This is a genomic window from Streptomyces sp. VNUA24, assembly GCF_029167005.1.
GTDB classification, from domain to species: Bacteria; Actinomycetota; Actinomycetes; order Streptomycetales; family Streptomycetaceae; genus Streptomyces; species Streptomyces scabiei.
In genome coordinates this window covers 4,881,466-4,996,185 of record NZ_CP119143.1, presented here as the reverse complement: position 1 = coordinate 4,996,185, position 114,720 = coordinate 4,881,466, and the positions used below count along the sequence as shown (strand labels likewise).

96 protein-coding genes, 3 rRNA genes and 2 pseudogenes (2 of these 101 cut by a window edge) are annotated in these 114,720 nt (G+C 71.1%); 64 read left to right on the top strand and 37 right to left on the bottom strand.

Annotated elements, in window-relative coordinates:
- Positions 1-986 carry the 5' portion of a beta-eliminating lyase-related protein gene (locus PYR72_RS21210; RefSeq protein WP_275456769.1) on the bottom strand. It extends 163 nt beyond the left edge of the window, so 986 of the gene's 1,149 nt are visible here — the first part of the coding sequence; it begins with the start codon at positions 984-986; its stop codon lies off the left edge, out of view.
- 208 nt (positions 987-1,194) lie between these two features.
- Between PYR72_RS21210 and PYR72_RS21205 the strand changes: the two genes are divergently transcribed.
- From PYR72_RS21205 to PYR72_RS21160, 10 genes are all read left to right on the top strand, one after another.
- Complete coding sequence (locus tag PYR72_RS21205; RefSeq protein WP_275456768.1) at positions 1,195-2,151, top strand: DUF2520 domain-containing protein; 957 nt, start codon at positions 1,195-1,197, stop codon at positions 2,149-2,151.
- On the top strand, positions 2,148-3,149 hold the full coding sequence (gene panC / locus PYR72_RS21200; RefSeq protein WP_275456767.1) for a pantoate--beta-alanine ligase: 1,002 nt from the start codon (positions 2,148-2,150) through the stop codon (positions 3,147-3,149). Before PYR72_RS21205 ends, panC begins: the two co-directional genes overlap by 4 nt.
- Positions 3,146-4,861 (top strand): L-aspartate oxidase, encoded by a 1,716-nt coding sequence (locus tag PYR72_RS21195; RefSeq protein ID WP_275456766.1) that lies wholly within the window; start codon positions 3,146-3,148, stop codon positions 4,859-4,861. The genes panC and PYR72_RS21195 overlap by 4 nt, the downstream gene beginning before the upstream one ends.
- A 5-nt stretch (positions 4,862-4,866) precedes the next feature.
- Entirely contained in the window at positions 4,867-5,850 is a 984-nt protein-coding gene (gene nadC / locus PYR72_RS21190; protein ID WP_275456765.1) for a carboxylating nicotinate-nucleotide diphosphorylase, read from the top strand.
- Positions 5,851-5,863: 13 nt separating this feature from the next.
- A complete protein-coding gene (locus tag PYR72_RS21185) occupies positions 5,864-6,661 on the top strand; it encodes a type III pantothenate kinase (RefSeq protein WP_013001659.1) in 798 nt (265 codons plus the stop codon).
- Positions 6,662-7,013: 352 nt separating this feature from the next.
- The gene (locus tag PYR72_RS21180; protein WP_275460474.1) at positions 7,014-7,727 is read left to right on the top strand and encodes a hypothetical protein; all 714 of its coding nucleotides are present in this window, start codon (positions 7,014-7,016) and stop codon (positions 7,725-7,727) included.
- A gap of 19 nt (positions 7,728-7,746) precedes the next feature.
- The gene (locus tag PYR72_RS21175; RefSeq protein WP_275456764.1) at positions 7,747-7,938 is read left to right on the top strand and encodes a hypothetical protein; all 192 of its coding nucleotides are present in this window, start codon (positions 7,747-7,749) and stop codon (positions 7,936-7,938) included.
- Positions 7,939-8,033: 95 nt separating this feature from the next.
- Positions 8,034-8,531, top strand: a complete 498-nt coding sequence (locus tag PYR72_RS21170) for a BlaI/MecI/CopY family transcriptional regulator (protein WP_275460473.1) — start codon at positions 8,034-8,036, stop codon at positions 8,529-8,531.
- A gap of 9 nt (positions 8,532-8,540) precedes the next feature.
- Positions 8,541-9,074: an amino-acid N-acetyltransferase gene (locus PYR72_RS21165; protein WP_059083962.1), complete on the top strand. Its 534-nt coding sequence runs from the start codon at positions 8,541-8,543 to the stop codon at positions 9,072-9,074.
- A 301-nt stretch (positions 9,075-9,375) separates the two neighbouring features.
- Positions 9,376-9,711, top strand: coding sequence for an Lsr2 family protein (locus PYR72_RS21160; RefSeq protein ID WP_013001654.1), 336 nt, complete (start codon positions 9,376-9,378; stop codon positions 9,709-9,711).
- On the opposite strand, the gene PYR72_RS21155 is transcribed toward PYR72_RS21160, so the two are convergent.
- Entirely contained in the window at positions 9,690-10,346 is a 657-nt protein-coding gene (locus PYR72_RS21155) for an SCO3374 family protein (protein WP_275456763.1), read from the bottom strand. The genes PYR72_RS21160 and PYR72_RS21155 overlap by 22 nt on opposite strands.
- Positions 10,347-10,809: 463 nt before the next feature.
- Here PYR72_RS21155 and PYR72_RS21150 point away from each other — a divergent pair, with 463 nt between their 5' ends.
- A complete protein-coding gene (locus PYR72_RS21150; RefSeq protein WP_059083960.1) occupies positions 10,810-13,335 on the top strand; it encodes an ATP-dependent Clp protease ATP-binding subunit in 2,526 nt (841 codons plus the stop codon).
- A gap of 499 nt (positions 13,336-13,834) precedes the next feature.
- Positions 13,835-14,437: a M23 family metallopeptidase gene (locus PYR72_RS21145; RefSeq protein ID WP_275456762.1), complete on the top strand. Its 603-nt coding sequence runs from the start codon at positions 13,835-13,837 to the stop codon at positions 14,435-14,437.
- Positions 14,438-14,466: 29 nt separating this feature from the next.
- Here the strand turns inward: PYR72_RS21145 and PYR72_RS21140 are convergent, their stop codons facing one another.
- Positions 14,467-15,126: a TetR/AcrR family transcriptional regulator gene (locus PYR72_RS21140; RefSeq protein WP_275456761.1), complete on the bottom strand. Its 660-nt coding sequence runs from the start codon at positions 15,124-15,126 to the stop codon at positions 14,467-14,469.
- A gap of 168 nt (positions 15,127-15,294) precedes the next feature.
- Here PYR72_RS21140 and PYR72_RS21135 point away from each other — a divergent pair, with 168 nt between their 5' ends.
- Positions 15,295-16,896 (top strand): MDR family MFS transporter, encoded by a 1,602-nt coding sequence (locus PYR72_RS21135; RefSeq protein WP_275456760.1) that lies wholly within the window; start codon positions 15,295-15,297, stop codon positions 16,894-16,896.
- 306 nt (positions 16,897-17,202) lie between these two features.
- Here PYR72_RS21135 and cseC read toward each other — a convergent pair whose 3' ends face one another.
- The 6 genes from cseC to PYR72_RS21105 form a co-directional block, all read right to left on the bottom strand.
- Entirely contained in the window at positions 17,203-18,609 is a 1,407-nt protein-coding gene (cseC, locus tag PYR72_RS21130) for a two-component system sensor histidine kinase CseC (RefSeq protein ID WP_275456759.1), read from the bottom strand.
- Between the two features lie 15 nt (positions 18,610-18,624).
- On the bottom strand, positions 18,625-19,332 hold the full coding sequence (gene cseB, locus PYR72_RS21125) for a two-component system response regulator CseB (protein WP_275456758.1): 708 nt from the start codon (positions 19,330-19,332) through the stop codon (positions 18,625-18,627).
- A gap of 110 nt (positions 19,333-19,442) precedes the next feature.
- Positions 19,443-20,132 carry a hypothetical protein gene (locus tag PYR72_RS21120; protein WP_275456757.1) on the bottom strand — a complete coding sequence of 230 codons (690 nt, stop codon included), beginning with the start codon at positions 20,130-20,132 and terminating at the stop codon, positions 19,443-19,445.
- Positions 20,120-20,671 carry a SigE family RNA polymerase sigma factor gene (locus tag PYR72_RS21115; RefSeq protein WP_013001644.1) on the bottom strand — a complete coding sequence of 184 codons (552 nt, stop codon included), beginning with the start codon at positions 20,669-20,671 and terminating at the stop codon, positions 20,120-20,122. The genes PYR72_RS21120 and PYR72_RS21115 overlap by 13 nt, the downstream gene beginning before the upstream one ends.
- A gap of 351 nt (positions 20,672-21,022) precedes the next feature.
- On the bottom strand, positions 21,023-21,964 hold the full coding sequence (locus PYR72_RS21110; RefSeq protein WP_275456756.1) for an A/G-specific adenine glycosylase: 942 nt from the start codon (positions 21,962-21,964) through the stop codon (positions 21,023-21,025).
- A 280-nt stretch (positions 21,965-22,244) separates the two neighbouring features.
- Positions 22,245-23,303: an LLM class flavin-dependent oxidoreductase gene (locus PYR72_RS21105; RefSeq protein ID WP_275456755.1), complete on the bottom strand. Its 1,059-nt coding sequence runs from the start codon at positions 23,301-23,303 to the stop codon at positions 22,245-22,247.
- Between the two features lie 287 nt (positions 23,304-23,590).
- Here PYR72_RS21105 and PYR72_RS21100 point away from each other — a divergent pair, with 287 nt between their 5' ends.
- A complete protein-coding gene (locus PYR72_RS21100) occupies positions 23,591-24,421 on the top strand; it encodes a hypothetical protein (RefSeq protein ID WP_275456754.1) in 831 nt (276 codons plus the stop codon).
- Positions 24,422-24,539: 118 nt separating this feature from the next.
- On the opposite strand, the gene disA is transcribed toward PYR72_RS21100, so the two are convergent.
- From disA to PYR72_RS21085, 3 genes are all read right to left on the bottom strand, one after another.
- Positions 24,540-25,664, bottom strand: coding sequence for a DNA integrity scanning diadenylate cyclase DisA (gene disA, locus PYR72_RS21095; protein ID WP_059083951.1), 1,125 nt, complete (start codon positions 25,662-25,664; stop codon positions 24,540-24,542).
- Positions 25,665-25,745: 81 nt separating this feature from the next.
- A complete protein-coding gene (radA, locus tag PYR72_RS21090; RefSeq protein WP_275456753.1) occupies positions 25,746-27,155 on the bottom strand; it encodes a DNA repair protein RadA in 1,410 nt (469 codons plus the stop codon).
- 87 nt (positions 27,156-27,242) lie between these two features.
- Positions 27,243-28,643: an alpha/beta hydrolase gene (locus PYR72_RS21085; protein ID WP_275456752.1), complete on the bottom strand. Its 1,401-nt coding sequence runs from the start codon at positions 28,641-28,643 to the stop codon at positions 27,243-27,245.
- Positions 28,644-28,858: 215 nt separating this feature from the next.
- On the opposite strand from PYR72_RS21085, the gene PYR72_RS21080 reads away from it, so the two are divergent.
- Positions 28,859-30,577 carry a hypothetical protein gene (locus PYR72_RS21080; protein WP_275456751.1) on the top strand — a complete coding sequence of 573 codons (1,719 nt, stop codon included), beginning with the start codon at positions 28,859-28,861 and terminating at the stop codon, positions 30,575-30,577.
- Between the two features lie 337 nt (positions 30,578-30,914).
- Here the strand turns inward: PYR72_RS21080 and PYR72_RS21075 are convergent, their stop codons facing one another.
- The gene (locus PYR72_RS21075; RefSeq protein ID WP_275456750.1) at positions 30,915-31,805 is read right to left on the bottom strand and encodes a hypothetical protein; all 891 of its coding nucleotides are present in this window, start codon (positions 31,803-31,805) and stop codon (positions 30,915-30,917) included.
- Between the two features lie 71 nt (positions 31,806-31,876).
- Between PYR72_RS21075 and PYR72_RS21070 the strand changes: the two genes are divergently transcribed.
- From PYR72_RS21070 to ilvD, 4 genes are all read left to right on the top strand, one after another.
- Positions 31,877-32,809, top strand: coding sequence for a Ppx/GppA phosphatase family protein (locus PYR72_RS21070; RefSeq protein WP_275456749.1), 933 nt, complete (start codon positions 31,877-31,879; stop codon positions 32,807-32,809).
- Between the two features lie 190 nt (positions 32,810-32,999).
- Positions 33,000-33,821: a sugar phosphate isomerase/epimerase gene (locus PYR72_RS21065; RefSeq protein ID WP_275456748.1), complete on the top strand. Its 822-nt coding sequence runs from the start codon at positions 33,000-33,002 to the stop codon at positions 33,819-33,821.
- On the top strand, positions 33,818-34,435 hold the full coding sequence (locus PYR72_RS21060) for a TetR family transcriptional regulator (RefSeq protein WP_275456747.1): 618 nt from the start codon (positions 33,818-33,820) through the stop codon (positions 34,433-34,435). Before PYR72_RS21065 ends, PYR72_RS21060 begins: the two co-directional genes overlap by 4 nt.
- 179 nt (positions 34,436-34,614) lie before the next feature.
- The gene (gene ilvD, locus PYR72_RS21055; protein WP_275456746.1) at positions 34,615-36,468 is read left to right on the top strand and encodes a dihydroxy-acid dehydratase; all 1,854 of its coding nucleotides are present in this window, start codon (positions 34,615-34,617) and stop codon (positions 36,466-36,468) included.
- A 106-nt stretch (positions 36,469-36,574) separates the two neighbouring features.
- Here the strand turns inward: ilvD and PYR72_RS21050 are convergent, their stop codons facing one another.
- Positions 36,575-38,863 carry a serine/threonine-protein kinase gene (locus tag PYR72_RS21050; RefSeq protein ID WP_275456745.1) on the bottom strand — a complete coding sequence of 763 codons (2,289 nt, stop codon included), beginning with the start codon at positions 38,861-38,863 and terminating at the stop codon, positions 36,575-36,577.
- A 208-nt stretch (positions 38,864-39,071) separates the two neighbouring features.
- Between PYR72_RS21050 and PYR72_RS21045 the strand changes: the two genes are divergently transcribed.
- From PYR72_RS21045 to proC, 6 genes and pseudogenes are all read left to right on the top strand, one after another.
- A complete protein-coding gene (locus tag PYR72_RS21045) occupies positions 39,072-39,425 on the top strand; it encodes an SH3 domain-containing protein (RefSeq protein ID WP_013001630.1) in 354 nt (117 codons plus the stop codon).
- A gap of 142 nt (positions 39,426-39,567) precedes the next feature.
- Complete coding sequence (locus PYR72_RS21040) at positions 39,568-40,200, top strand: EamA/RhaT family transporter (RefSeq protein ID WP_275456744.1); 633 nt, start codon at positions 39,568-39,570, stop codon at positions 40,198-40,200.
- 66 nt (positions 40,201-40,266) lie between these two features.
- Complete coding sequence (locus PYR72_RS21035) at positions 40,267-41,055, top strand: class I SAM-dependent methyltransferase (RefSeq protein WP_275456743.1); 789 nt, start codon at positions 40,267-40,269, stop codon at positions 41,053-41,055.
- Positions 41,056-41,275: 220 nt separating this feature from the next.
- A complete protein-coding gene (locus PYR72_RS21030) occupies positions 41,276-42,148 on the top strand; it encodes an ABC transporter ATP-binding protein (protein ID WP_275456742.1) in 873 nt (290 codons plus the stop codon).
- Positions 42,145-42,934, top strand: a pseudogene (locus tag PYR72_RS21025) (ABC transporter permease). Before PYR72_RS21030 ends, PYR72_RS21025 begins: the two are co-directional and overlap by 4 nt.
- Positions 42,935-43,067: 133 nt before the next feature.
- A complete protein-coding gene (gene proC / locus PYR72_RS21020) occupies positions 43,068-43,880 on the top strand; it encodes a pyrroline-5-carboxylate reductase (RefSeq protein WP_020113787.1) in 813 nt (270 codons plus the stop codon).
- A gap of 10 nt (positions 43,881-43,890) precedes the next feature.
- Here proC and trpS read toward each other — a convergent pair whose 3' ends face one another.
- Complete coding sequence (trpS, locus tag PYR72_RS21015; RefSeq protein WP_275456741.1) at positions 43,891-44,886, bottom strand: tryptophan--tRNA ligase; 996 nt, start codon at positions 44,884-44,886, stop codon at positions 43,891-43,893.
- An 824-nt stretch (positions 44,887-45,710) separates the two neighbouring features.
- On the opposite strand from trpS, the gene PYR72_RS21010 reads away from it, so the two are divergent.
- From PYR72_RS21010 to PYR72_RS20955, 12 genes and pseudogenes are all read left to right on the top strand, one after another.
- A 16S ribosomal RNA gene (locus tag PYR72_RS21010) occupies positions 45,711-47,236 on the top strand.
- A gap of 317 nt (positions 47,237-47,553) precedes the next feature.
- Positions 47,554-50,673 (top strand): 23S ribosomal RNA (locus PYR72_RS21005).
- Positions 50,674-50,760: 87 nt separating this feature from the next.
- Positions 50,761-50,877: ribosomal RNA gene (gene rrf, locus PYR72_RS21000) — 5S ribosomal RNA — on the top strand.
- The 16S, 23S and 5S rRNA genes sit together here, the layout of an rRNA operon.
- Before the next feature lie 72 nt (positions 50,878-50,949).
- Positions 50,950-51,594 carry an HAD family hydrolase gene (locus tag PYR72_RS20995; RefSeq protein WP_275456740.1) on the top strand — a complete coding sequence of 215 codons (645 nt, stop codon included), beginning with the start codon at positions 50,950-50,952 and terminating at the stop codon, positions 51,592-51,594.
- A gap of 54 nt (positions 51,595-51,648) precedes the next feature.
- Complete coding sequence (locus PYR72_RS20990; RefSeq protein ID WP_275456739.1) at positions 51,649-52,866, top strand: MFS transporter; 1,218 nt, start codon at positions 51,649-51,651, stop codon at positions 52,864-52,866.
- On the top strand, positions 52,817-53,992 hold the full coding sequence (locus tag PYR72_RS20985; RefSeq protein ID WP_275456738.1) for an acetoin utilization protein AcuC: 1,176 nt from the start codon (positions 52,817-52,819) through the stop codon (positions 53,990-53,992). Before PYR72_RS20990 ends, PYR72_RS20985 begins: the two co-directional genes overlap by 50 nt.
- Before the next feature lie 236 nt (positions 53,993-54,228).
- Entirely contained in the window at positions 54,229-55,044 is an 816-nt protein-coding gene (locus PYR72_RS20980) for a phosphatase (RefSeq protein WP_275456737.1), read from the top strand.
- 129 nt (positions 55,045-55,173) lie between these two features.
- The gene (locus tag PYR72_RS20975) at positions 55,174-55,386 is read left to right on the top strand and encodes a helix-turn-helix domain-containing protein (RefSeq protein WP_004984898.1); all 213 of its coding nucleotides are present in this window, start codon (positions 55,174-55,176) and stop codon (positions 55,384-55,386) included.
- 167 nt (positions 55,387-55,553) lie between these two features.
- Positions 55,554-55,652 carry an AURKAIP1/COX24 domain-containing protein gene (locus PYR72_RS20970; RefSeq protein WP_003948845.1) on the top strand — a complete coding sequence of 33 codons (99 nt, stop codon included), beginning with the start codon at positions 55,554-55,556 and terminating at the stop codon, positions 55,650-55,652.
- Positions 55,653-55,943: 291 nt separating this feature from the next.
- Positions 55,944-57,011: an NAD-dependent epimerase/dehydratase family protein gene (locus PYR72_RS20965; protein WP_275456736.1), complete on the top strand. Its 1,068-nt coding sequence runs from the start codon at positions 55,944-55,946 to the stop codon at positions 57,009-57,011.
- A 14-nt stretch (positions 57,012-57,025) separates the two neighbouring features.
- Complete coding sequence (locus tag PYR72_RS20960; RefSeq protein ID WP_275456735.1) at positions 57,026-58,105, top strand: lysophospholipid acyltransferase family protein; 1,080 nt, start codon at positions 57,026-57,028, stop codon at positions 58,103-58,105.
- Positions 58,106-58,211: 106 nt separating this feature from the next.
- A pseudogene (locus PYR72_RS20955) lies at positions 58,212-58,307 on the top strand (glycerol acyltransferase); the annotation flags it as partial.
- 141 nt (positions 58,308-58,448) lie between these two features.
- Here the strand turns inward: PYR72_RS20955 and PYR72_RS20950 are convergent.
- From PYR72_RS20950 to PYR72_RS20940, 3 genes are all read right to left on the bottom strand, one after another.
- Positions 58,449-59,684 carry a DUF5667 domain-containing protein gene (locus tag PYR72_RS20950; RefSeq protein ID WP_275456734.1) on the bottom strand — a complete coding sequence of 412 codons (1,236 nt, stop codon included), beginning with the start codon at positions 59,682-59,684 and terminating at the stop codon, positions 58,449-58,451.
- Between the two features lie 302 nt (positions 59,685-59,986).
- On the bottom strand, positions 59,987-60,763 hold the full coding sequence (locus PYR72_RS20945) for an ECF subfamily RNA polymerase sigma factor, BldN family (RefSeq protein ID WP_013001616.1): 777 nt from the start codon (positions 60,761-60,763) through the stop codon (positions 59,987-59,989).
- Positions 60,764-61,149: 386 nt separating this feature from the next.
- Entirely contained in the window at positions 61,150-62,085 is a 936-nt protein-coding gene (locus PYR72_RS20940; protein ID WP_275456733.1) for an HAD-IB family hydrolase, read from the bottom strand.
- A gap of 197 nt (positions 62,086-62,282) precedes the next feature.
- On the opposite strand from PYR72_RS20940, the gene PYR72_RS20935 reads away from it, so the two are divergent.
- From PYR72_RS20935 to PYR72_RS20910, 6 genes are all read left to right on the top strand, one after another.
- Entirely contained in the window at positions 62,283-62,570 is a 288-nt protein-coding gene (locus tag PYR72_RS20935; RefSeq protein ID WP_275456732.1) for a glutaredoxin family protein, read from the top strand.
- 317 nt (positions 62,571-62,887) lie between these two features.
- Positions 62,888-63,643 carry a redox-sensing transcriptional repressor Rex gene (locus tag PYR72_RS20930; RefSeq protein WP_275456731.1) on the top strand — a complete coding sequence of 252 codons (756 nt, stop codon included), beginning with the start codon at positions 62,888-62,890 and terminating at the stop codon, positions 63,641-63,643.
- Positions 63,640-65,403: a glutamyl-tRNA reductase gene (locus PYR72_RS20925; protein WP_275456730.1), complete on the top strand. Its 1,764-nt coding sequence runs from the start codon at positions 63,640-63,642 to the stop codon at positions 65,401-65,403. Before PYR72_RS20930 ends, PYR72_RS20925 begins: the two co-directional genes overlap by 4 nt.
- Positions 65,400-66,368, top strand: coding sequence for a hydroxymethylbilane synthase (hemC, locus tag PYR72_RS20920; protein ID WP_275456729.1), 969 nt, complete (start codon positions 65,400-65,402; stop codon positions 66,366-66,368). Before PYR72_RS20925 ends, hemC begins: the two co-directional genes overlap by 4 nt.
- Positions 66,365-68,116 carry a uroporphyrinogen-III synthase gene (locus PYR72_RS20915; RefSeq protein WP_275456728.1) on the top strand — a complete coding sequence of 584 codons (1,752 nt, stop codon included), beginning with the start codon at positions 66,365-66,367 and terminating at the stop codon, positions 68,114-68,116. Before hemC ends, PYR72_RS20915 begins: the two co-directional genes overlap by 4 nt.
- Positions 68,117-68,310: 194 nt before the next feature.
- Positions 68,311-68,484, top strand: coding sequence for a hypothetical protein (locus PYR72_RS20910; RefSeq protein WP_275456727.1), 174 nt, complete (start codon positions 68,311-68,313; stop codon positions 68,482-68,484).
- 57 nt (positions 68,485-68,541) lie between these two features.
- Here the strand turns inward: PYR72_RS20910 and PYR72_RS20905 are convergent, their stop codons facing one another.
- Together PYR72_RS20905 and PYR72_RS20900 are read right to left on the bottom strand one after the other, a co-directional pair.
- A complete protein-coding gene (locus PYR72_RS20905) occupies positions 68,542-68,748 on the bottom strand; it encodes a DUF397 domain-containing protein (protein ID WP_275456726.1) in 207 nt (68 codons plus the stop codon).
- Positions 68,745-69,569: a helix-turn-helix transcriptional regulator gene (locus tag PYR72_RS20900; RefSeq protein ID WP_275456725.1), complete on the bottom strand. Its 825-nt coding sequence runs from the start codon at positions 69,567-69,569 to the stop codon at positions 68,745-68,747. Before PYR72_RS20900 ends, PYR72_RS20905 begins: the two co-directional genes overlap by 4 nt.
- A 164-nt stretch (positions 69,570-69,733) precedes the next feature.
- Here PYR72_RS20900 and PYR72_RS20895 point away from each other — a divergent pair, with 164 nt between their 5' ends.
- Positions 69,734-70,258, top strand: a complete 525-nt coding sequence (locus tag PYR72_RS20895) for an ATP-binding protein (protein WP_275456724.1) — start codon at positions 69,734-69,736, stop codon at positions 70,256-70,258.
- 4 nt (positions 70,259-70,262) lie between these two features.
- On the opposite strand, the gene PYR72_RS20890 is transcribed toward PYR72_RS20895, so the two are convergent.
- The gene (locus tag PYR72_RS20890; RefSeq protein ID WP_275456723.1) at positions 70,263-71,126 is read right to left on the bottom strand and encodes an immunity 49 family protein; all 864 of its coding nucleotides are present in this window, start codon (positions 71,124-71,126) and stop codon (positions 70,263-70,265) included.
- Entirely contained in the window at positions 71,126-73,675 is a 2,550-nt protein-coding gene (locus PYR72_RS20885) for a hypothetical protein (protein WP_275456722.1), read from the bottom strand. Before PYR72_RS20885 ends, PYR72_RS20890 begins: the two co-directional genes overlap by 1 nt.
- Positions 73,676-74,093: 418 nt before the next feature.
- On the opposite strand from PYR72_RS20885, the gene PYR72_RS20880 reads away from it, so the two are divergent.
- From PYR72_RS20880 to hemB, 3 genes are all read left to right on the top strand, one after another.
- Positions 74,094-75,287, top strand: a complete 1,194-nt coding sequence (locus PYR72_RS20880) for a helix-turn-helix domain-containing protein (protein ID WP_275456721.1) — start codon at positions 74,094-74,096, stop codon at positions 75,285-75,287.
- Complete coding sequence (locus PYR72_RS20875) at positions 75,284-75,634, top strand: hypothetical protein (RefSeq protein WP_275456720.1); 351 nt, start codon at positions 75,284-75,286, stop codon at positions 75,632-75,634. The genes PYR72_RS20880 and PYR72_RS20875 overlap by 4 nt, the downstream gene beginning before the upstream one ends.
- 66 nt (positions 75,635-75,700) lie before the next feature.
- A complete protein-coding gene (gene hemB / locus PYR72_RS20870; RefSeq protein ID WP_037722997.1) occupies positions 75,701-76,693 on the top strand; it encodes a porphobilinogen synthase in 993 nt (330 codons plus the stop codon).
- 66 nt (positions 76,694-76,759) lie between these two features.
- Here hemB and PYR72_RS20865 read toward each other — a convergent pair whose 3' ends face one another.
- A complete protein-coding gene (locus PYR72_RS20865; RefSeq protein WP_275456719.1) occupies positions 76,760-77,641 on the bottom strand; it encodes a DUF4232 domain-containing protein in 882 nt (293 codons plus the stop codon).
- Between the two features lie 228 nt (positions 77,642-77,869).
- Between PYR72_RS20865 and PYR72_RS20860 the strand changes: the two genes are divergently transcribed.
- Both PYR72_RS20860 and PYR72_RS20855 read left to right on the top strand, forming a co-directional pair.
- Positions 77,870-79,390 carry a helix-turn-helix transcriptional regulator gene (locus tag PYR72_RS20860; protein ID WP_275456718.1) on the top strand — a complete coding sequence of 507 codons (1,521 nt, stop codon included), beginning with the start codon at positions 77,870-77,872 and terminating at the stop codon, positions 79,388-79,390.
- A gap of 122 nt (positions 79,391-79,512) precedes the next feature.
- Positions 79,513-80,415, top strand: a complete 903-nt coding sequence (locus tag PYR72_RS20855; RefSeq protein WP_275456717.1) for an SAM-dependent methyltransferase — start codon at positions 79,513-79,515, stop codon at positions 80,413-80,415.
- A gap of 66 nt (positions 80,416-80,481) precedes the next feature.
- Here PYR72_RS20855 and PYR72_RS20850 read toward each other — a convergent pair whose 3' ends face one another.
- On the bottom strand, positions 80,482-81,414 hold the full coding sequence (locus PYR72_RS20850) for an aminoglycoside phosphotransferase family protein (RefSeq protein ID WP_275456716.1): 933 nt from the start codon (positions 81,412-81,414) through the stop codon (positions 80,482-80,484).
- A gap of 128 nt (positions 81,415-81,542) precedes the next feature.
- Between PYR72_RS20850 and PYR72_RS20845 the strand changes: the two genes are divergently transcribed.
- Positions 81,543-82,823, top strand: coding sequence for a PLP-dependent aminotransferase family protein (locus PYR72_RS20845; protein ID WP_275456715.1), 1,281 nt, complete (start codon positions 81,543-81,545; stop codon positions 82,821-82,823).
- Between the two features lie 28 nt (positions 82,824-82,851).
- On the opposite strand, the gene PYR72_RS20840 is transcribed toward PYR72_RS20845, so the two are convergent.
- Together PYR72_RS20840 and argS are read right to left on the bottom strand one after the other, a co-directional pair.
- Positions 82,852-83,652 (bottom strand): DUF4253 domain-containing protein, encoded by an 801-nt coding sequence (locus tag PYR72_RS20840; RefSeq protein ID WP_275456714.1) that lies wholly within the window; start codon positions 83,650-83,652, stop codon positions 82,852-82,854.
- Positions 83,653-83,747: 95 nt separating this feature from the next.
- Positions 83,748-85,517 carry an arginine--tRNA ligase gene (gene argS, locus PYR72_RS20835; RefSeq protein WP_275456713.1) on the bottom strand — a complete coding sequence of 590 codons (1,770 nt, stop codon included), beginning with the start codon at positions 85,515-85,517 and terminating at the stop codon, positions 83,748-83,750.
- A gap of 681 nt (positions 85,518-86,198) precedes the next feature.
- On the opposite strand from argS, the gene lysS reads away from it, so the two are divergent.
- From lysS to PYR72_RS20820, 3 genes are all read left to right on the top strand, one after another.
- Positions 86,199-87,944 (top strand): lysine--tRNA ligase, encoded by a 1,746-nt coding sequence (lysS, locus tag PYR72_RS20830; protein ID WP_275456712.1) that lies wholly within the window; start codon positions 86,199-86,201, stop codon positions 87,942-87,944.
- Positions 87,945-88,248: 304 nt separating this feature from the next.
- On the top strand, positions 88,249-88,908 hold the full coding sequence (locus PYR72_RS20825) for a toll/interleukin-1 receptor domain-containing protein (protein ID WP_275456711.1): 660 nt from the start codon (positions 88,249-88,251) through the stop codon (positions 88,906-88,908).
- On the top strand, positions 88,905-91,637 hold the full coding sequence (locus PYR72_RS20820) for an NACHT domain-containing protein (RefSeq protein ID WP_275456710.1): 2,733 nt from the start codon (positions 88,905-88,907) through the stop codon (positions 91,635-91,637). Before PYR72_RS20825 ends, PYR72_RS20820 begins: the two co-directional genes overlap by 4 nt.
- Here the strand turns inward: PYR72_RS20820 and PYR72_RS20815 are convergent.
- From PYR72_RS20815 to PYR72_RS20805, 3 genes are all read right to left on the bottom strand, one after another.
- Complete coding sequence (locus PYR72_RS20815; protein ID WP_275460472.1) at positions 91,634-93,076, bottom strand: DUF2637 domain-containing protein; 1,443 nt, start codon at positions 93,074-93,076, stop codon at positions 91,634-91,636. The two genes, PYR72_RS20820 and PYR72_RS20815, sit on opposite strands and share 4 nt — an antisense overlap.
- A 160-nt stretch (positions 93,077-93,236) precedes the next feature.
- The gene (locus PYR72_RS20810; RefSeq protein WP_275456709.1) at positions 93,237-94,193 is read right to left on the bottom strand and encodes a hypothetical protein; all 957 of its coding nucleotides are present in this window, start codon (positions 94,191-94,193) and stop codon (positions 93,237-93,239) included.
- Positions 94,194-94,366: 173 nt separating this feature from the next.
- Positions 94,367-95,254 carry a DUF3558 domain-containing protein gene (locus tag PYR72_RS20805; protein ID WP_275456708.1) on the bottom strand — a complete coding sequence of 296 codons (888 nt, stop codon included), beginning with the start codon at positions 95,252-95,254 and terminating at the stop codon, positions 94,367-94,369.
- Between the two features lie 205 nt (positions 95,255-95,459).
- Here PYR72_RS20805 and PYR72_RS20800 point away from each other — a divergent pair, with 205 nt between their 5' ends.
- On the top strand, positions 95,460-96,653 hold the full coding sequence (locus tag PYR72_RS20800; protein ID WP_275456707.1) for an RtcB family protein: 1,194 nt from the start codon (positions 95,460-95,462) through the stop codon (positions 96,651-96,653).
- A gap of 37 nt (positions 96,654-96,690) precedes the next feature.
- On the opposite strand, the gene PYR72_RS20795 is transcribed toward PYR72_RS20800, so the two are convergent.
- Complete coding sequence (locus PYR72_RS20795) at positions 96,691-97,134, bottom strand: nuclear transport factor 2 family protein (protein WP_275456706.1); 444 nt, start codon at positions 97,132-97,134, stop codon at positions 96,691-96,693.
- Between the two features lie 115 nt (positions 97,135-97,249).
- On the opposite strand from PYR72_RS20795, the gene PYR72_RS20790 reads away from it, so the two are divergent.
- Entirely contained in the window at positions 97,250-98,026 is a 777-nt protein-coding gene (locus PYR72_RS20790; RefSeq protein ID WP_275456705.1) for an SDR family NAD(P)-dependent oxidoreductase, read from the top strand.
- Positions 98,023-98,175 (top strand): hypothetical protein, encoded by a 153-nt coding sequence (locus PYR72_RS20785; RefSeq protein ID WP_275456704.1) that lies wholly within the window; start codon positions 98,023-98,025, stop codon positions 98,173-98,175. The genes PYR72_RS20790 and PYR72_RS20785 overlap by 4 nt, the downstream gene beginning before the upstream one ends.
- An 18-nt stretch (positions 98,176-98,193) precedes the next feature.
- On the opposite strand, the gene PYR72_RS20780 is transcribed toward PYR72_RS20785, so the two are convergent.
- The gene (locus PYR72_RS20780; RefSeq protein ID WP_275456703.1) at positions 98,194-99,009 is read right to left on the bottom strand and encodes a helix-turn-helix transcriptional regulator; all 816 of its coding nucleotides are present in this window, start codon (positions 99,007-99,009) and stop codon (positions 98,194-98,196) included.
- A 257-nt stretch (positions 99,010-99,266) separates the two neighbouring features.
- Here PYR72_RS20780 and PYR72_RS20775 point away from each other — a divergent pair, with 257 nt between their 5' ends.
- Together PYR72_RS20775 and PYR72_RS20770 are read left to right on the top strand one after the other, a co-directional pair.
- Positions 99,267-100,415, top strand: a complete 1,149-nt coding sequence (locus PYR72_RS20775) for an LLM class flavin-dependent oxidoreductase (protein ID WP_275460471.1) — start codon at positions 99,267-99,269, stop codon at positions 100,413-100,415.
- A complete protein-coding gene (locus tag PYR72_RS20770) occupies positions 100,412-101,062 on the top strand; it encodes a CE1759 family FMN reductase (protein WP_275456702.1) in 651 nt (216 codons plus the stop codon). Before PYR72_RS20775 ends, PYR72_RS20770 begins: the two co-directional genes overlap by 4 nt.
- 25 nt (positions 101,063-101,087) lie before the next feature.
- On the opposite strand, the gene PYR72_RS20765 is transcribed toward PYR72_RS20770, so the two are convergent.
- Positions 101,088-102,368, bottom strand: coding sequence for a glycosyltransferase family 4 protein (locus tag PYR72_RS20765; RefSeq protein WP_275456701.1), 1,281 nt, complete (start codon positions 102,366-102,368; stop codon positions 101,088-101,090).
- Positions 102,369-102,682: 314 nt separating this feature from the next.
- Here PYR72_RS20765 and PYR72_RS20760 point away from each other — a divergent pair, with 314 nt between their 5' ends.
- Together PYR72_RS20760 and PYR72_RS20755 are read left to right on the top strand one after the other, a co-directional pair.
- Complete coding sequence (locus PYR72_RS20760; RefSeq protein WP_275456700.1) at positions 102,683-103,429, top strand: response regulator transcription factor; 747 nt, start codon at positions 102,683-102,685, stop codon at positions 103,427-103,429.
- A gap of 11 nt (positions 103,430-103,440) precedes the next feature.
- Positions 103,441-105,087: a HAMP domain-containing sensor histidine kinase gene (locus tag PYR72_RS20755; RefSeq protein WP_275456699.1), complete on the top strand. Its 1,647-nt coding sequence runs from the start codon at positions 103,441-103,443 to the stop codon at positions 105,085-105,087.
- Positions 105,088-105,199: 112 nt separating this feature from the next.
- Here the strand turns inward: PYR72_RS20755 and PYR72_RS20750 are convergent, their stop codons facing one another.
- Positions 105,200-105,952 carry a transglutaminase domain-containing protein gene (locus PYR72_RS20750; protein ID WP_275456698.1) on the bottom strand — a complete coding sequence of 251 codons (753 nt, stop codon included), beginning with the start codon at positions 105,950-105,952 and terminating at the stop codon, positions 105,200-105,202.
- Positions 105,953-106,279: 327 nt separating this feature from the next.
- Between PYR72_RS20750 and PYR72_RS20745 the strand changes: the two genes are divergently transcribed.
- The gene (locus tag PYR72_RS20745; protein ID WP_275456697.1) at positions 106,280-106,753 is read left to right on the top strand and encodes an ATP-binding protein; all 474 of its coding nucleotides are present in this window, start codon (positions 106,280-106,282) and stop codon (positions 106,751-106,753) included.
- A 43-nt stretch (positions 106,754-106,796) separates the two neighbouring features.
- Here PYR72_RS20745 and PYR72_RS20740 read toward each other — a convergent pair whose 3' ends face one another.
- The 4 genes from PYR72_RS20740 to PYR72_RS20725 form a co-directional block, all read right to left on the bottom strand.
- Positions 106,797-107,192 carry a helix-turn-helix transcriptional regulator gene (locus PYR72_RS20740; protein WP_275456696.1) on the bottom strand — a complete coding sequence of 132 codons (396 nt, stop codon included), beginning with the start codon at positions 107,190-107,192 and terminating at the stop codon, positions 106,797-106,799.
- Positions 107,193-107,307: 115 nt separating this feature from the next.
- Entirely contained in the window at positions 107,308-108,483 is a 1,176-nt protein-coding gene (locus PYR72_RS20735; RefSeq protein WP_275456695.1) for a pyridoxal phosphate-dependent aminotransferase, read from the bottom strand.
- A gap of 205 nt (positions 108,484-108,688) precedes the next feature.
- Positions 108,689-109,579 carry a class A beta-lactamase gene (bla, locus tag PYR72_RS20730; protein WP_275460470.1) on the bottom strand — a complete coding sequence of 297 codons (891 nt, stop codon included), beginning with the start codon at positions 109,577-109,579 and terminating at the stop codon, positions 108,689-108,691.
- A gap of 186 nt (positions 109,580-109,765) precedes the next feature.
- Positions 109,766-110,203, bottom strand: coding sequence for a hypothetical protein (locus tag PYR72_RS20725; RefSeq protein ID WP_003974483.1), 438 nt, complete (start codon positions 110,201-110,203; stop codon positions 109,766-109,768).
- 1,015 nt (positions 110,204-111,218) lie between these two features.
- Here PYR72_RS20725 and hemL point away from each other — a divergent pair.
- The 3 genes from hemL to PYR72_RS20710 form a co-directional block, all read left to right on the top strand.
- Positions 111,219-112,538 carry a glutamate-1-semialdehyde 2,1-aminomutase gene (hemL, locus tag PYR72_RS20720; RefSeq protein WP_275456694.1) on the top strand — a complete coding sequence of 440 codons (1,320 nt, stop codon included), beginning with the start codon at positions 111,219-111,221 and terminating at the stop codon, positions 112,536-112,538.
- A complete protein-coding gene (locus PYR72_RS20715; RefSeq protein ID WP_275456693.1) occupies positions 112,535-113,209 on the top strand; it encodes a histidine phosphatase family protein in 675 nt (224 codons plus the stop codon). The genes hemL and PYR72_RS20715 overlap by 4 nt, the downstream gene beginning before the upstream one ends.
- A gap of 292 nt (positions 113,210-113,501) precedes the next feature.
- Positions 113,502-114,720 carry the 5' portion of a hypothetical protein gene (locus tag PYR72_RS20710; RefSeq protein ID WP_275456692.1) on the top strand. The gene runs 59 nt beyond the window's last position, so 1,219 of the gene's 1,278 nt are visible here — the first part of the coding sequence; its start codon is at positions 113,502-113,504; the stop codon falls past the right edge of the window.

Genomic DNA, 114,720 nt, shown 5'->3' with positions numbered 1-114,720 from the left:
TGCTCGCCCTGCCGCACCGACGCCTCCGCGACGACGTCGGCCTCGTACGGCAGCCAGACCTGGAACTCGTGGGTGTGGGGCTCCTCGGGGTGCACCCGGGCCCAGGGCACCCCGGCCGCCGCGAACCCCTCGCGCAGCGCGGCGGCGACCACGCGCGCGTGGCGCACGTACTCCGGCAGCCGGGGCAGCTCCCGCTCCAGGCCGACGAGGGCCGACAGGGCGGTGGGGAACTGCTGGAAGACCTGGCCGCCGTACCGGTGCCGCCAGGACTTCGCCTCGTCGATCAGTGTCCTGGGACCGGCGACCGCGGCACCGCCGTAGGCGCCCAGCGACTTGTAGTACGACACGTAGACGGTGTCGGCGAGGGCCGCGATCTCGTCGACCGGGCGGCCGAAATGTGTCGTGGACTCCCACAGGCGGGCCCCGTCGAAGTGGACCACCGCCTCCCGCGCGCGTGCCGCCTCGGTGACCTCCTCCAGCTCCTCCCAGGAGGGGAGCACGAAACCGGCCTCCCTGAGCGGCAGTTCGAGCATCAGCGCCCCGAACGGCTCGTCCAGAGCGCTCACCTCCTCGGCGGTCGGCTGCCGCGGCTCGCTCGTCAGCCGGACCGGGCGCAGGCCGCTGACCTGGCTGAAGGCGTGGCGCTCGTACATCTCGGGGTGCGAGAGGGCGTGCAGGGCGACCGCCGGGTTCCCGGTGCGGGCCGCCCAGCAGCGCAGCGCCACCTGCTGGGCCATCGTGCCGGTCGGGAAGAACGCGGCCGCCTCCATGCCGAGCAGCGCGGCGGTCCGCTCCTCCAGGGCCTCGACGATCCCGTTGCCGTACATGTCGGCGGTCCGGTCCAGGTCGTACACGTCCCCGGCCGAGTCCAGCAGCGCCAGGCGCTCCCGGACCGTCGCCAGCGCACTCGTCCGGGTCAGCACCCGCCCGGCCGCCCGATGCGCGGCCTGCCGCCGCTCGTACCGTTTCCTCGCCGCTTCGCTCATCCTGGGATCATCCCCCCGGCCCGTCCCGCCCGGCACCCGGATTTCGAGCCGACGGCCCGCGGAACCGGGGCCCTGGCCCGACCTGCGGGAACGCGCCGCGGCCGCCCACAGCCTGTGGACGGCCGAACGCCCCTCGAACCAATCGCGTTAACATGACGAGAAATCGTCCGGTACCCAGAGCGGACTGGAACGGGAAGGCCACCACCGAGTGAGTACATTCCAGCAGCCAGAGCCGAAGGACCGCCCCGCGCGGCTCGCCGTCGGGGTCGTGGGCGCCGGCCGCGTCGGCCCCGCGCTGGCGGCGTCGCTCCGCCTGGCGGGCCACCGCCCCGTCGCCGTCTCGGGCGTCTCCGACGCCTCCCGCAGACGTGCCGCCGACCTGCTGCCCGACGTGCCGCTGATGTCCCCCGCCGAGGTGCTGCGCCACGCGGACCTGGTGCTGCTGACCGTCCCCGACGACGCCCTGCCGGGCCTGGTCGAGGGCCTCGCCGAGACCGGCTCCGTACGACCGGGGCAGCTGCTCGTGCACACCTCCGGCCGGTACGGCGCGAAGGTGCTGGACCCCGCGCTCCGGGCGGGTGCGCTGCCGCTGGCGCTGCACCCCGCCATGACGTTCACCGGCACCGCGGTGGACGTGCAGCGGCTGGCCGGGTGCTCCTTCGGGGTCACCGCCCCGGACGAGCTGCGGATGGCCGCCGAGGCCCTCGTGATCGAGATGGGCGGCGAGCCCGAGTGGATCGCCGAGGAGAACCGCCCGCTCTACCACGCGGCCCTCGCCCTGGGCGCCAACCACCTGGTGACCCTGGTCGCCCAGTCCATGGAACTGCTGCGCACGGCCGGCGTCTCCGCCCCCGACCGCATGCTCGGCCCGCTGCTCGGCGCCGCCCTGGACAACGCGCTCAGGTCGGGCGACGCGGCGCTCACCGGCCCCGTCGCGCGCGGGGACGCGGGCACGGTCGCCGCGCACGTCGCCGAACTGCGCGCGCACGCCCCGGCGACCGTCGACGGGTACCTGGCGATGGCCCGCGCGACCGCCGACCGGGCCCTCGCCCACGGCCTGCTCAAGCCCGAACTCGCCGAGGACCTCCTCGGCGTGCTCGCCGGCAGGACGGACCGGACCGCCGGAGCGGGCGGCACCGACGGGACCGAGGGGGACGCCCGATGACCGTCACCGTGCTGCGCACCGCCGGCGAACTGCACGCACGCGCGCGTGAGGGACGCCGGGCCGTCGTGATGACCATGGGCGCCCTGCACGAGGGCCACGCCACCCTGATCCGCACCGCGCGCGAGATCGCGGGCGGCACGGGCGAGGTCGTGGTGACGGTCTTCGTGAACCCCCTCCAGTTCGGCGCCGGCGAAGACCTCGACCGCTACCCCCGCACCCTGGACGCCGACGTCGAACTCGCCGCGGCCGCGGGCGCCGACGTGGTGTTCGCCCCGTCCGCCGACGAGGTCTACCCGGGCGGCGAACCACAGGTCCGCGTCACCGCGGGACCCATGGGCGAACGTCTGGAGGGCGCCTCCCGGCCCGGCCACTTCGACGGCATGCTCACCGTGGTCGCCAAGCTGCTGCACCTCACCCGCCCCGACGTGGCGCTCTACGGCCAGAAGGACGCCCAGCAGCTCGCCCTGATCCGCCGCATGGTCCGCGACCTGAACTTCGGCATGGACGTCGTGGGCGTGCCGACCGTCCGCGAGGAGGACGGCCTGGCCCTGTCCAGCCGCAACCGCTACCTGTCCACCGAGGAGCGCCGCACGGCCCTGGCGCTCTCCCAGGCGCTGTTCGCCGGCCGCGACCGGCACGCCGCCCAGGAGGCGCTGCGCGCGCGTGCCCGCGAGGTGCCCGCCACCCGCGCCCGTGCCGAGGCCCTGAGCGCGATCGGCGAGTCCCGCGCGGCCGCCGACGCGCACGCCATGGCCAAGTCGGCCCCCGGCGGACCGGCCGCCGTCCGCGCCGCCGCCCGCCTGGTCCTCGACGAGGCCCGGCGCATGAAGCCGCCGCTCGCCCTGGACTACCTGGCCCTGGTCGACCCGTCGGACTTCACCGACATCCCCGACGACTTCACCGGCGAGGCCGTCCTCGCCGTCGCGGCCCGGGTGGGGACGACCCGGCTGATCGACAACATCCCCCTGACCTTCGGACCCCTCGGAGCCGCCTCGTGACCAGCACCGGCATACGACTGCACGCGCCCGCCCCCGGCTGGTCCATCGACGCCGACGTCGTGGTCGTCGGCTCGGGCGTCGCCGGCCTCACCGCCGCGCTGCGCTGCGAGGCCGCCGGTCTCAGCACGGTCGTCGTCACCAAGGCCCGCCTCGACGACGGCTCCACCCGCTGGGCCCAGGGCGGCATCGCCGCCGCCCTCGGCGAGGGCGACACCCCCGAGCAGCACCAGGACGACACCCTGGTGGCCGGGGCGGGCCTGTGCGACGAGGAGGCGGTGCGGCTCCTGGTCACCGAGGGCCCCGACGCCGTACGCCGTCTGATCGCGACCGGCGCCCACTTCGACGAGTCGGAGGAGGGCGGCCTGGAGCTGACCCGCGAGGGCGGCCACCACCGCCGCCGCATCGCCCACGCGGGCGGCGACGCGACCGGCGCCGAGATCTCCCGGGCACTGGTCGAGGCCGTCCGCGCGCGAGGGCTGCGCACGGTCGAGAACGCGCTCGTCCTGGACCTCCTGCTGGACGCCGACGGCCGCACCGCCGGTGTCACCCTGCACGTCATGGGCGAGGGCCAGCACGACGGCGTGGGAGCCGTCCACGCCCCCGCCGTCGTCCTCGCCACGGGTGGCATGGGCCAGGTCTTCTCGGCGACCACCAACCCGTCGGTGTCGACGGGCGACGGCGTGGCCCTCGCCCTGCGCGCCGGCGCGGAGGTCTCCGACCTCGAATTCGTCCAGTTCCACCCGACCGTGCTGTTCCTCGGCGCGGACGCCGAGGGCCAGCAGCCCCTGGTCTCCGAGGCGGTCCGCGGCGAGGGCGCCCACCTGGTCGACGGCGACGGCGTCCGCTTCATGCTCGGGCAGCACGAGCTGGCCGAACTGGCGCCCCGCGACATCGTCGCCAAGGGCATCATGCGCCGCATGCAGGAGCAGGGCGCCGAGCACATGTACCTGGACGCCCGGCACTTCGGCGCGCACATGTGGGAGCACCGCTTCCCGACGATCCTCGCCGCCTGCCGCGCCCACGGCCTCGACCCCGTCACCGAGCCCATCCCGGTCGCCCCGGCCGCGCACTACGCCTCCGGGGGCGTCCGCACCGACTCCCACGGCCGGACCACCGTCCCCGGCCTCTACGCCTGCGGCGAGGTCGCCTGCACCGGCGTCCACGGCGCCAACCGGCTCGCCTCCAACTCCCTCCTGGAGGGCCTGGTCTACGCCGAGCGCATCGTCGCCGACATCACCGCCGCCCAGGCCGGGAACGGCCTCCCCGCGCGCGTGCCGCAGCCCGTCCCGTACGCGGCGAAGCCCGCGCACCCGCTGCTCGAACCGGAGATCCGGTTCGCGATTCAGCGGACCATGACCGAGGGCGCCGGCGTCCTGCGCTCCGAGACCTCCCTCGCGACCGCCGCCGAGGCCCTGGACCGGCTGCACGCACAGGCCCGCGACACCCTCGCCGAGAACGGCAAGACGGCGGAACCCGGTGTCGACACCTGGGAGACCACCAACCTCCTGTGCGTGGCCCGGGTGCTGGTCGCCGCCGCCCGGCTGCGCGAGGAGACCCGCGGCTGCCACTGGCGCGAGGACCGCGCCGAGCGCGACGACACCGCCTGGCGCCGCCACATCGTCGTCCGGCTGAATCCGGACCGGACGCTCGCCGTACACACCACGGATACCGCAGACTTCCCCCCGACCCGGCCGCATCACCAGGAGCAGTGACAGACGTGAGCACCCCCGAACTTCCCCTCGCCTCCGGCGGCGGCTGCGGCGACGGCTGCGCCTGTGGCGCCGACGACGGCCTGACCGAGGCGTACCTGGAGTGCGGGCTCGACCCCGCGCTCGCCCAGCTCCTGGCCGACGCCGGACTCGACCCCGTCGAGGTCGAGGACATCGCCAACGTCGCCCTCCAGGAGGACCTCGCCCACGGCGTGGACGTCACCACGGTCGCCACCATCCCCGAGGACGCCCGCGCCACCGCCGACTTCACCGCCCGCGAGGGCGGCGTCGTCGCGGGCCTGCGGATCGCCGAGGCGGTCCTCTCGGTGGCCTGCACGGACGAGTTCGAGGTCGAGCGGCACGTCGACGACGGCGACCGCGTCGAGGCCGGCCAGAAGCTCCTCAGCGTCACCGGCGCCACCCGCGACCTGCTCACCGCCGAGCGCAGCGCCCTGAACCTGCTGTGCCGCCTCTCCGGCATCGCGTCCGCCACGCGCGCGTGGGCGGACGCCCTGGAGGGCACGAAGGCGAAGGTCCGCGACACCCGCAAGACGACGCCGGGGCTGCGCTCCCTGGAGAAGTTCGCGGTCCGCTGCGGCGGCGGGGTCAACCACCGCATGTCTCTCTCGGACGCGGCCCTCGTCAAGGACAACCACGTGGTCGCCGCCGGCGGTGTCGCCCAGGCGTTCGAGGCCGTACGCGCGATGTTCCCCGAGGTGCCCATCGAGGTCGAGGTCGACACCCTCCACCAGCTCCGCGAGGTCATCGACGCGGGCGCCGACCTGATCCTGCTCGACAACTTCACGCCGGTCGAGTGCGAGGAGGCCGTGGCGCTCGTCGACGGCCGCGCCCTCCTGGAGGCCTCGGGCCGGCTGACGCTCACCAACGCCAAGGCGTACGCGGACACGGGCGTCGACTTCCTGGCCGTCGGGGCCCTGACGCACTCGTCCCCGATCCTGGACATCGGCCTCGACCTGCGCGCGGCCGAGTAGGACGGGGACGGCCATGCTGCTGACGATCGACGTGGGCAACACCCACACCGTCCTCGGTCTGTTCGACGGCGAGGACATCGTCGAACACTGGCGCATCTCCACCGACGCGCGCCGCACCGCCGACGAACTGGCGGTCCTCCTCCAGGGCCTGATGGGCATGCACCCGCTCCTCGGCGAGGAACTGGGCGACGGCATCGACGGCATCGCGATCTGCGCCACGGTCCCGTCCGTCCTGCACGAGCTGCGCGAGGTGACCCGCCGCTACTACGGCGACGTCCCCGCGGTCCTCGTCGAACCGGGGGTCAAGACGGGCGTCCCGATCCTCACGGACAACCCCAAGGAGGTCGGCGCCGACCGCATCATCAACGCGGTCGCCGCCGTCGAGCTGTACGGCGGGCCCGCCGTCGTCGTCGACTTCGGTACGGCGACGACGTTCGACGCGGTCAGCGCGCGCGGGGAGTACGTGGGCGGTGTCATCGCCCCCGGCATCGAGATCTCCGTGGAGGCGCTCGGCGTGAAGGGCGCCCAGCTCCGCAAGATCGAGGTGGCCCGGCCGCGGAGCGTGATCGGCAAGAACACGGTCGAGGCGATGCAGTCCGGGATCGTCTACGGGTTCGCCGGGCAGGTCGACGGGGTGGTGAGCCGGATGGTCCGCGAACTGGCGGACGACCCCGAGGACGTGACGGTCATCGCGACGGGTGGGCTCGCGCCGATGGTGCTGGGCGAGTCGTCCGTCATCGACGAGCACGAGCCGTGGTTGACGTTGATCGGGTTGCGGCTGGTGTACGAACGGAACGTGGCCCGGCTCTGAGGGGCGTGGGAGGGGGTGGGGGGTGCGGGGTTCGTGGGCGGGTGCGGGTGAGTGGGGGCTGGTCGCGCAGTTCCCCGCGCCCCTAAAAGCCCAGGCCCTGCGGGCCTGAAAGCCAACGGCCCTGCGGGCCTGAAAAGCGCGGGGCGCAGCCCCCGGTTTTCAGGGGCGCGGGGAACTGCGCGAGAAGCCCCACTCACCCGCACCCGCCCACGAACCGAACCCCCCACCCCCTCAGGCGCCCCCGTCCCCCCAGCCGGGTGGTCCCCGGCGCCACACGCCCCCATCGACCCTCTTTTGTCTGATTAGCGCGTATCGTCGCGGCATGCCCACGCCCCACGGAACCCGCGGCGGCATGGCGTTCGGCGCCGAGGAGCTTCGTGTGCTCCGCCGTGCCCTCGCCCTCGCCCTCAACCCCAGCCCCGCCTCGGCGCAGGAGGTGCAGGACTGCCTCCGGCTCGCCGAGTCCGTCGACGAGGCGACCCGCGAGGACGCCCGTCTGAGGGCCTTCCTGCTCGCCGACCTCGCCCGCTACCGCGCCGCGCTCCCCGGCACGCTCACGGGCTACGCGGCCCTCCTCGCACAGGCCCTGGACGTCGGGTACCGTCCCGGCCCGGACGACCTCACCGCCCTGCGCGCGCTGCGCGGCAACCCCACCGCCGCGGCCCTCCTGGAACGCTGCCGCCCGCTGGCCGAACAGGACGTGCGCGCCCGCTTCGCGGGGCGCGCGGCCCCCTCCGCGGTGGTCGTCCCCGCCTCCCGCTCCGGCTCCGGCCGCTCCCGGCTCCGGCTCACCGCGCTCCCCGGCGGCCTGCTGGAACCCGGCGCCCCCGCGCCCGCCCTCACCCCCGCCCTCGCGCACGACGCCGCCGGGGACCCCGCCGCACCCAAGCCCGCCCGGCCGTCCCGCCCGGCGCAGCCCGCCGAGAAGCCGGGCCCCGTCCCGCGCCCGGACGCCCCGAGCCCGGCCCGCCGCCGCCCCGTCCCCACCCCGGGCGAGGTCTTCCCGCCCAAGCGCAAACCGGCCGCCCCGCCCGCGAACCCGCCCCAGCAGTTGGCCGCCGTCTAGCCCTGGCTACCCTGGACCCATGGACTACGTCTCCGCGCTGCTGCCCCCCTTCGTGATGGCCGTGCTGTTCATCGCCGTCATCAGGGTGATCGTGAAGACCCAGGGCGGCTCCAACAAGGCCAAGGAGGACGCGGCGGTCGACGCGGCCCTCGCCCGCGCGGAGAGCACCCGCCGGGCCGGCGACACCGGCCCCGGCGGCAACGGCGCCTGACGCGACGCCCCATCGGCGTACGACTCGTGTGTTTTTCGAGTCGTACGCCCTTTTTGTTCTGCTTCAAGCGGTTTCTCCGGATATCGTGCGGAACTGTGCCTCGCCCCTTGGGAGAACTCGAAGACGCGGTCATGACGCGGGTGTGGAAGTGGAACCGCCCGGTGACCGTTCGGGAAGTCCTGGAAGACCTCCAGAACGAACGGACCATCGCGTACACCACGGTGATGACCGTGCTGGACAATCTCCATCAGAAGGGCTGGGTGCGCCGCGAGGCGGAAGGCCGGGCCTATCGATATGAGGCGGTCTCGACGCGTGCCGCCTACGCGGCCGCACTGATGAACGAAGCCTGGTCGCAGAGCGACAACCCCGCGGCCGCCCTCGTCGCCTTCTTCGGGATGATGAGCGAGGAACAGCGCCAGGCGCTCACCGACGCCGTACGCATCGTGCAGGGCCCCGGCACCGTCAAACCCGAACCGCCCGCCGGCGCCTCCCCGGCCGTCGAAACCCCTGTGGAAACCCCGGGCGAATCCACCGAATCGTCCGGCGAAACACAGGGGACCCCCGGCGAATCCCCTGATCTCCCCGGGCGATAGCGTCCGCTCATGCCAGCATCGAGTCCCGAAGTCACCTCAAAAGCCATCACCGTCCGGCGGGCTCGGACCAGCGATGTCCCGCACGTACGCCGCCTCCTCGACTCGTACGTCCAGCGCAGCATCCTGCTCGACAAAGCGACGGTCACCCTTTACGAGGACCTCCAGGAGTTCTGGGTCGCGGAACGGGACGACAACGCCGAGGTCGTCGGCTGCGGCGCGCTGCACGTCATGTGGGAAGACCTCGCGGAAGTCCGTACTCTCGCGGTGAACCCGGACGCCAAGGGTCTCGGCGTCGGCCACCAGTTGCTGGAGAAGTTGCTCCACACCGCTCGCTGGCTGGGTGTTCGCCGGGTTTTCTGTCTGACCTTCGAAGTCGAGTTCTTCGCGAAGCACGGCTTCGTGGAGATCGGTGAGACTCCGGTCGACACCGATGTCTACGCCGAGCTGCTGCGTTCCTATGACGAGGGCGTCGCGGAGTTCCTCGGTCTCGAACGGGTGAAACCGAACACCTTGGGCAACAGCCGGATGCTTCTGCATCTGTGATCGCCGGCCGATCCGCAAGGAAGGCAGACGTTCATCGGGGAACCCCGGCCCCTATTCCACCGGGGCTCCTTGCCCAGGTGCCCTATGTCCGAAACGCGCATGTTTCCGGTCTTCCCCGGGCTCCCCGCCCTCTCCGCCGCCTCTCCCCGGTCTCTCCCTGGTCTCTCCCAGGGGTTTGTGTTTTTCCTGGAAAAGCGGTTTGCTTTCCGACGTACTGCAGTACTGCATATAACAGGGGACGCGAAACAGCGGCGCACGCCGCAGGCCCTCGGCCCTGAAGTTATCGATGAAAGGAAATCCGGTGGCACAGAAGGTTCAGGTCCTTCTTGTCGACGACCTCGACGGCGGCGAGGCGGACGAGACCGTGACGTTCGCGCTGGACGGCAAGACGTACGAGATCGACCTCACGACCGCCAACGCGGACAAGCTCCGTGGCCTTCTCGACCCCTACGTCAAGGGTGGCCGTCGTACCGGAGGCCGTGCTGCGGGGGGACGGGGCAAGGCCCGTGCCGCCGCCGGCGGCAGCCAGGACACCGCGGCCATCCGCGCCTGGGCGAAGGAGAACGGCTACGAGGTCAACGACCGCGGCCGCGTCCCCGCCTCCATCCGCGAGGCCTACGAGAAGGCCAACGGCTGAGATTCCGACGGCCCGGTGCTCGCGCGCCGCAGCCGGACGCGGTGGCAGTGCGTCGCCACCGTGTCCACCACCCGCACGAGGTCAGGGGCGACCCCACCGCCCCCCAAGGCCGACAAGCTCGGCAGCGAGGGTTCCACCTCGCACCCCGGCTCGGGGGGCCGCAGCCACACGGCGGCCCCCTGTGAACCGGCCTCCCCATGCCCGCCCACCGGCCTCACGGCCCCGCCCGGTGGCGCCGGCGCCACCAGGTGACCGCCCGTTCCGACGGCAGTGAGGTCCAGGGCGAGGCCGCCCCAGTCCAGCCACTCCAGCAGGCCCGGCAGTTCCTCCGCGCAGCCCGCCGCGACCAGCAGCAGCATCCGCCCGCCGCGCAGCGCCACCGGTGAGCCCGGACCGGGCACCGGACCCAGATGCCTGAGCGCCGCGACACCCGCTTCCTCCGGTGCGTCGAGCACATCGAAGCGCAGGCCCGTAATGAGGTGTACGGGCGTCCCGGGCACGGTCGCCCAGCCGAGGTCGTTCTCGTACCACCGCCGCACCGCGTCGCACGCGGGATCACCCGCGACATCGCGGGCGACGGCACCCGGGACGCCGCTCGGGTCGAGCGGTCGGCGGGGAAGGGGGACGATGGCCATGTCAGGAGCAACCGTGCGAAGAGGCCCGGAGTTACGCTGGGTGTCCGTTCGGATGCGAGGAGTACCGGGAAAGGGGGCGTTCAGCGGTGGGTGACGGCGCAAGGATGTTCGCCCTTAGCGGAGGGAACCGGTGCATCCGGCATGGAGTGTCAGTCCCTACGGGTAAGACATCCCTAGTGGGAGGGGGCGACACGCAGGAAAGGCCGTCTCACGTTCGCCATCGGCGTACTGATGGTGGGGGTAACTGCCTGGCCTGCGGGAACATCGTCTCGCACCATCGGGTTGGAGCAGATGTCGGCGTTCGGGACCCAGGAGGCAGCAACTTCTGTCTCCGCGAGAGCGGAGGTGAACCGGACGGTGTCGGCAGTTGGAATGAGCGGTCCCCGCTTGCGGGACTAAGCTGCGGAAGGACAGAGAGGGGAGCGTCCCCTCACTGCCTGACCGCTCTGAGGAGCGATTAACGATGTTCGAGAGGTTCACCGACCGCGCGCGGCGGGTTGTCGTCCTGGCTCAGGAAGAAGCCCGGATGCTCAACCACAACTACATCGGCACCGAGCACATCCTCCTGGGCCTGATCCACGAGGGTGAGGGTGTCGCCGCTAAGGCCCTGGAGAGCCTCGGGATTTCGCTCGAGGCGGTCCGCCAGCAGGTGGAGGAGATCATCGGGCAGGGGCAGCAGGCTCCGTCCGGCCACATCCCCTTCACCCCCCGTGCCAAGAAGGTCCTGGAGCTGTCGCTCCGCGAGGCCCTTCAGCTGGGCCACAACTACATCGGCACGGAGCACATCCTGCTCGGCCTGATCCGTGAGGGCGAGGGCGTCGCCGCCCAGGTCCTGGTCAAGCTGGGCGCAGATCTCAACCGGGTGCGGCAGCAGGTCATCCAGCTGCTCTCCGGTTACCAGGGCAAGGAGACCGCCACCGCCGGCGGCCCCGCCGAGGGCACCCCCTCGACGTCCCTGGTCCTCGACCAGTTCGGCCGGAACCTCACCCAGGCCGCTCGTGAGTCCAAGCTCGACCCGGTCATCGGGCGCGAGAAGGAGATCGAGCGGGTCATGCAGGTGCTGTCCCGCCGCACCAAGAACAACCCGGTGCTGATCGGTGAGCCCGGCGTCGGCAAGACTGCCGTCGTCGAGGGCCTCGCCCAGGCCATCGTCAAGGGCGAGGTGCCCGAGACCCTCAAGGACAAGCACCTCTACACCCTCGACCTCGGCGCGCTGGTCGCCGGCTCCCGCTACCGCGGTGACTTCGAGGAGCGCCTGAAGAAGGTCCTCAAGGAGATCCGCACCCGCGGCGACATCATCCTGTTCATCGACGAGCTGCACACGCTGGTCGGTGCGGGTGCCGCCGAGGGCGCCATCGACGCCGCCTCCATCCTGAAGCCGATGCTGGCCCGCGGTGAGCTGCAGACCATCGGCGCCACCACGCTGGACGAGTACCGCAAGCACCTGGAGAAGGACGCGGCCCTGGAGCGCCGCTTCCAGCCCATCCAGGTCGCCGAGCCCTCGCTCCCGCACACCATCGAGATCCTCAAGGGTCTGCGCGACCGGTACGAGGCGCACCACCGCGTCTCCATCACGGACGAGGCCCTGGTGCAGGCGGCGACGCTCGCCGACCGGTACATCTCGGACCGCTTCCTCCCCGACAAGGCGATCGACCTGATCGACGAGGCCGGATCGAGGATGCGCATCCGCCGGATGACCGCGCCGCCGGACCTCCGCGAGTTCGACGAGAAGATCGCCGGTGTCCGCCGGGACAAGGAGTCCGCGATCGACTCGCAGGACTTCGAGAAGGCCGCCTCCCTGCGCGACAAGGAGAAGCAGCTCCTGGCCGCCAAGGCCAAGCGGGAGAAGGAGTGGAAGGCCGGCGACATGGACGTCGTCGCCGAGGTCGACGGCGAGCTGATCGCCGAGGTCCTCGCGACCGCCACCGGCATCCCGGTCTTCAAGCTGACCGAGGAGGAGTCCTCGCGTCTGCTGCGCATGGAGGACGAGCTCCACAAGCGGGTCATCGGCCAGGTCGACGCCGTCAAGGCGCTGTCGAAGGCGATCCGTCGTACGCGTGCGGGCCTCAAGGACCCGAAGCGTCCCGGTGGTTCGTTCATCTTCGCCGGCCCGTCCGGTGTCGGTAAGACCGAGCTGTCCAAGGCGCTCGCCGAGTTCCTCTTCGGTGACGAGGACGCGCTGATCTCCCTCGACATGTCGGAGTTCAGCGAGAAGCACACGGTCTCCCGTCTCTTCGGTTCGCCCCCCGGCTACGTGGGCTACGAAGAGGGCGGCCAGCTGACCGAGAAGGTGCGCCGCAAGCCGTTCTCCGTCGTCCTCTTCGACGAGGTCGAGAAGGCCCACCCGGACATCTTCAACTCGCTGCTGCAGATCCTGGAGGACGGTCGTCTGACCGACTCCCAGGGCCGGGTCGTGGACTTCAAGAACACGGTCATCATCATGACGACCAACCTCGGCACCCGGGACATCTCCAAGGGCTTCAACCTGGGCTTCGCGGCCTCGGGCGACAAGAAGACCAACTACGAGCGCATGAAGAACAAGGTCTCGGACGAGCTGAAGCAGCACTTCCGGCCCGAGTTCCTCAACCGTGTCGACGACGTCGTCGTCTTCCCGCAGCTCACGCAGGAGGACATCCTGCGGATCGTCGACCTGATGATCGGCAAGGTCGACGAGCGCCTGAAGGACCGGGACATGGGCATCGAGCTCTCCCAGTCCGCCAAGGAGCTGCTGTCCAAGAAGGGCTACGACCCGGTGCTGGGTGCGCGTCCGCTGCGTCGCACCATCCAGCGCGAGGTCGAGGACACCCTCTCCGAGAAGATCCTCTTCGGCGAGCTGCGCCCCGGCCACATCGTGGTCGTGGACACCGAGGGCGAGGGCGACGCGGCCACCTTCACCTTCCGGGGTGAGGAGAAGTCGGCGCTGCCGGACGTCCCGCCGATCGAGCAGGCGGCCGGCGGTGCGGGCCCGAACCTGAGCAAGGACGCGTAACCGCTGCGCTCGGCCTGAGCGAGCGACAAGGGGCTGCCCCGGGACTTCGGTCCCGGGGCAGCCCCTTTGTCCTTTGCCGTGCCGAGGGCTCCCGGCTGTCGTGCCGGGGTGTCGGCGGGGAAATGAGTGACGCGGACCTCGTAGCCGCCGTCACATGCGGGCGTGCTTTCCGGCCGTTATCGGTGACGAGCCGCACAGGTCTTTTGTCCGGTACTAGGCGGAATAGTGGCGAGAGGGTGGCGGGCAAAACGGACATTCGGGTCTCGGGGTGGGGGATTCGGTTCGTGCTGTGCAGGTGAGGGGCTGTTTGGGAGGTGATGTCAATGTGAGGTGTGATTGCGGGATATCTACGACTTTCTGTCGTAGGTCACATGTTTGAGGCGTTTCGGGGCGTCGGGGTACCAAGGGGTGTCCCGTTCGGCGGACGCAGAAGTGCGCCGGGTGGGACGCGTGTCCGTCGAGGCACGTTCCCCTGTCTCCGTCCCCCGTGAGGTACTCCATGTCGCAGCGTGTTCGCACTCCCCGTTCCGGTATGTCCCAGCTCCGTGTCCGCGCCGCCGTGATGGCCGTGGGTGTGGGTGTCTCGGGTGTGCTGGGAGCCGGGGTCGCGGCCGCCGCCGGTGGTGCCCAGGCCACGAGCGCCGGCACCGCCACCGTCCAGGCCGCCGCCGCCAAGAAGGCGGCCTCCTGGGTGAGCCCCGTCAAGGGCTACAAGCTGAGCGCGCGCTTCGCGCAGGCCGGCACCATGTGGTCCGCGAAGCACAGCGGTCAGGACTTCGCCGTCAAGAGCGGCACGGCCGTCGCCGCCGCGCACGGCGGCACCGTCGTGAAGGCCGGCGGCAACGGCGCCGGTGACGGTCCCGCGTACGGCAACGCCGTCGTCATCAAGCACGGCAACGGCACGTTCTCGCAGTACGCCCACCTGTCCAAGGTCGGCGTGAAGGTCGGGCAGGTCGTCAAGACCGGGCAGCGCATAGCCTTCTCCGGCAACACCGGTAACTCCAGCGGGCCGCACCTGCACTTCGAGATCCGTACGACTCCGAACTACGGCTCCGCCATCGACCCGGTCGCCTTCCTGCGGACCAAGGGCGTCAAGGTCTGAGTCGCTCGCGCCCTCGGATGTGACGGGCTTCAGGCGTCCCCGGTGCCCCGGTGCGCCTGGGTCACCAGGTCGATCGCGACCTCCAGGACGGCCTTGCGCTTCTCCTCGGGGTCGCCCTCGACGTCCCGGAGGACGAACATGCCGGCGTGCATGGTGAACAGGGCGCTCGTGCAGCGGACCTGGTCGGTCAGGGCGGCGTCGGGCTCCTTGATGGAGTCGATCAGCCGGAGCATGCGGTCCTTGAACGTCTCGCCGACGCTCAGCTCGCGCACCGTCGCCTGGTTCTCCTGCATGAAGCGGAACAGGGGGGCGACGTCGACGAGGGCCACGCTGTAGCGGCGCAGGATCTCGCGCTTGGTGTCGAGGGTGCGCGGCTGGGTGCCGGCCCAGTCGATCAGCTCGTCGATCGGCCGCTGCAGATCCTGGAAGAGGCTGATGAGGATGTCTTCCTTGGTCTTGAAGTGGTAGTACAGCGCCGCCTTCGTCACGTCGAGGCGTTCGGCGATCTCCCGCAGTGAGGTCTTCTCGTAGCCCTGCTCGGCGAAGAGTTCGAGGGCGACGTCCTGGATGCGCTGCCGGGTGTCGCCTCGGCGCTGCCGTTTCGCCGCCGGCGCGGGCGCTCCGTGGGTCACGTCCGTCGCGCTCGCCACGTCCGTCGCGCCCGTCGCGTCCGCTGTCGGGTCGCTCATCGTCGTACTCCTCGCCGTCACGGAAGGTCCTGCACCGGTCAAGCCTCGACCAAGCCGGTCGAACTTACTTGACGCCCGGCTAGTTAGGGGCCTAGCTTCCCTTAGTGTAGACAACTAGCCGGTCGGCAAGTAAGTACTCGGTGGCTCCGGGGGGAGTGGAGGACCGCGATGGATGCGGAGACGAAGAACGACGTGAGCGGTGGACCCGGCAAGGACGGACCGCAGCCGCGCAGTGTGCGGGTGGTCCTGCTCGCGCTGATGATCGCCATGCTGCTGGCGATGCTCGACAACATGATCATCGGTACCGCGATGCCGACGATCGTGGGCGAGCTGGGGGGCCTGGAACACCTCTCCTGGGTCGTGACCGCCTACACGCTGGCGACCGCCGCCTCCACCCCGATCTGGGGCAAGCTCGGCGACCTCTACGGCCGCAAGCTCATCTTCATGACCTCGATCGTGATCTTCCTGATCGGTTCGGCGCTGAGCGGTATGGCCCAGGACATGGGCCAGCTGATCGCGTTCCGCGCGGTGCAGGGACTGGGCGCCGGCGGGCTGATGGTCGGCGTCATGGCGATCATCGGCGACCTGATACCCCCGCGTGAGCGCGGCAAGTACCAGGGGATGATGGCCGGTGTCATGGCCCTGGCCATGATCGCCGGACCGCTGGTGGGCGGGTCCATCACCGACCACTGGGGCTGGCGCTGGTCCTTCTACATCAACCTGCCGCTCGGGGTCGTGGCACTGGTCGCCATCAGCGCCGTACTGCACCTGCCGAAGCCGTCGCGGGACGGGCGGTCGGCGCGGGACATCGACTACCTGGGCGCGGCCCTGCTGACCGTCGGCATCACGGCGATCGTGCTGGTCACGACGTGGGGCGGAACCGAGTACGCCTGGGGGTCGGCCGTCGTCATGGAGCTGATCGCGCTGGGTGTGGCCTCGCTGGTCGGCTTCCTGTTCGTGCAGAAGCGGGTGGCCGAGCCGGTGATCCCGCTGCACATCTTCCGCAGCCGGAACTTCACGCTGATGTCCCTGATCGGTTTCTTCACCGGCTTCGTGATGTTCGGCGCGGTGCTGTTCCTGCCGCTGTTCCAGCAGTCCGTGCAGGGCGCGTCCGCGACCAACTCCGGGCTGCTGCTGCTGCCGATGCTGGGCGCGATGCTCGCGGTGTCGATGGTGGCCGGACGGGTGACCACGGGAAGCGGCCGCTACAAGGTGTTCCCGGTCGTCGGCAGCGTCCTGATGATGGTGGGCCTGTTCCTGCTGGCCCAGATGGACACCGGTACGAGCCGGCTGACGTCCGGGGTGTTCATGGCCGTGCTGGGCGCCGGTATGGGCTGTCTGATGCAGATCACCATGCTGGTCGCGCAGAACAGTGTGGAGATGAAGGACATGGGCGTCGCCTCCTCCACCACCACGCTGGCCCGGACGCTCGGGTCCTCGTTCGGCGTCGCGATCATGGGGGCGCTGTTCAACAGCCGGGTGCAGGACGTGATGGCCGAGCGGGCCGGGGCGCTGGGGTCCCAGGTGACCGAGCAGTCGGCCCAGCTGGACGCGGCGAGCCTGGCGAAGCTGCCGGCGGCGGCGCGGGAGGCGTACCAGTACGCGGTGGCCTCGGGGACGCACTCGGCGTTCCTGCTGGGGGCGGTCGTGTCCGTGGTGGCGCTGGTCGCCGCGGTGTTCGTGAAGGAGGTGCCGCTGCGGGGGGCCGGGGGGTCGTCCGCGGTGGGCTCCGCCGGTGGGGCCGCGGCGAAGGAGGCGGCGGGGGTCTGATGGGCCGCCCCCCCCGGGGCCGGCGCGGGAGAGCTCGGGGGGTTCGGTGCGGTGGCGGGTGCGGGTGGGTGGGGGCTTCTCGCGCAGTTCCCCGCGCCCCTAAAAGCCCAGGCCCCGCGGGGCCTGAAAGCCCAGGCCCCGCGGGCCTGAAAGCCAACGGCCCCTGCGGGCCTGAAAAGCTTGGGGCGCAGCCCCTGCTTTTCAGGGGCGCGGGGAACTGCGCGAGAAGCCCCACCGAGCCCGCACCCGCCACCACACCGGAACCCCCGAGCTCTCCCGCGCACCCCGGAGGGAGACGGCCCCGGTTCAGCCCGCCCCGTCCAGGGAAGCCGGCAGCATCGGGTAGCTGCCCGTGTTCGTGGGGGCGTGTTCCGGGAGCCACAGCACCGCGACCGCGCCCTCGGCCGGGACGCCCTCCGGGGAACCCGGCGGGCGGACGTTGCGGAAGGTGAGCCGGGCACCGAGAACACGGGCCTGCCCGGCGGCGATGGTGAGCCCGAGGCCGTGCCCCTGCCCCGCACGGTCGGAGGCGCCGGTCCGGAAACGGCGCGGGCCGTCCGCGAGCAGGTCCTCGGGGAAGCCGGGCCCGTGGTCGCGGACCCGGATGACCCGGCCCTCGACGGACACCTCGATCGGCGGCCTGCCGTGCTTCGCCGCGTTCGCCAGCAGGTTCAGCAGGACGCGTTCGAGGCGGCGGGGGTCCGTCGTCACCTCCGACTCGTGCACGATCCGCACCCGCACGTCCGCGTCCTTCGCCGCCACCCGCCGGGCCACGAACTCGCCCAGCATGATGTCCTGCAGCTCGGCCCGCTCGGAGGCCCCGTCGAGGCGGGCCACCTCCAGCACGTCCTCGACGAGGGTGCGCATCGCCTGCGCCCGGTCGCGGACCAGCTCGGAGGGGCGGCCCGGCGGCAGCAGCTCCGCGGCCGTGAGCAGACCGGTCACCGGCGTGCGCAGCTCGTGCGCGATATCCGCCGTCACCCGCCGCTCCGCCTCGATGCGCTGGCGCAGGGTGTCGGCCATGGCGTCCACGGCCCTCGCCAGCTCGGCCGTCTCGTCGCGTACGAGACCGCCGATCGCGTCCCGCACCCGTACGTCCGACTCGCCCTTGGCCACCTGGTGCGCTGCGGCGGCCGCCTTGCGCAGCCGGCGGGACATCTGACCGCCGATGAGCACCCCGAGGGCCGAGCCGCCGAAGACGACCGCGATCGAACCGATGAGCAGCGCCTGGTCGAGGTCGCGCAGCACCGCGGAGCTGTGATCGGTGAAGTCGGTGTGCAGGGACAGGACCCGCTTGTCCTTCAGCGGAACGGCCGCCCAGATGTCGGGCACGCCGTTGCGGCCCTCGGACACATAGGTGGCGCGGCGGCCCTCCGCGACCTTGGCCAGCAGGTCCTTGGGGATGTCCGGGTCGTCGAGCTTCACGCCGAAGGCGCCGGACTTGAGCGGGCGGCCGGACTCGTACATCCGCTGGGCGACCTGGATGCGCTCGTCGGCGAGGTCGCGCGAGTTGTCGAGCATCGACACCCGCGCCGCGTTGTGCACGACCAGGCTCAGCGCGATCGCCACCAGCGCCCCCACCAGCGCGATCGCCGCGCTCAGCTGCCACCGCAGTCCGGTGCGGATGCCCGAGGCGAGCCCCGTACCGGCCCGGCGGCCGGCGGCGCCCGCGGGCTCCGGCTCCGGCCCTCCTCGTATCCCCCTCGTGTTCATCGCGCCCCGCCCCGCTCAGGCCTTGAGCTTGTAGCCGAAGCCGCGGACCGTCTCGATACGGTCCTGGCCGATCTTCGCGCGGAGCCGCTGGACGTGGACGTCGACGACCCGGGTGTCGCCGCCCCAGCCGTAGTCCCACACGCGTTCGAGCAGCTTGTCGCGGGAGAGGACCGTGCCGGGGGCCGACGAGAACTCCAGCAGGAGCCGCATCTCGGTCGGCGTCAGCGCCACCGGCACTCCGGACTTCAGGACCTCCATGCCCTCGGTGTCGATGACCAGTTCGCCGAAGGTGAGCACCCCGCCGGTGCTCGCGGCCCCGGCCTCCTCGGCCTTGGCGTCACCGCCGCTCGCGTGCCCGAAGCGGCGCAGCACCGCACGGATCCGGGCGACCAGGACGGCACCGTCGAACGGCTTGGTCACGTAGTCGTCGGCGCCCGCCTCCAGACCCAGCACCACGTCGATGGAGTCGGCGCGCGCCGAGAGCATGATCACGGGCACGGTCGACTCGTCACGGATGCGGCGGCACAGGGAGACCCCGTCCAGGCCCGGCACCATGACGTCCAGCAGCGCGATGTCGGGCCGGTCCGCGCGGAACGCCTCCAGCCCCGACAGCCCGTCGGGCATGGCCGTGACCGCGAAGCCGTCGCGTTCCAGTGCGAGCTGGGTGGCCTCGCGGATCACGTCGTCGTCCTCGACGAACAGGACATGGGTCTGCTCTGCCATCCGGTGATCTCGCTCGCTCTCGGTCGGGGTGGAACAGAACCGGTCGGGTCGGTCGGGTCGGTCGGGTCGGTCGGGTCGTGCGTGCGCGGCACCGGTCCCCGGCGCCTCGCTCAGCCCGTCTCGGGGGTCGCCGTCTCCGCGCCGCCCACCGCGCTGCTGTACTCGGTACGCGTGCTGGAGCGCTGGACGAAGCCGTCCTTGATCCAGCGGTAGGTCGTGACCTCCTCGCTGGACGGGTAGGACGACGGGTCGCCATTCTCGTACAGCTGCCGGGTGACCATGAGGTCTCCCCGGTCGATCTCCGCGTAGACGGGCGGCTGTTCGGAGAGGAACACGCTCCGGTACGTCCCCTTCTCCGAGCGGTACACGTACGACGCGACCCCGACGGCGTCCGCGCAGGTCATCACATTGACCACGAGGTCGTCGCCGGAGCCGCCGGTCAGGTTCCCGTAGGTCACGTCCACCGGGTACTCGTCGGCCACGCACGGCTTCAGATCGCTCTTGACGGTCCGGCTGACCTCCGGGTCGGCGCGGACCATGCGGACGACGTCGTCGACACTCGGGTGGTCGCCGTCGCTGTCGCTGTCGCTGTCGACCGACGGGGACAGCGACGGCGAGGCCGCGCCCGCCGCGAGGGAGTCGTTGTCCGCCGGTCCCTCGTCCCGGGCACCGGTGCCGCCCGTGCCGCAGGCGGAGACGAAAAGGCCGAGGGCGGCGAGCACGGTCACCGCCGTGATCACCGCCTTCGACGCCTGCCGGACCCCTGGTCCGGGGCCGGCCGCTGTACTCAGGCCGCGCAACGCTCCTGCTCCTCGCTCGCTTCGAACGCGCGGGCGGCACGCTCGTCGATGTCCCGCGACTCCAGCTCCTCGCGGAGCCGGGCCAGCGCACGGTGGAGCGTGCTCTTGACGGTGCCGGCCGACATGCCGAGCGCGGCGGCCGTCTCCTCCGTGGACATCTGCTCCCAGTGTCGCAGCACCACGACACTGCGCTGCTTGGGCGCCAGCACCTTCAGGATGTCCATGAGCAGGGCGCGGTCCGCGTGCTGCTCGGTGGAGTCCTCGATGCGCGCGTCCGGCAGCTGCTCGGTCGGAACCTCCTCCAGCTTCCGGGCCCGCCACCACTCCGTCCGCGTGTTGATCATGACCCGGCGCAGATAGGCGTCCGCCAGCCGCTTGTCCGCGATGCCCTCCCAGCGGCCGTACGTCCGCGCCAGCGCGGTCTGCAGCAGGTCCTGGGCGTCGACCGGGTCCGGCACGAGCCGACGGGCGCTGCGCAGCAGCGCGTCCTGCCGGGTGCGGACGTACTCCTCGAATTCGAGCACCTCGCCGTGCGCCATGATCAACCGCCTCCGTTCCCCGTTTCCGGCTCCGCGCTGGCGCGCGGCGCCGGGTGTCCGCCGCTTCGTCTCGCTGGTGCGATCCGCTCGTGCCGCCCGGCCCGCCGGTACGTTTCGCGGGTTCCTGCGGTACGCCAATGAAGCTACGGAGGGGTTGTCACGAGGACGTCCGAACCAGCCTGCGGTGAACGCTCGGCTGTCCGTCGGTTGTGTAACAGAAGGAGGAACGGGGTAAAGCGCTCCACGCTTTGGGGCGGTGATGTGCCGTTTCGCCCCGTGCGGCGCGCGAGCGGTCCGTGTCGCGGTCGGGCCCCGGCCGTGCGTGGCCCGTGACGTACGGCGGGCCGGCCGTCAGGTCAGGGGCAGCCGGTAGAGCCCGTCCGGCAGGGGCTCCACCAGACCGTCGGAGACCAGCCCGTCGAGCGCGCGGGCGCGCTGCACCGGCTCGTCCCACACCCGGTCGAGGACCGCCTGCGGTACGGGCGCGATCGCGTCCCGCAGGACGGCGAGGAGCTTGCCGCGGACCTGCCGGTCGGTACCGGCGTACGTCTGACCGCGCCGCGCCGGCCCCTCGTGCGCGGGCTTCCCGGCCAGCCGCCACGCGCACTGCCCGGCGATGGGGCAGCGCCCGCACGTCTCGTTCTTCGCCGTGCAGACCAGCGCGCCCAGTTCCATCGACGCGGCCGCCCAGCGGGACGCCGTACCGTCGTCCTCGGGCAGCAGCGCGCGGGCCAGCTTCCGTTCGGCGGCCGTGGTCGCGTTCGGCGGGTACTGCGTGCCGCTGACCGCGCGGGCGAAGACCCGCCGCACGTTCGTGTCGAGCACGGCGTGCCGCTGGCCGTAGGCGAAGGACGCCACCGCCGCGGCCGTGTACTCGCCGATCCCCGGCAGCGCGAGCAACTGCGCGTGGTCGCGCGGTACGTCCCCGCCGTGCCGTTCCGTTATGGCCACCGCGGCGCCGTGCAACCGCAGGGCGCGGCGCGGGTATCCGAGCCGGCCCCAGGCACGGACCGCCTCGCCCGGCGGTTCCTTCGCGAGGTCCGCGGGGCGCGGCCAGCGCGCCAACCACTGTTCGTAGACGGGCAGTACGCGGTTGACCGGCGTCTGCTGGAGCATGAACTCGCTGACCATCACCCCCCAGGGGCCGGCCTCCGGGCGCCGCCAGGGCAGGTCACGGGCGTGCGTCTCGAACCAGGCGATCACCGGGGTGTGGAGTGTGGTGGGTGCGGCCGAGGGGGCCGGGGTGGGGGTTGCGGTGGCTGGGCTGCTCTGGGGCTTCGTGGGTGCAGTCATGGCACGGTCGATCCTGCCATGCGGGTTCCGGTGGCGGTGGCTTCTGGTGGGGGGTGTCTGGGGTTCGTCGGCGGGTGCGGGTGCGTGGGGGCTGGCCGCGCAGTTCCCCGCGCCCCTGAAAGCCCAGGCCCTGCGGGCCTGAAAGCCATCGGCCCTGCGGGCCTGAACAGCGCGGGGCGCAGCCCCTGCTTTTCAGGGGCGCGGGGAACTGCGCGAGAAGCCCCACCGGGCCCGCGGACGAACCGTGATCCCCGTCCGGCCGGGCCAGGGGGCGCCCGGTTCACCCGGCGGGACGCCACCCCAGCTCCGGCCCCAGCTTCGTCGCGATGTCCGTCAGGATCTGGACGTAGTCCTCGTGCTCGAAGGTGAACGGCAGCGCGAACGCGACCTCGTCGACCTCCCGGAAGGCGACATGGGCCCGCAACCGCTCGGCGATCTCCGCCGACGTGCCCACCAGGTCCGGCGCGAACAGCAACCGTGCCTCCCCCTGCGGCGCGGCGGTCCGGGGCAGCCGCGTCGCCGCGTACGCCTCGTACCTGGCCCGCTGCTCCGGCGTCGCCGAGTCGGTGGGGATGACGACGAGCCCCTGCGACACCCGGGCCGCCTCCCCGTCCGGGTGGTGCGCCCGGAACTCCCGGATGTGGGAGAGCTGGACGGCGGCGAAGTCCACCGCCCCGGTCGTCTCCCCCTCGGCCTTCACCACGCTGCTGGTCAGGAAGTTCATCCGGTTCTCACCGGCCCACCGCGCCGACCGGAGGCTGCCGCCGCCGTACCACATACGGCCGCCCAGCCCGGGGGACTGCGGCTGCACCCGGTCGGAGAAGACCTCGAACCCCTCGGTGCCGCTGAACTCGCCGGCCTTCTCGCCCCGAACGAACCCCAGGAGCCGCCGGACCCGTTCGAAGCCGAAGTCCTCCGCGTCGGCGGTGTCCGGGTAGAGCGCCTCCTTGACGCTGTCGTAGTGCATCGGGGGGCCGACGCTGATCCCCGGGTTGAGCCGGCCGCCGGAGAGCAGGTCGACCGTGGCCAGGTCCTCGGCGAGCCGCAGCGGGTTCTCCCAGCCCAACGGGATGACGGCGGTGCCCAGTTCGATACGGCTCGTGCGCTGCGAGGCCGCCGCCAGGACGGCGACGGGGGAGGAGATGCCGTACTGAAGATGACGGTGGCGCAGCCACGCGCTGTCGAAGCCGAGCCGCTCACCCAACTCGATGATCTCCAGCGTCGACTCGTGGCCCCGGCGCGGATCGGCCTCGTCGAACAGCCCGATGGTCAGAAACCCGAGCTTCCGCAACGGCCTCGACACCGACGCGGTGACGCCGTCCTCCACGGATCCGTCCATCGTCTTCTCCCAGCACTTCGACGCACTTGGCGGTGATGGGGAGATTGTGTCAGCCGGGGATTGCGGGACCATGAACGGACATGTGGGGCGCGGAAGTTCACACTGCGGGCGAGGCACCGAACCGGTCACGGAGGGTGTCCGTACGGGTCTTGTGATCACGTAAAGCGATCATGTGGCGTTCCGTCGGGGCGGTGAGGGGAACGACCGGGATGATGATCCGGAAAAGTTGAGGTTTCGGGCGGCGGGTGGGGCCGGTGAAGGGCTCGATCTCTCGTACAGTTTGCGCCGTGGGATCTCTGCGCAATCCGATCGGGCCGCTTCCCTCCACCATCTACTGGCGACGGAGGGCCGTTCTGCTGACCGTCGTCGGTCTGCTGGCGATCCTGGTCGTCTGGATCGTCACCGGCGGCGGGGGCGGCGGGAACAACGCGGGGGAGCCCGACGGCAAGAACCCCGTCACCTCGATCACCCCCGGCCCGTCGGATTCCGGTCCCGCGATCAGTGAAGCGCCGGGCGGGCGGGACGAGTCGGGCGACGAGTCGAGCGCGGGCGGCGACGGTTCGGGCTCCGGTTCGGGGTCCGGCTCGGGTTCGGGTTCCGGTTCCGGCTCCGGGGGGTCCGACGACGGGTCCGGTGCCACGGGCGGGGGCACGTCGGACGACGGCGGCAAGAACGGGAGCAGTTCCGGGGAGCAGGTCGAGGCGGGGTCGAGCCTGCCCAACTGCACCGCCGGAGCGGTGAAGTTGACCGTGCGCAGTGTGCGCAACGCCTACGCGCCCGGCGTGAACCCCACGTTCGAGCTGATCGCGCGCAATTCCTCCGGCGGCGACTGCAAGCTCGATCTCGGGCCGGACAACACGGTGGTGACGATCACCGCGGCCGACGGGGACGACGCGTTCTGGGCGTCCGACGACTGCCACGAGACCGCGGGCAGCCTGTTGTTCCGGGTGCCGGCCGGGGACCGGGTCACCTACACCGTGGAGTGGAACCGCGACCCCAGCGCGCCCGACTGCGCGACGCCGTCGGCGCGTTCGGCAACCGCGGGCACGTACCTGGTGGAGGCGAAGGCGCCGGGACTGGCCACGGCCCGGGCGTCGTTCGTACTGGAGAAGGACTGAAGGACTGAAGGACTGACGCCCTGACCGACGGGGCCGGGCGGCCGGCCCCGGGGCGAACCGTCGGCCGTACCGCCCCGCCGCCGCCACCGCTGCGGCTGTCCAGGCCGCCTGGACGTCCCTAGACGTACCGCTCCAGGATCGAGGACTCCGCCAGGCGTGACAGGCCCTCGCGGACGCTGCGGGCACGGGCCTCGCCCACTCCGTCGACCGTCTGGAGGTCGTCGACGCTGGCGGCCAGGAGCTTCTGGAGACCGCCGAAGTGCTCCACGAGGCGGTCGATGATGGCCCCGGGCAGACGGGGCACCTTGGCCAGGAGGCGGTAGCCGCGCGGGGAGACCGCGGAGTCCATGCCTTCCGGGGAGCCGGTGTAGCCGAGGGCGCGGGCCACGGTGGGCAGTTCGAGGAGCTCGGCGTGGGTGAGGGCGTCGAGTTCGCGCAGGGCCTCGTCGACCGTGCGGGAGCGCTTGGCCGTCGGCTCGGGGACGTAGTCCCGGACGACCAGTTCACGCTCCGGCTCGACGCCCGCGATCAGCTCGTCGAGCTGGAGGGCCAGGAGACGGCCGTCCGTGCCCAGTTCGACCACGTACTCGGCGATCTCGGTGGCGATGCGGCGGACCATCTCCAGACGCTGGGCGACCGCCGACACGTCCCGGACCGTGACCAGGTCCTCGATCTCCAGCGCGGAGAGGGTGCCCGCCACCTCGTCCAGCCGGAGCTTGTACCGCTCCAGGGTCGCCAGGGCCTGGTTCGCGCGGGACAGGATCGCCGCCGAGTCCTCCAGGACCCGCCGGTGGCCGTCGACGTACAGCGCGATCAGGCGCATCGACTGGGAGACCGAGACGACCGGGAAGCCGACCTGCTTGCTCACCCGGTCGGCCGTGCGGTGCCGGGTGCCGGTCTCCTCGGTGGGGATCGTCGGGTCGGGGACCAGCTGCACGCCCGCCCGGAGGATCTTGGAGAGGTCCGAGGAGAGCACGATGCCGCCGTCGAGTTTGCACAGCTCCCGCAGACGGGTGGCCGTGAACTCGACGTCCAGGACGAAACCGCCGGTGCACATCGGCTCGACGGTCTTGTCGAAGCCGAGCACGATGAGCCCGCCGGTGTTGCCGCGGAGAATCCGCTCCAGCCCGTCGCGCAGGGCCGTACCTGGTGCCACGGCGCTCAGCGAGGCGCGCATCAGGCCATCGGCACCGGAGCTCCCGCCGGACTTTCCGGGAGCTGCTGCCCGGTCGTTGGCTGCCACTGCACTCCTCCGGTCGCGGGTTGGGGGCGCTCCCGTTGCGCACGCGTGGTTTCGTACGGACGGGCGAGACCTGGGCAAAGTCTACCGGCGGTCCTCCTCGTCCCGTGGGGCCTCTCGCCGACGGGATCGCGGCAGTACCCGCAGCGCGTCTCCCATGTCGGCCACTTCCAGCACCTTCATACCGGGAGGAACCTTGCCCGGATCGGACGGAACGAGCGCGTGCGTGAACCCCAGACGGTGGGCTTCGGACAGCCGGCGCTGGACGCCCGTGACCCGTCTGACCTCGCCCGCGAGGCCCACCTCACCGATCGCCACGAGGTTCTTGGGCAGGGGGGTGTCGGTCGCCGCCGAGGCCAGGGCCAGGGCGATCGCGAGGTCCGCGGCGGGTTCCGAGAGCTTCACGCCGCCGACCGTCGCCGAGTAGATGTCCCGCTTGCCGAGGGCGCTGATCCGGCCGCGCTGCTCCAGGACCGCGAGCATCATCGAGACCCGGGAGGTCTCCAGGCCGGAGGTCGTACGGCGGGGGGAGGGCAGCTGCGAGTCGACTGTGAGCGACTGCACTTCCGCCACCAGCGGGCGGCGGCCCTCCAGGGTGACGGTCAGGCAGGTGCCGGGGACGGGCTCGTCGCGGCGGGTGAGGAAGAGACCGCTGGGGTCGGTGAGGCCGGTGATGCCCTCGTCGTGCAGTTCGAAGCAGCCGACCTCGTCCGTGGCGCCGTAGCGGTTCTTGACACCGCGGACCAGGCGCAGGCGCGCGTGCCGGTCGCCCTCGAAGTGCAGGACCACGTCGACGAGGTGTTCCAGGAGGCGAGGTCCGGCGATGGCCCCGTCCTTGGTGACATGGCCCACCAGGAGCGTCGACATGCCGCGCTCCTTGGACGCGCGGATCAGGGCGCCGGCGACCTCGCGGACCTGGGCCATGCCGCCGGGGGCGCCGTCGATCTCGGGCGAGGCGACGGTCTGGACCGAGTCGAGGATCAGCAGGGACGGCTTCACCGCGTCCAAGTGGCCCAGCACGGCGGAGAGGTCGGTCTCGGCGGCGAGGTAGAGGTGGTCGTGCAGGGCGCCGATCCGGTCGGCCCGCAGACGGACCTGGCTCGCGGACTCCTCGCCCGTGACGTAGAGGGTCGGGTTCTCGGCGTCGGCGGCCTTGGCGGCGACGTCGAGCAGCAGGGTGGATTTGCCGACGCCCGGCTCGCCCGCGAGGAGGACCACGGCGCCGGGGACCAGGCCGCCGCCGAGGACCCGGTCCAGCTCCGGGACCCCGGTGGTGCGGGCGGTGGCCTGGCGGCCGTCGACCTGTCCGATGGGGACGGCGGAGGTGGTGACCCGGCCGGGGGCGGTCGTACGGACGGCCGGCGTGCCGTACTCGTCGACCGTGCCCCACGCCTGGCACTCGGGGCAGCGGCCGAGCCACTTGGCCGTCTGCCAGCCGCACTCCGTGCAGCGGTAGGACGGCCGGTCCTTCGCGGTTTTCGTACGGGCAGCCATGCACGAACCGTAACGGAGGGCACTGACATCGATGCCCGTACTCCGGTTCCGGTGCCGTGACCCGGGCAGGGCCCTACCGACGGGGCCCTAGCGGCGGGGGCCGATCGTCAGGGCGGCCGGGCGGTACGGGACGTACGCGGCGCCGTCGAGACCGAGGGCGAGTGCGGCGGTCTGGAGGGCGCCCGGGGTCGCGGAGGCGCCCCAGCGGCCCGCGTCCAGGCGGGACTCCAGGGCGTGCAGGGCGGCGACGGTCTCGGCGGTGGTGAAGGCGCAGTGGCCCTGGCGTTCGACGTAGGCCTGGCGCAGCAGCGCGGCGTCCCCGGAGGCGCGCACGCGGGCGGCGAAGCGGGATTCCTGTTCGACGGGGACCAGGTCGTCGGCGACGGTGTGGACGTCCAGGAGCGGGACCGCGAGGCCCTGGCCGGCGGAGGAGGTGCGTTCGCCAGCCGCGACGGCGGACGGGTCGGCGGTGATACCGGCGTGGGAGGTCAGGTTCCGCAGGTCGGCGCGCAGGTCGAGGCCGGCCTTCCGGTACAGGGCCCTGACCAGGGGCGCGTGCTGGGAGGCGGCGAGCACGCGCGCGTAGTCGACGCCCTTGTTCCCGGAGTTGTTGCCGCCGAGGGCCTTCTCCAGGTGGTAGCGGGCGGGTTCGACGCGGTTGAGGACGCCCTGCGCGAGCCACGCGTACTGCTGGGCCTGCTGCTCCTCCCGGTCGCCGGCGGCCGGACGCTGCCTGCCGGGCGCCCAGGCGGGTAGGTTGAGGTACGCGGCGGCGAGGGCGACGCGGGCGCGGCCCTCGGGGGTGCGCTGCGCGGCGACGACGGCGTCGGTGAGCTGCCGGCCGGTCGTGGCGCCCTCGGCCTCGGAGGCGAAGTCCACCAGCTTCACCGGGGTGTCCGGGAGCAGCAGCCGGGCGATCGTGTACTCGGCGTCGAGCTGGTAGGTGTGCAGGTCGTTGGCGCCGGCCACCAGCCCGCAGAGGCCGAGGGCGCCGTCGATCCCGCCGGCGCCGGAGCGGGCGAGCCGGGCGTTGACCAGGCCGCCCATGGACTGCCCGACGGAGAGCGTGCGGGCGGGTTCCCCGATCCTCTCGGTGACGGCCGCGACGGTGGCGACCTGGTCGCGCTCGGCGCTCTCCAGGGCCCAGAGGGTCTCGCTCACGTCGTAGGAGGAGCCGGTGAGCGCGTAGCCCTCGTCGAGCAGCCGCAGGCGTACCGCCTCGCTCGGCGCGTTCTGGGGCACGGTGACGCCGAAGCCGTGGCTGAACACGATCAAGGTGCCGTTCCAGTCCTCCGGCACGTCCGCGATCCAGGCGGCGCCGTCCGGGAGGGTGCCGGTGAGGCGTTCGGCGGCGGGCGCGGCGGCCCGGGGGGCGGCCGTGGAGACGGAGGTGCCGGTCAGCGCGAGGACGACGGCGGCCGCCAGGGCGGTGACCGCGCGGGCGGCGGGTGCGTGGGGGAGGCGGGTGCGGCGGGTGCGTGCGGTCATGAGAGTGGGGCTCCTGACTCGGCGTACCTGAAAGTAACTTGGACCCCTGGGAACTTAGGCGTGCTGATTTCTGCGGTCAACAAAGTGCACAACGTTGGCGAGATGTCGCCGGAACCCGGGGTTCCTGTCCCCTTATGAGGGATCGTTTCACCCGTACGGAGTAAAAGTGCCGAAGGGGCGAGAAGGGGCCGCTTCCGGGCGCCTACCGTCCATGAATGATGAGCATCAGTCCGGAAACCTCGACCCGCACCACCGGCGCGCACCGCATGTACGGCGAGGCGCGTGATCGGGCGGCCGCGCGGGCGGTGGCGCAGCGCACGCCGGCGCCCTACGAGCCGTACCTGGACGGCCTGTTCACCTACTGCATGTCCGTGCTGTGCGACCACGACGCCGCGACCGCCGCCCTGGCCGACGTCCTCGCGCTCGCCGGGCGCCGCCGGGGCCCGGACGACGCCGACGGCCGCCGGGCCCGGCTGTACGCGCTGGCCCGATGGGCCTGCCTGCGCGGCCTCACCGAGGTCCGCCAGAAACGGCCCGGCACCCACGCCACGGGACGTCCGCCCGCACACGGAGGCGCGACCGCGCATCCGCGCGCCCCCCAGGCCGCCGCCGGGTCCGCCGCCCTCTCCGAGGACGAGGAGCGGTGGCGCCGGCGTGAACTGGCCCGGCTCGCCTGGCCGGAGGCCGCCGGCACCACGCCCGAGCAGCGCGAGGCACTGGAGTTGGCCGTCCGGCACCAGCTCACCGCGCCCGAGGTCGCCGACGTGCTGGGGATGGAACCGGCCGCCGCGCGGGAGTTGCTCGCCTCCGCCGCCTGCGAGGTGGAGCGCACCAGGGCCGCCCTGGCCGTCGTGGAGAGCGGTGCCTGCCCCGGCGTCTCCCGCATCGCCGGCGACCAGCCCTTCGTGCTGAGCGCCGCCCTGCGCCGCGAACTCGTCCGGCACGTCGACGACTGTCCCGTCTGCCGTCGCGCCGCCGAGCGCGCCGTCCCCGGCCACTGGCCCGGCACCAGCGTCACACCCGCCGCGCTGCCCGTCCTCGAAGCACCGCGCGCGGCCCTCGCCCCCGCGACGGCGCACCTCACGCGCGCGCGTCGCGGCGCCCCGCGCTTCGACCGGCGCGGCTTCCCCATGGACCCGAGGGACCGCGCCGCCCGCCGGGACCGGCTGCGCGCGCGTGCCGTCACGACGACCGTCGTGGCCACCGTCGTCGCCGCGCCCGTCTTCGCCCTCTGGGCCGCCTACCGGGGCGCCCCCCTCATCGGCGAGGGCGCCGACGGCCGCTCCGTCAGCGCGGGCGAGGAGCAGGGCGACGGCGACGGCACCCTCGGCGAGGGCGGCGGCGACACCTACGAGAACGCCGGCAACGCCCGCAGCAGGCCCGGCCACCGCGCCGGCAAGGGAGCCGCGGACGACGTGTCCGTGGAGGTCACCCAGGGGAAGGGGCGGGGCGCGCTCTCCGTCACCGCCGCGAACGACGGCGACACCACCCTCGTCACCCTCAAGGCCACCGGCGACTCACCCGTGCGCTGGTCCGCCCGCACCGGCGCCGACTGGCTCTACCTCAGCCGCTCCTCGGGCACCCTGGAACCCGGCGCGTCCACGACGATCAAGGTGTACGTCGACCAGCTCAGCGAGCCCGCCGGGTACTGGACGGCGGAGGTCTCGCTCGCCCCGTCGGGAGCCGTGGTGACGATCGAGGGCTACGGCCCGCTGCCGACGCCCCCCGTCGACACCCGGCCCACCCCGCCGGACCCCGACCCGGGCCCGCCGAAGCCCACGGCTCCGCCCCCGGCACCCGACCCGGACCCCACGCCCACCGGCCCGACCCAGCCAGGCCCGACCCCGGCACCCACCGACCAGACCCCCACGGACCCCCCGGGCCCGACCCCACCCCCGAACGACGGCGGAGGCGACCCCCCACCGGCCCCGTAGGGACGACGGGGAGACGGCTCGCGGGGCCGGCGGCAGGACTTGCGGGGCCGGCGGCAGGACTTGCGGGGCCGGCGGCAGGACTTGCGGGGCGGGCGCGGCGCGCGGTCGCCCCGACGCGGGCGCGACCGGCACAGGGGATGCCGGTGAGCCCGGCGCAGCGGACGCCGGCGACGGTGCGACCGACCCGGCCGATCCGCACCGCGGTACGCCGCACCGCGGTACGGCGAGGCCGGCGTACGACGGCCCGTGCGAGCCGTCGTGACGGATCCGCGGTCGCCGGCCGCGCGGCCCGCGTGCACGCTGCAGCGCGGGTTCTGTCCCGCCCGGCCCGCTCCGGCTACGGTCCAGCGGGGCCCGGAGGGTCCGCCGGGTGGGGTGCCACCAGGGGCAGGTGGGACGCCAGCCGCTGCTCGCACAGCTCGACCAGGCGGTCGTAGCCCGCCTTGCCCATCAGCTCGACCAGCTCGGGCCGGTAGGACACGTACACCGGCTCGCCCGCGCCGTGCGCCGAGGTCGCCGACGTGCACCACCAGTGCAGGTCGTGACCGCCCGGACCCCAGCCCCGGCGGTCGTACTCGCCGATCGACACCTGCAGCACCCGCGTGTCGTCGGGCCGGTCGATCCAGTCGTACGTACGCCGGATCGGCAGCTGCCAGCAGACGTCCGGCTTGGTCTCCAGCGGCTCACGGCCCTCCCGGAGGGCCAGGATGTGCAGCGAGCAGCCCGCGCCCCCGGCGAAACCCGGGCGGTTCTGGAAGATGCACGACCCCTTGTAGGGACGGGTCTGGCGGTCGCCGTCCTCGTCCTTGGAGACCCAGCCGGTCTCCGTGCCCACGTCGTGGAACTGCCAGATCTCCGGAGTGAGCCTCGCCACATGTCCGGCGACGCGTTTCTCGTCGTCCTCGTCCGAGAAGTGGGCGCCCAGGCTGCAGCACCCGTCGGCGGCACGGCCGGCCTGGATGCCCTGGCAGCCGCTGCCGAAGACACAGTTCCAGCGCGAGGTCAGCCAGGTCAGATCGCAGCGGAAGACCTGCTCGTCGTCCGCCGGATCAGGGAACTCCACCCACGCGCGCGCGAAATCGAGCCCCTTCTCGTCCGGCACCGCGGGCTCCGCCGGGCCCTTCGCCGACTTCGCCGGTCCGGTCGCCGCCCTCGCCCGCGAAGAGCCACTGGTCACGGCCGCCTGCGCTGCCGACTTGTCGGCCTTTGCCTTTTTCGTCTTTGGCACCCGTCCAGGGTACGGCGCCGGAGACCGCATCGAGGACCTCGCACGGCCCGGCTGGCAGTAGCGTTCCGCCCATGAGACTCGGTGTCCTCGACGTGGGATCGAACACGGTGCATCTGCTGGTGGTGGACGCACACCCGGGCGCACGCCCCCTGCCCGCGCACTCGTACAAGGTGGAGCTACGCCTTGCCCAACTGCTCGACGAGGCCGGGGCCATCGGTCCCGAAGGGGTCGAGAAACTCATCGCCGTCATCCACGAGGCGCTCCAGGCCGCCGAGGACAAGGGCGTGGAGGAACTGCTCCCGTTCGCGACCTCCGCCGTGCGCGAGGCCAGCAACGCCGACGAGGTCCTCGCCCGGGTCCAGGACGAGACCGGCGTCGAACTGCAGGTCCTCACCGGCTCCGAGGAGGCCCGGCTGACCTTCCTCGCGGTCCGCCGCTGGTTCGGCTGGTCGGCCGGCAAGCTCCTCGTCCTCGACATCGGCGGCGGCTCCCTGGAGATCGCGTACGGCATAGACGAGGAGCCGGACGCCGCCGCCTCGCTGCCGCTCGGCGCGGGCCGCCTCACCGCCGGCTGGCTGCCCGGCGACCCGGCCACCCCGGACGACGTCCGCGCCCTGCGCCGCCACGTCCGGGCCCAGATAGCCCGTACGGTCGGGGAGTTCAGCCGGTTCGGCGCGCCCGACCACGTGGTCGCCACCTCCAAGACCTTCAAGCAGCTCGCCCGCATCGGCGGCGCGGCCCGCTCCGCGGAGGGCCTCTACGTCCAGCGCGACCTCAAGCGCGGCTCCCTGGAGTCCTGGGTCCCCAAGCTCGCCGGCATGACCACGGCCCAGCGCGCCGCGCTCCCCGGCGTCTCCGAGGGCCGCGCCAACCAGCTCCTCGCGGGCGCGCTGGTGGCCGAGGCCGCGATGGACCTCTTCGAGGTGGAGACGCTGGAGATCTGCCCCTGGGCACTGCGGGAGGGCGTGATCCTGCGACGCCTGGACCACATGGGGACGGCGTAGGGGACGGGGGGTGCGGGGCCGGTGTCGGCGCTGAAAAGCGGTGGGCGCAGCCCCTGCTTCTCAGGGGCGCGGGGAACTGCGTGACCAGCCCCCACGCACCCGCACCCGCCGGCGCACCTCCACCCCCGCGGCGCCCGGGCGCACCGCCCCCCGCCCCACCTCACCCGCCCCACCCCGTAGGCTGTCCCGCGTGGCAGAACCCGTACGGATCCCGGATGCGAAGGTCGCCCTGTCCACGGCCTCCGTATACCCGGAGTCGACGGCCACGGCCTTCGAGATCGCCGCGCGCCTGGGCTACGACGGCGTGGAGGTCATGGTCTGGACCGACCCGGTCAGCCAGGACCTGGAGGCCCTGCGCCGCCTCTCCGACTACCACCAGATCCCCATCCTCGCCGTCCACGCCCCGTGTCTGCTGATCACCCAGCGGGTGTGGTCCACCGACCCGTGGGTCAAGCTCCAGCGCGCCCAGGCCGCCGCCGAGAAGCTCGGCGCGAGCACGGTCGTCGTCCATCCCCCCTTCCGCTGGCAGCGCCAGTACGCGCGCGACTTCGTCACCGGAATCTGGCGGATGGCGGGCGAGACGGACGTCCGGTTCGCCGTCGAGAACATGTACCCCTGGCGCTACCGCGACCGCGAGATGCTCGCGTACGCCCCCGACTGGGACGTGACGAAGGACGACTACCGGCACTTCACGATCGACCTCAGCCACTCCGCGACCTCCCGCACCGACGCCCTGGAGATGGTCGACCGCATGGGCGACCGCCTCGGCCATGTGCACATGGCCGACGGCAGGGGATCGGCCAAGGACGAACACCTCGTCCCGGGCCGCGGCAGCCAGCCCTGCGCCGAACTGCTGGAACGTCTCGCCCAGCGCGGTTTCGACGGCCACGTCGTGATCGAGGTCAACACCCGCCGCGCGATGTCCGCCGCCGAGCGCGAGGCCGACCTGGCGGAGGCCCTCGCCTTCACCCGGCTGCACCTCGCCTCCGCCGTGCGGGTCCCGCGACCGTGACCTCGGCCACCCCCCGCCGCCGGGGCCGGCCCTCCCGCACGGAGTCGGCCGACACGCCCGCGGCGCGCGACCGTATCCTCGCCGCCGCCCGGGAGGAGTTCTCCGAACGCGGCTACGACAAGACGTCCGTACGCGGCATCGCCAAGGCCGCGGGCGTGGACTCGGCGCTCGTGCACCACTACTTCGGCACGAAGGAGCAGGTGTTCGAGGCGTCCATCGAGGTGGCCTTCGGGCCCCTGCTGAACGCACCCGGCTCGATCGCCGAGGGCCCCCTCGACGGGGTCGGCGAGCGGCTGGCCCGCTTCTTCTTCGGGGTCTGGGAGAACCCGGCGACCCGCGCCGCGCTGCTCGCGATCGTCCGCTCCGCCGTGAACAACGAGGTCGCGGCCACCGTCTTCCGCCGTCTGGTCTCGGCCCAGCTGCTGCGCCGCGTCGCTGCCCGGATCGACGGCCCGGACGCGGAACTGCGGGCCGAACTGGCCGCCGCCCAGCTGGTGGGCATCGCGATGCTGCGGTACGTGATCAAGGTCGAGCCGTTGGCCTCGGCGGACCCGGAGCAGATCATCAGGAGGGTGGCGCCGGTGGTCCAGGCCCACCTGACCGCGCCCCTCTAGGGGCGCGGGCGGTATCCCCGTGCGGCCCCGCCGCGTGGGCGCGGGAAGCCACCGGCGGGCAGCCGGAAACCGAGACAGTCATCCCGCATTCCGGACAACCTGTCCAACCCTTGGCGCAACGGGCGTACGCTCGACTCAGTCAGAAGTCTCTGATCGCAGTCTCTGAAGGAGCGCCCGCGATGCCCGAGCTGAGGTCCCGCACAGTCACCCACGGCCGCAACATGGCGGGCGCCCGCGCCCTTATGCGCGCCTCCGGTGTACCGGGCGCGGACATCGGCCGCAAGCCGATCATCGCGGTCGCGAACTCCTTCACCGAGTTCGTGCCGGGCCACACCCACCTCCAGCCGGTGGGCCGCATCGTCAGCGAGGCGATCCGTGAGGCCGGCGGCATCCCGCGCGAGTTCAACACGATCGCCGTCGACGACGGCATCGCGATGGGCCACGGCGGCATGCTGTACAGCCTCCCCTCCCGCGACCTGATCGCGGACAGCGTGGAGTACATGGTCGAGGCCCACTGCGCCGACGCCCTGATCTGCATCTCCAACTGCGACAAGATCACCCCGGGCATGCTGAACGCCGCCCTGCGGCTCAACATCCCGACCGTCTTCGTCTCCGGCGGCCCCATGGAGTCCGGCCGGGCCACCCTCGTCGACGGCACGGTCCGCACGCTCGACCTGGTCGACGCGATCTCCGACGCGGTCAACGACAAGATCTCGGACGAGGACATCCTCCGTATCGAGGAGAACGCCTGTCCGACCTGCGGCTCGTGTTCCGGCATGTTCACCGCCAACTCGATGAACTGCCTGACCGAGGCCATCGGCCTCTCCCTGCCCGGCAACGGCTCGGTCCTGGCGACCCACACGGCCCGCAAGCAGCTGTACATCGACGCGGCCCACACCGTCATGGACATCACCCGCCGCTACTACGAGCAGGACGACGAGACGGTCCTGCCGCGCGCCATCGCCTCGTTCGCCGCCTTCGAGAACGCCATGGCCCTCGACATCGCCATGGGCGGCTCCACCAACACGATCCTGCACCTGCTGGCCGCCGCCCAGGAGGCGGGCGTCCCGTTCGGTCTGAACGAGATCGACGCCGTCTCGCGCCGGGTGCCGTGCCTGGCCAAGGTCGCGCCGAACGTCGCCAAGGACCGTACGTACTACATGGAGGACGTGCACCGCGCCGGCGGCATCCCGGCCCTGCTGGGCGAACTGCACCGCGCGGGCCTGCTCAACGAGGACGTGAACTCCGTCCACAGCCCCTCCCTCGCCGACTGGCTGAAGACCTGGGACGTGCGCGGCGGCTCCCCGTCCCCGAAGGCCGTCGAGCTGTGGCACGCGGCCCCCGGCTGCGTCCGCTCCGCCGAGGCGTTCTCCACCTCCGAGCGCTGGGACACCCTGGACGAGGACGCCGAGGGCGGCTGCATCCGCTCCGCCGAGCACGCCTACTCCAAGGACGGCGGTCTCGCGGTCCTCAAGGGCAACCTCGCCGTCGACGGCTGTGTGGTGAAGACCGCCGGCGTCGACGAGTCGATCTGGACGTTCGAGGGCCCGGCGGTCGTCTGCGAGTCGCAGGAGGAGGCCGTCCAGAAGATCCTGCTGAAGGAGATCAAGGAGGGCGACGTCGTCGTCATCCGCTACGAGGGCCCCAAGGGCGGCCCCGGCATGCAGGAGATGCTCTACCCGACCTCGTACCTGAAGGGCCGCGGCCTGGGCAAGTCCTGCGCGTTGATCACCGACGGCCGTTTCTCCGGCGGCACCTCGGGCCTCTCCATCGGCCACGCCTCGCCCGAGGCGGCCGGCGGCGGCACGATCGCCCTCGTCGAGGACGGCGACCGCATCCGCATCGACATCCCGAACCGTTCGATCGAGCTGCTGGTCGACGACGCCGAACTGACCCGCCGCGAGCAGGCCCTGGGCGGCGTCTACGCCCCGAAGAACCGCGAGCGCAAGGTGTCGGCCGCACTGCGCGCCTACGCCGCGATGGCCACCAGCGCCGACAAGGGCGCGGTCCGCGACGTCAGCAAGCTGGGCTGAGGAACCCCGCGCCGAGGCGCGGAACCGTCGAGTCGAGGGCCGTCCCGCTGCGGGACGGCCCTCGGCCGTGGAGGCCGCCCGCCCCGCCGTCACCCGGCGGGCGGGGTCACCAGCTCCCCGGATCGCTCCCGTCCAGCCCGAGCACCGTCCCGTCGAGCGCGCCCGCGCAGACCCGCCCGTCGACGACCACGGGCTCGGGCAGCGAGGCCGTGATCCGGCCCGGGTCACCGAGCCGCGACGGCGTGTCCCCGATGATCCGGCCCTTCCGCAGGTCCACCGCGAGGAGCCGCCCGTCGGAGGCGGTGAAGTACAGATGCCGGTCGTCGGCGACCGGTGCCGAACCCCGGGCGACGCCCGTCTCCGTCCGCCACACCTGCCTACGGGCCTTCATGTCGACGGCCGCCAGGGCGCCGCCCGCACCGCTCAGCAGGTACACGACGTCACCCCGCACGACCCCGCGGGCCTGCTGGAGCGGCACGGGCAGGGCCACCCGGACCGTCCTCCCGGTGCCGGGGTCGTACCGGACCACGCCGACCGTGTCCTCGTAGGCGCCGCCGACCGAGGTGAGGAAGACGGCGCCGTCCGCGGCCCCCGTCACCTCCAGGCGCCCCTTCAGCCGCGTGTCCCAGCGCACGTCCCCCGACGCCGGGTCCACCGCGGTGATCCGGGTCCGCGCCGCCGCCCCCTGGCCGGTGACGTACGCCAGGTACGCCGACCGGTCCCCGTCGAACGAGGTGAAGTACGCCTCCGGCTGCCCCGGGATCCGGCCGCTCCACCGCGTGTCGCCGGTGGCCGTGTCCACCCCGGTGACGGTCCCGTCGGCGGCGGTCAGCAGCAGCGTGCCGCCCGCGTAGTGCCTGCCGCCGTACGCGGAGACGTCCCGCTCCCACCGCACCTCGCCGGTCCCGGGGTCCAGCGCCAGGGCCCGGCGGTTCTCGTCCGTCAGCACCTGCACGAGCCCGCCCGACACGACCGGCGGCTCGCTCGCGCCGAGCGCACCCGACCCGTCGACGGGGTGCCGCCACAGCACGCTGCCGTCCGCCGGATCCAGCGCGGAGACCAGCCCAGGCTGCGCGCACAACAGCTTCCCCGCCCCGTACGAGCACTGCGGCGCGCTCTTCTTCTTCGCCGCCGGCCTGGTGGCCCAGGCTTCGAGCGCGGGTGCGGCGGCCGCGCGACCGGCCCGGGGCGAGGCGGTACCCCCGTCCGGCCGCCCGCCCTCGCTTCCCAGGGCCCGCACGGACGCGAATCCCCCGCCCGCCACGAGCACCACCGAGGCGGCGACCAGCACGGCCCGCGTACGCGGCCGGCCCCCGAACCGGCCCGCACGCCGCCCGGAGTCCCCCCGCCCGTCGGGCGCGTGGGTCTCGCCGGTCTCCTCGGTCGCATCGGTCTCGGCAGGGGCGCCGCGCCCGCCGCCGGAGTCGGCCTCGGCCTCAGCCCTGACGTCCTTGCCTTTGTCCTTGTCCTTGCCCTCGTCCGCGTTCCGGGGTGTGCCCGGCGACGACACCCAGCCCGCGCCTTCCCGCTCCCGCTGGGTCGTCATGAAGGTCTGCGTGTCGTACGAGGCGGCCACGGACCGGAGCGCGTGCATCAACTCGTCCGCCGTGGGCCGGTCCTCGGGCTCCTTGGCCAGACAGGCTCGGACGAGGGGCGCGAGGTTCTCGGGTACGCCGGTGAGATCCGGCTCGTCGTGGACCACCTGGTAGGCGACGACATAGGGACTGTCGGAGTCGAAGGGCCCGCGCCCGGTGGCCGCGTGCACGGTGACCGAGCCGAGGGCGAAGATGTCGGCGGCGGGCCCGACCTCCCGCGGCCGCCGGAACTGCTCGGGTGCCATGAACGGCGGCGTGCCGATCAACTTCCCCGTCTCGGTGCGCAGTTCGCTGTCCTTCGGCCGGGAGATGCCGAAGTCGATGACCTTGGGGCCGTCCTCGGCGAGCAGGACGTTGCTGGGCTTGAGGTCCCGGTGCACGACACCGGCGCGGTGGATGTCCCGCAGGGCCTCCGCGAGCCCGGCCATCAGCCGCCGCAACTGCCCCGGCGGCATGGGCCCGTTCCGCTTCACGTGCTCGGCGAGGGTCGGACCGGGGATGAAGAGGGTCGCCATCCAGGGCCGGGCGCTGTCGGTGTCGGCATCCACGACCGGTGCGGTGAAGGCACCGCTCACCTGCCGGGCGGCGGCGACCTCCTGCCGGAAACGCCCTCTGAACTCGGGGTCCTTCGCGAATTCGGCGTGCACCACCTTCACCGCGAGCCGCAGGCCGGACGTGGAGGCGGCCAGGTGGACGACGCCCATCCCACCGGAACCCAGACACGACTCCAGGCGGTACTGGCCGGCGTACTCGGGAAGTTCCGGTTCCGCTCCCGACCCGGTGCCGCGCTGCGGTGCCATGGGTCCACCCCCGTGCTCTTTCGGCCGCTCGCGCGACGTTCGGAGCCTAGTCGATGACCCGTACGGGACAGAGGCGGCCTGCTGTCCCGCACGCGCGAAAAACGCACAGGTGTGCGTGGGCTGAATCAGGGGTATCAACGGGACCCCACGCCTTGCGCGTGGGTCGAACGGGGTTTTCAACGGGGTTTCACACGGGGGGAGTTCAGCCATGTCCATCGACCATGTCGAAGAGATCGCGGAGGACGGCGAGGGGGAGCGGGCCGGTACGGCGTCGGCAGGGGTTTCGGCCACCGCCGCGACGGTCACGGCAGCCGTCCGCCGCTACTCGATCGCGCCGGGCGTCCGTCTCAACGTCCGCAGCGGCCCGAGCACCGGCTACGGCGTCGTCCGCGTCCTCTCCGAGGGCGCCACGGTGCCGATCTACTGCCAGACCCCGGGCCAGACCATCTCCGGCCCCTACGGCACCACGAACGTCTGGGACAACATCGGCGACGGCGAGTACATCTCCGACTCCTACGTCTACACCGGCAGCGACGGCTACGTGGCCGGCCGCTGCGGCTGACCCGGGACGACCGGCCCGGCGCCCGGGGCAACCGACCGGGCGCCGCTCCGACCGCCCCACGCCACGTCCCCGGCCCTGACGGTGACAGCCCTCGCGGCCGGCGCCCTGAGCCTGCTCCCGACCCGGAGCGATAATCGACCCCGTGAGCGACAAGCCGAAGAACGACCAGGCAGCACAGGGGACGGAACAGCGGCGGGATCCGGAACAGCTGCGGGATCCGGAACAGCGGCAGCAGCCGGAGCAAGGGCAGGCGCCGCACGGAGCGCAGGCGCCGCAGGACGGCCGGGCGCCCCTCGACGCGTCCTCGGCCACCCCCACGGGCCCCCGTCCCGAACCCATCCGCTTCTTCGGGACGACCTGGCTGCACCACGACGGCACCTACACGGCACGCCGGGCGGCCGTCACCGCTGGCTCGCTCGCCGCCCTGGCCGTCTCCTGCCTGGTGCTGCGCCTGGCCTACGACGGCCTGCAGCTGGCGGCGGTCGGCGGGTTCGTCAGCATCCTGCTCGTTCTCATGTTCGCCGTCTGCAGCGCCCTGGCCTTCGGCCACACCTGGGGCGCCTTCGGCAAACGCCCCGACCCGGCCCGCCACTCCTCCCTGCGGGGCCTCCTCACCATCGGCTTCCTCGGCTCCCTGACCGCCTACTTCCTCCGCTCCTTCAAAGAGGCCCCGGGCGAGTCCCTGCACCGCGAGGAGTACACGGCGGCCCGCCGCCGGTACGAGCGCCGCACGGCCAAGCGCACGGGGAACCCGGCGAAGCGCCGCCGCCCCTGACCTGTCGGCAAGAGGCGGCCGGACAACCTCTCCCCGACGCCACCGCACCGGGCCACGATGTCCCCCATGACCACCTCCCGCCCGCACGCCTCCCGCACCGTCCGAGCCCACTCGTTCAACACCGCCGCGGCCCGGTACGCGGCGAACCGCCCCTCCTACCCGTCCACCCTCTTCGACACCGTCGAAGCCCTGGCCTCACGCTCCCTCCACGGAGCCCGCGTCGTGGACGTCGGAGCGGGCACCGGCATAGCCACCGCCCTCCTCCACGCCCGCCGCGCCGACGTCCTCGCCGTGGAACCCGGCGCGGGCATGGCCGCCCAGTTCCGCCGCACCCACCCCCGCATCCCCCTTATCCGAGGCGACGGCAACGCGCTCCCCGTCGCCACCGCCTCCACCGACTTCCTCACCTACGCCCAGTCCTGGCACTGGACCGACACCACCCGCTCGGTCCCGGAGGCCCTGCGCGTACTCCGCCCCGGCGGAGCACTCGCGCTGTGGTGGAACACCGCCGCCGTCGACGTCCCCTGGATCGCCGACGCCACCCTGCGCATCCACCGCTTCCTCGGTGTGGACCCCGGCACGCCGATCGAGAAAAGCGCCTCCGGCGCGCCCGCGGCCCTCGCCGACACCGCCGGCCGCCTCGACTTCACGCGCCGCCAGATCCGCTGGAGCCGCACGGTCCCCCTGGACACCCACCTGGCCAACATCGCCAGCCACTCGGGGTTCCTGGTGCTCGGCGACGAGGCCACGTCCGCGTTCCTCACCGAGGAACGGGCCCGCCTGCGCGCACTCTTCCCCACCGAGACCGTCGAAGAGACCTACGACGTGGACCTCCTGGTCGCCGTCCGCCCCTGACCGGCCCCTCCCCGGACCACCCCCTCGCCCCGCCCGACCCCCAGCTCCCCGCCCGCTTCCCCCCAGCTCCCCGACCGCCTCCCGCCGAGCGCCCGCGCGCCCCGTCGCGCCCGCTCGCGCTTCCGCATGCCCCCGCCCGGAACCCACGAGGACCCCGCCCGCGCAGAACCCACCCCCTCACCGACTTGACGGCCCACCCGCCCTGCGCAATATTCATCACATGATGAATAACTCCGCGAGCGAGCCTCCACCCCGACCCGGCACCTCACCCACCCCGTCCGAGGGCACCGCCCCACACCCGGCCGTCCGCGCCCAGAACCTCACCGTCGCCCGAGGCCCGCGCACGGTGCTCCGCGGCCTCGACTTCGCCGTCCCCCCGGGCCAGATCACCGGGCTCCTCGGCCCGTCCGGCTGCGGCAAATCCACCCTGATGCGAGCGATCGTCGGCACCCAGGCCAAGGTCACCGGCACCCTGGACGTCCTCGGCCGCCCCGCGGGCGACGCCACCCTCCGCTCCCGCATCGGCTACGTCACCCAGGCCCCGTCCGTCTACGACGACCTGACCGTCACCCAGAACCTCGCCTACTTCGCCGCGATCCTCGACCCCGGCCGCGCCGCCGCCGACCGCCGCCACGAGAACGTCACCCGGGCCATCGCCGACGTCGACCTCACCGCCCACGCCGACGCCCTCGCCGGCAACCTCTCCGGCGGCCAGCGCAGCCGCGTCTCCCTGGCCGTGGCCCTCCTCGGCACCCCCGAACTGGTCGTCCTCGACGAGCCCACCGTCGGCCTGGACCCCGTCCTGCGGCGCGAACTGTGGGCCCTCTTCCACACCCTCGCCGAGGAGCGCCGAACCACCCTCCTGATCTCCTCGCACGTCATGGACGAGGCCGAGCGCTGCCACCGCCTCCTCCTCATGCGCGAGGGCCGGATCCTCGCCGACGACACCCCCGAAGCCCTCCGCACCCGCACCCACGCGGACACGGTCGAAGAGGCGTTCCTCCGCCTCGTCGACGAGGCCAGGGCAGCCGAGCCCGCCGCGACCGCGCCCACCGCCACGACCGACGCCCACCACAAGGAGCCGGCGCGATGACCACCACGACCCCGTCCACGCCCCCCCGCGGCCCCCCGCCCCAGGGCCCTCAGCTACGCCCGCACGACCGCCACCGCCGCCCGGGTCCTCCGCCAGCTCGGCCACGACCCCCGCACGATCGCCCTGCTGATCCTCATCCCGTGCGTGATGCTGTTCCTGCTGCGCTACGTCTTCGACGGCAGCCCACGCGTCTTCGACTCCATCGGCGCCTCCCTCCTCGGCATCTTCCCGCTGATCACGATGTTCCTGGTGACCTCGATCGCGACCCTGCGCGAACGCACCTCGGGCACCCTGGAACGCCTGCTCTCCATGCCTCTCGGCAAGGGAGACCTCATCGCCGGCTACGCCCTCGCCTTCGGCACCCTGGCGGTCATCCAGTCCGCCCTCGCCACGGGTCTGGCCGTCTGGTTCCTCGACCTGGACGTCACCGGCTCCCCCTGGCTCCTCCTCGTCGTCGCCCTCCTCGACGCCCTGCTGGGCACCGCCCTCGGCCTCTTCGTCTCGGCCTTCGCCTCCTCCGAGTACCAGGCCGTCCAGTTCATGCCGGCCGTGATCTTCCCCCAACTCCTCCTCTGCGGCCTGTTCACCGCCCGCTCCGCCATGCACCCCGCCCTGGAGGCGGTCTCCGACGTCCTCCCCATGTCCTACGCGGTCGACGGCATGAACGAAGTCCTCCTGCACACCGACATGACCGCCACCTTCGTCCGCGACATCGCGATCGTCGCCGGCTGCGCCCTGCTGGTCCTCACGCTGGGAGCGGCCACCCTCAGGCGCCGGACGACCTGACACCCGGCCGTCCCACGCCGGCCGCCCGCCACCCGTTCCGGCCGACGTCCCGCCCACCGGACACGCCCGCCGAACCCCCGTCCCCGGTGCGAGGATGGCCCCAGGACGACGCACCCCGGAGGGCACCCGCACCATGAGCCAGAAAGTCGCAGTCCTCGGTACCGGCAAGATCGGCGAGGCCCTGCTCAGCGGCATGATCCGAGCCGGCTGGGCGCCCGCGGACCTCCTGGTCACCGCCCGCCGCCCCGAACGCGCCGAAGAGCTCCGCACCCGCTACGGCGTCACACCGGTCACCAACGCCGAGGCCGCGAAGACCGCCGACACGCTCATCCTCACGGTCAAGCCCCAGGACATGGCCACCCTCCTCGACGAACTCGCCCCGCACACCCCCGCCGACCGCCTGGTCGTCAGCGGCGCCGCGGGCATCCCCACCTCCTTCTTCGAGGAGCGCCTGGCCGCAGGCACCCCCGTCGTCCGTGTCATGACGAACACCCCCGCCCTCGTCGACGAGGCCATGTCCGTCATCTCCGCCGGCAGCCACGCGAGCGAGGCCGACCTCGCGCACGCCGAGGAGATCTTCGGCGCCGTCGGCAAGACGCTCCGCGTCCCCGAGTCCCAGCAGGACGCCTGCACCGCCCTCTCCGGCTCCGGCCCGGCGTACTTCTTCTACCTGGTCGAAGCCATGACCGACGCGGGCATCCTCCTGGGCCTGCCCCGGGACAAGGCCCACGACCTGATCGTCCAGTCCGCCATCGGCGCGGCCACGATGCTCCGCGACAGCGGCGAACACCCCGTGAAGCTCCGCGAGAACGTCACCTCTCCCGCCGGCACGACGATCAGCGCCATCCGCGAACTCGAGAACCACGGAGTGCGCGCCGCACTGATCGCCGCGCTGGAGGCCGCCCGCGACCGCAGCCGCGAACTGGCCTCCGGCAAGAAGGACTGACGCCCCGCGGTCAGCCGGCCAGCAGACCGATCGCCCGGTACGCCTCGTCCACCCTCGGCCGGGCCATCCCTCTGGCCTTCTCTGCACCCAACCGCAGCACCCCCTCCACATACGCGGGATTCGCGCACAACTCCTTGTGCCTCTCCTGTACGGGCCTGAGGAGCTCGACCACGGCCTCTGCGGTGTCCTTCTTCAGTGCTCCGTACGATTCATATACACCGCTCAGGTCCTCGGGGTTCCCACTCTCACAGGCGGCGAGGATCTCCAGCAGATTGGCGAGCCCCGGCCGCTTCTCCGGGTCGTAGACCACGTCCCGGCCGCTGTCGGTCACGGCCCGCATGACCTTCTTCCGCACCACGTCCGGCTCGTCCAGCAGATAGACGATGCCCGGCCCGACGTCGTCGGTCTTCCCCATCTTCGACGTCGGGTCCTGAAGGTTCATCACCCGGGCCCCCACCTGCGGACGCGTGGCCCGCGGCACCACGAACGTCCGCCCGTACCGCTGGTTGAAGCGCACCGCCAGGTCCCGGGTCAGCTCCACGTGCTGCGTCTGGTCATCACCCACGGGCACCTCGTCCGTCCCGTACGCGAGGATGTCGGCCGCCATCAGCACGGGATAGGTGAGCAGCGACAGCCGGACACTGCCTCCCCGGTCCCGCTCCCGCGCCGCCTTCTCCTTGTACTGGATCATCCGGCGCATCTCGCCGTCCGTGGCCACGCACTCCAGCAGGTACGACAGCCGCGCGTGCTCATCCACATGACTCTGTACGAAGACGGTGCACAGCTCCGGGTCCAGTCCCGAGGCCAGCATCAGGGTCGCCGCCTGCCGGGTGAGCCGGCGCACCCGCGCCGGATCGTGGTCCACGGTGAGCGCGTGCAGGTCCACCACACAGAACAGCGCGTCCGTCCGGTGCTGGTCGACCTCGGCCCACCGCCGCACCGCTCCCAGGTAGTTCCCCAGCGTCAGATGCCCCGTCGGCTTGATTCCGCTGAAGACCCGTGTCATCTCTCCACCTCCTGATCAGGACCGCCGCCACCGGTCGGCCGCCCCTCAGGAGGGAGATACGAGAACGGCCGCCGGGGGCGGCGGCCGTCGAGTACATACGTGTGTACGGCCGCCCTCAGGCGGCCCACCACTGCTGGTGACACGTACGCGTAGTCATGGGGGCCAGGCTACGCCTCACGGGACCGCGCGGCAGCGAGTTGACACACCCCGGGCCGGTACGTAGTGTTCTCCGGGTTGTCCGACGTGAGCGCCGACCACGGTCGGTCCCCGGACAGCCATTCCGCAGGTAACCACCAAGCATCGACGATCTGTCGTCGTTTCCTTGGCATGTGTATGTGCGAAATGAGGAATCCGCGTTCGAAAGGACGCAGACCCCGATTAGCTCGGGGGCGAGGAATCCGCTAAAGTCTCACTCGTCGGAACGGCCCAACAGCCGTGAGGACAAAGCCCGCTGACTGGGAATCAGGCCCGAAAGGATCTGATAGAGTCGGACTCGCCGGAAAGGGAAACGCGAAAGCGGAAACCTGGAAAGCACCGAGGAAATCGGAACCGGAAACGGTCTGATAGAGTCGGAAACGCAAGACAGCAAGACCGAAGGGAAAAGCCCGGAGGAAAGCCCGAGAGGGTGAGTACAAAGGAAGCGTCCGTTCCTTGAGAACTCAACAGCGTGCCAAAAATCAACGCCAGATATGTTGATACCCCGTCTCCAGCATTCGCTGGGACGAGGTTCCTTTGAAATAAAACACAGCGAGGACGCTGTGAACCATCGGACTATTCCTCCGGTGGTTCCGCTCTCGTGGTGTCGACCCGATCACGGGTAAACATTCACGGAGAGTTTGATCCTGGCTCAGGACGAACGCTGGCGGCGTGCTTAACACATGCAAGTCGAACGATGAACCACTTCGGTGGGGATTAGTGGCGAACGGGTGAGTAACACGTGGGCAATCTGCCCTTCACTCTGGGACAAGCCCTGGAAACGGGGTCTAATACCGGATACGACACTCTCGGGCATCCGATGAGTGTGGAAAGCTCCGGCGGTGAAGGATGAGCCCGCGGCCTATCAGCTTGTTGGTGAGGTAACGGCTCACCAAGGCGACGACGGGTAGCCGGCCTGAGAGGGCGACCGGCCACACTGGGACTGAGACACGGCCCAGACTCCTACGGGAGGCAGCAGTGGGGAATATTGCACAATGGGCGAAAGCCTGATGCAGCGACGCCGCGTGAGGGATGACGGCCTTCGGGTTGTAAACCTCTTTCAGCAGGGAAGAAGCGAAAGTGACGGTACCTGCAGAAGAAGCGCCGGCTAACTACGTGCCAGCAGCCGCGGTAATACGTAGGGCGCGAGCGTTGTCCGGAATTATTGGGCGTAAAGAGCTCGTAGGCGGTCTGTCGCGTCGGATGTGAAAGCCCGGGGCTTAACCCCGGGTCTGCATTCGATACGGGCAGACTAGAGTGTGGTAGGGGAGATCGGAATTCCTGGTGTAGCGGTGAAATGCGCAGATATCAGGAGGAACACCGGTGGCGAAGGCGGATCTCTGGGCCATTACTGACGCTGAGGAGCGAAAGCGTGGGGAGCGAACAGGATTAGATACCCTGGTAGTCCACGCCGTAAACGGTGGGAACTAGGTGTTGGCGACATTCCACGTCGTCGGTGCCGCAGCTAACGCATTAAGTTCCCCGCCTGGGGAGTACGGCCGCAAGGCTAAAACTCAAAGGAATTGACGGGGGCCCGCACAAGCAGCGGAGCATGTGGCTTAATTCGACGCAACGCGAAGAACCTTACCAAGGCTTGACATACACCGGAAACGGCCAGAGATGGTCGCCCCCTTGTGGTCGGTGTACAGGTGGTGCATGGCTGTCGTCAGCTCGTGTCGTGAGATGTTGGGTTAAGTCCCGCAACGAGCGCAACCCTTGTTCTGTGTTGCCAGCATGCCCTTCGGGGTGATGGGGACTCACAGGAGACTGCCGGGGTCAACTCGGAGGAAGGTGGGGACGACGTCAAGTCATCATGCCCCTTATGTCTTGGGCTGCACACGTGCTACAATGGCAGGTACAATGAGCTGCGAAGCCGTGAGGCGGAGCGAATCTCAAAAAGCCTGTCTCAGTTCGGATTGGGGTCTGCAACTCGACCCCATGAAGTCGGAGTTGCTAGTAATCGCAGATCAGCATTGCTGCGGTGAATACGTTCCCGGGCCTTGTACACACCGCCCGTCACGTCACGAAAGTCGGTAACACCCGAAGCCGGTGGCCCAACCCGCAAGGGAGGGAGCTGTCGAAGGTGGGACTGGCGATTGGGACGAAGTCGTAACAAGGTAGCCGTACCGGAAGGTGCGGCTGGATCACCTCCTTTCTAAGGAGCACTTCTACCGAGCCTTTCGGGGTGAGGTCAGAGGCCAGATCATCAGCGAACGTCTGATGCTGGTTGCTCATGGGTGGAACGTTGATTATTCGGCCGGTTCGTCGGGCCGGAGGCTGTGAGTACTACCCCTTGCGGGTGTGGAAAGCATGATCTCCGGACGAGAGACTGGTCGGGCACGCTGTTGGGTGTCTGAGGGTATGGCCGTACGGCTGCCTTCAGTGCCGGCCCCAGTGAACTCCGGTGATTGTCCGGGGGTGATGGGTGGTTGGTCGTTGTTTGAGAACTGCACAGTGGACGCGAGCATCTGTGGCCAAGTTTTTAAGGGCGCACGGTGGATGCCTTGGCACCAGGAACCGATGAAGGACGTGGGAGGCCACGATAGTCCCCGGGGAGTCGTCAACCAGGCTTTGATCCGGGGGTTTCCGAATGGGGAAACCCGGCAGTCGTCATGGGCTGTCACCCTTGCCTGAACACATAGGGCAAGTGGAGGGAACGCGGGGAAGTGAAACATCTCAGTACCCGCAGGAAGAGAAAACAACCGTGATTCCGGGAGTAGTGGCGAGCGAAACTGGATGAGGCCAAACCGTATGCGTGTGAGACCCGGCAGGGGTTGCGTATACGGGGTTGTGGGATCTCTCTTCTGTCGTCTGCCGGCGACAGGACGAGTCAGAAACCGTTGATGTAGGCGAAGGACATGCGAAAGGTCCGGCGTAGAGGGTAAGACCCCCGTAGCTGAAACATCAGCGGCTCGTTTGAGAGACACCCAAGTAGCACGGGGCCCGAGAAATCCCGTGTGAATCTGGCGGGACCACCCGCTAAGCCTAAATATTCCCTGGTGACCGATAGCGGATAGTACCGTGAGGGAATGGTGAAAAGTACCGCGGGAGCGGAGTGAAATAGTACCTGAAACCGTGTGCCTACAAGCCGTGGGAGCGTCGGGCAAGCACTTGTGCTTGTCTCGTGACTGCGTGCCTTTTGAAGAATGAGCCTGCGAGTTTGCGGTGTGTTGCGAGGTTAACCCGGGTGGGGTAGCCGTAGCGAAAGCGAGTCCGAACAGGGCGATTCAGTAGCACGCTCAAGACCCGAAGCGGAGTGATCTAGCCATGGGCAGGTTGAAGCGGAGGTAAGACTTCGTGGAGGACCGAACCCACCAGGGTTGAAAACCTGGGGGATGACCTGTGGTTAGGGGTGAAAGGCCAATCAAACTCCGTGATAGCTGGTTCTCCCCGAAATGCATTTAGGTGCAGCGTCGTGTGTTTCTTGCCGGAGGTAGAGCACTGGATAGGCGATGGGCCCTACCGGGTTACTGACCTTAGCCAAACTCCGAATGCCGGTAAGTGAGAGCGCGGCAGTGAGACTGTGGGGGATAAGCTCCATGGTCGAGAGGGAAACAGCCCAGAGCATCGACTAAGGCCCCTAAGCGTACGCTAAGTGGGAAAGGATGTGGAGTCGCAGAGACAACCAGGAGGTTGGCTTAGAAGCAGCCACCCTTGAAAGAGTGCGTAATAGCTCACTGGTCTAGTGATTCCGCGCCGACAATGTAGCGGGGCTCAAGCGTACCGCCGAAGTCGTGTCATTCATACAATAGGGCCAACGCCTGTATGGATGGGTAGGGGAGCGTCGTGTGCCGGGTGAAGCCGCGCCGGAAGGCAGTGGTGGACGGTTCACGAGTGAGAATGCAGGCATGAGTAGCGATACAAACGTGAGAAACGTTTGCGCCGATTGACCAAGGGTTCCTGGGTCAAGCTGATCTGCCCAGGGTAAGTCGGGACCTAAGGCGAGGCCGACAGGCGTAGTCGATGGATAACCGGTTGATATTCCGGTACCCGCTGTGAAGCGTCAAACATCGAACCAGGCGATGCTAAGTCCGTGAAGCCGCCCCGGAGCCTTCGGGCAAAGGGGAGTGGTGGAGCCGACGAACCAGACTTGCAGTAGGTGAGTGATGGGGTGACGCAGGAAGGTAGTCCATCCCGGGCGGTGGTTGTCCCGGGGTAAGGGTGTAGGACGTCAGGTAGGTAAATCCGCCTGGCAATAGTCTGAGACCTGATGCCGAGCCGATTGTGGTGAAGTGGATGATCCTATGCTGTCGAGAAAAGCCTCTAGCGAGTTTCATGGCGGCCCGTACCCTAAACCGACTCAGGTGGTCTGGTAGAGAATACCGAGGCGTTCGGGTGAACTATGGTTAAGGAACTCGGCAAAATGCCCCCGTAACTTCGGGAGAAGGGGGGCCATCACTGGTGATCCGATTTACTCGGTGAGCTGGGGGTGGCCGCAGAGACCAGCGAGAAGCGACTGTTTACTAAAAACACAGGTCCGTGCGAAGCCGTAAGGCGATGTATACGGACTGACGCCTGCCCGGTGCTGGAACGTTAAGGGGACCGGTTAGTCAGGATTCGTCTTGGCGAAGCTGAGAACTTAAGCGCCAGTAAACGGCGGTGGTAACTATAACCATCCTAAGGTAGCGAAATTCCTTGTCGGGTAAGTTCCGACCTGCACGAATGGCGTAACGACTTCTCGACTGTCTCAACCATAGGCCCGGTGAAATTGCACTACGAGTAAAGATGCTCGTTTCGCGCAGCAGGACGGAAAGACCCCGGGACCTTTACTACAGTTTGATATTGGTGTTCGGTTCGGCTTGTGTAGGATAGCTGGGAGACTGTGAAGCTCGGACGCCAGTTCGGGTGGAGTCGTCGTTGAAATACCAGTCTGGTCGTGCTGGATGTCTAACCCGGGTCCGTGATCCGGATCGGGGACAGTGTCTGATGGGTAGTTTAACTGGGGCGGTTGCCTCCCAAAGGGTAACGGAGGCGCCCAAAGGTTCCCTCAGCCTGGTTGGCAATCAGGTGGTGAGTGTAAGTGCACAAGGGAGCTTGACTGTGAGACCGACGGGTCGAGCAGGGACGAAAGTCGGGACTAGTGATCCGGCGGTGGCTTGTGGAAGCGCCGTCGCTCAACGGATAAAAGGTACCCCGGGGATAACAGGCTGATCTTCCCCAAGAGTCCATATCGACGGGATGGTTTGGCACCTCGATGTCGGCTCGTCGCATCCTGGGGCTGGAGTCGGTCCCAAGGGTTGGGCTGTTCGCCCATTAAAGCGGTACGCGAGCTGGGTTTAGAACGTCGTGAGACAGTTCGGTCCCTATCCGCTGCGCGCGTAGGAATATTGAGAAGGGCTGTCCCTAGTACGAGAGGACCGGGACGGACGAACCTCTGGTGTGCCAGTTGTTCTGCCAAGGGCATGGCTGGTTGGCTACGTTCGGGAGGGATAACCGCTGAAAGCATCTAAGCGGGAAGCCTGCTTCGAGATGAGTATTCCCACCCACTTGATGGGGTAAGGCTCCCAGTAGACGACTGGGTTGATAGGCCAGATATGGAAGCCCAGTAATGGGTGGAGTTGACTGGTACTAATAGGCCGAGGGCTTGTCCTCAGTTGCTCGCGTCCACTGTGTTGGTTCTGAAACCACGAACAACCCCACGTTTCACAGAGCGTGGTGCGGTTGAGTGTTTCATAGTGTTTCGGTGGTCATAGCGTGAGGGAAACGCCCGGTTACATTCCGAACCCGGAAGCTAAGCCTTACAGCGCCGATGGTACTGCAGGGGGGACCCTGTGGGAGAGTAGGACGCCGCCGAACAAATATTGCGAAAACCCCCGCCGGGAAACCGGCGGGGGTTTTCTGCGTTGGGGCTTCGTTTAGGGTCGGACCATGCGCTACGACCTCGTGATCTTCGACAATGACGGCGTTCTCGTCGACAGCGAGCCGATCTCCAACCGGCTCCTTGCCGAGTACCTCACCGAACTCGGGCACCCGACCTCGTACGAGGACTCCATCCGGGACTACATGGGGTCGGCGATGCACCGGATTCACGAACTCGTGCTGGAGCGGACCGGGAAGAAGCTGCCGGACGACTTCGACGACGTCTTCCACCAGCGGGTGTTCGCCGGGTTCGCGCGGGATCTGGAGCCGGTACCGGGCGTGGTCGCCGTCCTGGAGAAGCTGGTCGCGGACGGGGTGCCGTACTGCGTGGCCTCGTCCGGGAGCCATGAGCGGATCCGGGTGGGGCATCGGACGACCGGGCTCGACCGGTGGTTCGGGGAGGGCCTCGTGTTCAGCGCGCAGGACGTCGGGCGGGGCAAGCCGGCGCCGGATCTCTTCCTGCACGCGGCCGAGCGGATGGGCGTCGCTCCCGAGCGGTGTGCCGTCGTCGAGGACAGTCCTCTCGGGGTGCGGGCGGGACTCGCGGCCGGGATGGATGTGTACGGGTATACGGCGATGACGCCCGCCGGGAAGATGCCCGGAGCCAGGGAGTACTTTTCGGACATGGGGAAGCTGCTCGACCTGCTGAGTTGAGCAGTATTCAACTTCCTCTACCCATGAGTAGGCCGTGCCCCCTACTGTGCCGCCATGACAGATGTGCTGCGGCGCGGTAGGGCCGCGTTGGCGTTCAGCTTCTTCGCTCAGGGTGTCGCCTTCGCGCTGCTCGTGACGCGGATTCCGGCCATCCAGGACCGGTACGGCGTCTCCGACGGCCTGTTGCCCCTCTTCCTCGCCGCCGTGCCGATCCTCGCCGGCGTCGGCAGCGTCTGCACCGAGCACCTCGTGAAGCGAGTGCCGCCGAGCCGGGTGCTCAGGTGGTCCCAGCCCGTCGTGCTCCTGGCGCTGCTCGGCGTCGGTGCCGGTGACCAGATGGTCGTTCTGGGCGCGTCGTTGGCCGCATTCGGGCTGGCGGTCGGAGCGCTCGACGCGTCCATGAACATGCTCGGCGTGAGCCTGCAGCGGTCGTACGGGCGGAGCATCATGCTCGGTTTCCACGCCGTGTACAGCCTGGGCGGGATAGCCGGGGCCTCGCTGGCGTGGGTGGGGGCGCACTGGGATCTGGCCCTGCTGTCCCTGTATCTGCCGGTGGGAGCCGTACTGCTGCCGGCCGCTCTGGTGGGGAGCCGGTGGTACGTGGACGGAAGCGGCCCGGAGGACAAGAGTCCGGCAGCCGCCGTGGAGGGCGGGAGCGTCGCCTTCAAGCTGCTGCTGCCGCTCTGTCTGGTGATGTGCTTCGCCTACATCGGCGACTCGACCGTCTCCAACTGGAGCGCGAAGTACCTCCAGGACGTGCTCGGCAGCTCCGACCAGCTGTCGACCGTTCCGTACAACGTCTACATGGTCACCACGCTGCTCGGGCGTTCCATCGGGGACTTCGGGGTGCGGAGGTTCGGGGCCGCGGCCGTCGTGCGGGCCGGAGCGGTGGTGGCGGCGGTCGGCTTCGCCGTGGTGGCGGGGGCGCTGGGGGCCTGGGTGGGGATGCTCGGGTTCACGCTGCTGGGGCTCGGGCTGTGTGTGCTGGTGCCGCAGACGTTCGCCGCGGCCGGGCGGCTGTTCCCCGGAGCTTCGGACGCGGCCGTCGCGCGACTGAACATCTTCAACTATGTCGGTTTCCTGATCGGTTCTCCGTTGGTGGGGGCCCTGGGCGACCTCTGGAGCTATCGCGGGGCGATGCTCGTACCGATGGTCCTGGTGCTGGTGACGTTGGTGTACGCCCGGTCGTTCGAGACTGAACCGGACCGATACGGTGACGGGCATGAGCGGCCGCGCACAGCTGATGTGGGACGAGGCAGTAACGGGCTATGACTTCGGGCCGGACCATCCGATGGATCCGGTCCGGCTGGCGTTGACCCGGAGCCTGGTGAGCGCCTTCGGGCTGGACCGAGGGATGGACGTCGTCGCGGCGAAGCCGGCGGGGGAGTCGACCCTGCGGCTCGTGCACCGCGAGGACTATGTGGCGGCGGTCAGGGCCGCCTCCGCCGAACCCCGGAGCGCGGACGAGACGTACGGCCTGGGGACCATGGACGATCCGGCCTTCGCCGGCATGCACGAGGTGTCCGCGCTCATCGCGGGGCAGTCGGTGGGGGCGGCGGAGGCCGTGTGGCGCGGGGACGTACTGCACGCGGTGAACTTCGCGGGCGGGCTGCACCACGCGATGCCCGGGAGCGCCTCGGGGTTCTGCATCTACAACGACGCGTCGCTCGCCATCGCCCGGCTGCTGGAACTGGGGGCCGAGCGGGTCGCGTACGTGGATGTGGACGTGCACCACGGTGACGGGGTGCAGGCGGCGTTCTGGGAGGACCCGCGGGTTCTGACGATCTCGCTGCACGAGCATCCGCGGACCCTGTTCCCGCAGACCGGGTGGCCGGAGGAGACGGGGGCCGCGCCGGGCGCGGAGGGGTCGGCCGTGAACGTGGCGCTGCCGGCGGGGACCGGGGACGCGGGGTGGGTGCGGGCGTTCCACGCGGTCGTGCCGGAGCTGATCGCGGACTTCCGGCCGCAGGTGCTGGTGACCCAGCACGGGGCGGACACCCACTTCGACGACCCCCTCGCGCATCTGGCGGTGTCGCTGGACGCCCAGCGGGCGGTGCAGGTCGCGCTGCACGAGCTGGCGCACGAGTACGCCGACGGGCGGTGGGTCGCGCTCGGCGGGGGCGGGTACGCGGTGGTGGATGTGGTGCCGCGGTCGTGGACGCATCTGGTGGCGATCGCGGCGGGGCGGGAGATCGCGCCGGAGACGGTGATTCCCGAGGAGTGGCGGCAGTCGGTGTTCGCGCGGACGCGGCAGTTGGCGCCGGCGCGGATGACCGATGGGCGGTGGCCGGTGGCCTGGGCGGACTGGGAGGCGGGGTACGACCCCGCGGACCGGTTGGACCAGGCGGTTCTTGCGGCGCGGAAGGCTGTGTTTCCGTTGCGGGGGTTGTTGCCGTAGGGGTTTCTCGCCCCCGCCGCCCCTACCCGTCCCATCCTCCAGGGGGCTGCGTGCCCCCTTCGGCCCCCCGCCAAAGACTCGGGGCTCCGCCCCGGACCCCGTTCGCGCAGTTCCCCGCGCCCCTGATGTGCGCAGTTCCCCGCGCCCCTGAAGCCTGAAGTGCGTGTTACGCCAACTGTGTGGTTCGGCAGGGGATTTGTGCTCGGGCGGGGTGGTGGGTGCGTCAGCATCGGGGCGTGGTGAGTGGCGCGGCGTTGCGGGAGCATCTGGTCGTCTGCGGGCTGGCCGGGCGGGTCGCCACCGCCCGGGAGGCGAGTCTGCGGAGCTATCGGTTGTTCGCGGCCCGGGACCCACGCTTTCTGATCGGTCTTGATCCCGAACTGGCCTGGCGGCAGCGGGATGTGCTCGATCTGATGGCGGAGAAGTGTGGCGTTTCCGCCGATCCGGGATGCACTTCAGGGCAGGATGTCATTGACCCTGAGCGCACGATGGATGCGCTGGACCGCTTCGCGGAACGTGTCGCGGCGGTCGCTCACCGTGGCGGAACGGTGCTCTTCGGTACCGGGCACCCGCATCGGCTGATCGGTTTCTACGGCGCGTTGGCAGACGCCATGTCGACGGCGGGATGTGACGTTCTCACCCCGGCGACGGGTAGACGTGTCGACATAACGACCCGGTTCGGTCTACGCACACACAACCTCGACTACGTACGAGGAGTCGCCGTCGTCCGCGAGGCGCCTGCCCTGCGCTCCGGTTGTGCGACCGGCGTGCACACTCACTCGCCGCTCCCGGTTCGGACGGTTCTGGCGGCCGCGGCGGAGGCCGGCGGGCCGCTCCCGGAACTCGTGGTCGGCGACCATGGATGGGTCTGCGGGGCAGGTCAGCTGGGGTTCGAGGCGATCGGACTCGCCGATACGGACGATCCGGCCCTCTTCGTGGGCGAGACGGAGGGGCGGGTGTCCGTCGCCGTTCCACTTGATGACGGTGTGCGGTCTGATTACTACCGACCACTGACCCGCTACGTACTCAATCGGGCGTGTCTGTCACAGTAGGCCGCCGATGGCATCCCCTCTTCCCCACTCGCATCACCCGCCCCTACATTGGGGAGTGAGCACGCAACGACGAAGAGTCACCGGAAGGGGAAGCCGGTGGCCGTCGAGTGCGGAAGGTTCAGGTGTGTCATGGCTGCAGCTGGCGAGAGGCCTCTGAACGAGGTTCAGTTCCTGACCGTGGCGGAAGTCGCCTCGGTGATGCGAGTGTCGAAGATGACCGTGTACCGCCTGGTGCACAGCGGTCATCTGCCGGCGATCCGGGTGGGCAGGTCCTTCCGGGTGCCGGAGCAAGCGGTCCACGAGTACCTCCGCGAGAGCTATGTGGGGGTGGAGACGGCCTGACGGCCACCGGGGCCGAGGGGTTCCCGGAGGACGTGCGGTACCTCCGGAAGCCCCCCGTTCCCCCTCGATTACGACCTCAGCGCTCGGACGGGTAGGCTGGCCCCTCGTAGGTCGTATGGGCCCATGGCGCCCAAACGCCGAGTGATGAGAAGTGAGCGAGGGTAGTCGTGGGCTCTGTTATCAAGAAGCGGCGCAAGCGGATGGCTAAGAAGAAGCACCGCAAGCTGCTCAAGCGCACCCGCGTTCAGCGTCGCAACAAGAAGTAAGGCGGTCCGGCCCTGGTGACGGGGTCCTGGCCGGTCCCCCTCGCGTAAGGGGGCCGCACGCCTTGCTTTCTTGCGCGAGCGCTGTCGAGAGCGCGTTGCCGTGGCCCTCCACCGAATGCGGTGGGGGGCCACGGTGTTTTTCGGCGCTCGTTGTTTTTGCCGGTCATTGACGGGGTCGTGGTCACCACTCCGCAACATCGACCCGCTAACGTGGCGGCACACGGGGAACGCGGCAGAGAACGAGCAGAGTTACGCCTATGTGAGCGGACGTCTGGAAGGAAGGCGCTGATCTTGGGGAAGGTCGTGCTCGTCACCGGGGTGGCCCGTCAGCTGGGAGGCCGTTTCGTGCGGCGCATCCAGCGGGACCCGCAGGTCGACCGGGTCATCGCGGTCGACGCGGTGCCCCCGGCACATCATCTGGGCGGCGCGGACTTCGTGCAGGCCGACATCAGGCAGCCGGCCATAGCCCGCCTGCTGGCCGAGCACAACGTGGACACCGTGGTGCACATGGACGTCACGGGCACCCCGCTGGGCAGCGGCGGCCGGGCCACCCTCAAGGAGACCAACGTCATCGGCACGATGCAGCTGCTCGGTGCCTGCCAGAAGTCCCCGCTGGTCAAGCGGCTGGTCGTGAAGTCCAGTACGAACGTGTACGGGTCCGCGCCGCGCGACCCGGCCGTGTTCACCGAGACCATGCCGCCCAAGTCGCTGCCCAGCGGCGGCTTCGCCAAGGACACCGTCGAGGTCGAGGGGTACGTCCGCGGATTCGCCCGGCGGCGGCCCGACGTGGCCGTGTGCGTGCTGCGGTTCGCGAACATCCTCGGGCCGAGCGCGGATTCACCGCTCGCCTCGTACTTCTCGCTGCCGGTGCTGCCGACCGTGCTGGGCTACGACCCGCGGCTGCAGTTCGTGCACGAGGACGACGTCATCGAGGTGCTGCGGATCGCCTCGCACGAGCCGGCGCGGGGCACGCTCAACAGCGGCACCTTCAACATCGCGGGAGACGGTGTCCTGCTGCTCTCGCAGTGCGCGCGGCGCCTCGGCCGGCCGACGGTGCCGCTGCTGATGCCGGCCGTGAGCTGGGTCGGCTCGATGGTCCGCACCCTGGGCTTCACCGACTTCTCGCCGGAGCAGCTGCGGCTGCTGACCCATGGGCGGGTCGTGTCGACGAACCAGATGCGCGAGACGCTGGGCTACCGGGCCAGATACACGACCACGGAGACCTTCGCCGACTTCGCCCGCAGCAGGGGCCCCGGCCTCCTGCCCCCGGAGGCCCTCGCTGGGGCCATCGACCGGATCGCCGCCCTGCCCGTGTCCACGCCGGGCGGCGGCAACCCCCCGACGCAGAGCGCCAACTGAGGAGCGCATCAACGATGGCGGATGCCAAGGTCATTCCCTTCGACGACGACCGGACGCGCGGCGGCGCCGTGCAGCGCCCGCCGCGTCGCCGGAGTACGGGGAGCCGGCGCAAGGGCGACAGCGCGGTCGTCCGTGATGTTCGTGAATCCGGCGAGGTCCAGGCCCTCCCCGGACGGCCGACCAGCACCGATGATGTTCCTGTGACACGGGAGAAGCCGGAGCCGCCCCTGGAGGCCGCCGAGGCACACGACGGCGGTGCCCTGGAGCGCCGGATCGCGGGCGGTCTCGCGTTCCTGCGCAAGCGGCTCACCGGCGACTACGAGGTCGACGACTTCGGCTACGACGCCGAACTCACCGACCAGGTGCTGATGTCCCTGCTGCGGCCGGTGTACGAGAAGTACTTCCGGGTCGAGGTGAAGGGCATCGAGAACATCCCGACGGACGGCGGCGCCCTGATCGTCTCCAACCACTCGGGGACACTGCCGCTGGACGGCCTGATGATGCAGGTCGCCGTGCACGACAACCACCCCACCGGGCGGCATCTGCGGCTGCTCGCGGCGGACCTGGTCTTCATGCTGCCGGTGGTCAACGAGCTGGCCCGCAAGCTGGGCCACACCCTCGCGTGTGCGGAGGACGCCTCACGACTGCTGCAGCAGGGCGAGCTGGTCGGGGTCATGCCGGAGGGCTTCAAGGGCCTCGGCAAGCCCTTCGGGGAGCGCTACAAGCTGCAGCGCTTCGGCCGCGGCGGCTTCGTCTCCACCGCCCTGCGCGCCGGCACGCCGATCATCCCGTGCTCGATCGTGGGCGCGGAGGAGATCTACCCGATGATCGGCAACTCGAAGACGATCGCCCGACTGCTGGGCTTCCCGTACTTCCCGATCACGCCGACGTTCCCGTTGCTCGGTCCGCTGGGCGCGGTGCCGCTGCCGACGAAGTGGACGATCCAGTTCGGCGAGCCGATCCCCACGGACGGCTACCCACCGGAGGCGGCCGAGGACCCCATGCTGATGTTCAACCTGACGGACCAGGTACGTGAGCAGATCCAGCACACCCTGTACAAGCTGCTGGTGCAGCGGCGGTCGGTGTTCTTCTGAGGGGTCAGGTGTACGGGTTCGGGGTGCCTGTGCTGCCGTCGGACGGAGTTCGGCGCAGCCGTCCGAAGCCCGCGAAGCGTCGCGAGGGCGGCAATGTGGATGGGTCCCGATGCTGATGTTCAACCTGACGGACCAGGTGCGCGAGCAGATCCAGCACACCTTGTACAAGTTGTTGGTGCAGCGGCGGTCGGTGTTCTTCTGAGGGGTCAGGTGTACGGGTTCGGGGTGCCTGTGCCGTTGCTGCTGGCGCAGCGGCGGTCGTTCTAGCGGTCGCTTCACACGCACGTCGTACGACGGTGGGGGCGCTCTTCTTCGAGAAGGGCGCCCCCACCGTCGTCTGGGGTCAGTCGTTGTTCTGGCCGTCGATGCCCAGGCCCGGGAGGAGGCCCGGGAGGAGGGGCGGGAGGGTGACGTCGGGCTGTTCGGCCGAGGTGGACCTGCCGGTCGACGGGGAGGTGGGGGCGGTGTCCTCCTGGGGCGGGTCGAGCAGGCCGCCGGTGGTGCCGCCGACGAGGCCCTCGCCGCCGCCTGCCGAGGCGGACGGCTTGGGCTTCCCGGTGGTGTCCTCGCTGCCGCCGCCGGTCGAGCCCTCGGTGGCGCTCGGGGCCGGGCGGCCGGGGTCGGTGGTGCCGGGGGTGCCGGAGCCCGCGGAGCGCTGCCTGCCGTCGCCGCCCGGGGCGGGCGGTGGGGGCAGCAGCGACGAGTGCGGGGCGACCTCGTCGTCTATGGCGTCGAAGACCGACGAGACCTGCCGGCTCACGTCTCCGAGCTGCACCGGCAGCCGGTCGCGCAGCACGCCCCAGGCTTCGCGGTGGGACCGGGAGAACGCCGAGAGGGCCCGGATGGGGCCGAGGGACTCCGGGTCCCGCTCGTACGCCTCGTGGAGCAGGCGGTGGCCCTCGGAGGCGTCGTGCCGCATCCCGGTGAGGGCGCGGCGGATCTCGCCGAGGGACTCGTGGTCGAGGTGGCCGCCCCGGCCGCGCTCCATGAGGCGGCGGGCCTCGCCGAGCCGGGTCGACGCCTGGTCCAGATAGAGCCGGCCCCGGTCGTCGGTGTCGTCGGCCAGGGTGAGTTTCACGTCCTCGATGCCGCGCTTGAGGCCGTAGAGCGAGTCACCGGGCAGGGCGTCCGAACTGGCGGCGGCCACACCGCCGAAGGCACTCGCGGCCACCCCGACGCTGAGCCCGCCGGCGGCGAGACCCTTCGTCAGACGGGACCGTGGTCGCAGTCTGCCCAGCGGACTCGCCCGGTGCGCGCCCCGCGCCTTGCCCGATCGCTGTTCGGGCACCGAAGGGTCCGACGCCTCGCGCCCCGGCAGCGTGCCGTCCCGCAGCATGGCTTCCATCGCGGCCACCAACTGGGCGCGATGGACGACCTTGACCTCGGGGTCGAGCACCGGCTTGGGCAGCTCGTCCAGACCGGTGGTGAGGGCCAGCATGTGGTCCTGCTCGGTCTGTCGCGCCGCCGGGGCCGGTTCCGATCCCTCGGGCCGCTCGGCCGCCGTGCCCTGGTCGGACAGCTCCTCCAGGGCCTGGGCGAAGGCGTTCGCCCGCCGGTGCGCCGATACGTTCGCGATCACTGGCGGCACCTCCTCTCGTCATGACGGTCGACTCCCCAGGGGGTCCTGAGGGTTGCGCGTCCGCGGCCGGTCCACACGATCGAGTGATCGGTGTCGGCCAGGCGCGACCACAGGGAGCCTGTATCCCGCACAACGAGCGGTGTGGCACTTGGGTTACGGACGGCGGGTGATTGGGCGAGGAAGTCAACCGACGTAGACGGAGGGTCGGTTGACGATCGCGGAGCGTGGCCGGCCGCCGCCCTCGGCGCGGTGTCGCTCGGGGCCGGTGATCCCGGTCGGCGGGGTCGGCGGGGGCGGCGGGGTCAGCGGGCGTCGTCCGGGAGGAGGCGGGCGAGGGTGCGGACCGCCCGGTACTGGAGGGTCTTGATCGCGCCCTCGTTCTTGCCCATGACGCGGGCGGTCTCGGCGACGGAGAGGCCCTGCAGGAAGCGGAGCGTGACGCACTCCTGCTGCTGGGGGTTGAGGCGGCGTACGGCTTCGAGGAGGGCCGCGTTGGAGAGGGACTCCAGGACGGAGTCCTCGGGGGAGCGCTCGACCTCGTTGGCGTCGAGCATCTCGCCGGTGGTGACCTCCAGCCGGAAGCGGCTGGACTTGAAGTGGTCGGCCACCAGGTTGCGGGCGATCGTGACCAGCCAGGCGCCGAAGTCGCGGCCCTGCCAGGTGAACGTGCCGATGCGCCGCAGGGCACGCAGGAACGTCTCGCTGGTGAGGTCCTCGGCCGTCGCCTTGCCGCCCACGCGGTAGTAGATGTAGCGGTAGACCGTGTCGCTGTACTGGTCGTACAGGCGGCCGAAGGCGTCGGCCTCGCCGGACTGGGCGCGTTCGACGAGGTCCATCATGCGGGCGCTGTCGCTGTCCGCGGCGGGACGGCGGGTGGTCGTGGCGGTGGATCCCGAACGACCTCGTCTGCCGACCGTCGCGCTGCCGTCGGCCAGTGCGTAGCACGGGCCGACGGGCGCGGCGGAGGTGGCGAGGGCGGGGACGGCGTACGCGGTGGGGACGAAGCCGCGCAACAGTTGGTTGACCGTCGCGCGCAGCGTAGCCAGGCCCGAGGCGTCAACCCCGACATGTGGGTACACGGGACTCCCAGAGGCAGAGCTTCCATCACGTGCAGTGCGGAACCTTTCACCCGTCGTAGCGACGGAGGGGTACCGGTTTGCGTTTGAGGAGAATAACGCTTCGTGCAGGCACTGCTACACCCAGTTGCTCAAATCATCGATTACGTCGCTTCTGTTACTGATTGACGGCTGCTCAAGTACGCGTCCGTGATCGGTTGTTGATCGATCGGGTTCGTGTTCCGTCTGGCTGTGGGGCGTGTTGTGGTCGGGTGCGGACGGCGTGACTGAGGGGGGCCGCGTGGGGGTAGGACCGCTGGAATGCGGGGTCGCGGGGCCGGACGCGCGAACGCCGGAGGGGCCGGTTTCCCGGCCCCTCCGGCGTTCGAAGAACGACAAGCAGTTCAGTTTCAGCGGCGTCGGCGGTGCAGGGCGATCGCGGCCGCCGTGCCGCCGGCCACCGCGCCCACGCCCGCCGCCGCGGGGAGGCCGACCTTGGCGGCCTTGCGGGCGGTGCGGTAGTCCCGCAGGCGCCAGTCCATGTCCCGGGCGTGCTTGCGGAGTTTGCTGTCGGGGTTGATGGCGTACGGGTGACCCACGAGCGACAGCATCGGGATGTCGTTGTGGGAGTCGCTGTACGCGGCGCAGCGGGAGAGGTCGAGACTCTCCGCGACGGCCAGGGCGCGCACGGCCTCGGCCTTGGCGGGACCGTGCAGCGGTTCGCCGACCAGCTTGCCGGTGTAGACGCCGTCGACGGACTCGGCGACCGTGCCCAGGGCGCCGGTCAGGCCGAGGCGGCGGGCGATCACCTGGGCGATCTCCACCGGCGCGGCCGTGACGAGCCAGACCTTCTGGCCGGCGTCGAGGTGGGCCTGGGCCAGGGCGCGGGTGCCCGGCCAGATGCGCTCGGCCATGTACTCGTCGTAGATCTCCTCGCCGATGATCGTCAGTTCGGCGACGCGGTGGCCCTGGACGATGGAGAGCGCGGAGTTCTGGGCGTCCTGCATGTGCTCGGGGTCCTCGGATCCCGCCAGCCTGAACCACGCCTGCTGCCAGGCGAATCGGGCGAGGTCGCGGGTCTCGAAGAACTTCCGCTTGTACAGGCCGCGGCCGAAGTGGAAGAGCGAGGCGCCCTGCATGACGGTGTTGTCGAGATCGAAGAACGCGGCGGCCCTGTCGTCGCCGAGGACCGGGAATTCCGGTTCCTTGACGGCGTCGGGTGCGGGGGAGATGTCCTCCAACTCCTGGGAGGACTTGCGCGCTGCCTCCGCAGAGGCCTCGCCTGCCAAAACGCTCCGCGCCGTGGCGGAGCGCCTACGGGGAGTGAGCCATCCGAGAGCGGCCATGTCGTGAGCATAGCCAGTCTGTTCGGTGGTTCCGGAGCCTGGAGGTTCGCGTGCTGTGAACTCTCCGCGACCGTGTCGTTAAAGAAGTGCTGCGATCGGCGTGTCCCGGTGCGCAACGGGCCGCGGCCGGTGGGGAAAAGAGCAGGTCGTGTGCGGTGTGGTGAGGGAGGGGCGCGGGCATCGGGCGCGGAGCGACAATGGCCGTCATGAGTGCCATGTTCCGGCGGACGCCGAAGAATTCCGGTGAGCGTCTCGTCACACTGATCGGGAAATCCGGGTGTCATCTCTGCGACGACGCCGAGGCGGTGATCGGGAAGGTCTGCGGTGAGCTGGGCGTTCCCTGGGAGAAGAAGAGCATCGAGGAGGATGCGGAACTGCACCGGGAGTACTGGGAGCAGATTCCGGTCGTGCTGGTGGACGGTGCCCAGCACACCTTCTGGAGGGTCGATGAGGAGCGCCTTCGCAAAGCCCTCGCACCAAGGTGACGATGATGTGACCTGACCGACCAGTCCAAGTGGTCCCAATAGTCGCTTAGGATCGATGGGCTGGTTGGTCTCGGGGGCGGGATTCGTGAGGAGAGTGTGCGGTTTTGCCCCTGTCGTGCAAGGCGTCCGGTGAGGAACGACGGTGCGTGTGCGCCGGTTCCGTACGCGTGCGTCGGGTGTGCGTGACCCCGGTCACGTTGGCCGGGCAAATCGGACACCATCTTTGTGCACGCGTTCACAAAGACATAGCCTGCTGTCGACGGGGCGGTCTGGGGACGCATGACCGCCCGCAGCCCCGCTCTACCCGCAGGAGCACCGTGGCAACTGGCCGAACTCACCGACCGGCGACCCGTAGCCGAGGGATTCCCGAGGCCACCGTCGCCAGGCTTCCGCTGTACCTCCGTGCTCTGACCGCGCTCTCCGAGCGTTCGGTACCCACCGTTTCATCCGAGGAACTCGCGGCCGCGGCGGGGGTCAACTCCGCGAAGCTGCGCAAGGACTTCTCGTACCTCGGTTCCTACGGGACCAGGGGTGTGGGGTACGACGTCGAGTATCTCGTCTACCAGATCTCGCGTGAGCTGGGGCTGACCCAGGACTGGCCGGTCGTGATCGTCGGTATCGGTAATCTCGGCGCCGCGCTGGCCAATTACGGCGGGTTCGCCTCGCGTGGGTTCCGGGTGGCCGCGTTGATCGACGCCGACCCGGCGATGGCGGGCAAGCCCGTCGCGGGGATCGCGGTGCAGCACACGGACGAGCTGGAAAAGATCATCGACGACAACGGTGTGTCGATCGGTGTGATCGCCACGCCCGCGGGCGCCGCCCAGCAGGTGTGCGACCGGCTGGTCGCCGCCGGGATCACCTCGATCCTGAACTTCGCGCCCACCGTCCTGTCCGTGCCGGACGGCGTGGACGTGCGCAAGGTGGACCTCTCCATCGAGCTGCAGATCCTGGCGTTCCACGAGCAGCGCAAGGCCGGCGAGGAGGCCGCGGCCGAGGCCGCCGCCGTGGCACCGGCCCCCCAGGATTCCGGGAAAGGGCCCGACGGGGATGTCCCCGCCGTGATGCCGGCATGAGTCTCCTGGTCGTCGGACTGAGTCACCGCAGCGCTCCGGTGAGCGTGCTGGAGCGGGCTGCGCTGTCCCTGGACGCGCAGATCAAGTTGCTTCAGGACACGGTCGCCGCGGAGCCGGCCGCCGAGGCCGCTCTGCTCGCCACGTGCAACCGCATCGAGCTGTACGCGGACGTGGACAAGTTCCACGCGGGCGTCGCCGAGCTGTCCACGCTGCTCGCCCGGCACAGCGGCGTCGGGCTCGACGAGATCACGCCGTACCTGTACGTGCACTACGAGGACCGGGCCGTCCACCATCTGTTCTCCGTGGCCTGCGGCCTCGACTCGATGGTCGTCGGCGAGGGGCAGATCCTCGGGCAGATCAAGGACGCGCTGGCCCGCGCCCAGGAGCTGCACACCGCCGGGCGGCTGCTCAACGACCTGTTCCAGCAGAGCCTCCGGGTCGGCAAGCGGGCGCACTCCGAGACCGGGATCGACCGGGCCGGGCAGTCGCTGGTGACCTTCGGTCTGGAGCAGTTCACCGCGGGCGCGGACGTCGCGGGCTGGGCCCGGGGCAAGCGGGCCGTCGTGATCGGCGCGGGCTCCATGTCCTCGCTGGCCGCCGCGACCCTCGCGCGCGCGGGCGTGGGCGAGATCGTGATCGCCAACCGGACGCACGACCGGGCCGAGCGGCTCGCCCAGATCCTCACCGAGCAGGGCGAAACGGACGTGCTGGCCCGCGCGGTACCGATGGAGTCGGTGCCGGGCGAGCTGACACGTGCTGACATCGCGGTCTCCTGTACGGGGGCCACGGGCCTGGTCCTGACCGCCGGCATGGTCGCGGCGGCCGTCGAGGGCCGGGTGCCCGAGGGCGCCCTCTCGGGACCGGCGGCCCGCCCGGAGATCCGTACCGACATACGGGCCGTCCTGCCGCCGACCTCCGTCGGCAGTGACGAGGACTGCCCGCTCGACCTGCCGGCCGTCCAGGGCGGCGGCTTCTCCGTGCACGGGGAGGACGCGGTCGCCGGAATGGACGCGGCCACCCTGGAGCAGCACGCGGCCTGGGTGGACAACGCGACCGTGGACCGGCGCGCGAGCCGCCGCACGCCGGAGCGCGAGGCCCCGCGTACGCCCGCCGCCGACGCCGAGCTGATCACCGCGCTCGTCGCGGCCGTCGCCGTCAGCGGACGGATCACCGAGCTGCGCCGTCCCGAGGCGGTCGTCGAGGTGCCCCGGCCCGCGCCCGTGCTGGCGCTGCTGGACCTGGCGATGCCCCGCGACATCGACGCGGCCGCGCACCGGCTCGCCGGGGTACGGCTGGTCGACATCGAGTCGCTCGCCGAGGTCTCCGCCGACGCGCCGATGGCCGCCGACGTCGACCTGGTGCGGAGGATCGTTTCGGACGAGGTGGCCGCCTTCGGCGCCGCTCAGCGTGCCGCGCACATCACACCCACCGTCGTGGCCCTGCGCGCCATGGCCGCCGATGTCGTCGCGACCGAGATCGCCCGCCTGGAGGGCCGGCTGCCCGGCCTCGACGACAAGCACCGGGGCGAGATCACCCAGACCGTGCGGCGCGTGGTGGACAAGCTGCTGCACGCGCCGACCGTACGGGTCAAGCAGCTCGCGGCCGAACCCGGCGGCGCCGGGTACGCGGACGCGCTGCGGACCCTCTTCGACCTGGACCAGGAGACGGTCGCCGCCGTGTCCCGGGCCGAGGACAGCGACCAGCGCACAGCCGGCGGCCAGTTCGTCGGAGCGAACGCCGAGAACCGAGGGCGATCATGAGTGAGCCGCACAACAGGGCCCTGAGGCTCGGGACCAGGCGAAGCACCCTCGCCATGTCCCAGTCCGGGCAGGTGGCGGACGCGGTCCGCCGGCTGACCGGGCGGCCCGTCGAACTCGTGGAGATCACGACGTACGGCGACGTCTCCCGCGAGCAGCTCGCGCAGATCGGAGGCACGGGCGTGTTCGTCGCCGCGCTGCGCGAGGCGCTGCTGCGCGGCGAGGTCGACTTCGCCGTGCACTCCCTCAAGGACCTGCCGACCACCTACCCGGACGAGCTGACGCTGGCCGCCGTGCCGGTGCGCGCGGACGCGCGGGACGTCCTGGTCGCCCGGGACGGACTGACGTTCGAGCAGCTCCCCGCGGGCGCCCGGGTCGGTACCGGTTCGCCGCGCCGGATGGCCCAGCTGAACGCCTATGCGCGCGGTCACGGGCTCACGATCGAGACGGTGCCGATCCGCGGGAACGTCGACACGCGCATCGGGTACGTCCGCAAGGGCGAGCTGGACGCCGTCGTCCTGGCCGCCGCCGGACTGAGCCGGATCGGACGGATCGACGAGGTGACCGACTTCCTCTCGGTCGACACTGTTTTGCCCGCCCCCGGCCAGGGGGCACTGGCGATCGAATGCGCCGCAGCCGATGCGGAGCTGATCGCCGCGCTCGCCGGACTCGACGACCCGGGAACCCGGGCCGCCGTGACCGCCGAGCGGTCCCTGCTCGCCGCCCTGGAGGCCGGTTGCAGCGCACCTGTGGGTGCGTTCGCCGACCTTCTGGCCGACGGGCAGACTGTCAAGGAGATGCGCCTGCGCGGCGTCGTCGGCACCACCGACGGCTCGACGCTGGTGCAGCTGTCCACCACCGGTCCCGTGCCCGAGACGTACGACCAAGCAATGGCGCTCGGCCGTGAACTCGCCGCCGAGATGCTCGCTAAGGGCGCGGCCGGTCTGATGGGGGAGCGAGCACATTGAGCCCCACCACCCTTCCCGCCGGTCCGGACCACGGTCACGTCACCTTCCTCGGTGCCGGACCCGGGGATCCGGGACTGCTGACACTGCGCGCCGTCGAGGCCCTGGCGAACGCGGACGTTCTCATCGCCGAGCACGATGTGCTCGACGTGGTGCGTACGCACGCCCGCGCCGGCGTCGCCCTACTGGACACCGACTCGAGCCCGCCGTCGGCTCTGGCTGCGGCGTCCTCGGCCTCTTCCGCGGCTACTTCAGCGGATACGTATGCGGGCACAGGCACGCCTCAGCTGACGGTTGTTGACGGCGCGTCAACAACCGTTGGTACACCCGCTGTGCGGGATGCGGCACATCTTGTCATGGAGGCCGCGAGGGGCGGCAGGCGGGTCGTGCGTGCGGTGTCCGGGGACCCCGGACTCGACACGTACGCCACCGAGGAGATGCTGGCGTGCGCCGCCGCCGGTGTGCCGTTCGAGGTGGTGCCCGGTGTGGCCGCCGCCGTGGGCGTGCCCGCGTACGCCGGTGTGCCGCTGCGGGACGCGCAGGGCGCGGACGTGCGGTTCGTCGACGCGCGCACGGCCTCCGACCGGTGCTGGGCGGAGGTCGGGGCGTCGGACGGGACCGTGGTCGTCTCGGCGACGCTGGAGACCGTGGCCGCGGCCGCCGGTGAGCTGGTCGCGGCGGGCCGCAAGCCCGATACGCCGATGACCGTGACGGTCGCCGGTACGACGACCCGGCAGCGCACCTGGACCGCGACGCTCGGCACGATCGCGCAGACGCTGAAGCAGGCCAAGGTGCTGCCCTCGCCGGAGGGCGGCCGGCCGGTGATAGTGGTGGTCGGCGAGCGCTCCTCGGCGGCCCAGCGCGACCAGCTGTCGTGGTTCGAGAACAAGCCGCTCTTCGGGTGGCGGGTCCTCGTGCCGCGCACGAAGGAGCAGGCCGCCTCGCTCTCCGACCAGCTGCGCTCGTACGGGGCCGTGCCGCACGAGGTGCCGACGATCGCGGTCGAGCCGCCGCGCACGCCGCAGCAGATGGAGCGGGCCGTGAAGGGGCTCGTGACGGGGCGCTACGAGTGGATCGCCTTCACCTCGGTGAACGCGGTCAAGGCGGTGCGGGAGAAGTTCGAGGAGTACGGGCTCGACGCGCGCGCCTTCGCCGGGATCAAGGTCGCGGCGGTGGGCGAGCAGACGGCCAACGCGCTCGTCGCGTTCGGTGTGAAGCCGGACCTGGTGCCGAGCGGTGAGCAGTCGGCCGCCGGGCTGCTGGAGGACTGGCCGCCGTACGACCCGGTCTTCGACCCGATCGACCGGGTGTTCCTGCCGCGGGCCGACATCGCCACGGAGACGCTGGTCGCCGGGCTGATCGAGCTGGGCTGGGAGGTCGACGACGTCACCGCGTACCGGACCGTGCGGGCCTCGCCGCCGCCGGCGGAGACCCGCGAGGCGATCAAGGGCGGCGGTTTCGACGCCGTGCTGTTCACCTCGTCGTCCACGGTGCGGAACCTGGTCGGCATCGCCGGCAAGCCGCACAACGTGACGGTGATCGCCTGTATCGGCCCCGCCACGGCCAAGACGGCCGAGGAGCACGGGCTGCGGGTGGACGTGATGGCTCCCGAGCCGTCCGTCCACAAGCTGGCGGAGGCGCTGGCGGACTTCGGCGTACGCCGGCGGGCCGCGGCGGTCGAGGCGGGCGACCCCGTGACCCGGCCGAGCGAGCGGCGGCCGGGGGCGCGGCGGCGTAGGTCCACGACCTGAGCGGATGTTCGTCGGAGCGGTGGCCCCTTGGGGCTGCCGCTCCCCGCTTGCCTGCGTGTGCACCCGTGCATCTCACACGCCCTGGATTCCTTCGCGTAAATCCCTTGCGCTTCATGCTTGTTCATGTGAGCCCGTAACGCTTTGCTCATGGCTGGCTGGTCTCCCGCGACAAGGCCAACCTCGACATCACCTGGATGCGCGACCGCAGCCTCGACGACGCCGACAACCTGCCCGCGCCGGAGGTGCTGGCCGCCGAGGTCGTCGAGGATCTTCAGGCCGCGCTGGAGGAGTTCGGGGCGATCGCGGAGACGTTGCAGCAGGCGAGGGGTGGGAGCGAGACCGTGGAAGCAGCTCCGGTCTCAGACTGACGGTGGGTGCGGCCCCGTATCCGTGAAGTCGGGTGCGGGGCCGCGCGTCTCGCTCGGTCAACTCCCAGATGCGTAAGGCAGGAACGTTGCCCAAGTAACGGAGGCGAGGGAGAGTCGGGGGCCGTGAGGGATCTTGGAGTCGCGGATGAGGATGCGGTCGGGTATGACTGCCACTTCGACACAGGACGGGCCGTCGTCCGAGCTGTAACTGCTCTTGATCCACTCCAGTCCGATTTCGGATCCGGCGAAGGGCTTGAGGGTCATGACTCTCCCAGCACTTTTTCGATGAAGGCCAGCGACTCCCGTGGCGTGAGAGCCTGCGCTCGGATTGTTCCGTAGCGCATGTCGAGGACCGTGGTCTCCTTGGGGTCAGTGATCACGCGGTTGGTGAGTTGCACTTCATTCAAGCCAACCATCGTTCCGTCCTTGAGTTTGAGTAGCCGGAAGGGGCCACCGAGGCCTGAGTTCTCCCCCAGGCTCAGGGGCAGAACTTGCAGGTCGACGTTCCGATCCTGACTTGTCTCCAACAGTCGTTCGAGCTGCCTGCGCATAACCATCCTGCCCCCGATCAAGCGGCGCAGTGTCGACTCGCACAGCACAAAACTGAAGACTGGCTCACAGAAGAGAACTTCCTGTCGGGCCATCCGTGCGGCCAACCGCTGCTCTAGCTCCTCTTCTGTGAACGGAGGGCGCCGCGAGGTGAACACTGCCTCCGCGTACGCCCTGGTCTGAAGCAACCCGTCCAAGACCGAGTTGTTGTAGCTGCAGATCTCGACCGCCTCGGCCTCCAGCCGCTTCACGTCCCGCACCTTCTTCGGATACCGGACCTCCGCCAAGTCCCTCGTCATCGCCGCGATCCTGCCGCCCGCGTTCAGGACCTCGTCCGCCTGGTCCAGGTACTCCGGCCGGGGAATTCGGCGCCCTCGCTCCACCGAGGAGACCAGCTCCTCGCCGTACCCGATCGCCGCCCCGAACTCCGCTTGGGTGAGTCCGGCCGTCTCCCTCCACAGCTTGAGCTGGCGGGCGACGGTCTTGATCACCGCCCCGGCCTCGTCGTCCGCCAGTCCCGCGTCCCAGTCACCCACGTAGTCCGCCGCCTTCCGCCACGTCGCCACTCGCACAACCCCGTCGGCTTGTGCCGCGTCACCCCGGTGCGGCCCGGACAACGCCCGGTGCGCACCCGGACAGGCGCTCTCCGCACGGGCGCCGTCCCTTCACAAGCTATGCATGCGCAACCACTCTGTGTGACATGAGCGAGCAAATCACCCGAACCAGCAGTTCCGTTACCGCGACCGCCAGGCCCGCCGCCTTTGTTGAACCGCCCCAGCGGTTTTCCGTACCGCTGTCCGCCACCCGGCGTGCAGCCCGCCTGGCCAGGCTGCTGGCCACGGAGCAACTGCGCTCATGGGAGCTGCCGTTGGAGCCCGCGCGGCTGATCGTCGCCGAACTCGCCAGCAACGCTGCCACCCACGCCCGGGTCCCCGGCCGGGGCTTCCGGCTCACCCTCGCTGTCACGTCGTCCACCACGCTCCGCATCGAAGTGACCGACACCCGTGGTGACCGCCTGCCCGTCCGTGCGCCGGTCGTCGGTGGGGGTCCGGCCGAGGGCGGGTACGGGCTGTTGCTGGTCGAGGAGCTGGCGGATCGGTGGGGCGTGGCGGAAGGGCCGGTGCCGTCTAAGACCGTTTGGGCGGAGCTGGATCTCGTGAAGAGGGACTCATCCCTCAGCGTGGACTTGGCCGCCGACAGCGCCTCAGCCGAAACTCGCCTCTAAGGGCTCAGGTCTCGAACTCGCCCACCCAGGACCGCTCCAGCAGGTGCTTGGGCAGGTACTCGGACTCGACCTCGATCGCCATGCCCGCGTCGTGGGCGAGGCAGGTGACGGCGAGCGGGCCGAGAGCGACGGTTCCGCTGATGGAGTCCCGCCGGTCCTCGTCCGCGTTCCAGTACTCCTTGTGCAGGCGGAGCGACTGGAGGAGCACTGTGTTGAACTGCGCCTCGTCCCGCTTGAGGAACTGGAGGAACAGGTCGAGCGGCGGATAGAGGATCTTCAACATCAGCTCCCGGTCGGCGACCCTGAGCCGGTCTGGGTCGGTCCCCTGGAACGCGGCGGTGAACCTCTCGCCCAGACCGGGCCGTTCCGTCCAGTACGTCTGCAACGCGTCGACCCAGTCGTAGATGTACTCGTCGTACACCGCACCCGACGCCCGCAGCAGATCGACCGGCACCTCGCAGAGCTTCGTCATCCGGTCCTGGTCACGGCAGACGACGGCCAGCCAGAACGCGGTGATCCAGTTCCCGGCGTCGGCGAAGTGCTGGGCGCCGATGGCCGGCAGTACGCGCGGCTCGTGGGCGATCCGGCACCGCACGGATTCCTCCGTCGTGACGGCCGCCTCGAACAGGGCCGAGCCGACCTGCGTCGCGACCACCCAGGCCTCCCAGGTCTCGGACCTGTCGGCGGTGGGGTCGTGGAGGCAATGCAGCTCTGCCGCGCTCAAGGCGCTGCTGAACGTCAGGCCGAAGCCCTCGGGATACTCCGATAGGTCCGAGATGTCGTCGAGCAGACGCCGGTCGGCCGCCTTGACGAAGGCGGCCGGATCCCCGGACGCAGGCGTATCGGCGCGTGGCACACGGGTGATCATCACTGGCTCCTGGGCTTGCCGATGTTGAACTGCTCCATCTCGTAGCCAGCATATTTGCCGCCCTGAGTGGCGTCCGCCTTGATCAGAACGTAGTCCACGTTCCCTCTGACGAACGCCTTGCGGAGTTTGCTCGCCAGTTCTGCCTCGGCACTGTCATTGGCCTTGGCGGACCGCTTGTCCATTTCATTCAAGATCGTCTCAAAGTATTCCCGCGTGCCCTGCTCGACGCGATTTCCGAGATGGCTCGTGCGCTCGCCGATCCCTGCCTTCAGCGACCCCTTGGCCTCGACGACGACGTAGCCACCCCCGGGCTTCTCGTAGATCTGGTCGAACCTGTTGTTGCCGAATGCCCCGTCGTCGACCCGCTTCGCCCCCGGATAGCGTTCCGGAATGGCGTGGTGCTCCGCCACCCGCTCACCGAACAGTTCGCTCTGCTTGAGCATGGTGCCGTGCAGAGGCGAGTGCTTGACCTCCGCCGCGTCCATCGCCGCCTCTGCTTCGGCGGTTCGGTGCTTCAGGTACTCCTTCTCGGCAGCAGCCAGCGACTTCTCCGCTGCCTTGTCTGCCACGATGGCGTTCCGGCGCGACGTCGCCCATTCGTCGAGACGTTTCAGCACACCGCTTTCGACGCTCTTCCGGCCCCCCGCCCCGTGCGGATTGGGATCCATGTACCTCGCTTGGATCGCAGGCGGCAGATCGCTCTTGGAAATCCACTTGGTGGGATCCGCAGGATCCCGGACCAGAATGGGCAGACGCTGCCCGAACACCTCCGCAGAGGCTGACCTGCGGAATCCGTTGGACCGGTAGTGGTCCTTGAACCAGCGTGGATCGTTGTTGGCGAGGTCCACATGCCGTTGCATGATGGCGCGCGCGTCCGGCTGATCGGAACGTCCCGAATTCGGCTCGCCCCCGCCACCGGCTCCTTCGTCCGCCCGGCCACCCGCTGCCGCCTCGTCACTGAGTCCATCCGCCTCGTCACCGGACCGTCCCAGATCGTCGAGCCAGCCGGACCCGCCCATGCCACCCGACCGAGGCGGCAGACCGTCACCGCCCCGACCACCGCCGACGGTGACACTGTTCCCTCCACGGGAGGCAACCCCGCCACCGTCCCCGACGCGTGCTCCAACCCCCGCGGTCTCTCGCCCGCTCGTCCCCTGCGACGCCCGCTCCCTCTGCGCCCCGCTCTCCCCGGCCCGCTGCTCCGCCGTCCCCTCGTGGCGGATGTTGTCCAGTGACTCCCGTACCGTCCCGTCGGCGTTGTGCATGACGAGGGTTTGGGTGTCGAGGTAGACGATCTCGCCCTCGGGGGTGGTCATGCGGACGGTGTTGTCGGGGGTGAGGCCGGCGGGGAGGTTGTCCGCCAGGTTGGGTACGTCGGTTATTCGGTAGGTGCCCTCGCCGAGGCGGATGTGGGTGCCGTCGGTGATGCCGCGCAGGCTCGCCATGACGTCGCCGATCTTCACCGCGGTGCCGCCGATTCCCTTGGCGATGTAGGTCATCGGGTCGACGATCCGGCCTGCCTTGCCCGCGAAGGAGATGGCCTTGGCGATGGCTCCCGCTTTGCCGGTCGCGGCGACCGCGCCGCCTGCGCCGCCGGTGAAGATGGTGGTCAGGACGTTGAAGGTGACCGCTCCGGCCGCGCGGGAGGGGTTCTTGCCCCACTCGTCGTACGCGATCAGTGCCTTGCCGGTCTCCACCACCGCTGTGCGGGAGTCCCGCAGCCAGGAGGGGAGCCGGTCGGCCGGGGTCAGCCAGTACGCGGCGCCCAGCGGTGTTCCGGTGATCAGAATGCCGGTGGCCAGTTTGCCCAGGCCCACCCAGGCCTGGCCCGCGGCGTCCCAGCCGTTGAAGCCGACCAGCGTGCCCAGGCCCTTGATCGTGCCCCAGACGCCGTCCACGACGAAGCCGACGGCGAAGTCCCAGGCGTGTTCGTGGATGTAGTACCAGGGGTTGGACTCCTCGACCGGGTCGCCCCACGGCAGGCCGCCCGCCATGTCGAGGTCCTCGGCGCGGTAGCCGTACATGTTCTCTTTGTTCGAACCGTCGTTGACGACGAGCGGTTCCCCGCCGACCAGCGCGACGATCTTGTTGTGGCAGGCCGACTCGGCGGCCTGGAAGGCGGACCAGGCGGCGTTCACCGCGCTGCGGCGGGCCGAGTTCTCCTCGATGAGGTCGCCGTCCGCGACCCAGTCCTCGTCGTCCGCGACCCGCTGTTCGAACGCCGCCGCCTCCGCGCGCAGCGAGTTGAGCCGGTCCACCAGAGGCCGCACCTCGGCCGCGTAGTCCAGCAGCGCCCGGGAGACCGTGTTCAGCTCGTTCTGCAGATCCTGGCCCGTCGCAGCGACCGGAGCGGTCGTCGCGAACAGCTGGTCGGCCTCGGGGGCTTTGTAGAAAGGCTCCAGCAGCTGGAAGTTGGCGTCGATCAGCAGACCCGCCGCACCGACCGCCATCGCGTCGAAGGCGATGTCCCCTGCGTCCGTCTCCAGTTGCTCCAGATTGCCCGTGAACTCCGGTATCTCGGCCGAGACGACAGGCCCGTCCTCGCTCACGTCTACCCCCGTGGACGCCCTCGCAGATACGTTCCCTCAACCGGACGCCCAGGGACACCCAGTCGATCATTTGTACCAAAATTGCGATCGCGATCCCATGCGCTTCTGGCCAAAGCTCATGTCGCAGGGGTTGTGCGGCTTCGCGCCGGAGCCCGGAAACGCGGGACCCGGTGGGGCGTGCGTCGGGGGTGCGGGCGGTAAGGAGTAAGAACTCCTGGGAGAGAAACCCTCCAAACCGATCCAAACCCCGTGTTCGTCACTCGCGGGAGTGAACTGTGCCAAGTCGGCTGGCGCGGTGGTGGGTTGGGCGGGCAGGCTCGGCGGAGACAGGAGACAACCGCAGACATGCGACGGCCCCCGCCGGGACTGGCATCCCAGTGCGAGGGCCTGACCACCGAGGAGAAGTAGGGCTTCCCTCATGGCTGAGACCAAGCCTAGTGGCGCCGTGCGCCCGCAGTCCCGTATCCGGCAAAGTGCCACCCGTTCCGGTGTCTCTTCCGGTGTCACCCACGTCAAGGAGTACCAGCCCGACCGGTACACGATCATCGGCAATCACCTCGCCCAGCATCGTGAGCTGTCGCTGACCGCCATCGGGCTCGGAACCCACATCCTCTCGCTGCCCCAGGGCGCGTCCGCCGACATTCGTACCCTTGCCGAGCGGTTCGCCGAAGGCCGGGACCGGATCGCCTTCGCCCTGCGGGAGTTGGAGGCGCACGGTTACGTCGAGCGCGTGCGGGAGCGGGTCGACGGTGGGCGGGTGGTCACGCGGACTTACGCGTACAACGCTCCGGCGCTCACGCGGGCCCGGGGGGCGACGGGGGAGAGGGAGGCGGCGGCGGTCCCTGTCGCCGCTCCGGTGGACCCCGTGCCCGTAGGGCCGGTCGTCGAGGAGGCAACCGTCGAGGACCTGGCGGCGGACGGGGAGCCTGGTCGGGGAACTGCTCCCAGCGGCCCGGCTCGACCGCCGGCCGACTCCGGCGCCCTTGACTCCGTCGTGGCGCCTACGGCTGAGGACGTCGACGACGAGTCGTCGGAGCGCGGCGAGCACTATGCCAAGGCTGTCGCGCTGCTCGTGGGGCTGCGTCGGACCGATGATCGATTCACGCTCTCGCAGAAGGATGTACGCCGTCTCGCTCCGGCTGTCGTCGCCTGGTTCGACAACGGGGCCAGTGGGGCGGCGGTGCACCACGCCATGACGGCCGATCTTCCCGTGCCTCTCAGGAATCCGGCGCGGTTCCTTGCCTACCGGCTGAGTGAGCTGCTGCCGCCGCCGTTGCCCGTCCTGCCGGAAGTGTCCGAGGGGCAGGCTCCAGAGGGGGAGCCGGAACCGTGGTACCGGATGGTGGACTGCGCGGGCGGCTGCAACCGGGCCTTCCGCAAGCCCGAGGGGACCTGGTGCCGGGATTGCCGCGCCGAACGGGAGCGCCGTATCGCCGTGGGTGCGGGGGCTGGGGATGCCGCAGGGGCCGCGTGGGCCACGGGGTGGCAGGGCCCGGATCTGTCCAGCCTGTCGGACCAGCCCGGCCCGTCCGTACAGCCCGTACAGCCCGTGCCGCCCGAGCCGGACTCGGGGCGGTTCGATCCACCCGGCTTCCCGAGGAGTGCCGCATGACCGATCACACGATTCACGCCGCCTATGTGCAGGTGTACAACACCCTGCGTGAGGCGTCGGCAACCCTGGAGTACCTGAAGCAGGAAGGGGTGGAGGAAGGTGTGGAACCGCACGCCGGGGCCGCCATGTGGGGCGTCCGGTTCGCTGCCGCCGTCCTCTACCCGCTGCTGCCCTGCCAACCGGGGCCGCCCGTCGACTACGACCCGCAGAAGTTGCTGGACTTGGCCGCGCACTGGCGGGACGCCGCGTTCGATCTGGGTGAGTTCGCGCTGCCGGAGCCCGTGCTGAGGGTCGTACGGGAAGACGGGGGCTCCCGCGATGCAGGGCGTGGGGTTCAGGGGGCGTAGGGCGGGTGCGGGGCTGCCGACGGGCCGTCGGCAAAGGGGCGGGCGGCTCGGGCGTAGCGTAGGTGTATGTCGAAGTACGGATCGTTTCCCGGTACGCGGCCCCGCCGGCTGCGTACGACGCCCGTGATGCGGCGCATGGTGGCCGAGACGCGGCTGCATCCCGCGGACTTCATCCTGCCCGCGTTCGTGCGGGAGGGTGTGAGCGCGCCGGTGCCGATCTCGGCGATGCCCGGGGTCGTGCAGCACACGCGGGACAGTCTGCGGAAGGCCGCCGTGGAGGCCGTCGAGGCCGGGGTCTCCGGGATCATGCTGTTCGGGGTGCCGGAGGACGACAAGAAGGACGCGCTCGGCACGCCGGGGACGGATCCCGACGGGATCCTGCAGGTCGCCATCCGCGATGTGCGGGCCGAGGTGGGTGACGAGCTGCTCGTCATGTCCGACCTCTGTCTCGACGAGACCACCGACCACGGGCACTGCGGGGTGCTGGACGCGGAAGGGCGCGTCGACAACGACGCGACCCTGGAGCGGTACGCCGAGATGGCCCAGGTGCAGGCCGACGCCGGTGCGCACGTGGTCGGGCCCAGCGGGATGATGGACGGCCAGATCGGGGTCGTCCGGGACGCGCTCGACCAGATCGGGCGCGAGGACGTCGCCGTGCTCGCCTACACCGCCAAGTACGCCTCGGCCTTCTACGGCCCCTTCCGGGAGGCGGTCGCCTCCTCGCTGAAGGGGGACCGCAAGACCTACCAGCAGGATCCGGCGAACACGCGGGAGTCGCTGCGGGAGCTGGCCCTCGACCTGGAGGAGGGCGCCGACATGGTGATGGTCAAGCCGGCCGGCCCCTACCTCGACATCCTCGCGCGGGTCGCGGACGCCGTGGACGTGCCGGTCGCCGCGTACCAGATCTCCGGTGAGTACTCGATGGTCGAGGCCGCCGCCGAGAAGGGGTGGATCGACCGGGAGCGGGCGATCCTGGAGACGCTGACCGGGATCAAGCGGGCCGGGGCCCGGAACATCCTCACGTACTGGGCCGTCGAGGCGGCCCGGATGCTGCGCTGAGCATCCGGCACCCCCTCGCTTCCCTTCGCCACGCCTCCGGGCCGGCAGGTGCGGTCCGGTCCGCCCTCAGTACTGGAGGGCGTCCGCCGCCGTCGACTGCCAGTAGGTGACGGCGACGGAGTTGTCGACGTGGACGCCCTTGGCCGGGAGGGCGGGGGAGGCGGGGGAACCGGCGTCGCTGCCGGGCTTGCGGCCCTGGAAGCGGACGACGACCTTCTTCTCCGTCGCGCCGGGGCCGCCGCTGCCGTCGCCGGAGGAGAGGAGGACGCCCCCGTAGCCGGACTCGCCGGGGGCCAGCGTCACGACGGCCTGCGGCTGGGACTCCTCCATCACCCGCGGGGCGGACTGGGCCTCGCCGAAGCGCACCGTGGGGTAGTAGTAGAGGTCGCAGTACTTCGAGCCGGTGTTCTTGACGGTGATCAGCAGGTGGTTGATCGGGCGGGTCACCGGCTTCGCGGTCACCGTGGTGTTGGAGCCGTTGCAGGTGACGCGGTTGGCGGGGTCCCAGGGGTCGGTGGAGGTGGCGCTGCCGCCCCCGGTGCCGGTGCCGGTACCCGTGCCCGTGCCCGTGCCCGTGCCCGTGCCCGTGCCCGTGCCCGTGCCCGTGCCCGTGCCCGTGCCCGTGCTCTTGCCCGTGCCCTTGCCCGTCCTGGCGGACGCCTGGTCGGTCGTGGAACCGCCGGTGGAGCCGGCTGCGGAGCCGCCTGTGGTGGCGTCCGAGCCGCCCGTCGTCGTACCGCCCGTGGCCGTCGTACCGCCCGTTGCCGCGTCCGAGCCCCCGGTGGTCCGCGCGGCCGAGGTGTCGCCGTTCACCGGGCCCTCCACCCTCGTCCCCATGCCGTTGTCGCACGCCGTCAGGGCGAGGGCGGCCAGCGCCACGCCGGTCGCCGCGAGCAGACGGGCGGGGCGGGCGGAGCGGGTGGGGCGGGCGGAACGGAACGTGCGCATGACTGATCCCTTTCGGACAAAGCCGGTTGAGCAGGCTGAGAACAGATGGTCGAAGCCGCGCCGCTCGACCGGTCTGCCGGGAGCGGCGTGCTTGGATGACCAACAGCTTGTGGGGTGAGGCGTCCCGGCCGCCACGGTCGGCGGACGATCCGGGACGTTGGAATGCCCGCACCGGCTCTGAACTGGGGGAACGTTCCTTCGTTGGAACGCGGAACGGGACGTGCGGGCATGAGGAAGACGGAGGAGAACGTGTCGGGGAGCGGTACCGCGAACGGTCCGGGGGCCGATTTCGCCGAGCTGCTGCGGGAGTTGAAGGACCGCTCCGGGCTGAGTTACGGAGTGCTCGCCAAGCGGCTCCACATGAGTACGTCGACGCTCCACCGGTACTGCAACGGGGATGCCGTACCGACGGACTACGCCCCCGTCGAGCGGCTGGCCCGTCTCTGCAGGGCGGCCCCGGCCGAGCTGGTCGAGCTGCACCGGGCGTGGGTGCTCGCGGACGCGATGCGGCGGCGCAAGGGGAGCGACTCCGGCGGCGCGGCGACGGCCCCCCACGCGACGGCCCCTGAGGAGAAGGCCCCTGAGGAGACGGCCCCGGCGGCGGAGGCCGAGCGGGCGTCGGCCCCGGAGGAGGGCGCGGGTCCGGAGAGGAGCGCGGTCCCGGAGGCGGACGACGTCCCCGTGGAGACGCTGGTCGGCGGCGGCGGCGGCGACGACGGCGGTGCCGGTTCCGCGAGGGCGGGCGTGCGCCTGCCGGCTCGGCGGCGTACGCGGGTCGCGCTCGTCGCCGGTCTGGCCGCGACCGCCGTGATCGGAGCGGTCACGCTCGCCGTGAGCCTGCCGTCCGACGCGGAGGGGGACGGGGCGGGAGCGCGGTGGGGCGGGGACGTGACCGTCGGCGAGCGGGAGCTCCCGGGGAAGGAGGCAGGCGGCCCGGGCTCGTCGGCGTCGTCCGGAGCCTCGCCCTCCGGCTCCGCGAGCGGGGCGGGTGACAAGGACGCGAAGGGCGCCAAGGGCGCCAAGGGCACGAAGGAGGGGAAGGGCGCCGGCGAAACCGGTGCGTCCTCCGCCGGTGGGGCACCCTCCGGCTCCGGCGCGGCGGGCGCGGACGCCTCCCGGTCGGCGCCGCTGTCCGTGAAGGTGGAGCCGTACACCTGGGAGAGCCCCTGCTCCCAGCGCTATCTGACCGCCCGTCCGCCGGCCGAGGTGGGGCCGCCGCCGCTGGAGCAGGACGCGGGGGCCTGGGTGTCGTCGGCGGGCGCCGTGTCCTCGGGGGAGCAGTTCCTGACCCTGACCCTGCAGGGCTCCGGCAAGGAGACCGTGGTCGTACGGAGTCTCACGGTCCGTACGGTCGACAAGCGCTCGCCCCTGGCCTGGAACGACTACGCGATGGGCTATCCCGGGGTCGGCTGCGGGGCCGGTGTCCCCACCCGGTCCTTCACGATCGCCCTCGACGGGGCGCGCCCCGACGTGAAGCCCAAGTCGGGCACCAAGAACTTCCCGTACTCCGTCAGCGAGTCCGACCCGGAGACCTACTACATCACCGCCGACGCCTCGGCGTACTACGTCAGTTGGTACCTGGAGCTGAAGTGGAGCAGCGGCTCCCGCAGCGGCACGCTGATCGTCGACGACGGCGGCAGGCCGTTCCGTACGAGCGGCAACAACGGGCGCCCGGCGTACGAGTACCCGCTCGGCGGACCGAAGTGGGTCGAGGAGGGGACGACGCTGGGCGAGGACGCGGGGAGCTAGGGTCCCGGCCTCGGCGGTCCCGCGGGGGGACGGGGGGCGGGCTTCCGTATCCGGGCGGCACCAACTCGCCGCGCGGGTTAGGTTGTTGGTCATTCAATGACCCGCCCCTCAGGGAGAGCCACATGTCCGGTGACGCGCTCAGTCAGGACCCCGCCGAGCTGCGCAGGAGGATCGACACCACCAAGGCGCACCCGGCACGGGTCTACGACGTCTTCCTCGGCGGCAAGGACAACTACCCGGTGGACCGGGACGCGGCCGCCGCCGCGCTGGCGGCCAATCCGCGCGGCTACCTCGACGTCCGCCACAACCGGGACTTCATGCGCCGCGCCGTGACCTCGCTGGCCCGGGACGAGGGCGTCCGGCAGTTCCTGGACATCGGCACCGGGCTGCCGACCGGCGAGAACGTCCACCAGATCGCCCAGGGCATCGCCCCCGACTCCCGGGTCGTGTACGTCGACAACGACCCGGTGGTGCTCGCTCACGCGCGCGCCCTGCTGACGAGCGGGCCCGAGGGCGTCACCGACTACATCGACGCCGACCTGAAGTCACCGGCGCAGATCCTGGAAACCGCCGCGAAGACCCTCGACTTCGACCGGCCGATCGCGCTGTGCCTGGTGGCGATCCTGCACTTCGTGGCGGACGACGAGGCGTACCCCGTCGTGCGGGAGCTGGTGGACGCGCTGCCCGCCGGGAGCCGGCTGGTCCTCAGCCATCTGACCGAGGACCTCAATCCGGCGAGCATCCGTGCCGTCAAGGAGACCTACACCAAGCGCGGGTTCACCTTCGTGCTGCGGTCCAGGGACGAGGTCGCGCGCTTCTTCGAGCAGAGCGGTCTCACGGTGGACGAGCCCGGGGTGGTGCCGGCGCACCACTGGCGGTTCGAGGACGGCGCGCCGGTGCCGGCGGCGGTGGAGCCGCATGTGCTGGCCGCGATGGACGACATCGAGAAGGTCCGGCACCGGGACATCAACGATGTGACGGACGCGGACATCAACGTGTACGTGGCGACGGGACGCAAGGGATAGCGAACCGACGACAGGGGTCCTCACCGCCCGAGGGCGCCCCACCGGCGCCCTCGCCCCAGGTCGGCCTCACCCCCCGGTGCCGAACCACGTCTGCGCCAGTGACTCGAAGTCCTGGCGCGGCGGAGCGGGCAGGCTGCGCAGGTACCAGTCCAGGTCGCTGTACACGTGCAGGAGGGTGTAGGCCATCAACTCGCGTGGGTCGAAGGGCGCCTGGCCGTACGCCTCGTAGAAGAGCTTCAGCAGGGCGGGGTCGGCGCGGGTCAGGAGCAGGCCGACGCTGACGAAGTCGTAGGCGGGGTCGCCGACCATGGCCGGCTCGAAGTCGAAGAGGCCGGTGAGGCGCCAGCCGTCGTGCGGGTCGACGGTGAGGTGCTCGCGCATGTACTCGGTGTGCAGCAGAACCGGGCGGCGCGTGCTGGTCAGGGGCACGGAGCGCAGGAAGTCCGGGATCTGTTCGAGCCAGGGGCCGGACAGGCCGCCGAGCTCCTGCTGTTCGACCGCCGTCGCGCGCTGGGCGGCGAGGAACCTGCCCCAGTCCGGCGGCCCGGTGAGCGGGACGACCGGGGTGGCGTCCAGGGCGTGCAGGGCGGCGAGACCCTCGGCGGCCTCGACGACGACACGTTCCTGGTCGGGCCGGGGGATCCGGGGCCACGCCGCGCTGAGGTCCTCACCCGGCAGCCGGGACATCAGCACATAGCGCCAGCCGTTCTTGTACTGGTCGGCCGCGTGCAACCGGGGGGTGGGGATGGGGAGTTTGCCCCACAGTATCGACAGCAGGCGGGCCTCGCGGACGGCTTCCGTCGCTTCGAAACCCGGATAGAGCTTGAGGACGAGGGCATCGCCGACGGCGTACACCGGCAGCGAGCCCTCGGGGAAACGTACGATTCGCGCGCCTGCGAGACCGAGCTGAGCACAGAGATCCTGGGCAGCAGGTCGCAGCAGCGCCTCGTCACCGACGACTTCGCGCAACTCGTCGTTCGTGTCCACGCTGGGCAGCATGGGCGCAGCCTAGGGGGTCCGGAGCGCGGTCCGCATCGCGGAAATGGTGGGTGTAGGGGGCACGCACCTGTCTAGGGTGCGGGCAGGGGCGGGACCGGGCCGCCCGCGAGGGGTGAAGGAGCCGTGGAATGGGTGCCGTGGAAACCGAGCGGGCCGCGCGTGACGTGGGATTTGTCGCCCGGACGGAGGGCGGGGACGCTCCGGGGGGTCCGGCCGGGGGCGGGGGCGCGGCGGCCGTGCCCGGCCTGGCCGAACGGGTCGCGGAGGTCGGAGGTTCCCCCGTTCGGGACATCCTCGCCGTCACCTCGCGTCCCGAAGTCGTCAACTTCGCGGGCGGGTTGCCCGCCCCGGAGCTGTTCGACGCCGAGGGGATAGCGGCCGCCTACCGCGATGTGCTCGCCGAGTCCGCGGGTCGCGCCCTGCAGTACGCGACGACCGAGGGCGAACCGGTGCTCAGGGCGGCGCTCGCGGCGCGCTACGGGGCGCGCGGACTGCCGACCGGCGCGGACGAGGTCCTCGTCACCACCGGATCGCAGCAGGCGCTGTCGCTGCTCGCCACCGCGCTGCTGGAGCCGGGCGACGTCGTCCTGGTCGAGGACCCCTGCTATCTGGCGGCGCTCCAGGCGTTCCGCTTCGCGGGGGCGCGGGTGGTGGCCGTGCCCGGCGACGGGCACGGGGTGGACCCGGCGGCGCTGGAGGACCTGGTGGCGCGGCTGCGCCCCAAGCTGTTCTACACCGTGCCCACCTTCCAGAACCCGACCGGGCGCACCCTCCCCGCCGAGCGACGGGCGGCCGTCGCCTCCGTCGCCGCGCGGCGCGGGCTGTGGATCGTCGAGGACGACCCGTACGGCGAACTCCGCTTCGAGGGCGACCGGGTGCCGTGGATCGCCTCCTGCCCGGGGGCCGAGGACCGCACCGCGCTGCTGGGCTCGTTCTCCAAGGTGATGGCCCCCGGGATGCGGCTGGGCTGGCTGCGCGCGCCCGCGGGGCTGCGCCGGGCGTGCGCGGTCGCCAAGCAGGCGGCCGACCTGCACACCCCGACCGTCAACCAGCTCGCCGCCGCCCGCTATCTCGCCGACCGCGACCTGGACGCCCATGTCGCCCGGGTCGCCGGGGCCTACCGGGAACGCCGCGACGCCATGCTCGACGGCCTCGCCGACGCGCTCCCGGAGGGCTCCGCCTGGAACCGTCCCGAGGGCGGCATGTTCCTCTGGGCCCGCCTGCCCGCGGCCTACGACACCACCGCCCTGCTGCCCCGGGTCGTCGAGCAGGACGTGGCGTACGTGCCCGGCGCGCCCTTCTACGCCGGTGAACCGGACCGGTCGACCCTGCGGCTCTGCTTCGTGACACAGACGCCGGAGGAGATCGCGGAGGGGCTGCGGAGGCTGGGGGTGGGGTTGCGGGGGTGAGGGCCCGGCGGCGGCCTTCAGTGGTGTCTCAGTCCCACCAGAAGGACCAGGTGGGTGCGCCGAGCAGGGTGCGGGCGTAGGAACCGCGGGTGCCGTCGGTCGTGCCCCGCCGGATGTTGTCGGGGCAGAAGGCGAAGTGTTCGGCGGCGACCGCCTCCGCCTCGGCCCCGGTGGTGGGCGGGGCGGCGACGGAGAGGACGAGCTGGTCGAAGGTGAGGGCGACGACCCGTATCCCGAAGCGGTCCTCCCAGGAGCGCAGCACCGCGCAGAGCCTCGCCACGTCGTTCTCGTGGTTGACCGGGCCCGTCCAGCCGATCGCCGCCGGGATGTCGGCGCTGCGGCGGGCGGGTACCAGCGCGAGGCGGGGGTCCTTCAGCCGGGAGGGGTCCTGGACGAGGGCGTCGGCGGTGGCGGCGGCGAGGGTGTCGGGATCGGCCGAGGGCCGGGCCGGGGCTTCGGTGAGGCCGGGCCAGTCGGGGTCGTCGGTGCCGGCGTACGCGTCCCAGAACTCGGCCAGCACCTCGTCGGCGTCGTGGTCGCCCGGGTAGGACGTCTCGCCGGGCATCAGCTCCCACCCCTCCGGCCCGTCCTGGCCGCCGCCGACGTCCAGGAGCACCGGGAGGAGACCGGCCGTACGACGTGCGGGCCGGACCGCCGCCCAGGCACCGGGTGCGGCCGGCTCGTCCGCGCACCACAGCAGCGGTTCGTGCCACGGACCGTCGTCCGTGGCGTCGATCAGCCGCCCCTGCGGAAGCGGGAGTTCAAGCCCGAGCACACGCCCGCTCGGGTCGGCCGCCAGCTGGGGCAGCGGGTTGGGAAGGGTCGCCATGCGAGCGACTGTAGGGGCAGCCACTGACAACGGCCCGGCCGGTCGCGCCTGAGCGCGATCGGCCGGGCCGCGGCAGTCCGTTCGCCGTGGGGCGGTCAGAGCTTGTCGGGCGTCCTGATGCCCAGCAGTCCCATGCCCCGGTGCAGGGTGCGGGCCGTCAGGTCGACCAGGAACAGACGGTTCTCGACCTGCGCCGGCGACTCGGCCTTCAGGACCGGGCACTGGTCGTAGAACGAGGTCAGCAGGGTCGCCAGCTTGAACAGGTACGCGGCCAGCTTGTGCGGCTCGTACGACTCCGCCACCTCGGCCACCGTCTCGCCGAACTGGTCCAGGTGCAGCCCCAGCGCGCGCTCCGCCGGGGCCAGTTCCAGCTCCGGGTGGGCGGCCGGGCCGGCCTCGCCCGCCTTGCGGAGGATCGACTGGATACGGGCGTACGCGTACTGGAGGTAGACGGAGGTGTCGCCGTTCAGCGAGACCATCTGGTCCAGGTCGAACTTGTAGTCCCGTACGGCGGAGGTCGACAGGTCGGCGTACTTCACCGCGCCGATGCCGACGTACCGGCCGTTCTCGACGATCTCGTCCTCGGTCAGGCCCACCTTCTCGGCCTTCTCCCGGACCACCGCCGTCGCGCGGTCGATCGCCTCGTCGAGCAGGTCGACCAGCCGGATCGTCTCGCCCTCACGGGTCTTGAACGGCTTGCCGTCCTTGCCGAGGACCGTGCCGAAGGCGAGCTGGAACGCCTTGACGTCGTCGTCGTTCAGCCAGCCCGCCCTGCGCGCGGTCTCGAAGACCATCTTGAAGTGCAGGGACTGGCGGGCGTCCACCACGTACAGGAGGGAGTTCGCCTTGAGGTGGAAGACGCGGTCCCTGATCGCGGAGAGGTCGGTCGCCGCGTAGCCGTAGCCGCCGTCGGACTTCTTGACGATCAGGGGCACCCGGTTGCCGTCCGGGCCCTTGATGTCGTCGAAGAAGACACAGAGCGCGCCCTCCGAGCGTTCCGCGACCCCCGACTCCTCCAGGAGGCGGCAGGTCTCGTCCAGCATGTCGTTGTACCCCGACTCGCCGACGATGTCCGCGTCCCGGACCTCCATGTCCAGCTTCTCGAAGACGGAGAAGAAGTAGATCTTCGACTCGTCGACGAACTTCTGCCAGGTGGCGAGGGTGTGCGGGTCGCCCGCCTGGAGGTCGACCACCCGGCGGCGGGCCCGCGTCTTGAACTCCTCGTCGGAGTCGAACAGCTTGCGGGCGGCCTTGTAGAGGCGGTCGAGGTTGGACATCGCCTCCTCGCCGCTCACCCGGGCGTCCTTGTGGTCCAGCTCGTGCGGGTGCTCGTCCAGGTACTGGATGAGCATGCCGAACTGGGTGCCCCAGTCGCCGATGTGGTGCCTGCGGACCACGTTCTCGCCGGTGAACTCCAGGATCTGGACGACCGCGTCACCGATCACGGCGGAGCGGAGGTGGCCGACGTGCATCTCCTTCGCCACGTTCGGCTGGGCGTAGTCGATGACCGTCGTCCCCGGGCGCTCCGCCGTGGGGACGCCGAGACGGCCGGTGTCGTCCGTGTAGCGCGCGGCGAGGTTCTGCGTGATCGCGCGGTCGGTGAGGGTGATGTTCAGGAAGCCGGGGCCGGAGACCTCGATCTCGCCGATCAGCTCACCGGACTCCACCCGGGCGACGACCTGGGTCGCCAGTTCCCTGGGGTTGGCCTTCGCCTTCTTGGCCAGCGCGAGGATCCCGTTCGCCTGGTAGTCCGCCCGGTCGCTGCGTCGCAGCAGCGGGTCCGCGTCCGCGGTCGGCAGGGTGGCCGAGAGGGCGGTTGCGAGGCGCTGGTGGACGGAGGCGGTGAGGGACGTGACCGAAGCCATCAGGGGGGCCGTTCTCCTTGGGGTACGGGTGGATGCCGTTCAGTATCCCACGCTGGGCAAAGGGGTTTTTCTGTGGCGGGGTGGGGGTGGGGGGGTCCTGTGCGTGGGCGGGTGCGGGCCCGGTGGGGCTTCTCGCGCAGTTCCCCGCGCCCCTGAGGACCAGGCCCCGCGGGCCTGGAAAGCAGGGTTCGTGGGCGGGTGCGGCTCCGGTGGGGGCTGGTCGCGCAGTTCCCCGCGCCCCTAAATGCACCAGGCCCCTGCGGGCCTGAAAGCCCAGGCCCCGCGTGTCTGAAGGCCCAGGCCCCGCGCGCCTGAAAGGCCCGGGCCCCGCGTGTCTGAAAGCCCCAGGCCCGCAGTGCCTGAAAGGCCCAGGCCCCGCAGTGTCTGAAAGCCCAGGCCCCGCAGTGCCTGAGAAGCGGCGGTCCTGCGGGCCTGGAAGCCAATGGTCCTGCGGCCTGGAAGCCGACGGTCCTGTGGTCTGGAAAGCTCGGGGCGTAGCCCCGGCTTTTCAGGGGCGCGGGGAACTGCGCGAGGAGCCCCACCGGAGCCGCGCCCGCCCACGCACCCGCACCCCCGAGTAATTGGGCGCCCGGTTCGACCCACGGAGTGAGAGGCTGGGAGAATGGCGCGGCCGCCCGGGACCGTACCCGGCGGCCATGGAAACTCCAGGAAAAAGAGGACGTGCCGATCGTGGCTCAGAGCACCGAGACCACCGACTGGGTCTCCCGTTTCGCGGATGAGGTCATCGAGGAGTCGGAGCGTCGGGCCCCGGGCAAACCGGTCGTCGTCGCGTCCGGACTCTCCCCCTCCGGCCCGATCCACCTCGGCAACCTCCGCGAGGTCATGACCCCGCACCTCGTCGCCGACGAGATCCGCCGCCGCGGGCACCAGGTCCGGCACCTCATCTCCTGGGACGACTACGACCGCTACCGCAAGGTCCCGAACGGCGTCGACGGCGTCGACGGCACCTGGGCCGAGCACATCGGCAAGCCGCTCACCGCCGTCCCCGCCCCCCGGGGCTCCGCCCACCCCAACTGGGCCGAGCACTTCAAGGCGGCCATGGTCGACGCGCTCGCCGAGATGGGCGTCGAGTTCGAGGCGATCAGCCAGACCGAGCAGTACACCTCCGGCGCGTACCGCGAGCAGATCCTGCACGCCATGAAGCGCCGCGGGGACATCGACGCGATCCTCGACCAGTACCGCACCAAGAAGGCGCCGGCGAAGAAGCAGCAGGCGCAGAAGCCGGTGGACGAGGCCGAGCTGGAGGCCGCCGAGGGCTCCGGCGCCGCCGCCGAGGACGACGGCAGCTCCGGCAGCGCCGGGTATTTCCCGTACAAGCCCTTCTGCGGGAGCTGCGGCAAGGACCTCACCACCGTCACCGCCTACGACGACGACACCACCGAGCTGACCTACACCTGCACCGCCTGCGGCTTCTCCGAGACCGTCGCGCTGAACGAGTTCAACCGCGGCAAGCTGGTCTGGAAGGTCGACTGGCCGATGCGGTGGGCGTACGAGGGCGTCGTGTTCGAGCCGAGCGGGGTCGACCACTCCTCGCCCGGGTCCAGCTTCCAGGTCGGCGGCCAGATCGTCGGGATCTTCGGCGGCGAGCAGCCCATCGGGCCGATGTACGCGTTCGTCGGCATCAGCGGCATGGCCAAGATGTCGTCGTCCAAGGGCGGCGTGCCGACCCCCGCCGACGCGCTGAAGATCATGGAGCCGCAGCTCCTGCGCTGGCTCTACGCCCGTCGCCGGCCCAACCAGTCGTTCAAGATCGCCTTCGACCAGGAGATCCAGCGGCTCTACGACGAGTGGGACAAGCTCGACGCCAAGGTCGCGGACGGGTCCGCCCTGCCCGGCGACGTGGCCGCCCACGCGCGCGCGGTGGGCACCGCCGCCGGTGAGCTGCCGCGCACCCCCCGCCCGATGCCGTACCGGACGCTCGCGTCCGTCGCCGACATCACCGCGGGCGCCGAGGACCAGACCCTGCGCATCCTCAGCGAACTCGACCCCACCGACCCGCTGTCCGGCCTCGACGAGGTACGGCCGCGACTGGACAAGGCCGAGGCCTGGATCAACACGCAGGTTCCCGCCGACCAGCGGACCGTCGTGCGCGCGGAGGCCGACGGCGAGCTGCTGAAGTCGCTCGACGAGCCGTCCCGGCAGTCGCTGCGGCTGCTCCTCGACGGGCTCGCCGAGCACTGGTCCCTCGACGGGCTCACGCACCTCGTCTACGGCGTGCCCAAGGTGCAGGCCGGATTCCCGGCGGACGCCACGCCCAAGGAGCTGCCCCCGGAGATCAAGACGGCCCAGCGGACGTTCTTCGCCCTGCTGTACCACCTGCTCGTGGGCCGTGACACGGGCCCGCGCCTGCCCACGCTGCTGCTGGCGGTGGGTCAGGAGCGGGTGCGGTCCCTGCTGGGGGAGTAGCGGGCACGACGGTGCCGTGAAGGGGGTGCCCATCGGGCACCCCCTTCGTGCTGGGCGGTGGAAGGACCCCCGTCCTGGGGCGGTCGAAGGACCCCGGTCCGCGGGCGGTCGAAGGACCCCGGTCCGCGGGTGGGCCGATCTGCGGAGAAACGGTCACGATCATCACGCATCACCCGTACGCTACGAATCGGCGGTCACTTCCGGGTCGTACCGTCATGCCCTTCCGCAGCAACTCCTCCGCACGGGTCGGTCACTCTCGGTCAGGATGCCCCGGGTGCCGTTCCGCAGACGTCATCGGGAAGCTATGCCTGCCACGTCAGATCCTCTGTGCCGGGTCGTCATCACCTACGCCCGTGTGGAACAGCACCACCGGAAGACCTTCCGCGGTCACGCGGCGGACCTGGAGCGCAACGGCGTCGAGTTCTTCGACGACCAGGACATCCCGCCGGGCGCCCCGTGGGAGACCACGCTGTTCGACAGGCTCGACCGGGCCGACATCATCGTGCTGCTCCTGTCGTCGCACTACGTGGCGTCCGACTACTGCATGGAAGTGGAGCTCCCCCGCGCGATGCGACGGTGGCAGGCCGGCGAGTGCCGGCTGTTCCCGGTGAACGTCGCCCCGTTCGACCTCACCCAGGGATCTCCTCTGCGCCAGCTCCAGTGGATTCCCAGTGGCAAGTCCGTCACGGAGTACGGGACCGCCGCGGCCAGGGAGTGGCGGAAGGTGACCCAGGAGCTGCGGAAGATGACCGAGGGTCTGGGCGGCGCACCGGCGGCCGGGGCGCCGGCGCCCCCGTACCGGACCGGTGGCGGAGCGGGGTCCCCGGGAGGCGGGCCGGCCGCGTCCGGCAACAGCATCACGGGGAGCGTCGTGCACGGACCCGCCGTACAGATCGGTGAGTTCACCGGGAACCTGACCATCGACTCGGCGCAGCACCCCCCGGCCGACGGGCCCGGCAGTTGAGCGCTCCCTCGTTCGGCGACAACATCGTCGTCGACAGCACGATCGGGACCCTGGTCCAGATCGGCGTGATCAACGGGCCGGCCGTTCTGCAGTTCGTCCAGCAGGCCCCGTTACCGGCCGATCCGCTGGAACGGGCCGCCCGGACCCTCGCCGAGAACGTGCTCCGGCAGTGGCGTGCGGAGGCGAACGCCTGGGACATCGCCAAGCCGGAGCCCATCCGGGTGCGGTGGAGGGCCAGTTGGCCCGACGCCGATCACGCGTACAACGTCGGCGGCGAGGTGGCGGGACGGGGCGACCGGGTCGGCACCATGGCCGAGGCGTTCCTGGCGCTCCGCCAGAGGCGCCTGGTCGTGCTCGGCGAGGCCGGCGCGGGAAAGACCACGCTGGCGGTCCTGTTGACGCTGGACCTGCTGGCCCGGCGGTTCAGAGGAGCAGGCAGCGGCCCGGTGCCGGTGTTCCTCCCCCTGGAGACGTGGAACGCCGAACGCGACCATCTGCACACCTGGCTGGCCCGGCGCATCGCCGAGGACCACCCCGCCCTGCCGCGCGTCGGCGGCCGGCACCCGGCGGAACGCCTGGTCTCCGACGGCCTGATCCTGCCCGTGCTCGACGGACTGGACGAACTCCCCCCGCACCGGAGGTCCTTCGTCGTCGAGGCCCTCAACCGTGCGCTGGGGGACGGCGATCCGCTGATCCTCACCTCACGCACCGCCGCCTACCGCGGCGTGGTGCGGGACATGAACGGCATCTCCTCGGCCGCCGCCGTCGAGGCACTGCCGGTCGACGGCCCGGACGCGCTCGCCTATCTGGAGAGCGGCACGCACCCGCATCACCTGGACCGATGGCAGCCGGTCTTCGAGGAACTGCGGGAGAGCCCGCCCGAGCCGATCGCGCTCGCCCTGTCGAACCCGCTGATGCTCTGGCTGGCCCGCCGGGGGTACGCGGCGCCGTACACCGACCCCGCGGAGCTGATCGACCCGAGGCGGTTCCCCACGCCCGCCTCGATCGAGGGACACCTGCTGGAACACATCGTGCCCGCCGTCTTCGGCCCGCTGCCGCACGCCCCGGACCGGTTGCACGCCCCGGGTCACCGGGACCCCGTCCGCGCCCGACGTCATCTGGCCTTCCTGGCCGCCCATCTGACGAACGGTGGGAGAACCGAGTTCGCGTGGTGGCGGCTGCACCGGGTGCCCGCGGTACGCGTCGTCACCGTGCTCGCGGTGCCCCTGCTGTGCGCGCTGAGCGCCTGGGGCATCAAGGTGCTGGACGGGTTCCTCGTCGGTGCCGCGGCCGAGTCGTCCGACAGACCCGAGGCGTCCGCGTTACGGATCGGGGCGGAACTCCCCTTCTCGACGGGCCTGGTCCTGACCGGGCTGCTCCTGGCGTTCCGCAGACTGTGGTTCCGCCGCTACGACGACGGACGGCCACGGCGGCTCACGAACCCCTTTCGTCTGGGCGCCGCCCTGCGCTCGGCCGGCCGGGCCACCACCTTGCGCAAGGCACTGACCGCCGCCGCCGTTCCGGTCCTGCCGACGGCGGCGCTGTCCGTCTGGGCGCTGACGAGCAGCTACGCGTACGCGGCCCCGCTCATCGCGATGACCGTGTGCTCCACACTCCTCGCACCCCTGCTGCTCGTGGTGATCTCCGCGCCGTCGGACACCGCGGACACGAGCGGCCCCGACGAACTGCTGCGGGACGAACGCCGGGCCCTTCTCCTCTCGCTGGTCACGATCGCCCCGCTCATCGGCGCGGGGCAGGGCGCGATGGACTGGCTGCTGCCCGAGGTGTCGGGCGGCGGGGCGGTGTGGGCGCTGCTCGGCTGGTCGGGCGCGGCCCTGTTGATCGTGCTGTTCAGCCCGTGGACCCGGTGGCTGCTGGCCAAGACGTGTCTGGCGGTGGCGGACCGGGTTCCGTGGTCGCTGATGACGTTCCTGCGGGAGGCGCACCGGGCCGGTCTGCTGCAACGTGGTGGCGGCGTCTACCGGTTCCGCAACCTGCGGCTCCAGGAGCACTTCTCGGGACGGGGGCAGCCCGCTTCGACGGGAGGTTTCCCGGCACGGGGGGAAGCCGTGCCGACCGGCGGTGACGTCTTCGCCGCATTCCGGCGCGAGCCCGGCGGATCCGTGAGGAGCACCCCCCGGCAATCGCTCGCCGACATCGAACGGGAGCCGCTGGCGGGGCGCCCCAAGTGGGCGGTGCACGAGGACGAGCACGGGTTCCGGGCGTGGGGCCGCCACCGGGGTCTCACGGTGGCGCACTGGAACACGGTGGCCCTGGCCGCCCCTCTCCACTTCGTCCTCTTCGCCGCGTACGGGGACTGGCGCACCGGGCTGGGGTTCGTGATCTTCTGGCTCGCGGTGGGCGTGGTGGTGATGTTCAGCGGCCTGCTGAAGAGACCCCTGGTGCTCGATCTCCGTCTGACCCAGGAGGGCCTGGCGTACACCGTGGGCCGTCATGAGGCCGCCGTCGCCTGGCGTGACATCGCCCGCGTCGAGGTGTCCAGGCTGTCGCACCGGGGCTGGAAGGGCGGCACCTACGGTGTGGTGATCACCGTGTACCCGGGCGCCGCCACGCATCACCGCAGGCTCCGCGTGGGCGAGCGGCGGTACGTCGTCCTGCCGCTGATGTCGCTGAGCCCTTCGGTGCCGACGGATCTCGGGGCGGCTCTGGCCCGCTTCGCGGGTCCCCGCTGGAGCCCGCCCGACGCACCTCCGCCAGGACGTTCCTAGGCGATGTGCTCGTCCGTCAGTTCCGCGTTGAGGCGGTTGGAGAATCGGTTCACCATGCGCTTGGCCTCGGCCTCGTCGAGCGTGACGCCGTACGTCGCCTCGATGTCGGCCATGAGCCCGCGCGGGGTGGGCGCCCCGTTCCCGCCCTTGGTGTTCTCGCGGAAGACCTGGTAGTAGTCCTCCTCCGTCGGCTCCGGGGGGCCGCCGCCGTCGCCCAGCTCGCGGGTGCGGCCCGGCCCGGCCGGGACGGTGAAGCTGCCGGTCTCCTCCGGGGAGGGTTCCTGGGCCCGGGGGTCCTGCTCCTCGAACTCGGGGGTCTCGAAGCGCTGCTGCCGGTAGCGGGGGTCCCTGGGGTCCGGCTCGAACCGCTGGAACTGCGAGAACTCCTGGTTCTGCGGGTTCTCCGGGTCCTGCCGGTACTGGTCCGGGTCCTGCCGGTACCGGTCCGGGGTCTGCCGGTACTGGTCCGGGCCCTGCTCCTCGTGCCACTCCTCGTAGTGCTCCTCGGAGTCGTACGAAGGGTCGTAGGAGGGGTCGTAGCCACCCTGGTAGGGGACCTCCTGGGGGTGGCGGGCGTGCAGCCAGGGGCTCTCGTCCACCGGCGGCTCCTGCTCGGCGTACGCCTCCTCCCGCTGCCCGGCCCGGTCGGGTTGCCCGGCGGGGGCGCTCTCCAGCTGGGGGCGCTGCTCGGCCGCGGGGGCCGCCGTGCCCGGACGGGCCGTACCGGGGCGGACGTCCGCGGCCGGGGCGATCTCCGCCGGCGGCAGCACCGCGGGCTCTATGCCCGCCGCCGCCAGGCCCGCGGGGGCCGTCTCCGCCAGGGGGACGCCGTAGCGCGCGAGGCGCAACGGCATCAGGGACTCCACCGGGGCCTTGCGGCGCCAGGCCCGGCCGAAGCGGGAGCGCAGGCGGGCCTGGTAGACGAGACGTTCCTGCTCCAGCTTGATGACCTGCTCGTAGGAGCGCAGCTCCCACAGCTTCATCCGGCGCCAGAGGAGGAAGGTCGGCACGGGCGAGAGCAGCCACCGGGTGAGGCGGACGCCTTCCATGTGCTTGTCGGCGGTGATGTCGGCGATCCGGCCGACCGCGTGCCGGGCCGCCTCGACCGAGACGACGAACAGGATCGGGATCACCGAGTGCATGCCCACGCCCAGCGGGTCCGGCCAGGCCGCCGCGCCGTTGAACGCGATCGTCGCCGCGGTGAGCAGCCATGCCGTCTGGCGCAGCAGGGGGAAGGGGATGCGGATCCAGGTCAGCAGGAGATCCAGGGCCAGCAGGACGCAGATGCCCGCGTCGATGCCGATCGGGAAGACGTAACTGAAGTTGCCGAAGCCCTTCTGGAGGGCCAGCTCACGCACCGCCGCGTAGGAACCCGCGAAGCCGATTCCGGCGATGATGACGGCGCCGAACACGACCACGCCGATGAGAACGCGGTGCATTCGAGTCAGCTGCATTGGCGCGGCCACCCGTACTCCCCTCCCCTTGCGTGTTGTTGCGCGCAACAGAGTGGCACATGTGTACGGCGAACGAGCGGACGGAGGCCACCGAGCCCGGCCCCCACGGGGACCGGGCTCCGGTGAAAGCGCAGGTGGCGGGGGGCTATGACGAGGTCTTCCGGCTGCCGGACGTGGACGAACCCGAGTCCGAATCGGAATCCGAGCCACCGCCCGCGTCGGAGCTGATGTCCGAGCCGGAACCACCGGACGACGACGACTTCGTCTCCTTCTCCGACGGCTTCGTCGCCTTGTCCGACGGCTCCTCGGAAGCGCCCTTCGACGGCTTCCCGGAAGCACTCTTCGACGGGGACGCCGAGGCGTCCGTCCCGTCGTTCGCCTTCTCGATCGCCTTCACCGCCTCCTCGGCGGCGGACTTCGCCGACTTCAGCAGCCCGGCCGCGTCCGGGGTCTTGTCACCGGCCAGACCGGCGCCGTTGTAGTCGAGCGTGACGACCACGTTCGCCGTGCGCACCACGAGCGTCTGCTGCTTGAAGGTGTCGCCGTCCTTCTTCAGGTCGTACTTGACCACCGTCGCCTGGTCGCCCGTGCCCGTCAGCGGCTCCGTCTTGACGCTCTTCGCGCCGTCCACGGCCTTCGCCGCGGTCACCTTCGACTCGTACGCCTTGGCCGCGCGGTCCTCACCGGGCCCGTTCGCCTCGTCCGAGGCCAGCAGGTGCAGCGACACGCTCAGCCAGCGGTACTGGGAGCCGTCCACCCCGTTGTTGTCGAGGCTGATCCAGCGGCAGTCGCCGGTCACGTTCTCCTCGGCCTTGTTGATGGCCTTGCCCGACTTCACGCCCTTGGGGACCACCGACTTCAGCGTCTTGTCGGAGAACACCTCGCAGGCGTCCGGCAGCGAGGCGTACTTCGCCGCGACCACCTCGGGGGTGGCGCTCTCCGGCGCCGACCGGTCCGCCGCCGCCGGAGTCCGGTCACCGGAGGCGCTGTCCGAGCCGGAGTCCGACGAACAGCCGGCCGCCAGCAGCATCGCCGGCACGACCGCCGCGCCGACGAGAACCCGGGCCCGGCCCGGACGCCCGAGGTGCCCGACGCGCGTCATCCGCGGCGAACGCGCGACGCGCGGCGACTGATGCTGATCTGACTCTGCGGCTCGTTGCATGGTTCCTTCACAATCGGATCGGGTCTCCGAGAGGCCACCGTACGCGGTGAAGAAGAAGTGCGGTTCTGATTCAGGTGGTTCACGCGGGCGCCCGAAACGCCCCCGAGCGTCCCTCAGTCGTCGAACGCGGCGGCCAGCAGGTCCGCCAGATTCCGGGCCCTGTCCTGCATTTCCTCACTGTCCGGCACCACCGTCGTGGTCGCCGGCTGCTCCTCGTACTCGACGGTCACGATCACGTTCGACGTGCGGAAGACCACAGTCACCGTCCGCTGCTTGCTGGCCCCGAGCTGGTCGTCGAGGAACGCCTCGTCGCCCAGGCCGTCGAGCGTGCGGGGCTGGAGGGAGGCGGGGGTGCCGGACGGGGAAGGGGAGGAGGAACCCGCGGAACCCGAGGAGCCGGCGGTGGACGTGGAGGAGCCGGACGGGGAGGCCGCGCGCGACCCGGAGACGCTGGGACGCGCCGACGCCTCGGCGGTGCCCGCGCCCGTCTCCGCCGGGGCGCCGGTCTCCTCGTCGCTCGCCCCGGTCTCCTCCTCGGTGTCGCTCGGCGCCGGCTCCGGGAGGTCGGCCGCCTCGACCTTGCCGCCGTACACCTCCTGCGCCTTGCTGTCGTCGCTGACCGCGTTGCCCCAGGACACGACGCGTTCGAAGCGGACGAGCAGATAGTCGGTGGCGTCCGCGGACTGCACCTTCCAGCGGCAGCCGGCGTTGCGGTCCGTGTCGTACGTCTGCGTGGCCTCGCCCTTGTACGCCTGCTTGCGCTGGGTGGCGCCGGGGAGTTGCCCGATGCCGGGGAGGAGGAGGTCGAGGGTGCTCTCGTCGACGGAGCCGCAGGGCTCGGGCAGTGTGTCGTAGCGGCCGGGCTGGGCGACCGTGGCGCTCGCGCTGGGGTCGCCCGGGCGTGGGTCGTCCGGGGAACCGTCGTCGCCGGAACCCGTGCACGCGGCCAGCAGTGCCGCGAGGAGCACGGCGACGCCGGGTACGTACGCCTTGCGCTGCACGGTGGGGCTCCTCTCGACGGGGTCCCTCGGGACGCCTGCGCTGTCCTGCCTGTGGTTATTGACTTGCCGCCCAGGGGTGACCCCCGGGCACCATGTGTATCGCACGCACTGCGGTGGACGCCGGTCCGGCATCCCTTTTCGCCGTCCTTGGCGCCGGTTTTGCGTTCTGAGACTTTCATCTGTTCTTCGGGGGAATGAGGGCGTTTTGTCGTACGTCGAGATACCGGGCGCGAAGGTACCCATCCGTCTGTGGACCGACCCGGCGTCGGTCGAGGAGGGCGCCCTGCAGCAGCTCCGCAACGTCGCCACCCTCCCCTGGATCAAGGGCCTGGCCGTCATGCCGGACGTGCACTACGGCAAGGGCGCGACGGTCGGGTCGGTCATCGCGATGCGGGGAGCGGTCTGTCCGGCCGCGGTGGGGGTCGACATCGGCTGCGGCATGTCAGCGGTGAAGACGTCCCTGACGGCCAACGACCTGCCCGGCGACCTCTCCCGGCTGCGCTCGAAGATCGAGCAGGCGATCCCGGTGGGCCGGGGCATGCACGACGACCCCGTCGATCCGGACCGGCTGCACGGATTCGCGTCCGGCGGGTGGGACGGCTTCTGGGAGCGGTTCGACGGGGTGGCCGACGCGGTCAAGTTCCGTCAGGACCGGGCCGGAAAGCAGATGGGAACGCTCGGCGGAGGTAACCATTTCGTCGAGGTCTGCACGGATTCGACCGGTTCTGTCTGGCTGATGCTGCACTCCGGCTCCCGGAACATCGGCAAGGAGCTGGCGGAGCATCACATCGGCATCGCCCGGGAACTCCCGCACAACCAGGGCCTGGTCGACCGCGACCTCGCCGTCTTCGTCGCGGACACTCCGCAGATGGCGGCCTACCGCAACGACCTGTTCTGGGCGCAGGAGTACGCGAGGTACAACCGCTCGATCATGATGGCGCTCCTCAAGGACGTCGTCCGCAAGGAGTTCAGGAAGGCGAAGCCGGTCTTCGAGCCCGAGATCAGCGCCCACCACAACTATGTGGCCGAGGAGCGCTATGACGGCATGGACCTGCTGGTGACCCGTAAGGGCGCGATCCGGGCGGGCTCCGGGGAGTACGGGATCATCCCCGGCTCGATGGGCACCGGTTCGTACATCGTGAAGGGCCTCGGCAACGAGAAGGCGTTCAACTCGGCCTCGCACGGCGCCGGCCGGCGGATGAGCCGGACGGCGGCGAAGCGGCGCTTCTCGACCAAGGACCTGGAGGAGCAGACGCGGGGTGTGGAGTGCCGCAAGGACTCCGGTGTCGTGGACGAGATCCCGGGTGCCTACAAGCCGATCGAGCAGGTCATCGACCAGCAGCGGGACCTGGTGCAGGTGGTGGCGAAGCTGAAGCAGGTCGTGTGCGTGAAGGGCTGAGCCCTTCACGGGCACGGCCCCGCCGAGCCCTCACGGGCTACGACGGCTGTGCCGGTTCGGCCGGGAGCAGGCCGAGCTGGTTCAGGAACTCCATCTGGTCGAAGTAGAGCCGGTAGCTGGTGATCTGTCCGTCCTGGACGGTGGCGAAGTCCACGCCGCGTATCCGGATGTTCCGCTGGGTCGCGGGGATCGACGTCCCGTCGGGGAACTCCAGCGGGCCGGTGTTCCTGCCGCTGTAGATCCCCTCGTCGACGGCGGTGTCGCCGACCTCGAACGACGCGAGCGACTCGAAGGTGGCGTCGGGCACGGCGTCCGTCATCTGGCGCCAGTACTCGGCGATGTCGTCCCGTCCGTGGATCTCGCCGCCGTCGGGGGTGTGGGCGACCGCGTCCTCCGCGAAGAGGTTCGCGATGGTCTTGGGGTCCTGGTGTGTGGTGAGCGCCTCGGTGAGCTGGTCCATCAGCTCGCGGGCCTGTCCCATGATCCACCTCCTGTGCAGGGGATCACCCCTCTCATTGTCTCACCGCGCGCCTATCCTGGCTTCGCGGATCCCCGTTCGGTCCGTCCACCCGCGCGCACACGTCCAGGAGCAGCTCATGGCCACCGCCGTACCGTCCGCCGCCTCCCGCATCGCCGTCGTCACCGGTGCGAGCGGCGGGATCGGCGCCGCCACGGCCCGGCAGCTCGCCGCCGCGGGGTACCGCGTCGTGCTGACCGCGCGCCGCAAGGACCGGATCGAGGCGCTGGCCGAGGAGATCAACGAGGCGGGCGGCCAGGCCACCGCGTACCCCCTGGACGTCACGGACCGCGCGGCGGTCGACGAGTTCGCGAGCGCGTTCAGGACCATCGGCGTGCTGGTCAACAACGCGGGCGGCGCGCTCGGTGCCGACCCGGTGGCCACCGGCGACCCGGCCGACTGGCGCACGATGTACGAGACGAACGTGATCGGCACCCTCCATGTCACCCAGGCCCTGCTGCCCGCGCTGACCGCGAGCGGTGACGGCACGGTGGTCGTGGTGTCGTCGACGGCCGGGCACGGGACGTACGAGGGAGGCGCGGGCTATGTCGCCGCCAAGCACGGCGCGCACGTCCTCGCCGAGACGCTGCGGCTGGAGATCGTCGGCACGCCGGTCCGGGTCATCGAGATCGCGCCCGGCATGGTGAAGACGGACGAGTTCGCCCTGACCCGCTTCGGCGGCGACGAGGCGAAGGCGGCGCGCGTCTACGAGGGTGTCGCCGAGCCCCTGACCGCCGACGACGTCGCCGGGACGATCGCCTGGGCGGTCACCCGGCCCAGCCATGTCAACGTCGATCTGCTCGTGCTGCGCCCGCGCGCGCAGGCCTCGAACACCAAGGTCCACCGGGAGCTGTGAGCGCGGAGGAGGGGCTGACCCCCGAGAAGCGCCGGCTCGCCGAGGAGAAGAGGAACGAGCGGTACGTGTGGTGGTACCTCGCGTACTTCCTCTTCGGCATCCACATCGTCGCCTTCGTGATGATCTACGCGGTCCTGCACGCGAAGTAGCCGCCGGGCGGCCTCCTCTCAGACCGGGGACAGCGCCTGCGCGTACGCCCTCGGCGGCACCCCCACCGTCGCCGTGAAGTCGCGGACGAGATGGGCCTGGTCGGCGTACCCGAGGTCGGCGGCGAGGGCGGCCCAGTCGACGGCCCGGTCGGTCTCGGCACGTTCCAGGGCCTCGTGGATGCGGTAGCGCAGGATGACCCACTTGGGGCCCACGCCGACGTACGCCGAGAACAGGCGCTGCAGGACGCGTACGGAGACGCCCTCGGCGCGGGCGAAGTCGGTGACGCGGCGGATCGTGCGGTCGGCGCGGATACGGGTGACCAGGGCCATGGCGAGGTCCGCCTGGGGGTCGGGGGCCGGGGCGAGCCCGGTCAGGAACGCGTCGAGGGCGGCGACGCGGGCGTCCTCGTCGTCGGGGCCGAGGACCGGGGCCGGGGTGATGCCGTGGCCCGGCAGCGCCTCGGGCAGGTGTACGCGGCGGCCGGTCCAGTGGGTCGCGGGGTGGGACGGGGCGAAGGGGCGGAAGCCGCCGGGGCGGAACTGGATGCCGCAGACCCGGCCCCTGCCCTCCAGTCTCTGGGTGAAGAGACCGAGGCCGATGCCGGAGATCTCGGCGAAGGGCTCCTGTCCCTCGTGCCGCTGGAAGACGATGTTCACCGAGGGGTGCGGGACGACCTGGGAGACGTACGGCTCGGACAGGTCCCAGTCGATCAGCCAGTAGTGCTCCAGATACGGGCGCAGCGGCTCGGCGGGTTCGCGGCGGCGGAAGCGGACCCGGGCGAAGAGTTCCCCGGCGTCGACGATGCCTCGGGTGTCACGGCGTGGGGCGGCCATGGGGACAGCGTAGGGACGGCCACTGACAGTGCCCGGGTCCGGCAGTGCCTGGGTCCGGCAGTGCCTGGGTCCGGCAGTGCCTGGGTCCGGCAGTGCCTGGGTCCGGCAGTGCACGGGTCCCGCAGTGCACGGGTCCCGCAGTGCCCTGTGTCCGGCGGCGGCGCCCGGGCGCCGAAAGAAGAGAGGAATAGTGGAGAGGGGGCGCTCGTTCACGGGTATAGTTGAATCGTAAACAACCTGGGAGGGTGGCAGCGATGATGCAGTTCGGGATCTTCAGTGTCGGAGACGTGACTCCGGACCCCACCACGGGCCGGACGCCGACCGAGCGCGAGCGCATCAAGGCGATGGTCGAGATCGCGCTGAAGGCGGAGGAGGTCGGCCTCGACGTCTTCGCCACCGGCGAGCACCACAACCCGCCGTTCGTGCCGTCGTCGCCCACGACCATGCTCGGCTACATCGCCGCGCGCACGGAGAAGCTCGTCCTCTCCACCTCCACCACCCTCATCACCACCAACGACCCGGTGAAGATCGCCGAGGACTTCGCGATGCTCCAGCACCTGGCCGACGGCCGGGTGGACCTGATGATGGGGCGCGGCAACACCGGACCCGTCTACCCGTGGTTCGGGCAGGACATCCGGCAGGGCATCAACCTCGCCGTCGAGAACTACGCCCTGCTGCGCCGCCTGTGGCGCGAGAACGTCGTGAACTGGGAGGGCAAGTTCCGCACACCGCTGCAGGGGTTCACCTCCACGCCCCGCCCGCTGGACGACGTGCCGCCGTTCGTCTGGCACGGCTCGATCCGCTCGCCCGAGATCGCCGAGCAGGCCGCCTTCTACGGTGACGGCTTCTTCCACAACAACATCTTCTGGCCGGCCGACCACACCAAGCGGATGGTCGAGCTGTACCGGCAGCGGTACGCCCACTACGGACACGGCACGCCCGAGCAGGCGATCGTGGGACTCGGCGGCCAGGTGTTCATGCGGAAGAACTCGCAGGACGCGGTACGGGAGTTCCGGCCGTACTTCGACGTGGCGCCGGTGTACGGCAACGGGCCGTCGCTGGAGGACTTCACCGACCAGACGCCGCTGACCGTCGGGTCGCCGCAGCAGGTGATCGAGAAGACGCTGGCCTTCCGGGAGTACGCCGGTGACTACCAGCGGCAGCTGTTCCTGCTCGACCACGCGGGGCTGCCCCTGAAGACCGTCCTGGAACAGCTGGACCTGCTCGGCGAGGAGGTCGTGCCGGTGCTGCGCGCGGAGTTCGCGAAGGGCCGCCCCGCGGACGTGCCGGACGCGCCGACGCACGCGTCGCTGCTGGCCGCGGCCGGGCAGGACGCGGGGAAGCCGGGCTCCGACTCGAAGGACGCGGAGTCGAAGGACACGGAGAAGAAGGAGCGCGTGGCATGAAACTGGTCGTCGTCTCCGCCGGGCTGAGCGTGCCGTCGTCCACCCGGCTGCTGGGGGACCGGCTGGCCGCGGCGGTCGTTGCACAGGACGCCTCGGTGGAGGTCCAGGTCGTCGAACTGCGCGAACTGGCCGTGGAGATCGCCCACCACCTCACCAACGGCTTCCCGGGCCGCAAGCTCGCCGCCGCGCTGGACGCGGTGGCGGGGGCCGACGGGCTGGTGGTGGTGACGCCGGTGTTCTCCGCCACGTACAGCGGTCTGTTCAAGTCCTTCTTCGACGTGCTCGACCGTGACGCGCTGGCGGGCAAGCCGGTGTTGGTCGCCGCCACCGGCGGGTCGGCCCGGCACTCGCTGGTGCTGGAGCACGCGATGCGTCCGCTGTTCGCGTATCTGCGGGCCGTGGTGGTGCCCACGGCGGTGTACGCCGCCTCCGAGGACTGGGGGGCGGAGGGGCTGGCCGGGCGGATCGAGCGGGCGGCGGCCGAGTTGGCCGGGTTGATGGCTGGGCTCTCCCGGCGGGTGGCTCCGCCGGTCGAGCGCGGGACCGGGGCCGGCACCGCTACCGCGACCAGCCCTGCTCCCGCGACCGGCACCGAGGGGTTCGTCGTTGTTCCCTTTGCGGAGCAGTTGGCGGCGCTTCGGGTCTGAGATGCGCCGTCGGGGGCGGTCGGGGTCAGGCCGCGCTTTGGTTGTGGTTGCTCGCGCAGTTCCCCGCGCCCCCGAAGTACGCCGGAGCCGCCCTCCTCCACGAGCGCAGCCCCCGGCCCAGCCAGGCCCGCACCCGGGTCGCCCCCCGTTCCCAGGTGCGGTGGACCCGCGTCCCGCGCAGGTCGGCGAAGAGGCGCTCGTACTCGGCGACGATCGGGGCCGGGTCGTAGCGGTGGGCGCTCGCGAGGGCGGCCCGGCCCATGGCGCGGCGCAGGTCCGGGTCGGCGATGAGGTCCAGCAGGGCCTCGGCGAGGGCGTGGGGGTCGTCGACCGGGACCAGACGGCCGTCGACGCCGTCGGTGACGATCTCGGCGGGGCCGAGCGGGCAGTCGGTGCTGACGACGGGCACGCCGCAGCGCATGGCCTCGACGAGGGTCATCCCGAACGACTCGGCGTCCGAGGCGCTGACGACGATCGAGGCGCGCGCGAACTCCTCCTCGATCGGGGTGTGCGGGCCCATCAGATGGGCCCGGTCGGTGAGCCGGAGCTCTTCCACCAGGGCCTCCAGCCGGCCCCTCTGGTCGCCGCCGCCGTAGATGCGCAGCTGCCAGTCCGGTTCCTTCGCGGCGACCTTCGCGAACGCCTCCAGCAGGAGGTCGTAGCGTTTGCCGCGGGCCAGCCGGCCGGCGGCCGCGATCACCGGAGCCGTGCCGTCCGACGGCGCGACCGAGGCCGGCGGGACGATGTTGGGCACCGGCATCACCCGTACGCCCGGCAGTCTCATCCGCGCGCGGTACACGGCCGCGTCCGCCGCCGTGGTCGTCACCACCGCGTCCAGGGTGCGGTAGTGGCGGGCGAGGACCTTGCGCAGCTGCTTGCCGTGGGCGTCGTGGCGCAGGTGCTCCTGGCCGATCCGCAGTGCGCGACGGGGGGCGAAGCGGGAGACGTAGACGTTGATGCCGGGACGGGTGCCGATGACCACGTCCGCGCCGCAGCGGGCCAGATAGGCGCGGACCCGGAGGTCGGTGAGACGGCTGTACTGGCGGTGCCGCTTGTCCGCCGTCGGGAAGTCCACGGCGGGCTGCACCTGCGCCGGATCGCGCAGGTCGGGGCTGTAGGGGCGGATGTCCACCAGGGGGACGAGCGTGACCCGGGGGTCGACCGCGAAGCGTGGTTCGTCCAGGTGGCGGGCCATCGAGGCGATCTCCACGTCATGGTGGTCCGCGAGCGCCGACGCCAGGTTCAGCGTCGTACGGACGGTGCCGCCGATGGCGTACGCGTTGTGCAGCAGGAAAACGATCTTCATGCGGCGGCTCAATGCCCTGCCTTCCCGACGGGTGAGGGGTCCGATGGTGCGGCTGTACGAAGGTGGCACGTTTGTCTGATTGTGTTGCTGATGATGGCGGTTTGGCTGCTTCGACCCTTTGTACTCCATCTGTTCGCTCCGGCCGGGTTCCCGTGCGGGCGGGTGTCACACGGACGACGCTGCTCCGGCGGGGTAAGCCGGGCACGCGGTCGGAGTGAGAGGCCGGTAACGGTCGGGGTGAGAGGCCGGTAAGAAGGGCCGCCCGGCGCCCCTGACGAGGTGGTGGGCGCCGGTGACCTTGGCAGACTGGGGGGGTGCCCCAGAACGTGCTGCTCGCCGAGGACGACCGCGCCATCCGCCATGCCCTGGAACGCGCGCTGACCCTGGAGGGGTACGAGGTCACGGCGGTCGCCGACGGCGTCGAGGCGCTCGCCCAGGCCCACCGCACCCGGCCCGACGTGCTCGTGCTGGACGTGATGATGCCCGGCATAGACGGGCTCCAGGTCTGCCGTGTGCTGCGCGCCGAGGGCGACCGGACACCGATCCTGATGCTCACCGCGCTGGTGGAGACCGCCGACCGGATCGCCGGTCTCGACGCCGGCGCGGACGACTACGTCGTCAAGCCGTTCGACGTCGAGGAGGTGTTCGCGCGGCTGCGCGCGCTGCTGCGGCGCACGGGCAACGCGGACGGCTTCGCCCGGCCCCTCCCGCCGCCGGCCGGCGCGGCCACCGTCACCGCCACCGGGGCCCCGGAGACCGGCGGGCTGCTCACCGCCGCCGGGCTGCGGATGGACGTGCAGGCGCGACGGGCCTGGCGCGGGACGCGCGAACTGGAGCTGACCCGGACCGAGTTCGACCTCCTGGAACTCCTCGTCCGCAACGCGGGCATCGTCCTCGACCACGCGACGATCTACGACCGCATCTGGGGCTACGACTTCGGGCCCGGCTCCAAGAACCTCGCCGTCTACGTCGGTTACCTGCGCCGCAAGCTGGACGAGCCGGGCGCCCCGGCGCTGATCCACACCGTGCGGGGTGTGGGGTACGCGCTGCGGGAAGACTGAGGGCGCGCCCGGTGCCGCCGCGTCCCGTGCGGACACTGTCCCGGCTGCTCTCCCGGCTGCGGCCGGTCCCCTCGCTGCGGGCGACGTTCACCGTGTCGTTCGTGGCGGTCGCGTGTGTCGTCACCGTCCTCGTCGGGATCCTCAGCTACAGCGCGGCCGCGCGGCTGGTGCGGGTCGACGAGCAGACCGTGTTCTCCGAGGTCGTCCGTGATCTGCGGGAGCTGGTCGAGCAGGACCGGCTGACCCCGGACGACTTCGCGCCGAGCGGCAGCGGCGGCCCGCGCGACGACCTGATCCGCTCCGGCCGCACGGACGTCCAGGTGCTGGGCCCGCACGGGGAGATCCTGGAGAAGGGCGCCCCCGGCCTGCCCGTACGGGACGCGGACCGGCGCACGGCCGACGCGGCCCTGCCCGGGGTGATGGTCGAGCACGGCGAGGTCGAGGTCGGCGACGACCGCTACCGGGTGGTGACCGTCGCGCTGGGCGGCGGCCGGGGTGCCGTCCAGGTCGCCCAGGAGTTCAGCGACACCGAGGACCTGCTGCGGGAGCTGCAGCAGCGGACCCTGCTGTTCGTGTCCGGCATCGTCATCTCCGCCGGGCTGTTCGGCTGGTGGCTGGCCCGGCGGCAGACCCGGCGGCTCGTGCAACTGGCGGGGGCGGCGGAGGACGTGGCGCGCACCGGGCAGCTGGGCATCCAGGTGCCGGTCGCGGGCCGGGACGAGGTGGGGCGGCTCGGCCGGTCCTTCGACCGCATGCTGGTCCGCCTCGCGCAGTCGGAGGAGGACCAGCGGCGGCTGGTGCAGGACGCCGGGCACGAGCTGCGCACCCCGCTCACCTCCCTGCGGACGAACATCTCGCTGCTCCGGCGCATCGACGAGCTGCCGCCCCGGGTGCGCGCGGAACTCGTCGACGACCTCTCCCAGGAGGCGCTCGAACTGACCGATCTGGTCAACGAGCTGGTGGACCTCGCGGCCGGACAGTCCGGCACCGAGCCCGTGCAGCGGGTCGAACTGGCCGATCTCGCCGAGGAGGTCGCGGGGACCGCCCGCCGCCGTACCGGCCGCGAGGTCGTCGTCCGCGTGGCCGGTGACACGACCGTCGAGGGACGGGCCGGGGCTCTCCAGCGGGCCATCTCCAACCTGGTGGAGAACGCGGCGAAGTTCGATCGCGGGGGGTCCGGCGCGATCGTGGTCGTCGTGGCGCGGGGGTCGGCGGGAAGCCTGGGAGAGCTGGGCGGCCTGGAGGAGTTGGGGCAGGGCGGCGAGCCGGAGGGCCTGCGGGGGCTCGGGGGCGCGGCGGGGCCGGGGGCCTTCGGCGAGCCGGGCGGCGTGCGGGAATCGGGCGGCTCGTGTGAGACGGGCGGTGCGCGTGCGTCGGGTGGTGCGCGTGACGTCGGGGGCCTGTGGGAGGCGAGTGGCGGGCCGGACGTCGTCCGCGTGGAGGTCCTGGACCGGGGGCCGGGCGTCCCGGACTGCGACCTCGAACGCATCTTCGACCGCTTCTATCGTGCCCCGGACGCCCGCAGTCTGCCCGGTTCCGGGCTCGGACTGTCGATCGTGCGCGCGGTCGCGGCCGCCCACGGCGGTGCGCCCTTCGCGTTCCGGCGCGAGGGCGGAGGGCTGGTGACCGGCTTCACGGTGCGGGGCGCGGGCGGCTGACCGGCGCCCTCCGTCCGTGAGGCGCGGGGGTGGGGCGGCCTCCGGGGGCTCCGTCGGCCCCCTCGTCCGCCCTCCGCCCTCCGCCCTTCGTGAGTCGGTACTCCGCCCTTCGTCAGGCGGTCGGGCGGACCGCTCCCGCGCTCCAGCGGCCGAGCACCGGCTCGCCGAGGGTGCGCGCCGTCCGGCACAGGGTCTGGCCGTACCGGGCGAAGAGTTCGTCGCGGTCGTCGAAGTGGCCGAGGTCGGCGACCACCTGGGCGGAGAGGTCGCAGGCCGCGCCGGGGGCCGTACCGCAGGCGTCCCACCGGACGCCGGTACGGGCGATCGCGTCGAAGAGGGTCTCGCCGCCCTTGTTGGAGAAGCCGTCGCCGCCCCGGCCGGGCGGGTCGAAGAGATCGCCGATCGGGAGCCACGCGCCGCTGATCCTGAACTCCGGCCAGGCCAGCAGCACCTGCTCCGGCACGAACGGCTTCAGCCTGGGGAACCTCGGATACCAGAAGGTGCCGTCCACCAGCAGCCCGCGCACCCGCGTCCGTACGCGCACGGCCCGGGCCACCGCCTCCAGCGCGGCCATCCGCTGGCTGCACGAGCCGCGCCGCAGCCGCAGGGTCCGCGACACGCGCCGGCAGTCCTCCACCGAGTACACCGGGCGCACGTTCCGCGCGATGATCCGGTGCGCGGTCCGCAGTGCGTCCCGCGGTGTCGCCTCGCTCAGCACCCGGCGTGCGAGGGCCCCGACCAGCGGGTCGTCGTGGTCCAGGATGGCCGTGGCCCGCGTGGACCCGGCCACGCCCGCCGATTCCCGGACCGGCGCCCCGGCCCGCCCGGCCTGGGCCTTGTACGACATGAGCAGCCGACTGGTCATGACAGTTCCGTTCCCCGTACCCGTTGCGATGCCCGCTCCCCGGGGGAGCGCCGCCCGTCCCCTACGGGCGCCCGCCGCCCATCATCACACGGCGTCCCCGCCGGGCCGCGGGCCCCGGGCCGCTCGCGGCGAGGGCCGTGGCCGGGGTGTCCCCGGCCGGGCGGCCCGCCCCGCTTTCGTAGTACTTCCACCGACCCCATTGCGGCGGCGCGAACCCGCCGACTACGGTCGGTCCTGCGCTCACGGAGAGTGCTCATCTGGTTACTCGCGCGCATCCGCCCGCACCCGGCGCCGTACTCAGACTCCATCCCCTGGAGTTGATCACCCATGACCGAAACCGCCCCCGGCCTCACGGCCCCGCTCGTGGGCCTCGCCCCCTGGCTCTCACCCGCGACGACGACGTACACCCTCTCCTGCCCGTCCCTCGACACCTCCCCGCACATCGCCCGCGACTTCGTCGCCTCCGTCCTGCGCGCCCTCGGCCTCGACGCCCTCGTCGACGCGGCGGCCCTGTGCACGTCCGAGCTGGTCACCAACGCCTGTGTGCACGCCAAGGGCGGAGGGTCGGTGCTCCGGCTGGCGGTCGAGTCCTTCCGGGTCCGGGTGATCGTCTACGACGGCGACGAGAACCCGCCGGTCATGCGGGAGCCGACCGCGGGCGGCTGGGAGGAGGGGGGCCGCGGCCTCCACCTCGTGGACGCCCTCACCGAGGGTCACTGGGGGACCTCCCGGGGCGACGGGCGCTCCCAGCCCGACGGCAAGGCGGTCTGGTTCGACCTGAGGGCGCCCGGCACGCGGTGAGGCCGCCCGCCGGGACCCGTGGTGGGGCCGCCCGCCGGGCCCGTCAGGCGCGGTCGATGTGCACGTTGGTCGACTTCACGCGGGCCGTGGCCTCCATGCCGACCTCCAGGCCCAGTTCCTCCACCGCCTCCCGGGTGAGCAGGGAGACCAGGCGGTGCGGGCCCGCCTGGATCTCGACCTGGGCCGCCACGTCACCGAGTTTCACGGCGGTGACGATGCCGGGGAATGCGTTGCGGGCCGAGGTGTACGGGGCGTCGGCCTCGTCGGCGGGGGCCGAGGCCAGCTCCACGGAGAAGGCGGCGAGGTCCGTGCCGTCGATGAGCCGGCGGCCGTTCTCGTCGCGGCGGGTCACCACCCGGCCCGCGTCCGCCCATCGCCGCGCGGTGTCGGGACTGACCCCGAGCAGCCGCGCGGCCTGACCGATCGTGTAGGACTGCATGGCGCCAAGATATGCGCCCCCGGCAGCCCGCTTGGCCCCGACCGTCCGCCCGCCACCGGTCACCGGTCCCTGGCCACGGGTCACCGGTCATGGGTCACCAGTCATGGGTCACCGGTCACCGCAGGGTCGTCAGGAACTTCCCCAGCCGGGTGATGCCCTCACGCAGCTCCTCCGCCGAGGCCGCGTACGAGAGGCGGACGTGGGTGTCGGCGGTGTGCGTGCCGAAGTCCCGGCCGGGCGTCAGCGCGACGTGCGCCTCCCGCAGCGCCCGCTCGCAGAACTCCCACGACGTCAGTCCGGTCCCGCCGACGTCGAAGTAGACGTAGAACGCCCCGTCGGGCGGCACCGGGACCGGCAGCCCGATTCGCTCCAGCCCGTCCAGCACGAGTGCGCGCCGCTCGCCGAACTCCACCCGGCGGGCCTCGCAGACCGCCAGCGACTCGGGGGTGAAACAGGCGAGGGCCGCGTGCTGCGCGGGGGCGGAGGCGCAGAGGAAGTAGTTCTGCGCGAGGCGTTCCAGCGCCGGGACCAGCGCCTCGGGGACGACGCACCAGCCGAGCCGCCAGCCGGTCATGCCGAAGTACTTCGAGAAGCTGTTGATCACGACGGCCCCGGGGTCGTACGACAGCGCGCTGCGCGGCGGCCGGCCCCGCTCGTCGTGGTCCCCGAGGTCGAGGTAGATCTCGTCGACGAGACGCCACGCGTCGCGCTCGCGGGCGAGGTCGCAGAGCGCCGCCAGCTCGTCGGCGGGGACGGAGGTGCCGGTGGGGTTGGAGGGGGTGGCGACCATCACCCCGCGCGTACGGTCGGTCCAGTGCGCCCGCACCGCCGCCGCGTCCAGCTGGAACCGGCTCGCGGCGGTGGTCGGCACCAGGGTCACCTCGGCGCCGAAGCTCTCCACGATCTGACGGTTGCAGGGGTAGGAGGGGTCGCCGATGAGCACCTGGTCCCCCGGGTCGACGAGCGCGGCGGTGGCCAGGACGAGCGCGGCCGAGGCACCGGCCGTGACGACGACCCGCCCCGGGTCGACCTCGACGCCGTGCCGGTCGCCGTAGAACCCGGCGATGGCCTCCCGCAGCGCCGGCAGCCCGAGGGCCGCCGTGTACGTCATCGGCCGCCCGTCCATGACCTCCCGCATCGCCGCCACGACGGCCGGGGGAGCGCCGAAGTCCGGTTCCCCGAGGCTGAGTTTGACGACGTCGTGGCCCTGCGCGGTCAGCGAGGCGGCCTGCTTGGCGAACTCCATGGCGTAGAAGGGGGCGACGGCCCGGGCCCGCCGCGAGACCCGCACGCCCCCGGCGCCTCCGGCGCCCCCTGGACCACCCGTACCGCTCACGCCACCCGTACCGCTCACGCCACTCACACCGCTCACGCCGTTCACATCACTCATTCCGCTCATGCCGCTCATGTTGCTCATGCTGCGGCCCCGAGGCGGCCCGGGGCCAGTGCCGACCGACGTGCGGACGGCACCGGCCCCTGCCCCCGGTCGGTGTCCGCTACGCCGTGAGCGTCTCCGCGACCAGCCCCGCCGCCCTCGCCACCAGCGCGTTGTCCGTGGGGCCCTTCGGGTCGTACTTGGTCGACAGGACGGACAGGACGAGGGGCGGGCGGCCCGGCGGCCAGACGACGCCGACATCGTTGGCGACCCCGTACGCCGACCCGCCGCCGGTCTTGTCCGCGAGCGTCCAGTCGGCGGGCAGGCCGGCCCGGAACCGCTCCACGTTCGTCGAGTTGGCGATCAGCCAGCCGGTCAGCAGCTCCCGGTCCGCGTCCGGCAGGGCCCGGCCCAGCAGGAGCCGCGCGTAGGTCCCGCCGATCGCCCGAGGGGTGGTGGTGTCCGTGATCCGCCACGGTTCCGCCGTGTTCAGCTCCGGCTCCCAGCGGTCGAGGCGGGTCGTCCGGTCACCCAGCGAGCGGCAGAACCGGGTGACCGCGGTGGGCCCGCCCAGCTCGCGCAGCAGCAGGTTCCCCGCCCCGTTGTCGCTGTGCGAGACGGTGGCGGCGCACAGCTCCCCGACGGTCATCCCGGCCGCGACGTTCTCGTCCGTGCTCGTGATGGGGCTGTAGCCCGCCGCCGAGGCGTACTCCTTCGTGTAGAAGATCCGCCTGCCGAGGTACGCGCCGTCGCGGTCGAGGTCCCGTAACACGGCCCCCGCGGCGAGGCTCTTGAACACCGAGCAGAGGGGGAACCGCTCGTGCGCCCGGTACGCCACCGTGCGCCCGGTCGCCGTGTCGTGGGCGAAGACCCCCAGCCGCGCGGCGTACTCCCGCTCCAGCTCGCCCAGCCGCCGCGAGAGCCCCGCGTCACCGGAGGCCGCGGCATGCGCCGACCCGGCGCCGAGCGCCCCGAGAACACCCACCACGCCCAGACCACCCAGGCCGAGCATCGCGCGCCGGCGGGGGTGTGCTCCTGTGGTTCTTTCGGTCCGCAAGGTTTCCTCCGTACCTGAAGATGATCTCTGTCGGTACACAGGACGCGACGCCCGGGACACCCGGTTTCGCATCCGGGGCACGGGCGGGCACATGACGAGGGCGGGGTCGTGAAACCCCGCCCGGACCTCTCGGAGGTCAGCTCACGGCCAGACCAGGCAGTACGGCTGGTGTCCCGCCTCGTGCAGGCGGTGGCTGAAGTCCTGCCATTCGTGGAGCAGTTGGTAGACGTTGAAGGCGTCGCGGGGGCCGCCGCGGTCCGGGACCGTGGACCAGATGAACGCGGCCGCGCCGACCGCCTCCTCGCCGATGCCGCGGAGCGGGTCGACGACGGTCATCGGGAGCTTGACGACCGCGTAGTCGGGGTGCAGGACGACCAGTTCCAGCGGGGGCACCTTGTGCAGGGGGACGCCTTCGATGCCGGTCAGCACCATCGCGGCCATCGTCTCCGGCTTGATCTTGGTGAACATGCCGTTCATGCCGAGTTCGTCGCCGCCGAGTTCCTCGGGGCGCATCGAGATCGGGACACGGGCCGCGGTCGCGCCGTCGGGCGCGCCGAAGTATTTGTACGTCACCCCCACCCGACCACCATTCCCGCTCCCCGCCCGGAGCCGGTTGACCACGTGGTCCAGGCCGTCCGCACGGCCCGTGCCGTCCGCGCTCTCGACGCGGTCCGTACGGTCCTTGCGGTCCGCGCGGCTCCTGCGCTCCGCGCGACTCCTGCGATCCACCAGGTCAGGCCGGTCCATCCGGTCCGTCTGATCCATTCCGTCCACACGATTGACGCGATCCACATGATCGGCACGATCCATACGGTCCATACCGTCCATACGGCTGCGGCGCCCGATCCGCTCAGGCCCGGCGCCCTGGATCCGGTCGGAACCATGGGACGGGACCCGGTCGGAACCGCTCTGTATACGGTCGCCATCGGTCTCGGGACGGCCGGAACCCGCTTCCGGACGGTCGGTGTGGCCGGTGTGGTCGGTACGGTCGGCGTCGCCCCGCGGACCGTGTGCGTCGTGTGTGCCGTGTGCACCCTGCGGACCGTACACGCCCGGCCGAGCCTGCGGGGTGTGCGGGGGCTGTGACCCCGACGACCCCGTCGACCCCGCCGATGCCGACAGCCCCGCTGACGCCGGTGGTACGACCGGGGGCGGCGGCACGGGCGGTACGGGAGGTGCCGAGGGAGCGGGGGGCACGTGCGGCGGCACCGGCGTCGACCCCTGCGGACCGGCGGGACCCGCCGCTCCGCTCAGCTCGCCCGGCGCGGACCGCTCGCCCGGCGCGCTCCGCTCCGGGGAGCCGCCGCGGTCGGCCGAGGCGCCCCGGTCGGTGGACGCGCCGCGCTCCTGACGGGTCTCCGCGGCCTCCTCCGCCTCGCGTCGGTGCCTGCCCCGCCGGGCACGACGAGGACCGAGGTCACCGGTCCCGTCGCCCAGTCCGCCACCGCGATGCATATCTCCACCCGAACGCATTTCTGGGCCGCGTGACCCCCGCCGCGCAACCCGATCATCGTGTCAGTGACCTCCCCCGCGACCGCTCGCCGAAACGTGTGCGCAAACACCAGTCGGCGGGATCTCCGGAGCCTCTGACACCATGGCCTGTGTGAGCTATCCGTACGAAGCCCCAGTTTCGCAGACTCTTTTCTCGCGCGCGGCGGCCGTGACGCCCGGCGGCGTGAACTCTCCCGTGCGCGCCTTCCGTGCCGTGGGCGGTACGCCCCGGTTCATGGTGTCCGGTACCGGTCCCTATCTGACGGATGCCGACGGCCGTGAATATGTGGATCTTGTGTGTTCGTGGGGTCCCATGATCCTCGGGCACGCCCGTCCCGAGGTCGTCGCCGCCGTGACGGAGGCCGTCTCGCGCGGTACCTCCTTCGGTACGCCCGGCGAGGGCGAGGTCGCGCTCGCCGAGGAGATGGTGGACCGGGTCGGGCCGCTGGAGCAGGTGCGGCTGGTGTCCAGCGGGACCGAGGCCACCATGTCCGCGATCCGGCTGGCCCGCGGCTTCACCGGCCGGACCAAGGTGGTGAAGTTCGCCGGGTGTTACCACGGTCACGTCGACTCGCTGCTGGCCGCCGCCGGGTCCGGGGTCGCCACCTTCGCGCTGCCCGACACCCCGGGCGTCACCGGCGCCCAGGCCGGCGACACCATCGTGCTGCCCTACAACGACCTCGACGCCGTACGGGCCGCCTTCGCCGCCCACCCCGGCGAGATCGCCTGCGTCATCACCGAGGCGTCCCCCGGCAACATGGGCGTCGTACCGCCGCTGCCGGGCTTCAACCAGGGCCTGAAGGACGTGTGTGCCGAGCACGGCGCGCTGTACGTCTCCGACGAGGTCATGACCGGGTTCCGCACCAGCCGGGCCGGATGGTTCGGTGTCGACGGGGTCGTCCCCGACCTCATGACCTTCGGCAAGGTCATGGGCGGCGGCTTCCCCGCCGCGGCCTTCGGCGGGCGGGCCGACGTGATGGCGCACCTCGCGCCCGCCGGGCCCGTCTACCAGGCCGGCACGCTCTCCGGGAACCCGGTCGCGACCGCCGCCGGCCTCGCGCAGCTGCGGCTGCTGGACGAGGCGGCGTACGACACCGTGAACGCGGTCTCCGCGCAGGTCCAGGGGCTCGTCACCGAGGCCCTCACCAAGGAGGGTGTCGCGCACACGCTGCAGAACGCCTCCAACATGTTCTCCGTGTTCTTCACGGACACGCCCGTGCGGAACTACGAGGAGGCCAAGGCGCAGGAGTCGTTCCGCTTCAACGCCTTCTTCCACTCGATGCTGTCGCAGGGCGTCTATCTGCCGCCGTCGTCGTTCGAGTCGTGGTTCGTGTCGACCTCGCACGACGAGCGGGCGGTTCAGCGGATCGCCGACGCCCTTCCGGCGGCGGCGCGGGCAGCAGCGGAGGCTTCGGCAGCATGAGTGACATCACGGTCGTCCATCTGATGCGGCACGGCGAGGTCGCCAACCCGGACGGGATTCTCTACGGGCGCCTCGGCGGGTACCACCTCTCCGACCTCGGGCGGCGGATGGCCGACCGGGTCGCCGAGCATCTGGCGTCCCGGGACGTCACGCACGTCGTGGCGTCCCCGCTGGAGCGGGCGCAGGAGACGGCGACGCCGATCGCCAAGACGCACGGGCTGGACCTCGCGACCGACGGGCGGCTCATCGAGGCGGACAACGTCTTCCAGGGCAAGACGTTCGGTGTCGGCGACGGTGCGCTGAAGCGGCCGGAGAACTGGAAGCACCTGGTCAACCCCTTCAAGCCGTCGTGGGGGGAGCCGTACGTCGACCAGGTCGTCCGCATGATGGGGGCGCTCGACGCGGCGAAGGACGCGGCGCGGGGGCACGAGGCGGTGCTGGTCTCGCACCAGCTGCCGATCTGGATCGTGCGGTCGTACGTCGAGCGGCGTCGGCTGTGGCACGACCCGCGGCGGCGGCAGTGCACGCTGGCGTCCCTGACGACGTTCACGTACCAGGGCGACAAGATCGTCTCCGTCGGCTACAGCGAGCCCGCGCGTGATCTGGTGCCGGCGCACCTGCTGGCGGGGGCGAAGCCGGTGAAGGGCAAGAGCAAGGCCTTCGGAGCCTGAGCGCTCCGCTGGGTGCGGGTGTGGGTGTGGGTGCGGGCTGGGTGGTTGCGGTGGTGGCGGGGTGCGGGTGCGTCGTGGTTCGTCGCGCAGTTCCCCGCGCCCCTGAAGGCCCTGGTGTCGTCCCGGCCCCTGAAGGCCCCGGTGTCGTCCCGGGGGAAAAGGGGGTCGTGCGTTGTTCGTGGGCGTAAAGATTTTCGTTCTTCGGAGATCAATGGGAACCCGTTCGTCCTGTCGTGCCTCTCAGTCGGTGTGCTTCACGTGAACGGTGCGTGGAATGACCGAGGGGGATGTAATGCGCGAGATATCGCGGAGGGGGATGCTCGGGCTCGGTGTCGGGGCGGGGGCGGCCGCGGGGCTGGGGCTGACCGGGTGCGGGACGGGGCTCGGGGGGAAGCCGGGCGAGGGCGGCGGGTCCGGGGGCGACGGGAAGAAGCCGGGGAAGAAGGGCAGGCCCGGCAAGAAGGCGAAGCCGCTGGGTGACGGCTCGACCTCGTACACGGGGAAGCAGCCGAACCAGCCGGGCAGGCCGCGGCCGCTGGAGCCCGGCGAGAAGCCGCCGCAGTTCGTGGTGTTCTCCTGGGACGGGGCCGGCGACGTCGGGAACGGGCTTTTCGAGCGGTTCCTGAAGGCCGGGCGGGACCACGACGCCCATATGACGTTCTTCCTCTCCGGTATCTATCTCCTCCCGGAGTCGAAAAAGCGCGTGTATCTCCCGCCGAACAACGCCCCCGGCGCCTCCGACATCGGTTATCTGACGGACGAACACATCAAGTCCACGCTGGGTCACGTGCGGACCGCATGGCTCGACGGACACGAGATAGGCACCCACTTCAACGGCCACTTCTGCGGCGGTTCCGGCTCGGTCGGGAACTGGACGCCCAAGCAGTGGCGCAGCGAGATCGAGCAGGCGAAGTCCTTCGTCAAGGAGTGGCGGACCAACAGCGGCTGGACGGACGTCGAATCCCTGCCGTTCGACTACGACAAGGAGCTGATCGGCGGCCGCACGCCTTGTCTGCTGGGGCAGGAGAACCTGCTGCCCACCGCCCGCGAACTGGGCTGGCGCTACGACTCCTCCTCGCCCGGCGGCCTCCAGATGTGGCCCAAGAAGAAGCAGGGCATCTGGGACCTGCCGCTGCAGTCCGTGCCGTTCCCGGGCCGCAGCTTCGAGGTGCTGTCCATGGACTACAACATCATGTTCAACCAGTCGCAGAACTCCACCCAGGCCCCGCCCGCGAACTACCCGGCCTACCGCACCCAGGCGACCGGCGCGTACGTCGCCGGGTTCCAGCGCGCGTACGAGACGAACCGGGCGCCGCTGTTCATAGGCAACCACTTCGAGGAGTGGAACGGCGGGGTCTACATGGACGCCGTCGAGGAGGCCCTGAAGCACATCGCGCGGGCCAAGGAGAAGGCCAAGGACGGGGAGATACGGATCGTGTCCTTCCGGCAGTTCGTGGACTGGATGGACGCCCAGACCCCGGAGGTCCTCGCCAAGCTCCAGACCCTCGGGG

Bases quoted from the DNA above. Each gene is read 5' to 3' on its own strand.
- PYR72_RS21035 (WP_275456743.1), top strand. From the start codon at position 40,267: ATGACCACCTCCCGCCCGCACGCCTCCCGCACCGTCCGAGCCCACTCG.
- PYR72_RS20790 (WP_275456705.1), top strand. From the start codon at position 97,250: ATGGCCACCGCCGTACCGTCCGCCGCCTCCCGCATCGCCGTCGTCACC.
- hemL (WP_275456694.1), top strand. From the start codon at position 111,219: ATGGCCTGTGTGAGCTATCCGTACGAAGCCCCAGTTTCGCAGACTCTT.
- panC (WP_275456767.1), top strand. From the start codon at position 2,148: ATGACCGTCACCGTGCTGCGCACCGCCGGCGAACTGCACGCACGCGCG.
- PYR72_RS20875 (WP_275456720.1), top strand. From the start codon at position 75,284: ATGACCGATCACACGATTCACGCCGCCTATGTGCAGGTGTACAACACC.
- PYR72_RS20845 (WP_275456715.1), top strand. From the start codon at position 81,543: ATGGGTGCCGTGGAAACCGAGCGGGCCGCGCGTGACGTGGGATTTGTC.
- PYR72_RS20850 (WP_275456716.1), bottom strand. From the start codon at position 81,414: ATGCTGCCCAGCGTGGACACGAACGACGAGTTGCGCGAAGTCGTCGGT.
- PYR72_RS21115 (WP_013001644.1), bottom strand. From the start codon at position 20,671: ATGGCGCACGGCGAGGTGCTCGAATTCGAGGAGTACGTCCGCACCCGG.
- PYR72_RS20740 (WP_275456696.1), bottom strand. From the start codon at position 107,192: ATGCAGTCCTACACGATCGGTCAGGCCGCGCGGCTGCTCGGGGTCAGT.
- PYR72_RS21155 (WP_275456763.1), bottom strand. From the start codon at position 10,346: ATGGCCATCGTCCCCCTTCCCCGCCGACCGCTCGACCCGAGCGGCGTC.
- PYR72_RS20935 (WP_275456732.1), top strand. From the start codon at position 62,283: ATGGCCGTCATGAGTGCCATGTTCCGGCGGACGCCGAAGAATTCCGGT.
- PYR72_RS20905 (WP_275456726.1), bottom strand. From the start codon at position 68,748: ATGACCCTCAAGCCCTTCGCCGGATCCGAAATCGGACTGGAGTGGATC.
- PYR72_RS20995 (WP_275456740.1), top strand. From the start codon at position 50,950: ATGCGCTACGACCTCGTGATCTTCGACAATGACGGCGTTCTCGTCGAC.
- PYR72_RS20975 (WP_004984898.1), top strand. From the start codon at position 55,174: ATGGCTGCAGCTGGCGAGAGGCCTCTGAACGAGGTTCAGTTCCTGACC.
- PYR72_RS20750 (WP_275456698.1), bottom strand. From the start codon at position 105,952: ATGACCAGTCGGCTGCTCATGTCGTACAAGGCCCAGGCCGGGCGGGCC.
- PYR72_RS20810 (WP_275456709.1), bottom strand. From the start codon at position 94,193: ATGACGCGCGTCGGGCACCTCGGGCGTCCGGGCCGGGCCCGGGTTCTC.
- PYR72_RS21165 (WP_059083962.1), top strand. From the start codon at position 8,541: ATGCCAGCATCGAGTCCCGAAGTCACCTCAAAAGCCATCACCGTCCGG.
- PYR72_RS21080 (WP_275456751.1), top strand. From the start codon at position 28,859: ATGATGAGCATCAGTCCGGAAACCTCGACCCGCACCACCGGCGCGCAC.
- argS (WP_275456713.1), bottom strand. From the start codon at position 85,517: ATGGCTTCGGTCACGTCCCTCACCGCCTCCGTCCACCAGCGCCTCGCA.
- PYR72_RS20960 (WP_275456735.1), top strand. From the start codon at position 57,026: ATGGCGGATGCCAAGGTCATTCCCTTCGACGACGACCGGACGCGCGGC.
- PYR72_RS20880 (WP_275456721.1), top strand. From the start codon at position 74,094: ATGGCTGAGACCAAGCCTAGTGGCGCCGTGCGCCCGCAGTCCCGTATC.
- PYR72_RS21105 (WP_275456755.1), bottom strand. From the start codon at position 23,303: ATGGACGGATCCGTGGAGGACGGCGTCACCGCGTCGGTGTCGAGGCCG.
- PYR72_RS21180 (WP_275460474.1), top strand. From the start codon at position 7,014: ATGGCGTTCGGCGCCGAGGAGCTTCGTGTGCTCCGCCGTGCCCTCGCC.
- radA (WP_275456753.1), bottom strand. From the start codon at position 27,155: ATGGCTGCCCGTACGAAAACCGCGAAGGACCGGCCGTCCTACCGCTGC.
- PYR72_RS20840 (WP_275456714.1), bottom strand. From the start codon at position 83,652: ATGGCGACCCTTCCCAACCCGCTGCCCCAGCTGGCGGCCGACCCGAGC.
- PYR72_RS20910 (WP_275456727.1), top strand. From the start codon at position 68,311: ATGCGCGACCGCAGCCTCGACGACGCCGACAACCTGCCCGCGCCGGAG.
- PYR72_RS20770 (WP_275456702.1), top strand. From the start codon at position 100,412: ATGAAACTGGTCGTCGTCTCCGCCGGGCTGAGCGTGCCGTCGTCCACC.
- PYR72_RS20745 (WP_275456697.1), top strand. From the start codon at position 106,280: ATGACCGAAACCGCCCCCGGCCTCACGGCCCCGCTCGTGGGCCTCGCC.
- PYR72_RS20815 (WP_275460472.1), bottom strand. From the start codon at position 93,076: ATGCACCGCGTTCTCATCGGCGTGGTCGTGTTCGGCGCCGTCATCATC.
- PYR72_RS20865 (WP_275456719.1), bottom strand. From the start codon at position 77,641: ATGCGCACGTTCCGTTCCGCCCGCCCCACCCGCTCCGCCCGCCCCGCC.
- PYR72_RS21135 (WP_275456760.1), top strand. From the start codon at position 15,295: ATGGATGCGGAGACGAAGAACGACGTGAGCGGTGGACCCGGCAAGGAC.
- PYR72_RS20795 (WP_275456706.1), bottom strand. From the start codon at position 97,134: ATGGGACAGGCCCGCGAGCTGATGGACCAGCTCACCGAGGCGCTCACC.
- PYR72_RS21110 (WP_275456756.1), bottom strand. From the start codon at position 21,964: ATGACTGCACCCACGAAGCCCCAGAGCAGCCCAGCCACCGCAACCCCC.
- PYR72_RS20765 (WP_275456701.1), bottom strand. From the start codon at position 102,368: ATGAAGATCGTTTTCCTGCTGCACAACGCGTACGCCATCGGCGGCACC.
- bla (WP_275460470.1), bottom strand. From the start codon at position 109,579: ATGCTCGGCCTGGGTGGTCTGGGCGTGGTGGGTGTTCTCGGGGCGCTC.
- hemB (WP_037722997.1), top strand. From the start codon at position 75,701: ATGTCGAAGTACGGATCGTTTCCCGGTACGCGGCCCCGCCGGCTGCGT.
- ilvD (WP_275456746.1), top strand. From the start codon at position 34,615: ATGCCCGAGCTGAGGTCCCGCACAGTCACCCACGGCCGCAACATGGCG.
- trpS (WP_275456741.1), bottom strand. From the start codon at position 44,886: ATGACACGGGTCTTCAGCGGAATCAAGCCGACGGGGCATCTGACGCTG.
- PYR72_RS21145 (WP_275456762.1), top strand. From the start codon at position 13,835: ATGTCGCAGCGTGTTCGCACTCCCCGTTCCGGTATGTCCCAGCTCCGT.
- PYR72_RS20775 (WP_275460471.1), top strand. From the start codon at position 99,267: ATGCAGTTCGGGATCTTCAGTGTCGGAGACGTGACTCCGGACCCCACC.
- PYR72_RS20990 (WP_275456739.1), top strand. From the start codon at position 51,649: ATGACAGATGTGCTGCGGCGCGGTAGGGCCGCGTTGGCGTTCAGCTTC.
- PYR72_RS21045 (WP_013001630.1), top strand. From the start codon at position 39,072: ATGTCCATCGACCATGTCGAAGAGATCGCGGAGGACGGCGAGGGGGAG.
- PYR72_RS20985 (WP_275456738.1), top strand. From the start codon at position 52,817: ATGAGCGGCCGCGCACAGCTGATGTGGGACGAGGCAGTAACGGGCTAT.
- PYR72_RS20825 (WP_275456711.1), top strand. From the start codon at position 88,249: ATGCCTGCCACGTCAGATCCTCTGTGCCGGGTCGTCATCACCTACGCC.
- PYR72_RS21030 (WP_275456742.1), top strand. From the start codon at position 41,276: ATGATGAATAACTCCGCGAGCGAGCCTCCACCCCGACCCGGCACCTCA.
- PYR72_RS20940 (WP_275456733.1), bottom strand. From the start codon at position 62,085: ATGGCCGCTCTCGGATGGCTCACTCCCCGTAGGCGCTCCGCCACGGCG.
- PYR72_RS21085 (WP_275456752.1), bottom strand. From the start codon at position 28,643: ATGACCGCACGCACCCGCCGCACCCGCCTCCCCCACGCACCCGCCGCC.
- PYR72_RS20860 (WP_275456718.1), top strand. From the start codon at position 77,870: ATGAGGAAGACGGAGGAGAACGTGTCGGGGAGCGGTACCGCGAACGGT.
- proC (WP_020113787.1), top strand. From the start codon at position 43,068: ATGAGCCAGAAAGTCGCAGTCCTCGGTACCGGCAAGATCGGCGAGGCC.
- PYR72_RS20715 (WP_275456693.1), top strand. From the start codon at position 112,535: ATGAGTGACATCACGGTCGTCCATCTGATGCGGCACGGCGAGGTCGCC.
- PYR72_RS21140 (WP_275456761.1), bottom strand. From the start codon at position 15,126: ATGAGCGACCCGACAGCGGACGCGACGGGCGCGACGGACGTGGCGAGC.
- PYR72_RS21185 (WP_013001659.1), top strand. From the start codon at position 5,864: ATGCTGCTGACGATCGACGTGGGCAACACCCACACCGTCCTCGGTCTG.
- PYR72_RS21070 (WP_275456749.1), top strand. From the start codon at position 31,877: ATGAGACTCGGTGTCCTCGACGTGGGATCGAACACGGTGCATCTGCTG.
- PYR72_RS21150 (WP_059083960.1), top strand. From the start codon at position 10,810: ATGTTCGAGAGGTTCACCGACCGCGCGCGGCGGGTTGTCGTCCTGGCT.
- PYR72_RS20925 (WP_275456730.1), top strand. From the start codon at position 63,640: ATGAGTCTCCTGGTCGTCGGACTGAGTCACCGCAGCGCTCCGGTGAGC.
- PYR72_RS21050 (WP_275456745.1), bottom strand. From the start codon at position 38,863: ATGGCACCGCAGCGCGGCACCGGGTCGGGAGCGGAACCGGAACTTCCC.
- PYR72_RS20855 (WP_275456717.1), top strand. From the start codon at position 79,513: ATGTCCGGTGACGCGCTCAGTCAGGACCCCGCCGAGCTGCGCAGGAGG.
- cseC (WP_275456759.1), bottom strand. From the start codon at position 18,609: ATGAACACGAGGGGGATACGAGGAGGGCCGGAGCCGGAGCCCGCGGGC.
- hemC (WP_275456729.1), top strand. From the start codon at position 65,400: ATGAGTGAGCCGCACAACAGGGCCCTGAGGCTCGGGACCAGGCGAAGC.
- PYR72_RS20780 (WP_275456703.1), bottom strand. From the start codon at position 99,009: ATGGCCGCCCCACGCCGTGACACCCGAGGCATCGTCGACGCCGGGGAA.
- PYR72_RS20895 (WP_275456724.1), top strand. From the start codon at position 69,734: ATGAGCGAGCAAATCACCCGAACCAGCAGTTCCGTTACCGCGACCGCC.
- cseB (WP_275456758.1), bottom strand. From the start codon at position 19,332: ATGGCAGAGCAGACCCATGTCCTGTTCGTCGAGGACGACGACGTGATC.
- PYR72_RS21175 (WP_275456764.1), top strand. From the start codon at position 7,747: ATGGACTACGTCTCCGCGCTGCTGCCCCCCTTCGTGATGGCCGTGCTG.
- PYR72_RS20890 (WP_275456723.1), bottom strand. From the start codon at position 71,126: ATGATCACCCGTGTGCCACGCGCCGATACGCCTGCGTCCGGGGATCCG.